We start from the raw sequence: 114,169 nt of genomic DNA on the forward strand, positions 1-114,169 counted from the left end.
GTGGTCCGCGGCGGCACCTCCAGCAACGGCAGCCGGTGCGCCTCGCAGGCCGCGACCAGCGCGCCGGGCACCGTGTCGTGCACCGGGGCCAGCCCGAAGCCGAGGGCCGCGCCGCCCGCGGCGACGATCCGCGCGACATAGCCGTCGAAGAAGCCGTCCCGCTCCGCCTCCCCCTCCGCCTCCCGGTCCGTGCCCCGGTCCGCGTCCCCGGGGATGTGCACGCCCGCCGTGAGCAGCAGTTCCCCGCCCAGCAGGTACGGGTACGGGTCGGCCATCTCCGACGCGTGCGCCCAGTGGACGGCCGTCCCCCCGTCGCGGGGCCCGGCGACCTGCCGCAGTCCCAGATCCTCGCGGGCCAGCAGCGCGGACAGCGGCACCGGGGGCGTCGGCGGAACAGTGGGATCCGGCATGATGTGCGTTTCATCCATCCTGTAGGGCTCGGATGGATGAAACGTACACTTCGCGGTCGCCGTCCGGCCACCTAGGGTCGAAGGTGGTCACCTGGGCGGAAGAGCGCGCAGGGACGGCGCAGAAGAAGGAAGGCATCCGACCATGACCAGCAACGAGACGCCCCGCGGCCCCGTCGACTCCTCCCGCGTCCCGCGGTACGCCGGCCCCGCGACCTTCGCCCGGCTGCCCCGGCTGGACGAGGTCGGCCGAGCCGACGTCGCGGTCGTGGGCGTGCCCTTCGACTCGGGCGTCTCCTACCGGCCCGGCGCCCGCTTCGGCGGCAACGCCATCCGCGAGGCGTCCCGCCTGCTGCGCCCGTACAACCCCGCCCAGGACGCCTCGCCCTTCGCCCTCGCCCAGGTGGCGGACGGCGGCGACATCGCCGTGAACCCGTTCAACATCAACGAGGCCGTCGAGACGGTCGAGGCGGCCGCGGACGACCTGCTGGACTCGGGCGCCCGCCTGATGACGCTGGGCGGCGACCACACCATCGCCCTGCCCCTGCTGCGCGCCGTCGCGAAGAAGCACGGCCCGGTCGCCCTGCTCCACTTCGACGCCCACCTGGACACCTGGGACACCTACTTCGGTGCCGAGTACACCCACGGCACCCCGTTCCGCCGGGCGGTCGAGGAGGGCGTCCTCGACACCTCCGCCCTCTCCCACGTCGGCATCCGCGGCCCGCTCTACGGCAAGCAGGACCTGACGGACGACGAGAAGATGGGCTTCGGCATCGTCACCTCGGCGGACGTCTACCGGCGCGGCGCCGACGAGGTCGCCGACCAGCTCCGGCAGCGCATCGGCGACCGCCCGCTGTACATCTCCATCGACATCGACTGCCTCGACCCGGCGCACGCGCCCGGCACCGGCACTCCCGAGGCGGGCGGCATGACCTCCCGCGAGCTGCTGGAGATCCTGCGCGGCCTGGCCTCCTGCAACCTGGTCTCGGCGGACGTCGTCGAGGTGGCCCCCGCGTACGACCACGCCGAGATCACGTCGGTCGCCGCCTCCCACACGGCGTACGAACTGACGACGATCATGTCCCGGCAGATCGCCGCGGCCCGGAACGCCGCCCGGAAGGACACGGAGGCGAAGTGACCCACGACCACGACCTGGAACTCCGCCCCACCGCCGCACAGACGGAGGCCGCGCTGAACCCTCCGCCCGGCCGCAACGGCGGGGACCTGGTCGTGGAGACGCTGGCCGGTCTCGGCGCGACGACCGTCTTCGGCCTGCCCGGCCAGCACGCCCTCGGCATGTTCGACGCGCTGCGCCGCTCCGGCCTGCGCTACGTCGGCCTGCGCATGGAGAACAACGCCGGGTTCGCGGCGGACGCGTACGGCCGTATCACCGGTGAGGCGGCGCCGCTGCTGCTGTCGACCGGCCCCGGCGCGCTGACCTCGCTGGCCGCACTCCAGGAGGCGGCCGCGGCCTCCGCCCCCGTCCTCGCCGTCAGCAGCCAGATCCCGACGGCGGGTCTGGGCGGCGGCCGCCACGGCTATCTGCACGAACTCCCGGACCAGGCGGCCTCCTTCCGCGGTGTGGTGAAGTCCGTCCACACCGTGCGTACCCAGTCCCAGATCCCGTCCGCGCTCGCGGCGGCCTGGAAGTCGGCGCTGACCGCCCCGCACGGGCCGGTGTGGGTGGAGATCCCGCAGGACGTCCTGCTCGCCGAGACCCATCTGCCGGTGGTGACGGGCGTGGACGCGACGCCGGAGGACCTGGTCCCGCGGGTGGAACTGACGGCGGTCGCCGCCGACCTCCTGTCCAAGGCCGCCCGCCCGGCGATCATCGCAGGCGGGGGCGTCGTACGGGCCGACGCGAGCGGCAAGCTGAAGCAGCTCGCGGAACGCCTCCAGGCGCCGGTCGTCACCACCCCCGGCGGCAAGGGCGCCTTCCCCTGGACGCACCCGCTGTCCCTCCAGTCCTGGCTGGAGGACCGGCACACCACGGACTTCCTTGAGGACGCGGACGTCCTGCTGGTGGTCGGCTCGGGGCTCGGCGAACTCTCCTCGAACTACCACACGTTCAAGCCGCGCGGCCGGGTCATCCAGATCGAGGCCGACCTCGGCAAGCTGGAGTCCAACCATCCGGCGCTCGGTATCCACGCGGACGCCCGGCTCGCGCTCCAGGCGCTGCTGGAGACGGTGCGGGAGCGCGCGGACCCGTCGGCCGCCGAGCGGGTGCGGGAGCTGCTGGGCCGCGTGCGCGACCGTATCGCGGCTCAGGAACTCACCCTGGAACAGGAGGTGTTGGCGTCGGTCCGCAGGGCTCTGCCCGCCGACTCCCCCTCCTTCTGGGACATGACGATCCTGGCCTACTGGGCCTGGTCCGCCTTCGACGCCAAGGGCCCGAACCACATGCACTCGGCCCAGGGTGCCGGCGGCCTCGGCTACGGCTTCCCGGCGGCGCTGGGCGCGGCGGTCGCGGATCCGACCCGGCCGGTGCTGGCCGTCTCCGGCGACGGCGGGGCGCTCTACTCGATCGCCGAGCTGGCCACGGCGAAGCAGCACGCCCTTCCGGTGACCTGGCTGATCGTCGACGACGGCGGCTACGGCATCCTGCGCGAGTACATGACCGACGCCTTCGGCCAGGCCACGGGGACCGAGCTGGCTCGCCCGGACTATGTGGCGCTGGCCGGGTCCTTCGGCGTCCCGGGGGTGCGTACGACCCCCGAGACGCTGGAGTCCGACCTGGCGAAGGCGCTGGCCGCGCCGGGGCCGTCGGTGGTCGTCCTCCCGGCGGTGCTGCGGATGTTCGCACCCACGCATCCGGGGTGAGGACGCGAGACGGGGCCGGACGGCAGGCGCCGGTGGAGGTTCGTCAGCCGATCTGTTCGGCCAGGGCGACGATGATGCCCGACGGGCCGCGGAGGCTGCAGAGCCGGTACAGGTTCTCGTACCGCGTCACCTCGCCGAGGAGTTCGGCGCCGTGGCGGCGCAGGCGGGCGACGGTGTCGTCGATGTCGTCGACGGCGAACATGACGCGGTGCAGCCCCAGGGTGTGGGGCGGCGGGTCGGCCGGTCCGGCCGGGACCGCGGCGGGGGAGTGGAACTTCGTCAGCTCCACCTTGCCGTGACCGTCCGGGGTGCGCATCATCGCGATGGCGCTGCGGACCCCGTCGAGCCCGAGCATCCGGTCCGCGTACGCTCCCTCGATCTGCGCCTCGCCCTCCGGCTCCATGCCGAGCTCGGTGAAGAAGGCGACGGCGGCCTCCAGGTCGTCGACGACGATGGCCACGTTGTCCATTCGCTGGATCGCCAAGAGGGTGCTCCTTCTTCGTCGCGCGGTCCGCTCTGCGGCGGTGGTGGGAGGGCGGGGGACCGGCGCACGCGACGTGGTCCGGCCCCGGCGGTCACCGGGGCCGGACCACGCCTCGCGTCGGCCCGCGCTCGCCGGGCCGCGTCCGTGTCCTCATGGACCCGGCCCGGGTCGTGCGGCGCCCGTCACGGCTCCTACTGTAGGCACCGGGCATCCGCGTCGTACGGTTCCCACGGTTCCCTCGCATGCCCGGTCGGCGCCTCTTCTACCAGATCGCCTCGACCCACTCCGGGTGGTCGATGAACGGGTTCCGGTTGTGCTGGTAGGTGTCGTAGATGACCTGGTTGCGGCGCTCCTCGAAGGCGTCCGGCGGGTCGGCCTCGTTCCAGGCCTTGAGGACGGAGAGGCGGCCCAGGTAGGGGTTGCTGCCGTTGCTGACGCGGTCGTTGGCCTCGAGGTCGGGCCAGCCGTCGTCGCCCTCGTAGCGCACCGCCATGTAGAAGATCATGCGGGCCACGTCGCCCTTGACGGCGTCCCGCGGCTCGAAGGAGTCGCCGTCGGTCAGGCTGCCGCCGCTGTCGGTGAACGAACCGCCGCCGTTGTCGAAGTCCTTGTTGCCGCGGATGGAGTTGACCCTGACGTCCGCGGGGCGGATGTGGTGCAGGTCGGTGCCGGGACCGGTCGAGGTGCCGAAGTCGCCGTGGGACTTGGCCCACACGTGCTCCCGGTTCCAGTCCCCGGTGTCGCCGCCGCTGAGCGACTTGCTGCGGGATATGCCGCTGTACAGCAGGATGACGTTGTTGCTGTTCCTCGGGTCCTGGTCCGTGTTCTTCAGGGCCGTCCACAGCGCCGAGTACGACAGCTTGGACTGGCTGCTGATGATGGTGTGCAGGGACGACCTGAGGGACGTTCCCGTCCTGCCGACCGCGTTCTTGTAGTACGTCGAGTCGTAGGCGGTGGTCGTCGCCGCGGCCGGGGTCGCCGTCAGCGCGGGAGCGGTGAGGCCGACCAGGAGCGCGGCGGTGGTCAGGGCCACCGACCTCCAGCGGCTCATGCGTGTCGCCAGCTTCATGCGGGGTCCGATCTACGCGTGTTGAGTGGGGGGCGCAATCGGGAGAGTGACATGAACATGCGGGCGTGTCCATGAAGTGGACATGTCGATCAGGTGACGGGGAACGGCATATCCGTCCAGGGCGCGCGGACGAAGCGCCCCGCCGGACCCGGGCCGGAGCGGAGCCCGGGATGAAATCCCACCCCGCCCGCGTTGGTGCCTTGCGGAAGATCAGGGCGAGAGGGAGGCAGCGCGTGACACCGCAACGGGGATGGGCGAGGCGACTGGCCGGATACGCCTGGCGGTATCCGAAGGACGTCGTACTGGCCCTCGCCTCGTCGCTCCTCGGCATGGCCGTCATGGCGATCGTCCCGCTGATCATCAAAATGATCATCGACGATGTCGTCAGCGACCGGACCCGGTCCATGGCCCCCTGGGCGGGCGCACTGATCGGCGCGGCCGTCCTCGTCTACGTCCTCACCTACGTCCGCCGCTACTACGGCGGCCGCCTCGCCCTGGACGTCCAGCACGACCTGCGCACCGAGATGTACGGGACGATCACCCGACTGGACGGCCGCCGCCAGGACGAGCTGTCCACCGGGCAGGTCGTCGGCCGCGCCACCAGCGACCTCCAGCTGATCCAGGGCCTGCTGTTCATGCTGCCCATGACCATCGGCAACTTCGCGCTCTTCCTGATCTCCCTGGTCGTGATGGCGTGGCTGTCCGTCCCCCTCACGCTCGTCGCGCTCGCGGTCGCGCCCGCCCTGTGGTGGATCGCCCGGCGCAGCCGGACCCGCCTGCACCCCTCGACCTGGTACGCGCAGGCGCAGGCCGCCGCCGTGGCGGGCGTGGTCGACGGCGCGGTCAGCGGGGTCCGCGTGGTGAAGGGGTTCGGGCAGGAGGACCAGGAGACCGGCAAGATCCGCGAGGTCAGCCGCCGTCTCTTCGCGGGCCGGCTGCGCACCGTCCGGCTGAACTCCCGCTACACCCCCGCCCTGCAGGCCGTACCCGCCCTCGGCCAGGTCGCCATGCTGGCCCTCGGCGGCTGGCTCGCCGTACACGGCCACATCACCCTCGGCACCTTCGTCGCCTTCTCCGCCTACCTGGCCCAGCTGGTCGGCCCGGTCCGCATGCTGGCCATGGTCCTCACCGTCGGCCAGCAGGCCCGCGCCGGCACCGAGCGCGTCCTGGAGCTGATCGACACCGAACCGACGCTCACCGACGGCACCAAGGACCTGCCCGCCGACGCGCCCGCCACCGTCGAGTTCGACGACGTGTCCTTCGGCTACGACACCGCGCCCGGCAGGGCCGGCCTCGTCCTCGACCGCCTCAGCTTCGAGATCCGCCCCGGCGAGACCCTGGCGGTGGTCGGCGCCTCCGGCTCCGGCAAGTCCACGGTCTCCCTGCTCCTGCCGCGCTTCTACGACGTCACGCGCGGCGCCGTCCTCATCGGCGGCCACGACGTGCGCGAGCTGACCCTGGACTCGCTGCGGGCCGCCGTCGGACTGGTCCCGGAGGACTCCTTCCTCTTCTCCGACACCGTCCGCGACAACATCGCCTACGGCCGCCCCGACGCCACCGACGAGCAGATCGAGGCCGCCGCCCGCACCGCCCAGGCCGACCGGTTCATCGCCGAGCTGCCCGACGGCTACGCCACCAAGGTCGGCGAACACGGCCTGACCCTGTCCGGCGGCCAGCGCCAGCGCATCGCGCTCGCCCGTGCCATCCTCACCGACCCCCGCCTGCTGGTCCTCGACGACGCGACCTCCGCCGTCGACGCCCGCGTCGAGCACGAGATCCACGAGGCCCTCCAGCAGGTCATGGCGGGCCGCACCACGCTGCTCATCGCGCACCGCCGCTCCACCCTCAACCTCGCCGACCGCATCGCCGTCCTCGACCAGGGCCGCCTCGCCGACGTCGGCACCCACGAGGAACTCCAGCGGCGCTGCGCCCTCTACCGCCGGCTGCTCACCGACCCCGACGAACTCGGTGCCGTCTCCCCGGGCCACGCGCGGCCCGCCGCCCCCGCCGAGGACACCTCGGTACGCGACGAGCTGGACGCCGAGTTCGACGCGGAACGCGGCGTCACCCCCCGGCTGTGGACCGGCGACCGGGAGCCCAAGGACACCGCGCTGTCCGGCTCCCCGGCCACCCCGGAACTCCTCGCGCAGGTCGAGGCGCTGCCCCCGGCCACCGACACCCCCGACGTCGACGAGGACCGCGCGGTGCGGCCCGAGGAGTCGTACGGCCTGCGCCGCCTCCTGCGCGGCTTCCGCACCCCGCTCCTGGTCAGCCTCGGCCTGGTCGCCGTGGACGCCGGCATGGGACTCCTGCTGCCGGTGCTGATCCGGCACGGCATCGACGACGGCGTCACCCGGGCCTCGCTGGGCGCGGTCTGGGCGGCCTCGCTGCTCGCGCTGCTCACCGTGGTGCTCCAGTGGTCGGCGCAGATCGGCGAGACCCGGATGACCGGCCGGACCGGCGAACGCGTCCTGTACTCGCTGCGCCTGAAGATCTTCGCCCAGCTCCAGCGCCTCGGCCTCGACTACTACGAGCGGGAGCTGACCGGGCGCATCATGACGCGGATGACGACGGACGTCGACGCGCTCTCCACGTTCCTGCAGACCGGCCTGGTCACCGCGTTCGTCTCGGCCGTCACCTTCTTCGGCATCATGGTCGCCCTGCTGGTGATCGACGTACAGCTCGCGCTGGTCGTCTTCGCCACGCTGCCCCCGCTGATCATCGCCACCGTCTTCTTCCGCCGGGCCAGCGTCAAGGCGTACGAGCTGGCCCGCGAGCGGGTCTCGGCGGTCAACGCCGACCTCCAGGAGTCGGTGTCCGGGCTGCGCATCGTGCAGGCGTTCCGCCGGGAGCGCTCCGGCGCGACGCGGTTCGCGGAGGCCAGCGACAGCTACCGCCGGGCGCGCATCCGCGGCCAGTGGCTGATCTCCGTGTACTTCCCCTTCGTCCAGCTGCTGTCGTCGGCGGCGGCGGCGGCCGTCCTGGTCGTCGGCGCCGGCCGGATCCAGGACGGGACGCTGACCACCGGCGCGCTGGTGGCGTACCTGCTGTACATCGACCTGTTCTTCGCGCCGGTCCAGCAGCTCTCCCAGGTCTTCGACGGCTACCAGCAGGCCACCGTCTCGCTGGGCCGCATCCAGGAACTGCTGCGGGAGCCGACGTCCACCAAGCCGGCCGCCGCGCCCCGCGAGGTAAGGGCCCTGCGCGGCGAGATCGCCTTCGAGGACGTGCACTTCGCGTACGGGTCCGCCGACCGGCCCGAGCAGGCCCTCACCGGCATCGACCTGCGGATCCCGGCCGGGCAGACCGTCGCGTTCGTCGGTGAGACCGGCGCCGGCAAGTCCACCCTGGTCAAGCTGGTCGCCCGGTTCTACGACCCGACGGCCGGCCGGGTCACCGTCGACGGCACCGACCTGCGGGAACTGGACCTCACCGGGTACCGGCACCGCCTGGGCGTGGTGCCGCAGGAGGCGTACCTGTTCCCCGGCACGGTCCGGGACGCCATCGCCTACGGGCGGCCCGGCGCCACCGACGCCGAGGTGGAGGCGGCGGCCCGGGCGGTCGGCGCGCACGAGATGATCGCCCGGCTCGACGGCGGCTACCTGCACGAGGTCGCCGAGCGCGGCCGCAACCTCTCCGCCGGCCAGCGGCAGCTGATCGCGCTGGCCCGCGCGGAACTCGTCGACCCCGACGTCCTGCTCCTCGACGAGGCGACCGCGGCCCTGGACCTGGCCACCGAGGCCCAGGTCAACCAGGCCACCGACCGCGTCGCCGGCCGCCGTACCACCCTCGTCGTCGCCCACCGGCTGACCACCGCGGCCCGCGCGGACCGGGTGGTCGTGATGGACCACGGCAGGGTCGTCGAGGACGGCACCCACGAGGAGCTGCTCGCCCGCGAGGGCCGCTACGCAGAGCTGTGGCGGACGTTCGTCGGCGAGCCGGTGGCCGCCGGACCCGTGTGACCGGGGCCGCCCGGGTCCCGCCCGTCCCGGGACCGCAGCCATGCCGCCGTCTCCCGCGGCGGCATGGCCGCGGCGATCAGCCAGCCCTGCACGGCGTCGCAGCCCAGGTCGCGCAGCCGGCCCCAGGTCTCGTCGTCCTCCACGCCCTCCGCGACCACCACCATGCCCAGGGCGTGGGCGAGGTCGGCGGTGCACCGCACGATCTCGGCGTCCTGTGCGTCCACCGCGAGGCGGGCCACGAACGACCGGTCGATCTTGAGCTCGCTCACCGGCAGCCGCCGCAGGTGCACCAGCGAGGAGTAGCCGGTGCCGAAGTCGTCCAGCGACATCTTCACGCCGTGCCCGGTCAGCCCGCTCAGGGTCTCGGCGGCCCGCTCGGGATCCTCCAGCAGCACCCGTTCGGTGATCTCCAGTTGCAGTGACGCCGCCGGCACCCCGTGCCGCGCCAGCACCGCCGCCACCGAGCCCGCGAACCCGGGGGTGTGCACGTCGCGCGGCGAGACGTTCACCGCGACCGGCACGGACAGCCCCTGCGCCCGCCACCGCGCGAGCTGTCCGACGGCCCGCTCCAGCACGTACGCCGTCAGCCGGGGCATCAGCCCCGACGACTCCACGAGCGGCACGAACTCGTCCGGCGGCACCTTCCCGCGCTCCGGGTGCACCCACCGCACCAGTGCCTCCAGGCCGGCGACCTGCCCGTCGAAGCGCACCTTCGGCTGGTAGTGCAGCTCCACCTCGTGCGCGTCCAGCGCCCGGCGCAGATCGCCCAGCAGACCCAGCCGGTCGGGGGTGTGGGAGTCCCGCTCGGACTCGTAGACCTCCACCCCCGTGCGGTCCCGCTTCGCCTGGTACATCGCCACGTCCGCGCGCCGCAGCATGCCTTCGGCGTCGAGGGCGTGGTCGGGGAAGACGGCGACCCCGGCCCCGGCCTCCAGCACCAGGGTGAGGCCGTCGAGGTCGAGCGGGGCACCCAGCGCGGCGACGAGGTCCCGGGCGACCCGGGCCACCGAGGCCGTGGAGCCGGCGGCCGGCAGCAGCACGGCGAACTCGTCGTCGCCGAGCCGCGCCGCCTCCGCCCCCTCGGGCAGCGCCCGCCGCAGCCGGTCGGCCACCCGGAGCAGCAGCCGGTCCCCGGCGACGTGCCCCAGGGTGTCGTTGACGAGCCGGAACCGGTCCAGGTCGAACACGATCAGGCCGACCCGGGCGCGCGTCCGCCCGGCATCGCCGAGCACCGCCTCCAGACGCCCCCGCAGCCACTGCCGGTGCGGCAGCCCGGTCAGCTGGTCCAGGTAACGGCGGTGTATCCGGCGGTGCGGGTGGGCCGGCCCGGGCGGGCCCGCCCGGGCGGGAAGGTCCCCGGGCCGGTACGGCTCCCCGGAGGGGCCCGCGGCCCGCCGCTTGACGCGCGCGAGGACCTCCTCCCGCCGCGCCGGATCGGTCTCGCCGAGCCGGGCCCGCAGCGCGGCCACGGAGCGGGCCAGCTCCGCGCGGACCACGGGGTCGGGCTCGGACGGCTGTACGGGGCGGCGGAACCAGGTCACGTCCGCTCCTTCCCGAGGTCGGTGAAGAGGTTGAGCGCCTCGCCGCGCGGTCCGAAGACCCGGCGCAGCGTCCGCTGGGCGCGGGCCAGGTGCCGGGCCACCGTGCTCGGCGCGACGCCCAGCATCGCGGCTATCTCCTTCTGCGAACGGTCCTGGCACCAGTGCAGCACCGCGATGGTGCGCTGCCGGTCGGAGAGCTCCGCCAGGGCCCGCATCACCCGCGCGCAGTCCTCCAGCCGCTCCACCACCGTCGCCGGGTCGTCGGCGACGACCGTGCGGTCCGTCGCCCAGATCCGGGCCGGCTTGGGCAGCCGGCCGCGCAGCCGGCGGGACCGCTTGACCGCGTCCCGCGCGATGACCGCGACCAGCCAGGAGCGCGGGGAGTCGATCCGGTCCCAGGCCCGCAGCGCCCGGACGAACGCGTCGGCGACCAGTTCCTCCGCCAGGTGCAGATCGCCGGCGGTCATGTGGGTCGCCATCACCACCAGTTCGTCGTAGTGGTCCGCGAAGAACCCGTCGTAGCGCGCACCGGCATCGCTCACCGCCCGTCTCCGCCGGGCGGAACCCGCAACTCCCAGGCGGAGCGGTCCGGCTGCTGCTCCGTCACCGAACCGCCGTGGGGCAGGGACCGGGCGACCGACCGGTACAGCCGCTCGCGGGAACGGTCCCGTATCCAGTGGGAGCCCGCCGCGATGAGTGCCGCGGCGCCGGTGAGACACAGGGTCACAAGTAGGTGCAGCACATTCATCCTGTCCAGTCGCACGGGAGCGGGACCTTGCCGTCACCCAGTACGAAGCCCGCCGCCGCGCACCGTGACGACACCTTCGCACGAATGTGACCTACCTCACTACTGCCCCGTGGGGCGGGGGTTGAGGGCCCCCGGAGCGCAACCGTGCGCATCTCGCTGCGCGTCCGTACACCAGTACGGCACTGCGGGGGAGGGAGGGGTCACGGTGAACTCAGGAGGAGGCTGGGGAGCGGTTCGGCGGCGGTTCGCGCTGGGCGCGGCCGTGCTGACCGCGTCCGGACTGCTGGCGCTCGCCGCACCGGCGCCCCCGGCCGAGGCGGCCGCCCGGCTGCCCTGCGCCGGACGCCACGTGCGCACCCTGTCCTTCAGCACCGGCGCGGTCTACGTGTTCAAGCGCAACGGCTACGTCTGCGCCGTCACCCTCACCAAACGCCCCGGCGTACGCCGCGAGATGACCCTCAGCGTCCAGGCCCGCGGCAACCGCGCCGTACGCCGCGAGACCCGTTCCGTCCTCCGCGCCGGCCCGGTCACCGTCCACGCGGGCCGCCGGTGCGTGTGGGTGCGGGGGTCGGTGGGGGGCGGGTCGGTCAGTTCGGGGTGGATCCTGTGCTGAATTCTGTACCGAGGTGGAAACAGGCGCTGCTTGCCCGTTGAGGGTACGGGCAAGCAACGCGATGGCAGTTTTCTGTGCTCACTGTTCGACGGTCAGTGCCCAGCGCATTGTGGACGGTGCCGTGATGCGGATGGAGGCATCTGCTCTCGCGCGTTTCAGGTGCACCTCGTTGTAGGTGCTGCTGACCTCGTTTTCCGAGCAGGGCAGAGGAAAGCTTACGCTCGCGGGCTCCAGGGAAACTTCCAGTGTTCCCGCCCCCTGACAGTTGACCTGTATTCCTATCGGCCGCCCAGGCTTCACGCCCTCTTTCAGTGGGAGTGTCGCATTCCCCTGGTGTGAGTCGACGCTGATGAGTACGGTGCCGTTATTCGCGGGTTCTGGTGCGGCGGTGACGGACTCTCCGGTGACATGCTCCGCTCCGCCGCCTTCGGGAGCTGCGGACGGAGCCGCTGAGGTGGTTCTGCCAGTCGGAGTGTCGGCGGGCTTCTGGCCTCCGCCGGTGCAGCCGGACACGCTCAGCAGCGTGAGGGTCAGGCCGATTCCCAGCGCAATCGGCCGCTGTCGGCGTGAAAGCCTGGTCACTGTTCCCACAGGTACCAGCCAACCCTCCAGGGCGTGTAGCTCGTGATGGTCTTTTTCGTGCTGGTCCGGCAGTTGCTGTAGACGACGTAGCTGGTGCCCGTGTTCTTCAGGCGGTAGGCGCCGTACTTGGCCAGAGTGGTCCTCTTGGGCGGCGTGTCGGTGGATATGGTGTTGCCCAGCTTTGCGGTCAGCTTCAGGGAGAGATCGACCTGGTACTTGGCCTCAATCTTGGCGACCAGGATGTCGACACTCGTCGAGAGTCCAGCGGAAAGGCTGACACCGACTTCGCCGGTGACCTCCGATGTGAAGGTGGATCTTGCCGTCCGGGATGATCCGTTGTAGTTGGCCAACGTCGGCCCCACCCCTTGGTGCTTCCTTCCAAGGTTGGCGGTGGGGGTATAGACGTTTTGCCGTGTGCAGATTTCGCTGGGAATCTTGCCGGTGGGAGGCTCATCGGGAATGTCGGGTTCACCCTCGATCGGGTCGGTGAGATCGGTCTCCTGAGGCTCTTCCGGAGGGGCTGTTCCGATCTCGACAACCGGCTCGGTGGGGTCGGTCTGTTCGGCGTACGCCGGTAATGACATGACTGAGAGAGCGGCGGCAGTTACGGAGAACACAGCGACACTTCGGATCTTCTTCACGCTGTTTTGATCCTCTTCTTCTGGGTCACCCTGCGGGGTGACGTGTGGTGTCATAGAAGCATGGCCATGTCCTTTTGGAGTCGGAGAGCGCCGAAATTTTGAGCTACATCTGAGCTAGGTGGTGTTTCGGCCGCTGACTGTAATGAGTTCCTCGGGTGAGGGGCTCTGCGGTACTTTTTCGCCATGCAGTAAATCGGTGACTGGAATTGTGGTGTGGACGGCGTACGCCCTGGGGGTGAGGGCTCAGTACGACAGGCCGTGCCCGATCGGGAAGAGCGTGCGCGCGGGGTCGTCCGCCCGGGGCACCGGCACCGGCAGCCGCCCGCGCGGCGCCACCGCCCCGGCGATCACCCGGGCGGCGGCCCGCAGGGCGACATCGGTCCAGCAGTAGGTGGCCAGGCACGCCCGGACGCCGGGGAGGTGGGCGATGTCGTAGGGGTTGCGCAGGGCGACCGCCACCACCGGCCGCCCGGTGGCGAGGAGCCGCTCGACGAGCGTCCGCTGGGCGCTGTCGGCGGTGACGTCGTACGTGCCGACGACCACCGCGTCCGCCTCCCCGGCCGCCGCCACCGCCCGCGCGATCACGGCGTCGGAGGGCGCGACCCCCGTGGGCAGGGCGGTCGCCGCGAAGCCCAGCTCGGTCATGGCCGTCGCCAGAACGCCGGTCGGCGGCCCGGTCGTACCCGACGGGGAGGCGGGGTCGGCGCCGGCCACGAGCAGCCGGGGCCGCGTACGCGGGGACAGCGGCAGCACCGTGCCCTCGGTGCCCTCGTTGACGAGCAGGGTCGTGGTGCGCTCCGCGATCCCGTCGGCGGCGGCGCGATGGGCCGGTGCCCCGACCGTACGGTCCACGCCCGCCGTGCCGGCGTACGGCCGGTCGAGGAGCCCGAGCCGCTCCTTGAGCCGCAGGATCCGCAGCACGGAGGCGTCGAGCCGCGGCTCGCCCAGCTCCCCGTCCCGTACGGCGGCGAGGACCGCGTGCCACGCGACGCGCAGGTCGGGCGGGTTGAGCAGCTGGTCGACGCCGGCCTTCAGCGCCAGCACGGGCACCCGGTCGTCGCCGTACCTGGTCCGCACCCCGGCCATGTCCAGCGCGTCGGTGACCACCACCCCGTCGTAGCCCAGGTGTTCGCGCAGCAGACCGGTGACGATCGGGTGGGACAGGGTGGCCGGGTCGCCGGAGTCGTCGAGCGCCGGCACCAGGATGTGCGCGGTCATGATCGCGTCGACGCCGGCCGCGACCGCCGCCCGGAACGGCACGGCGTCCAGCGCTTCCCACTCCGCGCGGCTGTGCGTGATGACGGGGAAGCCGGTGTGGCTGTCGACGGCCGTGTCCCCGTGCCCCGGGAAGTGCTTGGCGGTCGCCGCCACCCCCGAGGCCTGATAGCCGCGTACCTCGGCGGCGACCAGGTCGGCCACGGCGCGCGGACCGGCCCCGAAGGACCGCACGCCGATCACCGGGTTCGCCGGGTCGACGTTCACGTCCGCCACGGGGGAGTAGTCCTGCCGTACGCCCATCGCGCGCAGCTCGCGGCCCGCGATCAGCCCGAGTGTGCGGGCGTCGGCGGGCGACCCGCCGGCCCCGATCGCCATCGCGCCCGGGAAGAGCGTGGCCGGCCTGCCGATCCGGCACACCGCGCCGTGCTCCTGGTCCGTGGCGACCAGCACGGGCAGCCCGCCCGGCCGGGCCAGCGCGGCCCGCTGCACACCGTCGGACAGCTCGGCGACCTGGCGGGGGTCACGGGTGTTGTGCGCCCAGGAGAAGTAGACGACCCCGCCCACCCGGTACCTCTCCACCAGCTCGGCGGCGCTGCGCACGCCCAGCTCGCGCAGATTCGCCTCGGCGTCGGCCGCGTCCGGCGCGGTCGCCGAATGACCGAACACCCGGGAGACGAAGACCTGTCCGACCTTGTCCTCCAGCGTCATCCCGGCGACGATCCGCCGCAGCCGGCGCTCGTCGCCCGCCCGCGCGGGGCCACCGGCGCCGAGTGCCGCCGTGAGCCCGGCACCGGCGGCCAGGACGGTACGTCTGGAGGGCATCGGGCGCTCCTTCGGCGGCTGATCGCTGACGTCCCGGGGGACACTTCCGTCCCGCCAGCCCTATCCGCAATCGTCCCGCCGATCAAGGCACCGCGCGCGGCACCGTGTCCCGTCCCCGCGCGGGTGCCGCCATCGGCGCAGTGGAGGGGGCGCGCCGATGGCGGCCGGCCGCCGGGCGCGGTGCGGCGGAGAGGGGGGTCAGCGATCTCGGCCGGAGGCGAGGGCCGACACCGCACCACGAGGACTCTCCCGGCGGCTCCGGGAGTTGGACGAACGCCCCCCGCGCCGGGTTCCCGGCCCGGGGCGCGCGCCCAGGCACCGTCGGCCGCGCCACGCCGCCGGCCGGCGTCGACGGGGCGCCCCTCTCGCTTCTGGTTCCTGGGCCCCGGCAGGGCGTCGGCGGGGGCCGCCCCTCTCGCCTCTCGTTCCCGTGTCCCGGCAGGACGTCGGAGGTGTTCCCCGGGCGAGCCGGTGCGCGGCACGCGCTGGTGCGCGGGGGCCCCGCCAGCCGGTGGAGTATCCCTGGCCTGACCGCCCCCGCCCGGCCGCGGCGTTCATACCGTGGACGTCCCTGCTCCGGAGGCGGTCGGCACGGGATCATGAGGGCCATGTCCAGCGTCGCCATCCCCGGTTCCAAGTCCATCACCGCCCGCGCCCTCTTCCTCGCGGCTGCCGCCGACGGCGTCACCACCCTCGTGCGCCCGCTGCGCTCGGACGACACGGAGGGCTTCGCCGAGGGGCTCACCCGGCTCGGCTACCGCGTCGGGCGCACCCCGGACAGCTGGCAGATCGACGGACGCCCGGCCGGCCCGGCGGTGGCCGAGGCGGACGTGTACTGCCGGGACGGCGCGACGACGGCCCGCTTCCTGCCCGCGCTCGCCGCCACCGGCCGCGGCACCTACCGCTTCGACGCCTCCGCGCAGATGCGCCGCCGACCGCTGCTGCCGCTCACCCGCGCCCTGCGCGACCTCGGCGTCGACCTGCGGCACGAGCAGGCGGAGGGGCACCACCCGCTGACGGTCCGCGCGGCGGGCGTGGAAGGCGGCGAGGTCACTCTGGACGCCGGCCAGTCCTCCCAGTACCTCACCGCGCTGCTCCTGCTCGGCCCGCTGACCCGGCGCGGACTGCGGATCCGCGTCACCGACCTGGTCTCGGTGCCGTACGTCGAGATCACCACGGCGATGATGCGGGCCTTCGGTGCGGAGGTGACCCGGGAGGGCGACGTCTTCGCCGTCGCGCCGGGCGGCTACCGGGCCACCACCTACGCCATCGAGCCGGACGCCTCCACCGCGAGCTACTTCTTCGCCGCCGCCGCCGTCACCCCCGGTGCCCGGGTGACCGTCGAGGGCCTGGGCGAGGGCGCCCTCCAGGGCGACCTCGGCTTCGTGGACGTACTGCGCCGCATGGGCGCGAAGGTGGACGTCGGCCCGGCCGCGACGACCGTCGAGGGCACGGGCGAACTGCGCGGCCTCACCGTGAACATGCGGGACATCTCCGACACCATGCCCACCCTCGCCGCCATCGCCCCCTACGCCTCCGGCCCGGTGCGCATCGAGGACGTCGCCAACACCCGGGTCAAGGAGTGCGACCGCCTGGAGGCCTGCGCGGCGAACCTGCGGCGGCTGGGCGTCCCGGTCGGCACCGGCCCGGACTGGATCGAGATCCGGCCCGCGACGCCCGCCGCGGCCTCGCCGGTCACCTCGTACGGCGACCACCGCATCGTGATGTCCTTCGCCGTCACCGGCCTGCGCACCCCCGGTATTTCGTTCGACGACCCCGGCTGCGTCCGCAAGACTTTCCCAGGTTTCCACGAGGCGTTCGCACGACTGCGGAAGGACATCACTCGGTGAGCTTCGAGCTACGGGGCCCGGCCCTGGAGGGCACGCTGGTCCGGCTGGAGCCGCTGGCGCACCGGCACGCGGCAGACCTGGCGGTGGCGGCGGAGGAGGACCGGCGCGCGTACGCCTTCACGTGGGTGCCGAGAGCGGACGGGATCGGCGCGTACGTCGACGCCCAGCTGGCCAGCGCGGCTACCGGCCGCGTCGCCCCGTACGCCCAGGTGTCCCTCGCCACCGGCCGCGCGGTCGGCGCGACCGCCTACCTGGAACCGCGCTGCTGGCGCACCGACGACCGGCTGGACGCCGTTGAGGTCGGCTTCACCTGGCTCGCGGCCTCCGCGCAGGGCACGGGCGTCAACGCCGAGGCCAAGTACCTGCTCTTCCGGCACGCCTTCGAACAGTGGCGGGTCTCCCGCGTCGAGCTCAGGACCGACGCCCGCAACGCCCGCTCCCGCGCCGCCATAGCGAGCGTCGGCGCCCGCTTCGAGGGCGTCATGCGCAACTCGTCCCGCTCCTGGGCGCCGGGCGAGGACGACCGGCTGCGCGACTCGGCGGTCTTCTCCATCACCGCGGACGAGTGGCCCGCCCGGAAGGCCGAGCTTGCGGCCAGGGTGGCGAGGCGACGGGAGAGCGGGGCGACGGTCTGAGCGGTGAGGGCCCGGCGGCCCCGCGCGTCACGCCGACTCGTTCAGCAGCCGTCCCAGGTGCTCCCGCCCCGCGCCCAGCAGCCCCGGCAGCGGCTCGGCCGCCTCGTACCAGCGCTTCTCGTACTCCCAGCACAGCCAGCCGTCCCAGCCGTGCCGAGACAGCACCTCCACGCACTCCGCGAGCGGCAGTACGCCGGAGCCCAGCGGCAGCGGCGTCGTGTCGTCGGGCGACGCGATGTCCTTGACCTGGACGTAGCCCAGATAGGGCGCGAGCGCCGCGTAGCTGTCGAGGGGCTGCTCGCCGCCCAGCCAGGTGTGCATCACGTCCCACAGCGCGCCCACCTGGCGGTGCCCGACCAGGCCGAGCACCCGGGTCGCGGCGGCGCCGGTGCGGTGCGAGTCGTGGGTCTCCAGCAGGATCCGTACGCCGACTTCGGCGGCGTGCTCGGCGGCGGTCGCGAGCCGGCCGGCCGCGACCGCGTCGGCGTCCTGCGCGGACTGTCCCTCGGCGGCGCCGGGGAAGACCCGGACGAAGGGCGCGCCGAGGTCGTGGGCGAGGTCCAGCAGGGCCCGGATCTCCGCCACCACGGCCGCGTCGTCGCCCGGCGCGCACACGCGCGCGTACCCCGTAAGGCCGAGCACCTGCACACCCGCCGAGGCGAACAGGCCGGCCACCGCGGCCCGTTCCCCGGCATCGAGGCCGGGGTGGACCGGCTCCTCGGGATGGGCGCGCAGCTCGACCCCGTGGTATCCGTGCGCGACCGCGAGCCGCAGCACCTCGGGGAGGGGAAGACCGGGCAGACCGAGCGTGGAGAAGGCGAACTTCATGTTCGGGACCCTACTGCGCCGCCTCGGCGCGGGCGCGGCGAACCGGCGGGCACCGGCCGTTGTCGGTCATCCCGAGGCCGGTGCTCCGGGCCTCCCGGACGCCGGGTGCCGCACCCCCCGGCTCCCTGACCCTGGCCCTCTGCTCCCCGCCCTCTGCCCCCGGCCCCTGCTCTCCGCCCCCGGCCCCTGCTCTCCGCCCCCGGCTCCCGGCCCCCTGCTCACCGGCGGCCTGGCACCTCCGGCGGCCTCGCGCACCCCCGGGCGTCGGCCGCCCCCGGGCCCCGCCCCGTCCCGCACGGCTTCACGCCCGAGGCGTCCCCGTGGACCCCCGCACCATGAGTTCCCCCCTGATCGTGGCGATACCGCCGGGCGGGGGCTCCTCGCGGCCCATGGCGATGCGCCCGGCGCGGGCACCGGCCTCGGCGAGCGGCAGCCGCACCGTCGTGAGGGAGGGCACCGCGTCGATGCTGAAGGGGAGGTCGTCGAAGCCGGCCACCGACACGTCCTCGGGAATCCGCAGCCCGGACTCCCGCAACGCGGCGCACGCGCCCAGCGCGACCGAGTCGTTGGCGGCGACGACGGCCGTCAGGGAGGGGTCGCGCCGCAGCAGTTCCCGGGTGGCCTCGTAGCCCGCCCGCCGGTCGTACGGACCGTGCACGGTCCACTGCGGGTCCTCCTCGATGCCCGCCGCGGCCAGCGCGGCCCGGTGCCCCTCCAGGCGGTGCCGGGTGGTGGTGCGCTCCTCGGGGCCGGCGATGTAGCCGAGGCGCCGGTGGCCGAGCCCGATGAGGTGCTCGGTCAGCTCACGGCCGCCGCCCCGGTTGTCGAAGGTGAGGGCCACCGCGTCGGTGTCCTCCGCCGGCGGCCGGCCGCACAGCACCACGTGCGTCCCGGCGGCCCGCAGCTTGCGCAGCTTGTCCGACACCGCCGCCGCGTGCGGCTCGTTCTCCACGGCGCCGCCGGTGAGCACCACGGCCGCCGCCCGCTGACGCTGCAGCAGCGTCAGATACGTCAGCTCCCGCTCGGGCGAGCCGCCGGTGTTGCAGACCACGGCGAGCCGTTCGCCGCCGGCCCGGCCGCCGGGGCCGCCGATCTCCGCCTGGATCGCGCTCGCCATGATCCCGAAGAAGGGGTCGGCGATGTCGTTGACCAGGATGCCCACCAGGTCGGAGGTCGACGCGGCCAGCGCGCTGGCCGGTCCGTTGAGCACGTAGTCCAGTTCGTCCACGGCCCGCAGCACCCGTTCGCGCGTGGACGCGGCCACGGGGTAGTTGCCGTTCAGTACGCGCGACACCGTCGCGGGGGAGACCTGGGCGCGGGCCGCCACGTCCGCCAGGGTCACCGTCATCTTGTCGTCCTCCGGTCGCGCAATCTCTTCGTGCGTCGTGGTACGTCCTGCCACATCGCCGTACGCCCCTGCGGCCGTACGCCGTCGTCGCCGTACGCCCTCGTAGACAGCCTCGTCAGAGGCCTGGTTCCGGCTGCCCGCCGGGCGTGTCGTGCAGACCCTAAGCCCCCGAGCCCCCCTTGTTCGACTCCTCGAACAACTCGACCCCGTCACGGTCTTGTCGCGACGGCTGTCCAGAGGCTAGCTTTCTATCGTATAGAAAGCGCTTGCTGTGACGCTCACCAGTGAGAGGGAGGTGGCGTACGCGGCGCGGACCCCGCGTACGAAAGGACCCTCACCGACGTGACACGCAAGACGGTGCGTATCGCCATGAACGGCGTGACCGGGCGCATGGGCTACCGCCAGCACCTCGTCCGCTCCATCCTGGCCATCCGCGAGCAGGGCGGACTCGACCTCGGCGACGGCACCGTGCTGTGGCCGGAACCGGTCCTGGTCGGCCGGCGCGAGCACGCGCTGAAGGCGCTCGCCGAGAAGCACGGCCTCGACCTTGACAACGTCTCCACCGACCTGGACACGGTCCTCGCCGACGAGACCGTCGACATCTACTTCGACGCCCAGGTGACCTCCGCCCGCGAGGAGGCGATCAGGAAGGCGATCGCCGCGGGCAAGCACGTCTACACCGAGAAGCCGACGGCCACCGGCCTCGACGGCGCCCTGGAACTCGCCCGGCTGGCCCACGCGCGGGGCATCAAGCACGGCGTGGTCCAGGACAAGCTGTTCCTCCCGGGCCTGCTCAAGCTGAAGCGTCTGATCGACGGCGGCTTCTTCGGCCGGATCCTCTCCGTGCGGGGCGAGTTCGGCTACTGGGTCTTCGAGGGCGACTGGCAGGCGGCCCAGCGCCCCTCCTGGAACTACCGCGCCGAGGACGGCGGCGGCATCGTCGTCGACATGTTCCCGCACTGGGAGTACGTGCTGCACGAGCTGTTCGGCCGCGTGCGGTCCGTGCAGGCCCTCACCGCCACCCACGTCCCCCAGCGCTGGGACGAGAACGGCAAGCCCTACGACGCCACCGCCGACGACGCCGCCTACGGCGTCTTCGAGCTCGACGGCGGCGCCGTCGCCCAGATCAACTCCTCCTGGACGGTCCGCGTCCACCGCGACGAACTGGTCGAGTTCCAGGTCGACGGAACCGAGGGCTCCGCGGTCGCCGGCCTGCGCAACTGCCGCGTCCAGCACCGCTCCGCCACCCCCAAGCCGGTCTGGAACCCCGACATCCCCGCCACCGAGGTCTTCCGCGACCAGTGGCAGGAGGTCCCGGACAACGGCGACTTCGACAACGGCTTCAAGGCCCAGTGGGAGCTGTTCCTCAGGCACGTCTACGCCGGCACCCCCTACCACTGGGACCTGCTGGCCGGCGCCCGCGGCGTCCAGCTCGCCGAACTGGGCCTGAAGTCGTCGGCGGAGGGCCGCCGCATCGAGGTGCCGGAGGTCTCCCTGTGACCATCCGACTGCCGGACGCCACGGGTGGCCTGCGGACGTACGAGCCCCGCACCGAACCCCTCGCTGTGGCCCCCGGCACCCCCTTCACCTCCCGTACGGTCTTCTCGGCGGCCCACGTCGTCGCCGACCCGTTCGCCGACGTGAGCCCCGACTCGCCCGCCGCCGTCGACTGGGACGCCACCCTCGCCTTCCGCCGCCACCTGTGGTCCCACGGGCTCGGTGTCGCCGAGGCCATGGACACCGCCCAGCGCGGCATGGGCCTGGACTGGGCGGGCGCGGCCGAGCTGATCCGCCGCAGCGCCGCCGAGGCCCGGGCGGTCGGCGGCCGCATCGCCTGCGGCGTCGGCACCGACCAGCTCACCGCGGGCACCCTCGCCGAGGTCCGCGCGGCCTACGAGGAGCAGCTGGCCGTCGTCGAGGAGTCCGGCGCCCAGGCCATCCTCATGGCCTCCCGCGCCCTGGCCGCCACGGCCCGCGGACCCGAGGACTACCTGGAGGTCTACGGCCATCTGCTCCGCCAGGCCGCCGAGCCGGTGATCCTGCACTGGCTGGGCCCGATGTTCGACCCGGCGCTGGAGGGCTACTGGGGCTCCGCCGACCTCGACACGGCCACGGACACCTTCCTGGACGTCATCGCCGCGCACCCGGACAAGGTGGACGGCATCAAGGTCTCCCTCCTGGACGCCCGGCGCGAGGTCGACCTGCGCCGCAGGCTCCCCGACGGCGTCCGCTGCTACACCGGCGACGACTTCCACTACCCCGAGCTGATCGCCGGCGACGACCAGGGCTTCAGCCACGCCCTCCTCGGCATCTTCGACCCGCTGGGCCCGCTGGCCGCGCAGGCGGTACGGATCCTCGACACCGGTGACACGGAGGGTTTCCGCGCCCTCCTCGCCCCCACCGTCGAGCTCTCCCGCCACCTCTTCCAGGCCCCGACCCGCTACTACAAGACCGGCGTGGTCTTCCTGGCCTGGCTGGCCGGCCACCAGTCCCACTTCACCATGGTCGGCGGCCTGCAGTCGGCCCGCTCCCTCCCGCACCTCGCCCGCGCCTACGAACTCGCCGACGGCCTCGGCCTGTTCCCCGACCCGAAGCTGGCCGAGGAACGGATGAGGACCCTGCTGCACCTGTACGGAGTGACCCCGTGACCGACCTCTCCCGCTTCAGCATCAACCAGATGACGGTCAGGCAGCTGTCCCTGCCCGACCTCGTCGACGCCTGCCGGGACCTGGGCGTACCGGGCGTCGGCCTGTGGCGCGAGCCGGTGCGGGAGTACGGCGTCGAGGCGGCCGCGAAACTGGTCCGCGACGCCGGTCTGGCGGTGACGACGCTGTGCCGCGGCGGCTTCCTCACCGCGATCGACCCCGGCGAGCGGGCGGCCGCCCTGGCCGACAACCGCCGCGCCGTCGACGAGGCGGCGGTCCTCGGCACCGGCACCCTGGTCCTGGTCTCCGGCGGACTCCCGGCCGGTTCCAAGGACCTGCGCGCCGCCCGGGAACGGATCGCGGACGCGCTCGCCGAACTCGGCCCCTACGCGGGGGAGCACGGGGTGCGACTGGCCATCGAGCCGCTGCACCCCATGTTCGCCTCCGACCGCTGCGTGGTCTCCACCCTCGCCCAGGCCCTGGACATCGCGGAACGCTTCCCCGCACACCAGGTCGGTGTCACGGTCGACACCTACCACGTCTGGTGGGACGACCAGGCGCCCGCGCAGATCGCCCGCGCGGGCGCCCAGGGCCGCATCCACACCTTCCAGCTCGCCGACTGGACCACCCCGCTGCCCGAGGGCGTCCTCAACGGCCGCGGCCAGATCGGCGACGGCGCGATCGACATGCGGGAGTGGAAGGCCCACGTGGAGGCGGCCGGGTACACGGGCCCGATCGAGGTCGAGCTCTTCAACGACGCGCTGTGGGCCCGGGACGGCCGCGAGGTGCTCGCCGAAACGGCGGCACGCTTCGTGGAGCACGCGGCCTGATCGGGGCCGGCGCGGGTGCGCCGCGGCGCACCCGCGCCGTGCGACGCGGGGAAGGCCGGTACCTCAGCGCCGGCCACGCGCAGCCTCGAGCGCCTCCGTGAGGTGCCGTGCGATCACCGCCACGTGCGGGGGGTCGATGAGGGAGAGGTGGTCACCCGGCACGGGCACGATGTCGAGACCACCGGAGCACAGCGGCGCCCAGCCGAGGTCCGCCTCCGTTCGCAGATACCGCGGGTCGAGAGCGGTCGTCAGGGGCTGCGGCTGCTGTGCCCGGTAGAGCACGACGGGGACGTCGGTGGGCCGTGGGGTGTAGCGCTCCCCGACCCGCGCGTCGATGTACGACGTGCGCTGGTGCTCCATGATGCCGGGACTCATGTCGAGACCAGCCTCGGCCACCTTGCGCATGACGACGTCGATGTGCTGCCGCTCGGGGGTCCGCGCAAGTTCCTCGTACGAGAGGTCCAGGTCGCGTCCGTAGGTGGTGCGCACGTACTCCGTGAACCGTTTGAACCGTTCGAGCAGATCGTCCGGGTCGAGGTCGGGCAGTGCGGCGGGAAGGATCGTGTCGATGAGCCCGAGGAACCCGACGCGTTCCCCGGCCTCCCGCAGTTGCCGTGCGGCCTCGTACGCGAGACAGCCGCCGAAGGACCAGCCGATGAGGTGGTAGGGGCCCTCCGGCTGCAGATCCGTGACGAGGGAGACATAGCGCGCGGCCTTCTCCTCCAGCGTGTCCACGTCGTCCAGCCGCTCCATGCCGTACACGGCCCGGTCGGGTGGCAGCAGCTGGGTGAGCGGCTGGTAGACGGACGTGGGGCCCCCGGCCGGGTGGAAGGTGAACAGCGGACGCTTCGCGCTCCCCCTCACCGGGGGCCGCAGAACGGTGACCGGGTCCTTCCCGCGCGAGTTGACCACCGGACGGATCAGTTCGGCGATGGCGGCCACCGTCCGCTCCTCCAGCACCGATGCGGCGGTGAGATCCACTGGCACCCCACCCAGGCGGCCGCGGATGGTCTCCACCAGGCGCTCGGCCGTGCGCTCGGTCCCGCCGGCCGCGGCGAAGTCGCTGTAGACGTCCTCGGGGCGCTCCGTCAGGACCTCGCCCCAGGCCCCGGCCACCAGGCGCTCGGCGGCGTCCCGGGGCTGGATCGAGCTGGGCAGGGCCGGGGGCGGGGCGAGATCCGCCGCCGTCGCCTCGGGCGGTGCCTCGGCCGTGCCGGCGGTGTCGTGCCCCAATCCGAGGCCCTCCCGGAGGGTGTACCCGACCTCCTGGAGTGTCGCGCCCCGCAGCATGAGGTCGGGGGGCAGTTCGACGCCGAAATCCTGCTGGACCGCGTGACGGATGCGGACCGCCATGAGGGAGTCGAGGCCCAGCCGCGGGAGGGGCACCGTCTCGTCGAGGTCGGCCGTCCCGAAGCCCATGATGGCCGCGACCCGCTTGACCAGGCGCCCGTGGACCAGGTCCGCCGCGCCGTCCCCCAGCGCCCTGATGCCGTCGGGCCCCGCCCAGCCGTCGTCCCCGGCGGCGGTGCCGTCGTGCACGGCCTCGGCGAAGAAGGGGATGGAGGAGACGCCGGGGAAGGCCGCCAGTACCCGCTCGCCGTCGAAGTGCGCGACTCCCGTGTGCGTCCGGTCGTGGACGACGAGCGTCTGCAGGGCGTCCAGTCCCTCGTCCATGGTGAGCGGCCGCAGCGCCGTCGCACGGCCGTCGGGGACGCCACCGGTGCCGCTCCACGGCCCCCAGGCGATGGACGTCGCAGGCCTGCCCTCGGAGCGGCGCCGCTGCACCAGGGCGTCCAGCCACGCGTTGGCGGCCGCGTAGGCGGACTGGCCGGGCGAGCCGAGGAGGGCGGCGGCCGAACTGTAGAAGACCCACCAGTCGATGTCGTGGGCGTCCAGGGCCTCTTCGAGCAGCATCGCGCCGGCCACCTTGGGGCGGAGCACGGTGTCGATGTCGTCAGCCCCAAGGTTGGTGATCAGCCGGTCGTGCAGGACACCCGCGCAGTGCGCGACGCCGCGCAGTTCGTGCCCCTGGGACGTCGCGGCCTGCACCAGGCGTGACGCCACCCCGGGTTCGGCGATGTCCCCCTGGACCACCGTGACGGCCGTCCCCCGGGCGCGCAGGTCGGCAATGACCCGCTGCGCCTCGGGGGCGGGAGCGCGCCGGCCGTTGAGGACCAGGTGGCCCGCGCCCTGACCGGCGAGGCGCCCGGCGGTCGCCAAACCGAGCCCGGTGAGGCCGCCGGTGACGAGGTAGGCGCCGTCGCGCCGCACGAAGGGCTTCTCGTACTGCTGGGCGGTCAGGTCAGCGGAGCTCAGGCGGGCGACGAGCCGGGTCCCCTCTCGCCAGGCGACCTCGTCCTCGGGACTGTCGCCGAGCAGTTCCTGAAGGAGTTCGTCGGCGGACGCGGGCGCCGCGTCCACGAGACCCGCCCGCAGCGCGGGTTCCTCCAGAGCCAGTGTGCGTACGAGTCCGCGCAGGCAGGCCAGCCCCGGCTCGCCGGGCTCCCCGGGGCTCGTGGACCGGGCCCCCTGCGTGACGAACCACAGCCGGGGGCGGCGTCCCTCCGACGCCTCGGCACAGAGCCGTCGCGCGAGGGCGAACGCCGTGTGCAGGGCGGCGGTGTCGGCGGGGCCGGCGGACGGTCCGGTCAGGAGCAGGACCACGGCCGTGCTCTCGTCCCGGCCGACGGTGCCGAGCCATTCCGTGAGCGCCGGTTCCATGGCGCGGGAGGAGCCCGCGCACGTGGTGGTCGTCACGCCCTTGCGTCGCAGAGCCGCCTCGAGGGCGGCCGTCACGGCGCCCTCGGATTCGGGTGCCGGCTCGCCGGACAGCAGGAGCACACGGTCCAGCCGCCCAGGCAGCGGGACGGGTGACTTCTGCCACTGGATCTCGTGACTGAGTGCGTCCAGCGGCCTGGGGACGTCAAGAGGGCCGGCCGAGTCGAACTCCACCCCCCGGGCGCTCACCCGGGTCCGGGCGCCGCGCGCAACGAGGTCCCAGACCGGGCCGGTGCCGCGCGGGACGGCGGAGCCGCCGGCCTCGCTCGGCACGGCCCGCCGGGGGCCCGTCCGCAGTCCTTCGACGGTGACCGGTTCGTCCGTCGAGAACCGCTCGATGTGAAGGGAACGCACTGCGGTGGGAACCGGCAGCCGGTCCGGACCAAGGCCGGGCTCCGCGGGCTCCGTGCGCGTCGGTGCGTACAGCAGCGCGGTGAGCAGCTCCTCACAGCGTGCGCCGGCGGGTTCGCTTCGTTCGCCGGGTGCGGGATCGGCGGGTGCCCACCGGCCGATGACCTCCGGTGCGCCGGCGCCACCGTCGCTCTCCCTCGCCGGCGCCTTCGCACGGACACGTACCCGGGCCGACGCGTGACAGCGCCACGAGCCGTCCGCCGCCCGCGCGTTGACGGTGACGTCCGCGTGATCGCCGCTGGGCTCCCACGTGAGGGTGACGGGAGTGCTCCGGGCGAGGGGGAGCCACTGGTGGAGGGCGACGTCCTCCAGGCACAGGCCGGTGACGACGTCGTGCCCGTGGACCTCCTGGCTCGCGGCGATCACGAGCGCGACGGCCTGCGGGAGGCTGAGCACGGGTTGTCCGTGAAGGAGACGTTCGGGACGGTCCGTTCCCGCCGTCCCGAGGTCGGCCTGCCACAGCACGGCGTCGCCGCGGGGGTCGTCCGTGCGCGGGCCGAGTGCGCCCGGGCCGTGTGCGGATCCGGCGGCAAGACCGGTCACGCCCCGGTCGAACCAGAGGCGTTCATGGCGCCAGTCCGGGCTGGGGAGCGGGACGCGGCGGCCCGCCGGCCAGAGCAGTTCCTCGTCCACGGGCACACCCGCGAGGTGGAGGCGGACGAGCGCGGTGCGCAGATCGGCCGGCTCGTCGCCCCGTTTGTCGAGGGTCGGGACGACCAGCGGGTCCGAGGCGCTGTCCACGGCCTGGGCGGATTCGCCGACCGGCACGAGAGCGATGGGGTGCGGGGAGATCTCCAGGAAGATGTCGTTCCCGTCGCGGACGGCTGCCTCGACCGCCTGGTGCAGCCGGACGGGGCGCCGGACGTTGGCGCACCAGTAGGCGGCGTCGGCGCCGACGAACTCGCGTGGGTCGTCCAGCACGGTGGAGTACCACGTCACTTCCGCCGGGTGCGGACAGAGCGAGGTGAGGGCCTCGTCCAGTTCCGGGAGGAGGCCTTCCACCGCGGGGGAGTGCCCCGCCCCGCCCACGTTCAGCATGCGGGTCAGCCGGCCTTGCGCGGACAGGTCGTCCACCATCCGGCGTACGGCCTCGGCCGGTCCGGTGACCGTGCACCGGTACGGAGAGGAGTGCACGGCGATCTCCACCCCCGGGAACCGCCCCAGGACACCGGCCCGTTCCTCGACCGGAAGCTCGACGGCGGCCATGGCGCCGGAGCCCTGGGCGTCGACGGCGGACAGCAGTGCCGAGCGGTGGCGCACGACGCGCAGGCCGTCGGCGGGGGTGAGCGCACCGGCGATCACCGCTGCGCTCACCTCGCCCACCGAGTGGCCGATGACGGCGGCGGGCCGGACACCGTAGGCCATGAGGGTGCGCGCCAGCGCGACCTGCAGGCCGAACAGCGCGGGCTGGGTGAGGTCCACCCCGTCTCCGTCCGGTGATCCGAGGAGGCCGCTCAGCGAGTGGCTGCCGGACACCTCCAGGAAGACGGGGTCCAGCGCACGCACCTCGGCCTCGAAGAGCGGATCAGAGGCGAGGAGCCGCCGTCCCATGTCCTGCCTCTGAGAGCCGTGACCCGAGAAGACGAAGACGGGTCGGCGCTCCGCGTCCGGGTGTGCCGCCGAGTGGTCGGGGCACGCCGGGACGATACCCAAGCCTTCGTCCTCGCGTGCGAGAGCCGCCAGACGGCCGGCCGCCTCCTCGTGGGTGCGTGCGACCACGGCGGCGCAGGTTTCCCCCCTGCGATGCCGGGCGAGGGTGTACGCGAGGTCCCGCAGGGCGGGGGCGTCACCGGATGCCGTCAGCCGGGCGAGTGCGGTCGCGGCGTCCCCCAGGCGTTGCCGTGACCTGGCGGAAACGACCAGGACGTGCTGGTGCCGGGAGTCGTCACCGTGCGCGTCCGGGGGGCGGGAGGTGTCCTCGGGTGCCTGCTCGAGCACGACGTGCGCGTTGGTGCCCCCGAAGCCGAAGGCCGACACACCGGCACGGGCCGGACGGTCACCCCGCTCGGGCCAGGCGACGGGGGACGAGACGACCCGCAGCCGCAGCTCTTCGAAGTCGATGTGCGGGTTCGGCGTCCGGAAGTGCAGGGTGTGCGGGATGCGGCGGTGGTGCAGCGCGAGCACGGTCTTGACCAGGCCGACGATCCCCGCCGCCCCCTCGAGGTGTCCGAGGTTGCTCTTCACGGAGCCGATGAGCAGCGGCTGCCCGGCGGGCCTGCCGCGGCCGATGACCGCACCCAGTGCGCCGGCTTCCATGGGGTCGCCCAGAAGGGTGCCCGTGCCGTGTGTCTCGACGAAGTCGACCGTGTCCGGCTCGACCCGGGCGTTCCCGAGGGCGCTGCGCAACAGGTGCTCCTGAGCAGCCGGGTTGGGCGCCATCAGCCCGGCCGATCTGCCGTCACTGTTGACCGCCGTGCCCTTGATGACGGCCAGGACGCGGTCACCGTCGCGCTGTGCGTCGGCCAGCCGACGCAGGACGACGACCGCGCACCCCTCTCCGCGGGTGATGCCGTCCGCCGCCGCGTCGAACGGCTTGCAGCGCCTGTCCGCCGCCAGTGCTCCCGCCTGCTCGAACGAGGCCGTGACGGTGGGCAGCAGCAGGATGTTGGACCCGGCGGCCAGAGCGGTGTCGCACTCGCCGATGCTCAGGCTGACGCAGGCCTGGTGCACCGCCACCAGAGAGGAGGAGCAGGCGGTGTCGAGCGTGACGCTCGGGCCGTGCAGGTCGAACAGGTAGGACAGCCGGTTCGCGGCGATGCTTCCCGCGGCGCCGGTGGTGGTCCACGGCGTCAGATGACGGGGATCGGCGGTGGTCAGGTGCCCGTACTCCAGGGCGCTGAGGCCGACGAACACGCCAGTGTCGCTGCCCGCGAGCGAGTGGGCCGGTCGGCCGGCGTGGTCCAGGGCCTCGCACGCGACCTCCAGGAGCAGGCGCTGCTGCGGGTCCATCACCTCCGCTTCTCGCGGGGTGATGCCGAAGTAACCTGCGTCGAAGGCGTCGACGTCGTCCAGGAAGGCGCCCTGCCCCATCACTTCCTCGATGCGCGCGGTGGCACGGGCAGCGGCGGCGAAGGTGTGCCGGCGTAGGGCCGGCACGTCACCGATGAAGTCCCGTCCGTCCAGGAGCTGCTTCCAGAACGCCTCCGGACCGGTGACGCCCCCCGGGAGGCGGCAGCCGAGGCCGACCACGGCGACGGGACAGGGCTCTCCGGGTACCCGCCGTGTCCTCGGCCCCCCGTGGTGCTCCTCGGGCTCCTGCGCCGCCGACGCCTGAACCTCGCCGAGCCGGCGTGCGAGCTGCTCGACGGTCGGGGCCTCCCACATCAACGTGGCCGGCAGGGGCAGCTGCAGCACCTGCTCCAGACGGCCCGCCAGCCCGACGGCGGCACGTGAGGTCAGTCCGTAGTCCACGAGAAGACGGTTGTCGCCGACCTCGGCCTCCGGGACGCCGACGCTCTCCGAGACGAGCCGGCGCAGAATCGACCGCAGCTCACCCGCCGTGAACACCCGCCGACCGGCCGCCGAGGCCGCTTTCCTGTCCGCAACCATGTACCTCTCCTTGCCGGCGCTCGAGCGACGCCCGACGGTCTGGCCTAAACCTCGACGGCGGCTGTCCACCGGCCCGCCGCGTACTGCTCGCGGCATGCGCCACGGGCCACCTTGCCGCTGGTGGTCTGCGGGACGGTGCCGGGCGGTACCAGCACGACCTCACGCACGGCTACGCCGTGCCGGGCGGCGACCGCGCTGCGGACGGCACGCGTCACCTCGTCCGCCGCGGCCCCGTCGACGGTACGGTCCCTGCCGTGCTCGGCCACCACGACCAGGTGTTCCCCCTCCGCCGAGGAGACGGCGAAGGCGGCGACGTGGTGGGGACGGACGGCCGGGTGCGCGCGCTCGACCGTCTCCTCGATGTCGTGCGGGTAGTGGTTGGTGCCGTCGATGATCACGAGGTCCTTCAGGCGGCCGGTGATGTACACCTGCTTGTCGTGCCACACGCCGAGGTCCCCGGTGCGCAGCCATCCGCCGCCTGCTGCCTCCCCCCGCAGCACCGCGCGGAACGTCGCGTCGGATTCCGCCTGACGGTTCCAGTAGCCGCGGCCGATGTTGGGGCCGCGGAGCCAGATCTCACCGATGTGACCGTCCTTCTGACGACGGCAGGACGCGGGATCGACGATGGCGAGCTCCTGACCCGTGGGACGCCCGCACGCCACGATGTCGACGGTCGCCTCCTCGTCCGCGGTGTCGGCCGCCCACGCGACTCCCCGGCCCAGGGCGTCACGGGCGAAGGACGTGACCGTCGGCTCCTCGCCGAGGGGGGAGGCGGAGACGAAGACGGTGGCCTCGGCCAGCCCGTAGGAGGGACGCATGGCGATGCGGCTCAGCCCGGTGCGGGACAGGGCGGCGTGGAAGCGCTCCACCGTGCCGGCCCCGACGGGCTCGCTGCCGTTGACCATGGCGGCGACCGAGGCGAGGGAGAGTTCGTCGATCTCCTGCTCGTCGAGACTCTGGACGCAGTAGTCGTAGGCGAAATTGGGAGCCGCCGTCAGCGCGCCGGGGTGCCGGGTCAGCAGGCGCAGCCACCGCGCCGGCTGCTGGATGAAGGCCAGGGGATCCATGAGGACGGAGGGCAGGTGACCGAGAAGAGGGAGGACGACGGCGAGGACCAGCCCCATGTCGTGGTAGAGCGGCAGCCATCCCACGGTGCAGTTGTTCCCTCGCCGGAGGTTGTACGCCTCCATGGCCTGGCGCGCGTTGGCACACACCTGGGCATGCTCGATCTCCACGCCGGACGGAATACGCGTGGAACCGGAGGTGTATTGCAGGTACGCCAGATCGGTCGGGTCGACGTCGAAAATGACTGTGGAATCATTTGCGGCGTTCCGTAGTTCCGCCTCCGTGACGATTCTGTGGGTGGCAGGAGTTCCATGGTGCTCGCAGAAATCCTCGAGTTCCTTGCGGTGTCCCTCGACGGTCAGCAGAAGAGCGGGATCCGCGTCCTTGAGCACCGCCGCGAGTTTTTCCGCGTGTCCCGGCAGGGACGGAGTGAACATCGGGACGGCTACTGTGCCCGAACACGCGGATGCGAGGAAGCCGACGATGTAATCGAGACTTTGCGGAGCAACGACCGCCACTCTGTCGCCCGCCGCGCAGAGTCGCCGAATCCCGGAGCCCGCGGTACGAACCCGCTGTTCGAGTGCCTGCCACGTCAGTGAAGTGGCCACTCCACTGAGGTCTTCCCGGTAGTCAACGAACGTAAAGGCCTTTTCGGCGGGTGTGAGAGCCGCGACGTGGGCGAGGTGATGGCTGAGTGTGTTCGGCGCCAGTGCTGGCACGTGCTCACCGCGCTTTCGTTGAGTAGGCGAGAACCATGCAGCCCGTGCACATGCCGGGCGGGTGACCGGGGCTGGAAAACGCCTCGCGCACTGAAGTCCGCCAGGCCACCGATACGGCATCAAAGCACGCTGGAGTTGCCGTCTGCCACTCTCGCGCCGACATTGGAGTGACACCCCTCGGCACTGTGAGAGGAGACCGTGAAACGACTACGCGTCCTCAGCATCGTGGCCACGGTGGGCCTGTCCACCTTTCTCATCGCCGTCGACAACAGCGTCGTATACGTGGCACTGCCCCGGATCGGCCGCGAACTCGCCCTGTCGGATGCCGCCCTGAAATGGGTCGCGGCCGCTTATCCACTCGCTCTGGCGAGCTTCCTGCTCATCGCCGGGCAGTTCACGGACACCGTGGGGCGGCGCCGCACGCTGCTGACCGGGGTGGCGTTCTTCACCGTGGCCTCCGTGCTGTGCGCGCTGTCGAGCACCGGTGCGTCATTGCTCGGCTCCCGTGCGCTTCAGGGTGTCGGGGCCGCGTTCGTGCTTCCGGCGTCCCTGGCCATCACGTCGCACGACCTTCCGCCCCGGGTGAGGACCGCCGCGTTCGGGGCGATGACCGCGGCGATGGCGTCGGCCCTGGCGTTCGGGCCGGTGGTCTCCGGTGTGGTGACGCAGCGCCTGGGCTGGCAGTGGCTCTTCGCGCTGAGCGTCCCTCTCGGTCTGTTCGCCTTCGCCATGGGCGCCGTGGTGCTGCCCCGGGCCGCCCACGGCGCCAGGGGAGCGCGCCCGAGGACACCGGCGGCCATGCCCCTGCACCTGAACGCACTCGCCTGCGTGTCCGTGGCCGCTTTCGCCTACGTCCTGATCCAGGGACCCGGCCACGGCTTCACCGAGACGTCGGTCCTGTTCTGCGCGGTCGCCGCCGGGTGCGGCTTCCTGGCCCTGTACTGCGTCAGGAAGCCGGGCCGGAGCCCGGCGCTGGCCGTGCTGCTGCGCAGGCGTGCCTTCACCGGCGGGCTGGTCACCCAGCTCCTGTGGGGACTGGGCGTGACGGGGGTGTACTTCTACACGTCGCAGTTCCTTCAGAACGGCCTGCGCCTCAGCCCGACCGAAGCGGGCCTGGCCTTCACCCCGGTCGTCTGCGCGCTCTTCGCGACGGTCCCCTTCGTCGGCGCTCTCGCCAGGCGGTTCGGGGACGCCAGGATCGCCGCCTCGGGTCTGTTCCTCGTCGCCGTGGGCCTGCTCCTCGTCGCGGTGGGCAGCACGAGCGGCCGTCTGGCCGGTCTGCTGCCGGGGCTGGCGAGTGTCGGTACGGGGTCCGCCTTGGCCCTGCCGCTGACCACACGCGCCATGCGGGCCTCGCCGGATCACCTGTCCGGCTTCGCCGCGGGCCTGTTCAGCGCGACGCGCGAGGTGTCCGGTGTGTTCGGCATCGTGATCGTGGGAGCCCTGGTCACCTTCGTCCAGGACGCTCGCCTGGCCGGCGGGGCGACGGCCGGTCAGTCGCTGTCGGCGGGCTACCGGGCCGGTCTGTGCCTGGCGGCCGTGCTGGTCGGTGCAGGGGTGCCGGTGGCCCGGTGGTCGCTGCGGGGCCCGCGCACCGCGCCCGCCCGTACGGCTTTCAGGCCCTGGCGTCCGCGCTGATGCCCCGTCCGGCCGAGGGCCCGTGCCCGGTCGGCTTCAGCCGAGGGCGAACCTGTGACGCAGGACGTCACACGCGCGGTTCGCTCCGTCCTCCGCCCTCAGAGCGCCGGCGATCCGCCGGGCCGACTCGCCGAAGGCAGTGTTCCCGGTGACCGCCGTCAGCTGTTCCGCCAGCGCGTCGGCGGTCAGATCCCGGGCGGGGAGCGGGGGCGGGCCCGCTCCCAGCGCGTGCACCCGCGAGGCCCAGTACGGCTGGTCGCCGAAGAAGGGACACACCACATTGGGCACACCCGCGCGCAGAGCCGCGCACGTGGTCCCCGCTCCTCCGTGGTGGACGACCGCGGCCATGCGCGGGAACAGCCAGCCGTGCGGCGCCTCCGCCAGGACCAGCATGTCGTCCTCACTCGTCGAGGGGTCACCGAGCAGCACCCCGCGCAGTCCCGCGCGTCTCAGGGCCGCGCGTACGGTGCGGTCGGTCCGGCGTGGATCGCCGGTGCGCATGCTGCCGAAGCCGACGTACACCGGCGGCGGCCCGGCGAGGAGGAACGCGGTCAGCCGCTGCGGCGGTCGCCAGTCAGGCTGAGGGAAGTCCCAGAACCCGGTGACGTGCACGTCGGGGCCCCAGTCGGAGGGGCGGGGGACGACGGTGGGGCTGAACGCGCACAGCACCGTGGACCGGCGCGTCGCGCGCATGGGGGACAGCCGGGGCAGTGGGGCCAGCCCGTGGTGCCGCACCCGCCAGCGGTTGACGTGACGGCGGGACAGGAGCCAGGTCCCGGCGTCGACGATGTCGTAGCTGACGCGGTTGCCGAACGGCCCCAGCCGACGCGCGGCCGGTACGAAGGGGTGGGGGAAGGCCCGGGTGGGCTGGCTCGGTTGGAAGTGGACGACGGCGTGGGGGACGCCCAGGCGCTGGTTCAGATGGACTCCGAACAGGCCGAAGGCCGGGGCCAGGACCAGGTCGGCTCCGGCGGCACACGCGAAGGCCTCGTCGAGGAGGTTCTCGATGTGGGGCCGCAGCACTCTGTTCATGGTGCGCACGAAGGCGACGGGACCTTGACGGCTTCCCAGGAGCTCCTGTCCGGTGGCGGAGCCGACGATGTCCGACGGGTCCGCCGCCACGGGGTGGAATCCGGCTCCGGTGCTCGTGATCAGTTGTTCGTAGCGTGTGCTGGCGAGGACACGTACGGCGTGTCCGTGTCGCATCAGGGACTGCGCCAGTGCCAGACAGGGCTGCACGTCTCCGCGCGACCCCGCGGCAAACAGCATGACCGTTCGCCCCATGTTCCTCGACCTTCCTGCGGCGGGCGTACCCGGGTGATTCCGGGTCAGCGTTCGAGCGTCCGGGTCACCTGGGGCCAGACGGCATGCAGTTCCTGCTGCCAGTAGGGCCAGGAATGGGTGCCGGGGCGGTACAGGTGCGTGGTGGTCCTGACGCCCTCCGACCTGAGAGCGGCGGCGAACTTCGAGATCTGCTCCGGAAGCGTCACCTCCCCCAGCGTGCTCGCGAGCAGCACGTCCAGTGCGCGGCCCCCGTCCGCGGGTCCGGGCGACCCGTCGCCCGCCGAGAGGTGTACATGCGTCCGGCGGTACGACGGGACCATCGAGGCGGGATTGTGCGCCCTCCAGACGTCGTGGTGCATGACGGGGTCGCCCCACACGTCCTTGATGTCGATGCCTTCCCTCTGGGACCCGAGATGGAGGGCGAGAAGCACGGAGGGCTCGAAGAGGTCCACGTAGGAACTCATCGCGGCCGCGTAGCGGAACATTCCCGGGTGGCGGCCCGCATAGACCAGGGCCCCGAAACCGCCCATGGAAATACCGATGACTGCGCGGGACGAACTCCCGCGATACGCCCGCTCGATCAGCGGCACGAGTTCCCGGATGTGAAACGTCTCCCAGCGCGGCTTCCCCGCGAACCAGTCGCTGTAGTACCCGTTCCTCCCGGCGTCGGGCATCACGATCAGCGCCTCGGAATTCCTCGTCAGGTCTTCGACGTCCGTCTCGCGCGTCCATGAGGTGTAGTCGTCGTCCCCGCCGTGGAGCAGGTACACCACGGGAAATCGCGCGTTTCTCTTGGACTTCCAGCTCTTCGGCAGGATGATCCGCACTGGAATGGTCGTCCGCATGGCGGGTGAGTAGACCTGGATGTCCTGGGTGCGGTCGTCGATGTCCCGGACCGCGGCGATGTGCGCGTGGTCGCCCGCCCGCCGTGGCGCACTGTCCCTCGCATGGGCGTGCGGCGGAGAGCCGGCCGTGAGGATGAGGGCAAGCAGGGAGAAAAGGACCAAGCTCGCTCGCATGCGGGCGGATGCGTGAAAGACGGGCCACGTGAAGAGGGGAGGCATGAGGGTGAGGACTCCTTGTGCGGAGGTTTTCGGGAGCGTGCGACACAGGGTCGGACTCGGCTGCCCACAATGTCGAAAAGGAATCGACGGCCACCCACGGGACACGCCGCACGGCGATATTCGCGCTTTTCGTATGAATGCTCTCTACCGGGATCGCGAAAGGCTCCCGTGCCGTCCAGCGGCGCGGGAGCCTGTGTGGTGGTACGCGGGCCGGCGCGGGCCCGCGGCTACTTACCTGCGGAATGCGCCAAGGCGCCGTTCGCCGATCCGTGCGCGGCCCTCCGGGTCGGTGACGCCCAGTCCCTCACCGGGCGCGAGACACAGGACCCCGACCTTGCCGATGTGCTCGTTGGTCTGCACGCTTCGCGCCGCGGCGCCCACCTCGTCGAGCACGTAGGTCCGGGAAAGCGCCGGAACCAGGTGTCCCAGTGCGATGAGCCGGTTGACCGCCCACTGTTCGTGGAAGTTGGCCCCGTGGCTGCCGATGATCCGCTTCAGCCGCATCCACAAGTACCTGTTGTCGTACAGGTGCTCGTAACCCGTACTGGAGCCGCACGTGATGACCGTGCCTCCACGCCGCGCGAGGAAGACGGAAGCGGCGAACGTCCTCCTGCCGACGTGCTCGAACACGATGTGGGGGTCCTCGCCCACGGCGGCGCGAATGGCCTTCCCCATCTTCTTCCAGCCCTCGGGCCGCTGAAGGAGAGTGGGGTCACCCGCCTCGATCTCGGAGCGGTTGATGACGGCTCTGCAGCCCAGGGCCGTGAGCACTTCGGCCTTCTCCGCAGAGTTCACCACACCCACCGGGATACCGCCGCCGTTGAGGACGAGTTGCACCGCGTAGGCGCCCAGGCCGCCGGTCGCTCCCCATACGAGCACGACGTCCCCCTGCTTCATCTGCGCACCGCGCTCACTGACGAGCATGCGGTAGGCCGTGCTCGCACACAGGGGATTGACGGCGGCTTCCTCCCAGCTCAGCACGGCCGGCTTGGGCATGAGCTGACTGGCCCGGACCACCGCGTAGTGGGCGAGCCCGCCGAAGTTCGTCTCGAATCCCCAGGCCTTCTGCCCCTCACCGAGCATCCCGTCCCGATGGGTGTCGTGGTCCTGCTCGTCGACGTAGGCGGGCGAGACGACGACGTGGTCGCCGGCCTTCCACTTGCGAACGGACGATCCGGTGCGCACGATGACGCCAGACGCGTCGGAGCCCACGATGTGGTACGGGAGATCGTGACGTGCCTCCCAGCCGCCGTTCCTCGCCATCTGCTTGAGGAACTGGAAGGTGGGGACCGGCTCGAACATCGCGGTCCACACGGTGTTGTAGTTGATGGAACTCGCCATGACCGCGATCAGCGCCTCGTCGGGCGCCAGTTCGGGCATGGGCACGTCGTCGACGGACAGGGACTTGCGTACGTCCTTGTCATCCATGGAACGGAACACGTCCACGTCCTCTGCCCGGACCGTCGTGGCGCGGAAGTAGTCCGGCAGGGGCAGTGATTCCAGGTCCGCGGCCCCGGCACCGGCGACAACTGCTTCGGACAGAGGTGACTGCATCGAGGAACTCCCTTGATCACGCCGTCGCACCCGGCCGACGGCCGCACGTACGATCCGTTTGCGGACCTCTCCCTCAGCAAGCCCCTGATGTGCCGCTCACGCAACCGCAGGAGCACGGCCGTTGCGCCGATCGCCGCACGAAAGAAGATCAACCCCGGACCGTGCAACCCTCCCGGCACCTCGCGGGTCGTACGCGTACGGCGGCGCCTCGCCGGTGCGCGCGACGAGCCGCGCGCCGGCGCGCGGCTCCTTGAGCCGCTCGGGCGGCACCAGCGTGAGACCGGGGAAGTGGCCCGCCAGCAGCTGCTCCGCCGCCGGATCGGCGTCCCGTACCCCGGCTGCGGCCGTCGCGCCCTCCGCCGCCAGCTCCGCCGACAGCCCTTCGAGCACCTAAGGAGGGCACCCCGGCCCGGGAGGCGGGTCCACCATGCGCGGCCCGTCGGGGATCTGCGTAACCGGCGTCGCACCCCAGCACCCCGTTGCCGTGCCCGAGTTCGGCCAGGGCGCCGGAGAGGTGCCGGTTCAGGATTCCGTTCCTCGTCACAGCGCGGCGACCTCCGTCGCGGTCGGGAAGGACACCTGCGCCCCTTCCTTCGTGACCGTGGCCGCACCCACCCGGGCCGCGTACGCCGCCGCCTCGGCGAGCGGCTCGCCCGTGCCCAGCCGCCAGGCCAGCGCCGCGGTGAACGCGTCCCCCGCACCGGTGGTGTCCACGGCGTGCACCGTGACGGAGGGAACCCGGGCGATACCGTCCGCGGAGGCCACCAGCGCGCCCTCGCCGCCCAGCGTCACCACCACCGAACGCGGGCCCTTCGCCAGCAGCAGCCGCGCCCACGCCGCCGGATCGTCGCTCACCCCGGCGGCGTCGCCCAGGACGACCTTCGCCTCGTGCTCGTTGACGATCAGCGGATCGCAGGCCGTCAGCACCTCCGCCGGGAGCGGACGCGGCGGGGACGGGTTCAGCACGAACCGGCTGCCCGGCGCCAGGTTCCGCACCACCTCCACCACCGTCTCGAGCGGGATCTCCAGCTGTGTGGACACAACCCGGGAGGCGCTGAAGAGGCTCGCGGCCGTCCGCACGTCCTGAGGCGTGAGCCGGCCGTTGGCGCCCGGGGAGACGACGATGCTGTTGTCCCCCGACGGGTCCACCGTGATCAGCGCGACCCCGGTCGGCGCCGCGCTCACCAGTACGCCCACCGTGTCCACTCCGGCCGCCCGCTGCGAGTCCAGCAGCAGCCGCCCGTAGGCGTCGTCGCCGACCCGGGCCAGCAGGGCCGTACGGGCGCCGAGGCGGGCCGCCGCGACGGCCTGGTTGGCGCCCTTGCCGCCCGGGTGGACGGCCAGGTCCGAGCCGAGCACCGTCTCCCCGGCCGCCGGCCTGCGCTCGACACCGATCACCAGGTCGGCGTTGGCCGACCCCACGACCAGCAGGTCGTAGTCGTACATCACCATCGTGAACGCACTCCCCAATCACCCGCGCCGGGCGGGCGGTCGCCCCGGCGCCGACCGGCCGCGACCGCCCGCCCGCTGCTCATCGGCGTCGCGCCGTCCCGTTCCGCCCAACCGGGCGGCTCCCCGCGGCGCGTCGTCCACGGCGATCGTGCCAGGCTCTGGCGGCTGCCGTGCCACCGACGCGTACCGCGTGCCCTGTCCGACGGAACGGGGTGGCACGCCGCCCGGCGCGGGTTCCGGTGGACCCGGCCCTGCGCCGGGGCAGCCGGGAGGCGGGCCGCCGGAGCCCGGGCCGCTGAAGCGCCCTGCCGCTGTGCGGACTTGAGGAGTGGCAACTGTCAGTGCACGACGCGGGCCAGGCCGGCGGCCAGGCTGTCTGCCCGGGTCATGCCCTCTGATCCCCCGTCACGGGCAGGCACTCGGCGAGCAGGTCGACGACGTCGCGCCAGGCTCGCCGCGCGTGCTGGGGGTGGTAGCCGACGCCGGGGACCGTGGGGTGGTCGACCGGCGGGTGGTGGAAGGCGTGCAAGGCGCCGCCGTAGACCACGAGGCGCCAGTCGACGCCCGCGGCCTGCATCTCGGCGGTGAACGCGTTCCGTTGTGCGGGCGGCATGATCGGGTCTTCCGATCCGACCCCGGCCCACACCGGGCAGCGAATGCGCGCTGCCTCGCCCGGTCGGCCCGTGGTGGTCGCGTTGACCGTGCCGATCGCCCGCAGGTCGACGCCGTCGCGCCCGAGTTCCAGCGCGATGGCACCCCCGGTGCCGTAGCCGATGGCGGCGATCCGGTCGGGGTCGGTCCGGGGCTCGCTGCGCAACTCGTCGAGTGCCGCGTGGCCGATGTGCCGCATCCGGTCGGGATCGGCGAGCAGCGGCAGGCAACGGGCCAGCATCTCCTCGGGGTCGCCCACATAGCGCCCGCCGTGCAGGTCGAAGGCCAGCGTCACGTATCCCAGCTCGGCGAGAGCGTCGGCCCGGCGGCGCTCGACATCGCTGAGCCCCATGCCCTCCGGTCCGAGCAACACCGCGGGCCGGCGGTCGGTACCGGCTGGAAGCGCCAGGTGCCCGATCATCGTCAGACCGTCCGCCGGGTACTCGACCGTACGCGTCGTGATCGCTGTCATGGGACTGGACGGTAGTGGCCGTCGAGCCCGGCCCGGCCGGTGTTCTGCCGCCGGCAGAACAGCGTACGTCGGCTCCTTCCCGGCCGAGGACTTCGCCGAGGTCGTCGACCATGTGAGGGCGCAGGCGGGCTGAACTGTCGGTGCCGGGCGGTACCGTCGGATCATGGCTCAGGAAACGGGGAGCGGGGAGCGGCGACTCGCCGTGCTGGAAGGCGTCCTGGAGCGCATCACCTACGCCAACGAGGACAACGGCTACACGGTCGCCCGCGTCGACACCGGCCGGGGCGCCGGCGACCTGCTCACGGTCGTCGGCGCGCTGCTCGGCGCCCAGGTCGGGGAGTCGCTGCGGATGGAGGGCCGCTGGGGCTCCCACCCGCAGTACGGCAAGCAGTTCCTCGTGGAGAACTACACCACCGTGCTGCCCGCCACCGTCCAGGGCATCCGCCGCTATCTGGGCTCGGGCCTGGTCAAGGGCATCGGCCCGGTCTTCGCCGACCGCATCACCCGGCACTTCGGCACCGACACCCTCACGATCATCGAGGAGGAGCCCAAGCGGCTGATCGAGGTCCCCGGCCTCGGCCCCAAGCGCACGAAGAAGATCGCCGACGCCTGGGAGGAACAGAAGGCGATCAAGGAGGTCATGCTCTTCCTCCAGACGGTGGAGGTCTCCACCTCCATCGCCGTGCGCATCTACAAGAAGTACGGCGACGCCTCGATCTCCGTGGTGAAGAACCAGCCGTACCGGCTGGCCTCCGACGTCTGGGGCATCGGGTTCCTCACCGCCGACAGGATCGCCCGGTCCGTCGGCATCCCGCACGACAGCCCGGAGCGCGTCAAGGCGGGCCTTCAGTACGCGCTGTCCCAGTCCGCCGACCAGGGGCACTGCTATCTGCCCGAGGAGCGGCTGATCGCCGACGCGGTGAAGCTGCTGGGCGTGGACACCGGGCTGGTCATCGAGTGCCTCGCCGAGCTGGCCGAGGTCCCGCAGGACGGCGAGGACCCGGGCGTCGTACGGGAGAAGGTGCCCGGCCCGGACGGCGACTCGGAGCCGGTCACGGCGGTCTACCTGGTCCCCTTCCACCGCGCCGAACTCTCCCTCGCCGCCCAGCTGCTGCGCCTGCTGCGCACCGAGCAGGACCGGATGCCGGGCTTCAGGGACGTGGCCTGGGACAAGGCGCTGGCCTGGCTGCGCACCCGGACCGGCGCCGACCTCGCCCCCGAGCAGGAGGCGGCCGTGAGACTGGCGCTGAGCGAGAAGGTCGCGGTGCTCACGGGCGGCCCCGGCTGCGGCAAGTCGTTCACCGTGCGCTCGATCGTGGAGCTGGCCCGGGCGAAGAAGGCCAAGGTGGTGCTGGCCGCGCCCACCGGCCGTGCCGCCAAGCGGCTGGCCGAGCTGACCGGCGCCGAGGCGTCCACGGTGCACCGCCTGCTGGAGCTGAAGCCGGGCGGCGACGCGGCGTACGACCGGGACCGGCCGCTGGACGCCGACCTGGTGGTGGTCGACGAGGCGTCCATGCTGGACCTGCTGCTGGCGAACAAGCTGGTCAAGGCGGTTCCGCCGGGCGCCCACCTGCTGTTCGTCGGAGACGTCGACCAGTTGCCCAGCGTCGGCGCGGGGGAGGTCCTGCGGGACCTGCTCGCCGACGGCGGCCCGATCCCCGCCGTGCGTCTGACGCGCGTGTTCCGCCAGGCGCAGCAGTCCGGCGTGGTCACCAACGCGCACCGGATCAACGCCGGGCAGCACCCGGTGACCGACGGCATGAAGGACTTCTTCCTCTTCGTCGAGGACGACACCGAGGAGGCCGGCCGGCTCACCGTCGACGTGGCCGCCCGGCGCGTTCCGGCCAGGTTCGGCCTGGACCCGCGCCGGGACGTGCAGGTGCTCGCGCCGATGCACCGCGGCCCGGCCGGCGCCGGCACGCTCAACGGGCTGCTGCAGCAGGCCATCACCCCGGGCCGCCCCGATCTGCCCGAGAAGCGGTTCGGCGGCCGGGTCTTCCGCGTCGGCGACAAGGTCACCCAGATCCGCAACAATTACGAGAAGGGGAAGAACGGCGTCTTCAACGGGACCGTGGGCGTGGTCACCTCCCTCGACCCGGTCGACCAGCGGCTCACGGTGCTGACGGACGAGGACGAGGAGGTGGCGTACGAGTTCGACGAGCTGGACGAGCTGGCGCACGCCTACGCGGTCACCATCCACCGCTCGCAGGGAAGCGAGTATCCCGCGGTCGTCATCCCCGTCACCACCGGCGCGTGGATGATGCTCCAGCGGAATCTGCTGTACACGGCGGTGACCCGCGCCAAGTCGCTGGTCGTCCTCGTGGGTTCCCGCAAGGCGATCGGCCAGGCGGTCCGCTCGGTCTCGGCGGGCCGGCGCTGCACGGCACTGGACTTCCGCCTCGGCGGCCGCGGGTCGTGAGACGGCGCGGATCGTGAGACAGTGCAAAAAAATGATCGATCAAACGAGTCGTGAAGGTCACAGACCACTTCCGGAACCGGGTCGAAGGCGGCAGGATGAGCAAGTTGGCGGCACTGAGTGCCGCCGGTAAGCCCAATGGTCGACCCCGAGTGCACTCTCCTGCGCCAAATGGGGGATGGTAGAGACAGTCAGGGCAACCTCGAAGATGAGGCACAACGTCGGTGAGGGAAGACGTGAGCGACAACTCTGTAGTACTGCGGTACGGCGACGGCGAGTACACCTACCCGGTGATCGACAGCACCGTCGGTGACAAGGGCTTCGACATCGGGAAGCTCCGCGCCCAGACCGGTCTGGTGACCCTGGACAGCGGATACGGCAACACGGCCGCCTATAAATCGGCGATCACCTACCTCGACGGTGAGGCGGGCATCCTCCGCTACCGCGGCTACCCGATCGAGCAGCTGGCCGAGCGCTCCACCTTCCTGGAGGTCGCCTACCTGCTGATCAACGGCGAGCTGCCGACGGTCGACCAGCTCTCCTCCTTCAAGAACGACATCACGCAGCACACCCTGCTGCACGAGGACGTCAAGAACTTCTACAAGGGCTTCCCGCGCGACGCCCACCCGATGGCCATGCTGTCCTCGGTCGTCTCCGCGCTGTCCACGTTCTACCAGGACAGCCACAACCCGTTCGACGAGACGCAGCGCAACCTCTCCACGATCCGGCTGCTCGCCAAGCTCCCCACGATCGCGGCGTACGCCTACAAGAAGTCGATCGGCCACCCGTTCGTCTACCCGCGCAACGACCTCGGGTACGTCGAGAACTTCCTGCGCATGACCTTCTCGGTCCCGGCCCAGGAGTACGACCTCGACCCGATCGTCGTCGCGGCGCTGGACAAGCTGCTCATCCTGCACGCCGACCACGAGCAGAACTGCTCCACCTCGACCGTCCGCCTGGTGGGTTCCTCCCAGGCGAACATGTTCGCGTCGATCTCGGCCGGCATCAACGCGCTCTGGGGTCCGCTGCACGGCGGTGCCAACCAGTCGGTGCTGGAGATGCTGGAGGGCATCCGCGACTCCGGCGGCGACGTCGACACCTTCATCCGCAAGGTGAAGAACAAGGAGGACGGCGTCCGGCTGATGGGCTTCGGCCACCGGGTCTACAAGAACTTCGACCCGCGCGCGAAGATCATCAAGGCGGCGGCGCACGACGTCCTCTCCGCGCTCGGCAAGTCCGACGAGCTGCTGGACATCGCGCTGAAGCTGGAGGAGCACGCGCTCTCCGACGACTACTTCGTCTCGCGCAGCCTCTACCCGAACGTGGACTTCTACACCGGTCTGATCTACCGGGCCATGGGCTTCCCGACCGAGATGTTCACGGTGCTGTTCGCGCTCGGCCGCCTGCCGGGCTGGATCGCCCAGTGGCACGAGATGATCAAGGAGCCGGGTTCCCGCATCGGCCGCCCGCGCCAGATCTACACGGGCGTCGTCGAGCGCGACTTCATCCCGGTCGAGCAGCGCTGACCCCGAAGCCCCGCGCACGTAACAGAAGGCGCCCTGACGCCGGTCCCCCCACGGGCCGACGACCAGGGCGCCTTCCCATGTCCCGGTGCGGATTCCCCCCACGGGATCCGGCCGGGCGTCTGTGAGGACACAGCGCCTGAATCGCTGGTGAGCACAACGAGCAAAACTCGCCGTACTGCTGGGATCGTGCGTGATGTGCATCTGCCGGGACAGCGCACGCCGGGAGGGCCGCTCAAAGCTTCCCGGTGTGCGTGCCCCGGCAACGCATCTCTGGAGCAGTCCCCCAAGACAACTCCAGACGTCAGTCGGCGCCCCCCAAGACGCTTTCTGACATCGCCAACTTAGACCGTCGAACCCCTTCGATGGTTACGTTCGCGTCACTGTGATCTGTGTCTCTTGCATATGTCCGTTAGATGCGCAAGGGCCCTGTTACGGCGAACAGGAACCAAGCGTAAGGAAGATGCGCGAGGCTTGTGAAGAGCTTATGTGAGGTTCGCGCCCTCGCGAAAGGCCCGCAACCGCAGGCTGTTGCTGACCACGAACACCGACGAGAAGGCCATCGCCGCTCCCGCGATCATGGGATTGAGCAGACCCGCCGCCGCGAGCGGCAACGCGGCCACGTTGTATCCGAAGGCCCAGACGAGGTTTCCCTTGATCGTCGCGAGCGTCCGCCGCGACAGCCGGATGGCGTCGGCGGCGACCCGCAGGTCCCCGCGCACCAGCGTCAGATCGCCGGCCTCGATCGCCGCGTCGGTCCCGGTGCCCATCGCCAGCCCCAGGTCGGCGGTGGCGAGCGCGGCGGCGTCGTTCACCCCGTCCCCGACCATCGCCACCACCCGGCCCTCGTCCCGCAGCCGCCGCACGACGGCCACCTTGTCCTCGGGGAGCACCTCCGCGACCACGTCGCCGGGGTCGATGCCGACCTGCCGGGCCACGGCCTCGGCGACCGTCCGGTTGTCCCCGGTCAGCAGCATCGGCGTCAGCCCCAGCGCGCGCAGCTCGCGCACCGCCTCGGCGCTGGTCTCCTTCACCGCGTCGGCGACCGCCAGCACCCCGCGCGCGACCCCGTCCCAGCCCGCCACGACGGCCGTACGGCCCTCGCGCTCGGCCGCCTCGCGCGCGCGGGCCAGCTCCGGAGGCAGTACGTCGTACAGCCGCCCCACGGCCACCTCGCGCCCCTCCACGCGCCCCCGCACGCCCCGGCCGGGCACGTTCTCGAAGAGCTCCACGGCGGGCAGCTCACCGGCGCGCTCCTCGGCGCCGGCCGCGACCGCCTGGGCCACGGGGTGCTCGGAGGCGTGCTCCAGGGCGCCCGCGAGGCGCAGCAGCTCCTTCTCGTCGGTGCCCTCGGCGGCGTACACCTCCTGAAGGGTCATCCGCCCGGTGGTCACCGTGCCGGTCTTGTCCAGGAGGACGGTGTCGACGCGGCGGGTGGACTCCAGCACCTCCGGGCCCTTGATGAGGATGCCGAGCTGCGCGCCGCGCCCGGTGCCGACCATCAGCGCGGTCGGGGTGGCCAGCCCCAGCGCGCACGGGCACGCGATGATCAGTACGGCGACGGCGGCGGTGAACGCGGCGACGGTGTCCCCGGTGACGCCCAGCCAGGCCCCGAAGGTGACGACCGCGATCACCAGCACCACCGGCACGAAGACCCCGGCGACCCGGTCGGCCAGCCGCTGCACCTCGGCCTTGCCGTTCTGCGCCTCCTCCACCAGCCGGGCCATCCGCGCCAGCCGGGTGTCGGCGCCGACCCGGCCGGCCTCCACGACCAGCCGTCCGCCGGCGTTGACGGTGGCCCCGGTGACGGTGTCGCCCACGGTCACGTCCACCGGCACGGACTCCCCGGTCAGCATGGACGCGTCGACCGCCGAGGAGCCCTCGACGACCGTGCCGTCGGTGGCGATCTTCTCGCCGGGCCGGACCACGAACCGGTCCCCGACCGCCAGCCGGTCCACGGGGATCCGCACCTCGCGCCCGTCCCGCAGGACGGCGACGTCCTTGGCGCCGAGGTCCATCAGCGCCCGCAGCGCCGCCCCGGCGCGCCGCTTGGAGCGGGCCTCCAGGTAGCGGCCGAGCAGGATGAAGGCGGTCACCCCGGCGGCGACCTCCAGGTAGATCGTCGAGGCGCCGTCCGCGCGGGAGACGGTCAGCTCGAAGGGGTGGCGCATCCCGGGCATGCCCGCGTCGCCGAGGAACAGCGCCCACAGGGACCAGGTGAACGCGGCGAGCGTGCCGACCGAGACCAGGGTGTCCATGGTCGAGGAGCCGTGCCGCAGGTTCGTCCACGCGGCCTTGTGGAAGCCCCAGCCGCCCCAGACCACCACGGGCGCGGCCAGGGTCAGCGACAGCCACTGCCAGTTGTCGAACTGCAGGGCCGGCACCATCGCGAGCAGCACCACCGGCGCGGCCAGCGCGAGGGTGACCAGCAGCCGGTGGCGCAGGGCGGCGAGCTCCGGGTCACCGCCGTCGGCCGGCGCCGCCTCGACGGCCTCCTCACGTACCGGTTCCTCCGCGGTGTAGCCGGTCCTCACCACGGTCGCGATCAGGTCGGCCACCCCGACGCCCTCGGGGTAGGCCACCTTCGCCTTCTCCGTCGCGTAGTTGACGGTGGCGGTGACGCCGTCCATGCGGTTGAGCTTCTTCTCGATCCGGGCGGCGCAGGAGGCACAGGTCATGCCGCCGATGAGCAGCTCGACCTCGTGGGCGGGCGCGTCCTCACCGGCTATCGGCGCGGTGCTGCTGGTCATGTCCGTACTCCAGGGAGCGGAACGGGCCGTACGGGACCAGTGTGGAACGGTCGGTACGGCCCGTGGGGGGCGGGAGGTTGTCAGGCGCGGCCGGTCAGTTCGTAGCCGGCCTCGTCGATCGCGGCGCGCACGGCCTCCTCGTCCGGCTCCGCGGCGGAGACGACGGTGACCTCGCCGGTCGCGGCGACGGCCTTCACCGAGGTGACGCCGGGCAGCTGGGACAGTTCGCCGGACACCGCGCCCTCGCAGTGGCCGCAGCTCATGCCGCTCACCTTGTAGACGGTGGTGACGGTACCCGGGGTGTCGGTGTGGGCGGTCATGTCGTTCTCCTCGTCGAGGCGTGTGGGAACCAGGGGGTCCAGTGGGGCCCTCCACTCACCAGACTATACCCCTAGGGGGTATTTCTCAAAGGGGTGCCGCCCGCTCGGCCGGAACGAGCCGTTAGCGTTCGGGGTCGGTCGGACGACCGGGCGGCGGAGAGGAGCCGGAATGCGGGCCGTGGTGTACGAGCGGTACGGCGAGCCTGCCGAGGTGCGCGAGGTGCCCGCCCCGCGCCCGGCCGCCCACGGGGTGGTGGTCCGGGTGGAGGCGACGGGGCTGTGCCGCAGCGACTGGCACGGCTGGATGGGGCACGACCCCGACATCGTCCTGCCCCACGTGCCCGGCCACGAACTGGCCGGTGTCGTCGTCGAGGCCGGCCCCGGCGTCACCCGTCGGCGCCCCGGCGACCGGGTCACCGTGCCCTTCGTGTGCGGCTGCGGCGCCTGTGCCTCCTGCGCGGCCGGCGACCACCAGGTGTGCGAGCGCCAGACCCAGCCGGGCTTCACCCACTGGGGGTCCTTCGCCCAGTACGTCGCCCTCGACCACGCCGACGTGAACCTGGTCACGGTCCCGGACGACCTGTCGTACGCCACCGCCGCCGGGCTGGGCTGCCGGTTCGCCACCGCCTTCCGGGCGGTGGTGCAGCAGGGCCGGGTCGCGGCCGGCGAGTGGGTCGCGGTGCACGGCTGCGGCGGGGTCGGTCTCTCCGCGGTGATGATCGCGGCGGCCTCGGGAGCCCGGGTGGTGGCCGTCGACGTCTCGCCGAGGGCGCTGGAGCTGGCCCGTGAGTTCGGGGCGGCCCACTGCCTGGACGCCACCGGGGTGGCCGACCCGGCCGCCGCCGTCCGCGAGCTGACCGGCGGCGGCGCCCATCTCTCCCTCGACGCCCTCGGCTCCCCGCTCACCTGCGCCGCCTCCGTGGGCGGCCTGCGCCGCCGCGGCCGGCACGTCCAGGTCGGACTGCTGCCCTCCCCGGACGGCACGACCCCCGTGCCGATGGCCCGTGCGGTCGCCCTGGAGCTGGAACTGATCGGCAGTCACGGCATGGCCGCGCACACCTACCCGGCGATGCTCCGGGCGGTCGCGGCCGGCGTGCTGCGGCCCGACCGGCTGGTGACGTCGACGATCGCCCTGGACGCCGTACCGGACGCCCTCGCGGCGATGGGTACGGCGCCCGGAGCCGGGGTGACGGTCATCGAGCCGTGGCGTTGAGCGCGGCCCACTCGGGGGCCAGGACCGACATCACCACCTCGTCCAGCCACTCGCCGGCCTGCCACACGGTCTGCCGGACGACGCCCTCGGCGACGAACCCGGCCTTCTCGTAGGCGCGGCGGGCGCGCGGGTTGCGGGCCTGGACGTGCAACGAGACCCGGTGCAGGCCGAGACCCTCGAAGGCGTGGCCCAGCATCAGCCGGACCGCCTCGGTGCCGAGGCCCCGGTCCCGGCCGCCCGGGCCGATCAGGATGCGGAAGTTGCAGCTGCGGTTGGGCTCGTCCCAGTCGTTGAGGACGGCCTCGCCGACCAGCTCGCCGCTCGCGCGGTCGACGATGCCGAGGTCGAGCCGGTCGGGCCGGTCGTTGCGGCTGCCGTACCAGGCGCGCAGCCGGTCGGCGTCGAACGCCGCGTCGGGGCTCCCGGTCAGCCGGATCACCTCCGGGTCGGCCAGGATCCGCGCCATCGTCGGCACGTCCTCCTCGGTGAACGGCCGGAGCACGGTTTTCTCGCCGGTGAGCACCGGTTTGACGGAGAAGTCCATGGACGGCACTGTGCCCCACGCGCCGGTGGGGCGGACAGTGGTTTTCCTCAGGGGCGGGGACGCCGGGTCAGTCCGGTCGGCGCCCCCGGTTGCCGGGCCGGGAGGCCGCCCACGCGCGTACCGTCTCGGCGTACCAGTAGGGTTTGCCGCCCTCGACGTGGTCGGGGGCGGGCAGTAGCCCGTGCTTGCGGTAGGAGCGCACGGTGTCCGGTTGGACCCGGATGTGCGCCGCGATGTCCTTGTAGGACCACAGCCTCTGGTCGGTCATGACTCGCACCTCCCTGGCGCACACGGGGCGGCGGCCGGAAGGCCGCCGGGGGGAGCCCCGCGGCGCGCTGCCGCTCCGTGAACGACGGCCGGTGACCAAGAGACAGTGCCTGTTGGCCGTGTGTGACACAGGGTCCGCGTACATGTGACACCTGTGACACGGCAGGGGCGTTTGTGACAGAACGGAGGTAAAGCGGGTGCACCGGGCCGGGGCCCGGACGGACCTCCTAGGCGCCGCAGGAGCGCAGGAACGCCCGGGTCCGCCGGGCGATCGGCAGCGGCGCGTCCGGATCGCACGGGTACATGTCCTGTTCCACGATCGCGAACAGCTCCCTGCCCAGCCCCTGGGCGGCGGACAGCACGGGCCCCAGCTCCGGCACCCCCGCCGGCGGCTCGCACATCACCCCCTGCGCCACGGCCGGCCCGAACGGCGTCCCCTTCTCCCGTACGTCCGCGAGGACCGCCGGGTCGACCTGCTTGAGGTGCAGGTAGCCGATCCGCTCCCCGTAGGTCTCGATGAGCTTGACGCTGTCGCCGCCGCAGTACGCGTAGTGCCCGGTGTCCAGGCACAGCGACACCAGGTCGGAGTCGGTCCCGTCCAGGAACCGCTCGACGTTCTCCTCGGTGTCGATGTGGGTGTCGGCGTGCGGGTGGACGACGATCGTCAGCCCGTACCGCTCGCGGACCTCCCGTCCCAGCCGCTCGGTGAGCGAGGTCAGGGAGTGCCACTGCTGCGGCGTCAGCGTGTCCGGTTCCAGCACCCGGCCCGTCTTGTCGTCCCGCCAGAAGGACGGGATGACGACCAGGTGCCGGGCGCCCATCGCCTGGGCCAGTGCCGCGTTGTCGGCGACGTGCGCCCAGGTCTTCTCCCAGACGTCCGGTCCGTGGTGCAGCCCGGTGAAGACCGTGCCGGCCGACACCTTCAGACCGCGCCGGGCGGTCTCCTCGGCGAGGACGGCGGGGTCGGCGGGCAGATAGCCGTACGGGCCCAGTTCGATCCACTCGTAGCCGGCGTCGGCGACCTCGTCGAGGAAGCGCCGCCAGGGGACCTGGGCCGGGTCGTCGGGGAACCAGACGCCCCAGCTGTCGGGGGCCGAACCGATCCGGATGCGGGAGAGTGCCGAGTGTGGTGACAACGACGTCATGGGCGTCAGCGTGGAGTGCGGGGCAAGCGCTGTCAAGGGCTGGTCCGAATGTCTGGACAAAGTATTGACAGGGCCCGGCTCCCGGCACTAGAACCGGGGGGAGTCGAGACGAAGGGAACCCGATGGCGTACGAGCTGATCACCATGGGGCGGATCGGAGTGGACCTGTATCCACTGCAGACGGGGGTCCCGCTGGCCCAGGTGGCGTCCTTCGGGAAGTTCCTGGGCGGTTCCGCCACCAACGTCGCCGTCGCGGCCGCCCGCCTCGGCCGCCGGACGGCCGTGATCACCCGCACGGGCGAGGACGCCTTCGGCGCCTACCTGCACCAGGCGCTGCGCGACTTCGGCGTGGACGACCGCTGGGTCACCGCGGTCCCCGGCCTGCCCACACCGGTCACCTTCTGCGAGGTGTTCCCCCCGGACGACTTCCCGCTCTGGTTCTACCGGCAGCCCAAGGCGCCCGACCTGGAGATCGACGCCCACGACCTCGACCTCGGCGCCATCCGCGAGGCCCGCGTCTTCTGGGTGACCGGCACCGGCCTGAGCGAGGAGCCGAGCCGCACGGCGACACTGGCCGCCCTCGCACACCGCGCCAAGTCCGGCCCGACGGTCTTCGACCTCGACTGGCGCCCCATGTTCTGGACCGACCCGGCCGCCGCCCGCCCCTTCTACACCGAGGCCCTGCGCCACACCACCGTCGCCGTCGGCAACCTCGACGAGGTGGAGGTCGCCACCGGGGTGCGCGACCCGCACGCCGCCGCCCGCGCCCTGCTCGACGCCGGTGTCGAACTGGCGGTCGTCAAGCAGGGCCCGAAGGGCGTCCTCGCCGTCAGCAGCGCGGGCGACTCGGCCGAGGTCCCGCCGCTGCCCGTGACCGTCCTCAACGGCCTCGGCGCCGGCGACGCCTTCGGCGGCTCGCTCTGCCACGGCCTGCTCGCCGGATGGGATCTGGAGAAGATCATGCGCCACGCCAACGCGGCCGGCGCCATCGTCGCCTCCCGCCTGGAATGCTCGTCGGCGATGCCGACGAGCACGGAGATCGAGAACGCCGTCACGGCGGGAGCGGTGCTGTGATCCCCGGCCAGGCCGCCGCCACCGCGCCGCCGGTCGACGTCTCCGAACTGGTCCGGCTGCGCGCCGAACGCCCCGAGGCCGTCGCCGAGGCCGCCGCGCGGCGCGTCCGCCGGCCCCTGCTGGGCGACTCCGGGCGACTGATGATCGTCGCCGCCGACCACCCGGCGCGCGGCGCACTCGGCATCGGGGACCGCAAGCTGGCCATGGCCAACCGGATCGACCTCCTCGAACGCCTCTGCCTGGCCCTGTCCCGGCCCGGCGTCGACGGCGTCCTCGCCACCGCCGACATCCTCGACGACCTGCTGCTGCTCGGCGCCCTCGACGGCAAGGTGGTGATGGGCTCGATGAACCGGGGCGGCCTGCAGGGCGCCCGCTTCGAACTCGACGACCGGTTCACCGGCCACCGGGCCGAGGACCTCGAACGCCTCCGCTTCGACGCCGGCAAGCTGCTGCTGCGCATCGACTACGACGACCCGGGCTCCCTGACCACCCTGGAGACCACCGCCCGCGCCGTCGACGCCATGGCCGCGCGCCGGCTCCCGCTGTTCGTCGAGCCGTTCATCAGCCGGCGTGCCCCGGACGGAAGGCTGCGCAACGACCTGTCCGCCGAGGCCGTCACCCGGTCCATCGCCATCGCCTCCGGCCTCGGCGGCACCTCCGCCTACACCTGGCTGAAGCTGCCCGTCACCGAGAACCCCGACGACATGGCCGAGGTGATGGAGACCTCCACCCTGCCCGCCGTCCTGCTCGGCGGCGAGGTCGGGGGCTCCGCCGAGGAGCAGGCCGGGGCGTACGAGAAGTGGCGCGGCGCGCTGCGCCTGCCCACCGTGCGCGGCCTGGTGGTCGGCCGTTCCCTGCTCTACCCGGCGGACGGGGATGTCGCCGCCGCCGTGGACACCGCCGTAGGACTGCTGTGAGGGCCGCATGAACCACGAGTTGTACCTGCCCGCGGGCACCACCGCCGACGGGGACCACGTCCTCGCCGTCGACCCGGAGAGGGCCGGCTGGACCCACAGCAGTCTGCGCGTCATCGAGCTGGAACCGGGTGGCGAGCACACCTTCGCCACCGGTGACAGCGAATGGATCGTGCTTCCGCTGCAGGGCGCATGTACCGTGCGAACGGCGGGAGACGAGTTCCAACTCCTGGGCCGGAAGAGTGTGTTCGCGTCGGTCTCCGACTTCGCGTACGTGCCCCGGGACGCCCAGGTCCAGATCGCCTCCGGCGCGGGAGGCCGCTTCGCCCTGGCAGGAGCGAAGTGCGAGCGACGACTCCCCGCCCGCTACGGCCCCGCGCCGGAGGTTCCCGTCGAGGTGCGCGGCAGCGGCACCTGCACCCGCCAGGTGCGCAACTTCGCCTCCGCCGACAGCTTCGACTGCGACAGGCTGATCGCCGTCGAGGTGATCACACCGGGCGGCAACTGGTCCTCGTACCCGCCGCACAAGCACGACGAGCACCGGCCGGGCGAGGAGTCGCGGCTGGAGGAGATCTACTACTTCGAGATCGACGGCCCGAACGGCTTCGGCTACCAGCGCGTGTTCCCCTCCCGCGAGGGCGGCGCCGACGTCCTCGCCGAGGTCCGCTCCGGCGACGCGGTCCTCGTCCCCGACGGCTGGCATGGACCGTCCGTCGCCCAGCCCGGGCACGACATGTACTACCTGAACGTCATGGCGGGGCCCGGCGCCACGCGGGAATGGCGGATCTGCTTCCACCCCGACCACGTAGACACCACAGGGGGTTACCGATGACGGTACGGACCTCGACGACGAGGCTCACGACCGGCCAGGCGCTCGTCCGCTTCCTCGCCGCCCAGTACACCGAGCGCGACGGCGAACGCCGCCGGCTGATCGGCGCGACCTGGGGCATCTTCGGCCACGGCAACGTGGCCGGCCTCGGCCAGGCGCTGGTGGAGTACGGCGAGGTGATGCCCTATCACCAGGGCCGCAACGAACAGTCCATGGTGCACGCGGCCGTCGGCTACGCCCGCCAGTCCAACCGCCTGTCCGCGCACGCGGTGACGACGTCGATCGGCCCCGGCGCCACCAACCTGGTCACCGGCGCCGCCCTCGCGACCATCAACCACCTGCCGGTGCTGCTGCTGCCCGGCGACACCTTCGCCACCCGCCCCGCCGACCCGGTGCTGCAGCAGCTCGAGGTGCCCTACGCGGGCGACGTCTCCGTCAACGACTGCCTGCGCCCGGTCTCCCGGTACTTCGACCGGATCACCCGCCCCGAGGCGCTGATCCCGGCCGCGCTGCAGGCCATGCGGGTCCTCACCGACCCCGTCGAGACCGGCGCGGTCACCCTCGCACTGCCGCAGGACGTCCAGGCCGAGGCCTACGACTGGCCCGACGAGTTCTTCGCCGAGCGCACCTGGGTGGTCCGCCGCCCGGGCGCGGACCCGACCGAGCTCGCCGAGGCCGTGCGGGCGGTCCGCGGCGCCCGGCGGCCCCTGGTCGTCGCCGGCGGCGGGGTCCACCACAGTCGCGCCGAGGAGGCCCTGGCCGAGTTCGCCGCGACCACCGGCATCCCGGTCGCCTCCACCCAGGCCGGCAAGGGCTCCCTGCGCCACGACCACCCCCAGGACGTCGGCGGCATCGGCCACACCGGCACCGCCACCGCCGACGAACTCGCCCGCACCGCCGACCTGGTGATCGGTGTCGGCACCCGCTACACCGACTTCACCACGGCCTCCGGCACCCTCTTCACCAACCCGGACGTCCGCTTCCTCAACCTCAACATCGCCCCCTACGACGGCCACAAGCTCGCCGGGCTGCCCCTGGTCGCGGACGCCCGCAGCGGCCTGTCGGAACTCACCGAGGCGCTGGAGATCCACGACCACCGGGTCGCGCCGGCCTACGTCACCGAGTACACCGAGGACAAGGAGCGCTGGGAACAGCGCGTCGACGCCTGCTACGAGGCCGACGACATCGACGTACGCCCCACCCAGCCGCAGGTGCTGGGCGCCCTCGACGCGATCGTCGACGAGACCGACGTGATCATCAACGCGGCCGGCTCGCTCCCCGGCGACCTGCACAAGCTGTGGCGGACCCGGTCCCGGGACCAGTACCACCTGGAGTACGGCTACTCCTGCATGGGCTACGAGATCCCGGCGGCGATCGGCGTGAAGATGGCCGCCCCGGACCGGCCCGTGTGGGCGCTGGTGGGCGACGGCACCTATCTGATGATGCCGACGGAGATCGTCACCGCCGTGCAGGAGGGGATCGCCATCAAGATCCTCCTCGTGCAGAACCACGGCTACGCCTCCATCGGCGGCCTGTCGGAGTCCGTGGGCGGCGAGCGGTTCGGCACCGCCTACCGGTTCCGGTCCGACGACGGCACCTACACGGGCGCCCCGCTCCCGGTCGACCTGGCGGCGAACGCCGCCAGCCTCGGCATGCGCGTCCTGCACGCACGTGACCTGCGCGGTCTGCGCGAGGCACTCGCCGAGGCGCGGGCCGCCGACACTCCCACATGTGTCTACGTGGAGACCGAAACGGCAGACACAGTGTCGGGCGCACCCGCCGCGCAGGCCTGGTGGGATGTTCCTGTGGCCGAGACCGCGACCCGAGCGTCCGCGGTCAAGGCACGTGAGCTGTACGAACGGCACGTCTCAACCCGACGCCGCCATCTGTGAAGGAGTAACCGGGCATGACGAAGATCGTCAACCACTGGATCGGCGGCAAGGCCGTCGAGGGCGCGTCGGGCACGTACGGGCCGGTCACCGACCCGGCGACCGGCGCGGTCACCACCCAGGTCGCGTTCGCCTCCGTCGAGGAGGTCGACGCGGCGGTGGCGGCCGCCAAGGACGCCTACCTGTCGTGGGGCCAGTCCTCGCTGGCCCAGCGCACCACCATCCTGTTCCGCTTCCGCGCGCTGCTGGACGCGCACCGCGACGAGATCGCCGAGCTGATCACCGCCGAGCACGGCAAGGTCCACTCCGACGCGCTCGGCGAGGTCGCCCGCGGCCTGGAGATCGTGGACCTGGCCTGCGGGATCAACGTGCAGCTGAAGGGCGAGCTGTCCACGCAGGTCGCCAGCCGTGTCGACGTCTCGTCGATCCGTCAGCCGCTCGGTGTCGTCGCGGGCATCACGCCGTTCAACTTCCCGGCCATGGTGCCGATGTGGATGTTCCCCATCGCCATCGCGTGCGGCAACACCTTCGTGCTGAAGCCGTCCGAGAAGGACCCGTCGGCCTCCCTGAGGATCGCCGAGCTGCTGGCCGAGGCCGGTCTGCCCGACGGTGTCTTCAACGTCGTCCACGGCGACAAGACGGCCGTCGACCGTCTGCTGGAGCACCCGGACGTCAAGGCCGTCTCCTTCGTCGGCTCCACCCCCATCGCCCGCTACATCCACACCACCGCCTCCGCGCACGGCAAGCGCGTGCAGGCCCTGGGCGGCGCCAAGAACCACATGCTGGTCCTGCCGGACGCCGACCTGGACGCGGCCGCCGACGCGGCGGTCTCCGCGGCCTACGGCTCGGCCGGTGAGCGCTGCATGGCCATCTCGGCGGTCGTGGCGGTCGGCGCGATCGGCGACGAACTGGTGGAGAAGATCCGCGAGCGCGCCGAGAAGATCAAGATCGGTCCCGGCAACGACCCGGCGTCCGAGATGGGCCCGCTCATCACCAAGGTCCACCGCGACAAGGTGGCGTCCTACGTCGAGGGCGCGGCGGCCGAGGGCTGCGAGGTCGTCCTGGACGGCACCGGCCACACGGTCGAGGGTTTCGAGGACGGCCACTGGATCGGCATCTCACTGCTCGACAAGGTGCCGACCAGCGCCAAGGCCTACCAGGACGAGATCTTCGGCCCGGTGCTGTGCGTGCTGCGCGCCGACACCTACGAGGAGGGCGTGGCCCTCATCAACGCCTCGCCGTTCGGCAACGGCACCGCGATCTTCACCCGGGACGGCGGCGCCGCCCGCCGCTTCCAGCTGGAGGTCGAGGCCGGCATGGTCGGCGTGAACGTCCCGATCCCGGTCCCCGTCGGCTACCACTCCTTCGGCGGCTGGAAGGACTCCCTCTTCGGCGACCACCACATCTACGGCAACGACGGCACGCACTTCTACACCCGCGGCAAGGTCGTCACCACCCGCTGGCCCGACCCGGCGGACGCCCCGGCCGGCGTGGACCTGGGCTTCCCGCGCAACCACTGAGCCGGCGCACCGGTGCCCCGTCCGGTCCTCCTCACCGGGAGGACCGGACGGGGCACCGCCGTGCTCAGCCCTGCTGCTTCTGCTGGGCCGCCTTGAACTGCTCGGTCAGGTCACCGGTCTCCGAGGCCGGCGGGGCCGTCACCCGGGCCGTCCTGCCGAACTTCTCGAAGTCCATGGAGACCGTGAGCCGGCCGATCTCCTCGACCAGGCGGACGGGCAGGTCGTCGTCGCCGACCCAGACCTCCATGACGATGGAGTCCGCGCCCCCGGTCACCGCGCCCATCATGGAGTCGTCCCCGCTGAGGGCGTCCTTGAACTGGCCCATCTTCTCGGGGCCGATGACGGCCCGGTAGTGCTCGGTGCTCTTGCCGTTGACCGTCTCGCTGCCGAGGTCCTTGACGTCGTCGGCGTACTTCAGGCCCTTCATGGACGCCGACGGGCTGCCGTTGCTCCCGCTCATGGCCTGCGCGCCCGACTCGCCGAAGAGGGCCGAGCCGTCGAGCTTCATCCACTCCTTGCCCGCGATCGGGCCGGAGGGCTGGGGGTCGATGTCGTAGTAGTAGGCGCCGTCCACGAACAGCATGCGCATCTTCGGGTCGTCCTGGAGCTGCTGCATGTTGGCCTGGGCGGTGTCCAGTTCCAGGTCGAACGCGAAGCCGTCGCCCCAGGAGTAGGTGCCTTCCGAGGCGACCGACGTGCCGTTGCCCAGGTCGGTCGTCATCTTCACCTGGGCCGAACCGACCTGCTCGGTACGGTCGGTGGCGCGCGTGAGAGCCGCCTTGATCTGGGCCACGCCCTTGTCGGCGACCGTGCCCGCCTTCTTCCCGGCCTCCTTGGCGGTGTCCTTCGCCGAACCCCCGCCGCAGGCGGCCGTGGCCACCATCACCGCCGCCGTGAGCCCCACCCAGGCAGCCGTGTGCTTCAGCTTCATGTGTGTCCCCACCCGAAATCCGTGTGTCGTCCGTACGCGTGTGCGTCCGCACCCGCGTGCCGACTGCACCTGTGTCTCATCTGTGCCCTCGACTGTAGACCTCGGCACTGACATCGGGGATGCCGGGTGCCCGCACAGTTCCGGTCCCGTTCGGTGCCGAGGACAGGCACCGGGACGCCGCCGTACCGCGTCCGCGGTACGCCGACACCCCCTCGTACGCCCCAGGGAGGTCCCCGGTTCGCCCTCCGGTCGGCATCGCGCCGACAGGTCGAGCCCGTACGGTTGAACCATGGATCTTCGACTGCCCGGGCGTCCGGCGCGGGCGGCCGCCGCCGTGGCCGCCGTGGCCCTGCTGGCCGGCCTCGGCACCTGGACGGCCGTCGCCACGGACGACGCGCCGCCGGTGCACCGCACCGACCGGGTCGTGGCCGGGGACGGCGTGCGCCTGGACACCTCGTACTTCACCGCGGGCGGCACCGGCCGCCGCCCCGCCGTGCTGCTCGGGCACGGCTTCGGCGGCAGCAAGGACGACGTCCGGTCCCAGGCCGAGGACCTGGCCCGGGACGGCTACGCGGTGCTGACCTGGTCGGCGCGCGGCTTCGGCGAGTCCACCGGGAAGATCGGCCTCAACGACCCGAAGGGCGAGGTCGCCGACGTCTCGAGGCTCATCGACTGGCTCGCCGGACAGCCCCAGGTCCGCCTCGACGCGGCCGGCGACCCGCGGGTCGGCGTGGCCGGCGCCTCCTACGGCGGAGCCGTCTCCCTGCTGGCCGCCGGGTACGACGACCGGGTGGACGCCATCGCCCCCGCGGTCACCTACTGGAACCTCGCCGACGCGCTGTTCCCGAACGGCGTGTTCAAGAAACTGTGGGCCGGCGTCTTCTTCAGCAACGGCGGCGGCTGCGCCCGGTTCGAGCCGGCGCTGTGCGCCATGTACGAGCGGGTCGCCGAGTCCGGCACCCCGGACCCCGCGGCCCGCCGGCTGCTGACGGAGCGCTCGCCGTCCGCCGTCGCCGACCGCATCGACGTACCCACCCTGCTGGTGCAGGGCCGGACCGACTCGCTGTTCACGCTCGCCCAGTCCGACGCCGCGGCCCGGGCCATCCGGGCCAACGGCGCCCCCGTCGCCGTCGACTGGATCGCCGGCGGCCACGACGGCGGCGACCAGGAGACCGACCGCGTCCAGCGGCGCGTGACCGCCTGGTTCGACCGCTACCTCAAGGGCGACGAGAGCGCCGGCACCGGCCCCGCCTTCCGCGTCACCCGCACCGGCGGCGTCGACTCCACGGACGGTGCGGCCCGGCTGCGCGGCGCGAGCGCCGACGCCTACCCCGGACTGACGAGCGGTCAGCGCGCCGTCCCGCTGTCCGGCCGCGAGCAGCGCTTCGCCAACCCGGCCGGCGCCGGCCCGCCCGCCGTCTCCGCCCTGCCCGGCCTCGGCGCCACCGGCGGCCTCGCCCAGCTGTCCGCGCTCGGCGTGGGCGTCTCCCTCGACTTCCCCGGCCAGTACGCCGCCTTCGAGTCCGCTCCGCTCACCGGCGACCTGCGGGTCACCGGCACCCCGACGGTCACCGTCCACGTCACCTCGACCTCCGAGGACGCCGTCCTCTTCGCCAAGGTCTACGACGTCGGCGAGGGCGGCACGGGGCAGCTGCTGCCCTCCCAGCTGGTCACCCCGGTCCGCGTCGAGGGAGCCGAGAAGGGCAGGGACGTCACCCTCACCCTCCCGGCCGTCGACCACGAGTTCGACCGGGGGCACCGGCTGCGCCTGGTCCTGGCCTCCACCGACCTCGGCTACGCCTCACCGGTCGCCCCCGCGACCTACACCGTCTCCCTGAAGGGCGGCCACGGCGCCCTGTCGGTCCCCACCGCGCCCGGCGTCACGACCGCGGCCGCCCCGCTGCCCGCCTGGGTGTGGTGGCTGCCCCTGACCGGCGCGGCCGTCGCCCTGGCCCTGCTGCTGACGGCCCGCCGCCGCACCGCCGCCCCGGCGGGCCCGGACCCCGGCCTGGCGGACGTGCCGCTGCAGATCACCGACCTGAGCAAGAAGTACCGCAACGGCGACCGCTACAGCGTCCGCGACCTCTCCTTCCGCGTGGAGAAGGGCCAGGTCCTCGGCCTGCTCGGCCCCAACGGCGCCGGCAAGACCACCACCCTGCGCATGCTGATGGGCCTGATCGCACCCGACGACGGCGAGATCCGCGTCTTCGGCCACGCCGTCCGCGCGGGCGCCCCCGTCCTCTCCCGGGTCGGCGCGTTCGTCGAGGGCGCCGGGTTCCTGCCGCACCTGTCGGGCCGGGACAACCTGGAGCTGTACTGGCGGGCCACCGGCCGCCCCGCCGAGGACGCCCACCTGGACGAGGCCCTGGAGATCGCCGGCCTCGGCGACGCGCTGGCCCGCGCGGTGCGCACCTACTCGCAGGGCATGCGCCAGCGCCTGGCCATCGCCCAGGCCATGCTGGGCCTGCCCGACCTGCTGATCCTCGACGAGCCGACCAACGGCCTGGACCCGCCCCAGATCCGTGAGATGCGCGAGGTGCTGATCCGCTACGCGGCCGCCGGCCGCACCGTGATCGTGTCCAGTCACCTGCTGGCCGAGGTCGAGCAGTCCTGCACCCACCTCGTGGTCATGGACCGCGGCCGGCTCGTCCAGGCCGGCCCGGTCGGCGACATCATCGGCTCCGGGGACACCCTGCTGGTCGCCACCGCAGCGCCCGTGGAGGACCCGGTCGTCGAGAAGGTGGCCGCCCTGCCCGGTGTCGCCTCCGCCGACCGCGCCGACGACGGACTCCTGGTCCGCCTCGGCCCCGACGGCACGGCCGCCCGCCTGGTCGCCGAACTGGTCCGGCTGGACGTCCCGGTGACCTCGGTCGGCCCGCACCGCCGCCTGGAAGACGCCTTCCTCACCCTGATCGGAGGTGCCGCATGAGCACCCTCACCGAGGTCGCCTCCGGTTACCGGGCGGGCCGCACCCTGCCGTTGCGGGTGGAGCTGGCCCGCCAGCTGGGGCGCCGCCGCACCCTGGTGATGGGCGCGGTCCTGGCCGCGCTGCCCTTCGTCCTGCTCATCGCCTTCGCGATCGGCGGCGAGCCGGGCGGCCGCAACGACAGGCTCACCCTGATGGACACGGCGACCGCGTCCGGCGCCAACTTCGCCGCGGTGAACCTGTTCGTCTCCGCGGGCTTCCTGCTGGTCATCCCGGTCGCCCTGTTCTGTGGTGACACCGTGGCCGCCGAGGCCGGCTGGTCGTCCCTGCGCTATCTGCTGGCCGCTCCGGTGCCGCGCGCCCGGCTGCTGTGGTCCAAGCTCGCGGTCGGGCTGTTGCTCAGCCTCGCCGCGATGGTCCTGCTGCCGGTGGTCGCGCTCGCCGTCGGCTCGGCCGCCTACGGCTGGGGCCCGCTGGAACTGCCCACCGGCGGGGCGCTCGCCGCCGGCACGGCCGCACAGCGGCTGCTGGTGGTCGTGGCCTACCTCTTCGTCTCCCAGCTGGTCACCGCGGGCCTCGCCTTCTGGCTGTCCACCCGGACCGACGCGCCGCTCGGCGCGGTCGGCGGCGCCGTCGGCCTGACCATCGTCGGCAACGTCCTGGACGCCGTCACCGCCCTCGGCGACTGGCGCGACTTCCTGCCCGCGCACTGGCAGTTCGCCTGGGCCGACGCCGTCCAGCCCACCCCCGAGTGGTCCGGCATGGTCCAGGGCGCCGCCGTCTCCGTGACGTACGCGCTGGTGCTGTTCGCCCTCGCGTTCCGGGGGTTCGCCCGCAAGGACGTGGTCTCCTAGGCCGGCCGCCGCGGCTCGCCACCGGCGCGCCGGCCGTGCCGCGGACGACGAACGGCGGGCCACCGGAGAACCGGTGACCCGCCGAGGGGGAAGCGGCCTGACTCAGCCGTTGCCCGCGCCGTTGCCCGACAGGGCCGAGATGTCGTCCAGGATGTGCGACAGCGGCTCGTCGCCCTTGGCCTGGGTGGAGTTCTCGACGCACTGCTGGTTCTGCGGCGCCGACAGGACCGGGATGTCCTGCACGCCCACGTTGGCGGGGGCGAGGATCGACTGGGTGTTGAGCTTCGCTGGCAGGCCGATGCACGGCTTGTTCAGCGAGCCCTGGACCAGCGACAGCTGCGGGCTCATGTCACCCTTGGTGACCGAGTTGCCGAACTCCTGCGAGGCGCCGTTGCCGCTGGCGGAGGTCGTGCCGCTGTCGTCACCGATGGCCAGGGCCTGGGTCGCGGTGGCACCCGTCAGGCCGGCGACGGAGGCGGCGAGGGCCGCGGTTGCCCACAGCTTCTTCATGTTCGTTCCCTTTCGAAAGGCGGACTCCGGGGGAGGAGCTGCGTGTTCGTCAACGCCCGCGCAGCCGGGAAGGTTGCGGCTTTGCCCCGATTGGCCCAGCGCGTCCGCGGCGAGCCGCGCGCCGTCCTCACCGGCACGCGCGCGCCACCCCGCACGGGCGCCGGTGAGCCGCGGTGGCCGTGGTTCGAGGCGGCACGCACGACGGCGGGCCGCCGGAAGACCGGCGGCCCGCTGAGGGGACGTCGAGGTGCGCCCCCGGGCTCAGTGGTCGAACCCGTTCACCCGGCGCGGCTCAGTTGTTGGCGGCGCCGTTGCCCGCGAGCACCGAGATGTCGTCCAGGATGTGCGACAGCGGCTCGTCGCCCTTGGCCTGGGTGGAGTTCTCGACGCACTGCTGGTTCTGCGGGGCGGACAGGATCGGGATGTCCTGGACGCCGACGTTGGCGCCCGCCAGCGACTGCAGGTTGACCTTGGCCGGCAGGCCGATGCAGGGCTTGTTGAAGGAGCCCTGGATGAGCGCCATCTGGGGGCTCATGTTGCCGTAGGTGGCCGAGTTGCCGAACGACTGGGACGCGCCATTGCCGCTGGCGGACGTCGTGCCGCTGTCGTTGCCGATGGCGAGCGCGGGGGCGGCGGCGGCAGCCGAGACGCCGACGACGGAAGCGGCGATCGCGGCGGATGCCAGTACCTTCTTGATCACTTGCTGGTCCCTTCTGGATGAACCCCGTGCACCGGAGCGCTCTGACCAACTGCCCGACGTGCCGCCGGTTCCGCCCATTCACTCCAATGGCCCACATTCGGCGCAGGGGGAAACCGAATGGGTGAAGGTCCGCAACCAAACCTGGCGCGCCGGGTTGAGTCGGGGGCAGGCACACGGTCCTGGCCGCGGGCCGGGACAGCGAAAGAAGGAAGAGCGAAATGCTGAAGAAGGCGATGGCCGCGGCGGCGGTCGCCGCTTCCGTCCTCGGCGCGTCGGCGGCGGCGGCCCCCCAGGCGCTTGCCATCGGGGACGACAGCGGCACCACCTCCGCCAGCGGCAACGGTGCGCACTCGGCGTTCGGCAACTCGGCGACCAAGGGCGACATGAGCCCGCAGGCCACCCTGGTGCAGGGCTCGCTGAACAAGCTGTGCGTCGGCCTCCCGGTCAAGGCCAACGTCCAGTCCGTCCTCGCCCTGGTCAACGGGGGTGTCCAGGACATCCCGGTCCTGTCCGCGCCGCAGAACCAGCAGTGCGCCGAGAACTCCACCCAGGCCAAGGGCGACGAGCCGCTGTCGCACATCCTGGACGACATCTCGGCCCTGTCGGGCAACGGCGTCGCCAACGGCTGACCTTCGCGCGCGTGAGGCGTCCGGGCGGTCCGTCCCTTCCTGCGCGGGCCGCCCGGACGTGATTTCGACGAGGCGAGGAATCGTCACTTCAGGTCGCTGCGGAACCTTTTCCCTTACTGCGTTCCACTGATCATATGAAGGCGTTCGAGTGAATTCCTGGACGGCACGCGTTCCGGAGTTTCTTCGGACGTCTATCCCTCGTTTTGCAGCCCGCAGGTCATGGTGCGAGCCGTTCCGGCTGTGCTCGCTCGGTTATCCGACCGTCATTCGACGTGACCGCAGAGAAGGGAATGTCATGAAGAAGAGCGCTGCTGTCGTCGCGGGGCTGGTCCTGGCCCTGGGTGGGGCCGCACCGGCCTTCGCCGACGCCGGTGCCAACGGTGCGGCCATCGGGTCGCCCGGTGTCCTCTCCGGCAACGTGGTCCAGATCCCGATCCACGTGCCGATCAACGTCTGTGGCAACTCGGTCAACGTGACCGCGGCGCTGAACCCCGCGTTCGGCAACGTCTGCGTCAACGACTGACGACACGTCACTCCGGCCCCCGGGCTGGGCTGAGGCCGGCCTTGGAGACACCGCACGCGTTCCAAGGCCGGCTTTTCCCACTTCTTCAAGCAGGAAGACCACGAGATTGCGACAGACCCTGAGCAGGGGAATGGTCGCGGCGGCAGCCGCGACGAGCATTCTGTCCCTGTGCGGCAGTCCCGCACTCGCCGACACGCAGACGAACGACACGCAGGCCAAGGGCACCACCAGTGGCTCACCCGGCGTTCTGGCCGGCAACACCGTCGAGAGCCCGGTCGAGATCCCCCTCAACGCCTGCGGCAACACCGTCGACCCGGTCGGCGCCCTCAACCCGGCCTTCGGCAACTCCTGCGCCCACACGGGCCGGCCGGAGGGCCGCGGCGGCCCCGCCGACGACGACGGATACGGCGGCGACGGTCATGGTGACGGTGGCTACGGCCATGGTGACGGTGGCGACGGTCGCGGTGACGGTGGCTACGGCCATGGTGACGGTGGCGACGGTCGTGGTGACGGTGGCTACGGCCATGGTGACGGCGGCGACGGTCGCGGTGACGGTGGCTACGGCCATGGTGATGGCGGCGACGGTCGTGGTGACGGTGGCTACGGCCATGGTGATGGCGGCGACGGTCGTGGTGACGGTGGCTACGGCCATGGTGATGGCGGCGACGGTCGTGGTGACGGTGGCTACGGCCATGGTGACGGCGGCGACGGTCGCGGTGACGGTGGCTACGGCCATGGTGACGGCGGCGACGGTCGCGGTGACGGTGGCTACGGCCATGGTGACGGCGGCGACGGTCGCGGTGACGGTGGCTACGGCCATGGTGACGGCGGCGACGGTCACGGTGACGGCGGCGACGGCCATGGTGACGGCGGCTACGGCAGCCCACCGGGCGGCGGCGACCACGGGACCCCGCCCGGCGATGACTGCGAGGAGACCCCTCCCGGTGGTGGGGATACGCCTCCTGGCGGGGGTGACACGCCTCCGGGTGGTGGGGATACGCCTCCTGGCGGGGGTGACACGCCTCCCGGTGGTGGGGACACGCCTCCTGGCGGGGGTGACACGCCTCCCGGTGGTGGGGATACGCCTCCTGGCGGGGGTGACACGCCTCCCGGTGGTGGGGACACGCCTCCGGGTGGTGGCGGACACGAGACCCCGCCCGGCGGTGGTGACCACGCCGTGCCGCCCAGCATGGCGGAGACCGGCAGCGAGGGTCTGCTGGCAGCGTCCGGATTCAGCGCGGCGCTGATCACCGCCGGCGCCCTTCTCTACCGGCGGGGCCGGGCCGCGTCCCGTCGATGACCGCACCGGGTGCCGGACGCCCAGCGCCCGGCACCCACCCCGCCCGTCAGCCCTGCGGCCCCGCGGTTACGCGGGGCCGTTCGGCGTCTCCGGGCGACGCCGGGCCGTACTCGGCGCACCCCAGCAGGGCGCCGGCCGCCGACAGCGGGTCGTCGTGGCCTGCCGGGCGTGCCTCGGGGCCTGCGGTCCGCGTCACGAGCCCCAGGTCGAGCGGTCGGTGGTGGGCCGGCCGGTGGAGGCGGGGGCGTGGGGGCCACGCCCGCCGCCGGCATTCTGTGCGTCACCGGCTGCCCGTTCGCTCCTCGTCGGTCGGCTCGGCCGGGTGCGGCAACGCGACGGACCGGGGTGACGCCTGACGCACCACCCGCGCCTGCTCGACGGCACCCGAACGGTCGGACGTTTCCGGCGCCGACCCGCCCCGCGCGCCCCCTCGCCCGCTCGCGCCCAGCGCTTCACCCGCCGTCTCGGCCGTCTCGGCCGACGTCCCGGCCGCAGGCTCCGTCGCCCCCGGCCGCAGCCGGGTCAGCAGGCGGCGGCTCACGTGGCGGCCCCACAGGGCCCACATGGCCCGCCCGGGCGCCGGGTCGTCGTCGGCGTGCCAGGCCGGCTCGCGGTCGCCCCGCGTACGGCGCAGCGCCGTCAGCGGCGCGTAGTTCTCCACCACGAAGACCCGCCCGGGCCGTTCCGCGCCCGACGGCAGCGGACGGTGGGTCAGGTCCAGGTGCTGGGCGCGGACGACGTCCAGCCCCGCGGTGTCGGTGAACAGCCGGAACTGAGCGCCGGCGCGCGGGTTGAAGTCCAGCAGGTGCGGCCGGCCGGCCGGGCCGTGGCGGCGGAAGTCCAGGTCGAGGATGCCCCGGTAGCCCAGTTCCCGGGCGAGGCGCTCGGCCGGCACCCGCACCGACGCGTCCGGCGTCCACTCGCCGACCGCCGTCAGTCCCGCGCCGCGCGGCCAGGCCAGCAGTTTGCGGCCGGTGCCGCCGGCCCGCACCGCGCCCGAGCGGTCGGCGTACCCGTGGAAGAACCAGTCACGGTCGTCACCCGGCGGCAGGAACTGCTGCAGCAGCAGGCGGCTTCCCGCCTCCTCGCGGCGCGCATACAGCTCGCACGCCTCCCGTGCGGAGCGCACCACCACCGTGCTGCGCAACCCCGACCCCGGCGGCAGCAGCCAGGGCCGGCTCCACTTCGCCACCATCGGCAGCCCCAGCCGCCGGGCGGCCGCGACGGCCTGCGCCGCGCTCTCCGGGACGAGCGTCACCGGGTGCGCCACGTCCGCCGCCGCGCACAGCCGGGCCAGCTCCGCCTTGTCGGCGACCCGTTCGGGCAGCCCGTCCGGCTGCGGTGGGAGCAGGTAGGCGGGCGACAGCTCCGCGCCGAGCCTGCTCACCGCGACCGCGCCCGCGTCGTCCAGCGCGATCAGCACGGCGGGCCGCGCCACCCGGGCCGCCACCCGCAGCAGGACGGCGGCGACCTCGGCGACCGGGGCACCCGGGGCGGGCGGCGGGTGCAACTGCCGTACGTAACGGGAGGCGCGCACCGGACTGCCCGTCACGTCCGCGACCAGGTGCACCTCCACTCCCGCTCGGCCGAGGGAGCGCACGGCGCCAAGCGTCCCATGGTGAAAGGGATTCGGGTCGATCCGCAGGAGAACGGCGGGGACGCGGGTGTCGAGTGGGGGCACGGGCATTTCCTCGGATCGTCTTTCGGGTCGGTTCACCGGGGTGAGCGACGGGGCCACTCGAAAGCCGTAGCCACGGTGGCGTACTTCCTTTTCATGTGACTTTCTGTGACTGGGCGTCAGTCGTATTCCGTGCTGAATCCCGTCCCGGTGCTTGCCGCGTTTCGAGAGTTGAGAGAGGAGCAGGCATGGCCCCACAGCAGCGACGCGCCCGGTCCCGGCGGCTGACCGTCGTGGCGGCGGTCGTCACCTCGGCCGCCCTCGCGTCCGGTCCCGGTTTCGCCGCGGGCACGGGGGTGATCCGGGCCGCCGACCCTCCCGCTCCGCCCACCCCGGCCGCACCCGCGCCGACGCCCGGGCCGGACCCGGCCGGTACGCCAGCCCCGGCGCCGCCCCCCGCCGCGCCGAAGCCCGCCTTCGGCGCCTACCTGGGCTACAGCCCCCGCGGCATCGCCCGGATGGCTGAGCTGAGCAAGTGGCTGGACGGCGCCGAACTGCGGGTCGGCCACACCTACCTGCCGGGCGACCGGTGGAGCAACATCGAGGGCAGGCCGGGGTTCCTGGCCGACTGGGCGCGCTGGCGGCGTGAGAAGGAGGACCGGATCTTCGTCCTCAACGTGCCCATGCTGGAGCGCAACGAGGCCGGCGTGTCCGACGCCCGGGTGCGCTCGCTGCTGCGCAGGGGCGCCGCCGGCTGGTTCGACCACCACTACCGGGCCCTCGCCGAGCGGCTGGTCGCGCTGGGCGTGCCGGACACGGTGATCGTGCTCGGCTGGGAGATGAACGGCATCACGTACACCCATCGCTGCGGCCCGGACCCGGAGGCCTGGAAGACGTACTGGAACAGGATCGTCACCACCATGCGCTCCGTGCCGGGCCAGGAATTCAGGTTCGACTTCACGCCGAGCCGGGGCCGGGACGCCGTTCCGTGGACGCGGTGCTATCCGGGGGACGACACCGTCGACATCATCGGAATGGATTCCTACGACCAGCCGACGGGGCGGACCTTCGACGAACAGGTGACGGAACCGTTCGGCCTGCAGGAACACGTGGACTTCGCCGCGGAACACGGCAAGGCCATTTCCTATCCCGAATGGGGACTGTTCCGCAACGGCGACAACGCCGAGTACATGCGGCGCATGCTCGCCTGGATCGACGAACACCGGCCGCTGTACAACACCCTGACGGATTACTGCCCGCACGGCGTCTGGCAGTGCCGGCAGAACCCGCGCTCCTCGGAGATCTACCGCGCGGCCCTGTCCGGTCGCCAGGAGGGCCCGGCTCCGGAGCCCACCACGCCCGTCCCGGCCCCGAAGCCCGTCCCGACCCAGCCGCCCGCCGAACCCCCGGTGAACTGCGCGCCGCTGGACCTCGGCGACTGGGTCGAGTACTGGATCGGCGGCAGGCTGTGCGTCCGCCTCGACTGGTGGACGCGCAACGGGTGACCGGCCGACCCGGTGAGCCCGGGGTGGCGGCGGGCCCGCGTCAGGACCCGCCGCCACCCTCGGGCCTCCTCCCGGACCGCTGCTCCCTGCGAAGCAGCAGCTCCTTGCCCCGCCGCCGCACGGCCACACCGCACAGCGCCGCCGACAGCAGCGGCGCGGTGTGCCGCCGGGCCAGCAGCAGCCGCTGGTTGACGACCGGTTCGGGCCGCCAGTGGAGTTTGTAGGGCTCGTTGCCGCGCAGCAGGCTCAGCGTGCCGTGCGGGCCGCCGCCGGTGTGCTCGGCGCAGGCGTCGAGCAGCATCACCGCGACGTCCGCCTTGCGTTCCCGTAACCGGGGATGGGCGCCGTACAGGTAGCCGCCGGCCAGCCGCCGGGACACCAGGGTCAGATCGACGGCCACCACGTCGTCGTCCAGCCGGAACTCGGTGACCACCGCGTCCCCGGAGCGCACCATCGGCGCCACCGAGCGCACCAGGTGCTCGCAGAACCGTGCCTGAAGGTGCTCGCCGGTCACCTTGCGGCCCTGCCACTGCAGCCGGTGCAGCTCCAGCAGCCGCCGCAGCGCCGAGTCCACGCCGTCCGGCCGTACCACCGCCCGTTCGACGCCCAGCGCGGTCAGCTTGCGCAGCTTGGCGCGCACCCGCTGCTGGGCCTTGGCCGACGGCAGCCGGGCCACCAGGTCCGCCATCGGCACGGCGGGCAGCTCCAGGCACACCGAGTCGCTCACCCGGCGCCGGAGCCCGCTCCAGCGGTCGTAGACGTGCTCGACCGCGCTGCCGGGCCGTACCTCGCGGAAGTCGATCAGCGCGGTACGGGCGGCCGCCGCCAGACCCTCGGTCAGCGCGGCGACGGCCGCCTCGCCGTGCTCGTCGTCGACCAGGACGTCCCCGTAGTCGGAGATCGTGCCGCCCAGCGGCACCAGCGCCGGCAGCGGACGGCGTACGGCGGTCAGCGGGGCGGCGGCGACCAGCTCGCCCCCCGGGCCGCCGTCCCGCACCAGCAGGACCCGCAGCCGGCCGCGCCGCCCGTACGACAGCCACCAGGAGTGCAGCCAGGCGTGGCTCTGGAACGGAGTGGCCGCCGCGCACCGCCGGTACAGCCGCCCCCAGGCGGGCCCCAGCTCGGCGAACGCGCTTTCGTCGGTGAGCAGTTCGGTGGTGTACGCGGGGCTCACAGCGCCCCGTGGGTGTCGGCGGCCAGGGCCGGGCCGGGGACGGCCGCCGCGCGCCCGGTCTCCTCCTCCCGGCCGCGCCGCGGCCGCACCAGCAGCACCAGGCCGCCCAGCAGCCCGCCCGCGCTGACGCCCACCAGAGCGGTGACCGCCGCCGACGCCCCGGTCGGCTCGGCCGGCTCGACGGCCCGGGCGAACGGGCGCAGCTGCACGTGCGTGCCGTCCTTGGCCTTCGCGGCGTGCTCGGTCAGCGAGCGGGAGACCGCGTTGGCCATGTCGGCGGCCAGGTCGGGCTGGGCGGAGGTGGCGGTGATCGCCACCATCGGGGCGTCCGGGGAGGTCGCCGTGCGCACGCTGCCCTGGAGGGTGCGCACCGGCACCCCGGCCCACACCTGGGCGTCCCCGAGGACCGCGACCTGGGTGGCGACCCGCCCGTAGGCCTGCGCGAAGCCGAGCGCGGACGCCGGGTCGGACTCCTTGGTGGGGACGGCGACGACGTAGGCCGTCGCCGAGTACACCGGCGGCTTCAGCGCGCCGTACGCGCCGCCGAGCAGCCCGCCGGTGACCGCGCCGGCGACGAGAAGGGACCACGGGGGGAGGGCCCTGAGGCGGGCGGCAGCGGTCCGGCGGGGGTGCCTGGTCGGGTTGTCGGTCATGACGATGTGACTCCCTGGGATGCGGACGACGGTACGGACGACAGGGGCTGACCGGCGACGACGGCCGTGTACACGTCCATGAGCCGGGCGGCGCTGCGGGCGATGTCGTAGTGGCGGGCGGCGTCGGGCGCGGTACGCGGGCGGGGGCCCCGTGCGCGGTCCTCGGCGACGGCCCGGGCGAACGCGGCGGGGCCGCCCGTGACCCGGAGCGCGCCGGGCGCCGCGTGCGCGGGCAGGTCCTCGATCGCGGGGCACGACGTGTAGAGCACCGGCAGCCCGGCGGCGAGCCCCTCCACCACGGCCAGCCCGAAGGCCTCCTCGGCGGACGGCGCGGCGAGGACGTCCATGGCGCAGGTGAGGGCGGGCAGGTCGGGGCCGGGGGTGCCGTCGGGGACGTAGGGCCGTTCCCCGGTCAGCAGGACGCGGTCGGCGACGCCGGCGTGGTACGCGGTGCGCCGCAGCACGCTCTCCTCGGGGCCGCCGCCGACCACCAGCAGCCGGCAGTCCGGGGGCAGCAGGGCCAGCGCGCGCACCAGCACGTCGAAGCGCTTGCCGGCGGTGAGCCGGCCGACGGCGCCGATGACGTGGGCGTCGTCGGGCAGGCCCAGGCGCCGGCGGGTGCGGTGCCGGACGGCCGGGTCGAAGCGGAACCGGGCCAGGTCGATGCCGTTGGGCACCACCTCGATGCGCGGCCCCGGCACACCCCAGTGCCGGAGGCGGGCGGCGACCGTGGGGGAGACGGCGACCGTGGCGCGGCCCAGCCGTTCCCCGGCCAGATAGAGCGCGCGGACCCCGGCGCCGAGCCGGCGCCCCTCCATCTGGGACTCGCCGAGGGAGTGCTCGGTCGCCACGATCGCCCGCACCCCGGCGAGCCGTGCCGCCAGCCGTCCGTACAGGCAGGCCCGGTAGAGGTGGGTGTGGACCAGGTCGTAGCCGCCGGAGCGGATGATCCGCGCCAGCCGGGGCAGCGCGGCCAGGTCGCGGTTGCCGGCCATGCCGAGGTCGGTGACGCGCACCCCGTCCGCGGCCAGCCCGTCGGCGACGGCGCCCGGGTGGGTCAGGGTCACGACGTCGCACGGGACCGGCAGATGCCGCAGCAGCAGCCGCAGTTGCTGCTCGGCGCCGCCCACGCCCAGCCCGGTGATGACGTGCAGCGCCTTCATCCCAGCCCCTCGACGGGTCGCCGGCGCAACGGGTGCAGCCGGTGTTTCAGGAACAGCCGTACGGTGCCGTCGCGCTGCCCGACATGCACCCGGGGCAGGGCGTGCCGACCGGTCAGGGGGCCGGGGTCGATGGCGCACCCGTATCCGTAGCCGGCCTCGCGCACGGCGTCGGCGGTCCGCCGGTCGGCGGCCCCGTACGGGTAGCAGAACCCGGCCACCGGCGCGCCCAGCAGCTCCTCCAGCGCGGTGCGGCTGTCGACGGTCTCCGCCTTGAGCGCGAGGTCGTCGGCGCCGGTCAGGTCGATGTGGGTCAGGCCGTGCGAGCCGATCTCGACACCGCGGGCGGCGGCCTCGCGGATGCCGTCGGCGGTCAGCAGCGGCTTGCGCGGGCCGCGCGGGTCCCAGGCGTTGTCGCCGCCGAGCCGGCCCGGCAGCACGAACAGGGTGGCGGTGCAGCCGTGGCGTTCGAGGACGGGCAGGGCGCCGGTGAGGAAGTCGGCGTACCCGTCGTCGAAGGTCAGGCCGACCAGTCCGGCGTCCTCGCCCCGGGCGCGGGCGGCGAGCAGGTCGGCCACGCGCACGCCGCGCAGGCCGCGGCGGCGCAGCCACGCCAGCTGGCCGTCCAGTCGCTCGGGTGTGACCGTGACGCGGTACGGGTCGTCGGAGCAGTCGCCCACCGAGTGGTACATCGCCACCCAGGGGGCCCGGCCGGGCCGGTGCGCGGGCCGTCTTTCGATGTCAGCGGGAACGGGCATACGGCAGCCTTCGGGTCGCGGAACGTACGGATCTCAGCGCGGTGGCGACGCCCTGGGCGCCGAACGCCCGGCCGAGCAGGACGAAGACGGCGGTCACGGTGAGGGCACCCACGGCGAACGCCGCCACCGGGCCGGCGAACCGGCTCGCGGCGCACGTCCCCGCGACGGTGGCGGCCACCGCGGCACCCACCGGGCGGCTCAGCTCGCGCAGCACCGAACGCACCCGTATCGGCACGGCGCGCGGCCGGGCGTGCCGGGCGGACCCGGTGAGACCGGCCAGCAGCACCAGCGCGGTCACGGTGATGCCGGCCGCGTTGGCGGCGGCGATCCCGGCGACGCCCCAGGGGCGCACGGCGAGCGTGCCCGCCCACGCGGTGACCACGATCCCGACGGTCATCGCGCCGACCGGGTACCAGGTGGCGCGGCCCGTCGAGAAGTAGGCGCGGGCCAGCGTGCCCACCAGGGTCTGGCCCAGCAGCCCGAGCGCGTACACCCGCATCACACCGGCCGTCGCGGCCGTGTCCCGGGCGTCGAACGCGCCTTGCTGGAAGAGGAGTTCGACGATCGGCCGGGCGCAGGCGATGACCACGGAGGTGCCCAGCAGGACCATGCACGCGGCCAGCGCCAGGTCCCGCTCCACCCGGCCGCGCGCCCGCTCGGCGTCCCCCTCGGCCAGTGCCCGTGCGACCACCGGGAAGGTGACGGTGCACAGCATCAGGGAGAGGATCATCGGCATCTGCGCGACCTTCTGCGCGTAGTTGAGGTGTGAGATGGCGCCGGCGGGCAGCCGCGAGGCGAGGAACCGCTCGACGAGGACCTGCGACTGGCGGCACAGCGCGAACAGCAGGACCGTCGCGACGACGGCGGCGCCGAGCGGTCGCGGCTCCTGTCCGGGCCCGGCCGCCCCGGCGTCCGCCGCAGCGCCCCGCCGACGCAGCTGCCGGAGCAGGGACGGCAGTTGTACGAGGACCATCAGGCACCCGCCGACCGCCACGCCGGCCGCCGCCGCGCGCACGCCCCAGCGTTCCCCGAGGGCGACCATGCCGGTGATGATGCCGACGTTGTACGCCACGTAGATCGCCGCCGGGGCCACGAACCGGCGGTGGGCGCGCAGGGCGGCGCTGCAGTACCCGGCGAGGCCGAAGCTGACCACGCAGGTCGCGGTGAGCCGGGTGCAGTCGACGGCGAGCACCGGATCGGGCAGGCCGGGGGCGAGCACCCCGACCACCTGGGGCGCGAGCACGGCGACCAGGGCGCCGACCGCGACGAACGCCAGCGACAGCCGGGGCAGCGTCCCGGCGACCAGGGCGCGCACCGGGTCGCCGGGGGCGCCCCGCGCGCGCCGGGCCAGCGCCAGGCTGAACGCCGGGATCAACGCGAACGCCAGTCCGTCCTCGATGAGCAGCGTGGCCGCGAACTCGGGCACGGTCCACGCCACGAGGAAGGCGTCCGTGCCCGGGCCCGCTCCGAACATCCGCGCCAGCGCCTGGTCCCGCACCAGCCCGAGCAGCGCACCCGCCACCGACAGCCCGGCGGTCACCAGGGCTGCCTTGGCGAGGAACCCGCGTGAGACCGGCGGCAGCGCGCCGGCCGCGGCAGACGCCACGGGCGTCCGGTGCGGTGCGGCGGTCGGGGGCGGTACGGCCGGCACGGGGGGCGGTGCCGGGGGTCCGGGTGGCGTGCCGGGGGCGGGTCCGCGGTGGGGCCGGGGTGTCCCCGAGGGGGCCGGGACCGTCATCGGGGGAGGACCCTCTCGTGCCGGGAAGGCGCCGGGCGGGCGGAGGCGGGCTCGGGAGAGCGGGGTTCTGGGGCAAGGGACCACCACGCCGTGAGGCCGAGGCAGACGGCGGTCAGCACCGTGGAAGGGCCGCCGATGTCGGCGTACAGGAAGTCGGTGAGCTGCCAGATCAGCAGACCGGAGGCGACCAGCGCGCAGTCCAGGCCGGGTCTGCCCCGGTGGGTCCGCAGGACGCCCCGCAGCGCACGCACCAGCAGCGCCAGCCAGCACCCGGCGAGGGCGAGCAGCCCGATGAGGCCCTGCTCGCTGAGGATCAGCAGGTACATGTTGTGCGGGGAGAGCAGCGGCTGCTTCACGAAGCCCGACCCCGCGCCGTCGGTGTCGCTGCCGGCGGACAGCGCCACGGAGGCGTGGCTGTCGCGGTACTCGGGGAAGCCCTTCAACCCCACGCCGGTCAACGGCCGTTCCCACCACATGTCGGCCGCCGCCGCCCACATCGTGTACCGGTCGGTGACCGACTGGTCGGGCGCGTCGGTGACCTGGGTGATGCTGCCGACCCGCTCCTGCAACATCGCCGTACCGACTCCGAACCCGCCGACCAGCACCACCCCGAGCGCCGCGACGACCGCCCCGACCGCGAGCGCCCGGCGCAGCCCGGCCAGCACCAGCTGCGCCGAGCAGGTGACGGCGGTGGCGATCCAGGCGCCCCGGCTGAAGGAGAGCGCGAGGGGCAGCAGGAGCGTGGCCGCGCACAGGGCGGCGACCACCCGCCCCCGGCCGCGGCCGCGCTCGCCCGCCAGGCGCCGGTCAGCCGCCGCCGTACGGCCCAGAGCCAGACCCACCGCGCAGACGATGCCGAAGGACACGACCGTCGCCATGCCCATCACGTCCTGCGGCCCGAAGGTGCCGACCGCGCGGATCGGCCGGCCCTGGTAGGACGCGCCGGTCGCGGTGACGTACTGGTGCACGCCGACCGCGCCCTGCCAGCCCGCCAGCCCCACGAACGACCAGGCCAGCAGCCGGAAGTCGCGCCGGTCGCGGATGAGCAGCAGTACGGCGGCCGGGACCAGCACGAAGATCTGCAGGTACCGGCCGAGGCCGGTGATCCCGGCCCCCGGCGACACCGCGCCCGCCGCCGCCAGCGCCGCGCCCACCACCGGCAGGCCGAACACGAGGGCGGCGGTACGGGACAGCGGGCGCCGCCGCTGCCGCAGCAGCCGCACCCCGCAGTACAGGACGACCAGCGCGGACAGCGCGTCGGCCGGGCCCGCGCCGCCCTCGCCGCCGGGGCCGGCGGGCAGCGCGACCAGGCCGATCACGGCGGCCACGGGGAGCACCGGCGACCAGGATCGGGGTGGGTCGAGGGGCAGGGCGAGGGCCATCGGTGTCAGCTCCCGGTCGGTCGCACGAGGGCGGCCGCGGTGCGCAGCAGGATGCACACGTCCTGCCACAGCGACCAGTTGTCGATGTACGCGTTGTCGAAGCGGGCCCGGTCCTCGATCGAGGTGTCGCCGCGCAGCCCGTGGATCTGGGCCAGGCCGGTGATGCCGGTGCGCATGCGGTGGCGGGCCGCGTAGCCGGGGTAGATCTGGCTGAACTGGCCGACGAAGTAAGGGCGTTCGGGGCGCGGGCCGACCAGACTCATGTCGCCGCGCAGGACGTTCCACAGTTGCAGCAGCTCGTCGAGGGAGGACTGCCGCAGGAAGCGGCAGAAGGGGCGCATCCGCTGCTCGCCGGCGACGCTCCACCGGGTCGCCGCCTCGTGCTCGTCGGCCGGGCGGTGGGTGCGGAACTTCAGCAGGGTGAAGGGGCGCCCGTCCTTGCCGACGCGCTCCTGCCGGAAGACCACCCCCGGCCCCTCGGTGAGCCGCAGCACCGCCGCGCACACCAGCAGCAGCGGGCTGACCACCAGCAGCAGCGACCCCGACACGGCGATGTCGAGCAGCCGCTTGCCGAGGCTGCCCCGGCGCCGGACGCCCAGGTCCAGCCGGCGGCAGGCGAACCCGGCGAGCTGGTCGCGGGCGGCGTACGAGGGCGAGTCGGCGTCGAGCTCCCACACCGCGCAGCCGGACTCGGTGAGCGCCCGCAGCAGCGGGCCCCGCGCGGTGCGCACGGCGGGGTGGACGCACAGGACGTCCCGGACACCGTTCTGGATGAGGGCCCGCTGCACCTCCTGATCGGTCGTCAGCACCGGCAGCCCTTCGGTGCCGTCCGGGCGGTCGGCGACGATCCCGACCGGCCGCACCCCGCAGCGCGGATGGCGCAGCACGGCGGCGGCGACCCGCTGGGCGGTGCCGGCCGGCCCGACGACGAGCGCCGCGCGCGGGTGACGCAGCAGGGACCGGCGGCGCCGGGCGTGGACCACGGCCCGGCCCGCCGCCGCCAGCGCGCACTGGCCGGCGAGACCGGCCACGAGGGTGCGCGCGGTCAGTGCGTGGGCCGGGGCGTACGCCGCGACGAGCGTGCCGAGGGCGAGCCAGGCGACCGCGATCCGGCCGCAGACGGCGGGTAGTTCGTCGAGCACGCCGGCCACCGGCCGGGTCCGGTGCGGCCGCACCAGCAGGGTGGCCGCGACCAGGAGCGCGGCGAGCAGCGGGTGGCGCCGCGCCTCGGTCAGCGCCGCGGCGGCCGCGAGGGCGGCGAGGCCGTCGGTGAGCAGCAGTGGCAGTGGTGAGGCGGGCCGGGCCGGGGGCCGCCGGAGCGGGAACCGGAAGCCGGCGCCGGTGTCCCGCCGGGGCAGGACCGAGACGGACGCGAACCCGGGCTGCGCGCCGGAGGAGGGGACGGTGCTTTCCGCGGTCACGAGTGGATGGACTCCCTGCACTCGGTGGGCTCGGCGCGCCCTACGTCTGGTCCGGCCTCCGGAGCGCCACGGCCGGTGTCGGTGGCCCGCCCGGCGGCCGGGCGGGTGCCGAGCAGTTCGCGGTAGAGGTCCGCGAACCGCTCGGCCGTGTGCCGCACGTCGTGCGTGGCCAGCACGTGCCGGCGCGCCCGGCGGCCGAGCGACGCGCGCAGCGGCGGATCGAGCAGCAGGCCGGCGACGGCCCCGGCGAGCGCGCCGGGCCGTCCGGCGGGCACCAGGCAGTGCTCGGCGGACCCGGGCGGCAGGCTCTCCCGGGCGCCGTCCACGTCGGTCACCACCACCGGCCGGCCGCAGGCCATCGCCTCCAGCGGCGCGAGCGCCATGCCCTCCCAGCGCGAGGGAAGCACCACCAGGTCGGCGGCCCGGTACCAGGGGGCGGCCTCGTCGACGGCGCCCGCGAACAGCACCGACTCCGGCGCCCCGGCGCGCAGGGCGGCGCCGTCCGGCCCGTCGCCGACCAGCACCAGCCGGGCGCCGGGCACCCGGGCCCGTACGGTGTCCCAGGCGGCCAGCAGCACGTCCTGGCCCTTCTGCCGGCACAGCCGCCCCACGCACACCACCAGCGGTGCCGCCGGGTCCAGGCCGGGGAGGAGCGCGGTGCGCACGCTGTCGGCGGGGGCCGGGCGGAAGCGGCCGGGGTCGATGCCGTTGGGGATGACCCGGTACCGCGCGGTGACTCCGGCGCGCTGCCCGGTCTCCCGCTCCGCCTCGCTCACGCAGACCAGCCGGTGTGCCCAACGCGCCCCCAGCCGCTCCCACTTCAGCGACAGCGCGGCCATGGCCCCGCCGACCGCCTCGAACGACCAGGCGTGCGGCTGGAACACCGTCGGGATCCGCCCGCGCACCGCGAGCCGCCCGGCCAGACCGGCCTTCGCGCTGTGCGCGTGCACCAGGTCGGGCCGTACGGCGCCGACGACGCGGGCGAGCCGGCGTACCTCGCCGGGCAGCGCGGCCCCGGGTGCCCGTGCCGCCTCCCACCGCCGTACGTCCGCGCCCAGCGCCACCAGGGTCTCGGTGAGCGGTCCGGCGGGGCAGGCGACCGTGACCCGCAGCCCGGCGGCGAGCTGGGCCCGCGCCAAATCCGTCACGACGCGGGCGACCCCGCCGTCGACCGGCTGGGTCAGATGCAGGACCCGCGGTTGCCGGTCGGGTGCTGGCTGGTGCATGGCACGTCTTCCTCGCTCACGGACGGTGCTCGGGACGGGCGGGAACGCGCCTGTGGTCACTTCCGCGCGTCGGCGGCGGCGAAGAGCCGGCCGGTCCCCGCCGCGTCCCGCTGGGGAACGAGCCGGACCGCAGGCTGGTCACCGCCGCCCGCCGAACAGCCGCCCGGATCGAACGCATCCGCACCGGCTCCGAGGGGGTCGGCGTACGCCGGGACACACGCCGCCGGAGCCGCCCCCGGCTCGCTGATCGCGCGGTTCCGCGCGGAGTCGGCGGGCTGGGCGGGAGCCGCCGACGAGAGGCCGGCACGGTGAACGGTCGAGAACGTGAGCGAATCTCCCGTACGGCCGCGGCCCCCGCCGCCGCCCGGCGCAGCGGCGGACGCGGTGGGCCCGGGGGGACCGGGGAAGTGCCCATGACCGACGTGACCCTTTCGTGCGATTTGCTGGCTATAGGGGTGCCTCGGACGGGCCGCAACTCTAGCGACTGTACGGACTAATCGGGTGAAACCGGTCAAGTGTGTCGGAATCGCAGGACCGGGCTCTCGGGTACATCACCCCATTGGCGGCACAACCCCCGGCGGCGTGCGGCGTTGACACAGCGCCGGGCATCCCCGCCCGGGTGTTTGTGTCAAAACCCCAAGGAGCACCTCTCCATGTCGCGTATCGCGAAGGGCCTGGTCCTGACCTCCGTTGCCGCCGCGGCCGTCGCCGGCGCCTCCGGCATCGCCGCCGCCGACAGCGGCGCGAACGGTGTCGCCGCGCACTCCCCGGGCGTGCTGTCGGGCAACGTCGTCCAGGTTCCCGTCCACGTGCCGGTCAACGTCTGCGGTAACACGGTCAACGCGCCCGGCCTGCTGAACCCGGCCTTCGGCAACATCTGCGTCAACGACTGACCTCGGTCTGACGTTCACCGACGGACGGCCGCCCTCCAGCCGGGAGGGCGGCCGTTCGCGTTGCTCCGAACGGACGGCCCGCCGTGCGGGACCGCCGACGGGCCCGGATGACACCGCTCGCCTGTGCGGATGCGGCCGTGCGGGTGGTGGCCCGGGGTTAGGGATCTGTTGCGGAGCGTGAGTGACGCTCGCACGGGGGGTCCGACGCACCATCGAAAGGAACCCTCATGCGTTGTCTGCCCGTCCGGCGTATCGCGTCCACCGCACTGTGCGCCGCTCTGGTCATCGGGATCGCCGGCCCCGCCGCCGCGGCCGCCGACGGAACCCCCGAGCCGGGAACGCGCCCGTGCGGCGTCCCGAGCGCCCGTCCCCGGCGCGGACGCGCTGTCCTCCCGGAGCAGGACGCTCGGCGATCTCGGTTCCGTCCTCACCCCGGTCACGGAGCTGCTCGACACCGTCCTGAAGGCCGACAACGGCCAGCTCACCCCCGAGCAGGCCACCCGGCTCGGTGACGCCGTCAAGACGGCCGTCGCCGGGATGGCGGCGGCCCCGGCCGTGACCCTGCCGCAGACACGGACCCCCGCGCTGCCGCAGACCCCAGCGCTTCCCGCGCTGCCCGAACTCCCCGCCCTGCCTGCCGTACCCGCCGTGCCCCCGCTGCCGCTGCCGGCCGTCAAGAGCGGTCAGGCGGACGACAAGGCGGACGCCCGGCGGGCGGCGTCGGCCGATGTCCAGGACGACGCGATCGCCGCCGTCCAGAAGGCGGTCGGAGAACTGCTCGCGGCGGCGACCTCGGGCGACGTCGGCAAGGTCGTCCCCTCGGCCACCGGCGTGATCAACAGCCTGGTCGACCTGGTCGCCGCGACCCTGCTCGGCGCCGGACTGCCCGCCGCCGACATGACCGGCCTGCCCGAGCTGGCGAGCCTGCCCGCCGATGCCGCGTCCCTGCCCGCCGCCGAGACGCCGTCGTTGCCCGCGGAGGTGCCCGCGCTGCCGGCCGGCATCCTGCTGCCCGCGTCCTGAGCCCGACGGCACCACGGGTACCCGTGCCGCTTGCCGCACCCCGGAAATCCGGACGTCAAGTCCGGGCCTCATGTGCGGATCCCGTGCGAGGACGGGAAAGGCCGATGGACCGCCCCCTTCGATCGGGTGGCCCGCCGCCGGGGTGCGGAAAGTCTCCGCGCACGGGGTTTCCGCCGCGCCCGGGAATCGTTACGCACGGCGTAAGGAACTCCCTGGTGACTTGAGTTGCCGAGTTGCCGGGTTGCCGAAGAAAGGAACCCGATGAAGTCCCTGAAGGCTGCCGCTGTCGTTGCCGGAACCGTGGCCCTCGCCGGCGCCGCCGCGCCCGCGTTCGCCCACAGCACCGCCGACCTCACGCCCACCAGCCTCAACGGCGCCGTGAACACGCTCACCAAGGGGCCTCTGGGCACCCACGACCTGATGCCCCTGCAGCACCAGTCGGACGCCCTCGACACCGAGAACCAGGACTCCGTGCTGAGCACCGTCAAGGGCGCCACCGGCGCGCTCAACTCCGGCAACGCGCTGCTCGGCGGGCTGCCCCTGAAGGGCTGACCGCACGACCCCGCGCACAGGGCCGGTTCCGTACCGCACGGGACCGGCCCTCGGCGTCGCCCGGCGACCCGGACCGGGCGGGCGCGCCGGGTCGTTCGAAGCGGGCCCGTACGGGTCCCTCGTTCGTGTGGAGCCCCCCGGCCGCGTCCTCCGCTCGGGTGAGAACCCGTCCGGCGGCCCCCGGCGCGTCGATAAGGTCGCGCGGTGACCTCAACCTCAAGCGAAACCCGCCCCTTCCGCCCCGCCGACCTGGGCACCCTGGTCGTCATGCCGTGGAGCGGCGAGGCCCCCGACGGCACCGACATGCCCTACCTGCTCGCCTACTCCCTCGGCGACGGCCCGGAGGGCCCCGAGGCCGCCACCGCGGCCATCGAGCGGATGCTCGCCGACCAGGGACTGCCCGTAGGCGGCGACGTCGTCGACGGCACCGGGCGGCCCAGCCTGCCCGTCACGCTCCTGGTGGAGTCCGGTGCGGCCGTGCTGAACATGCCGAGCCTCAACGCCCAGTGCACGCCACCGCAGGAGTGGCTGGCCGCCGTCGACGAGCGCGGCTACGCCTACCTCGTCTTCACCAGCCGTCCCTGGCCCGAGGCGGAGCCCGGCAAGGCCGTGGAGCCGGAGGCGCTGGCCGCGTTCGCGGGCGCCGAGGAGACCCTGAAGGCCGCCGCCCACGTCGTCCTGCCCGCCCGGAGCCTGCGCGCCTGACCCCTCCCGGACAGCGCGACCGAGAATTCCGGCGACGTGGTCGGCTGAGTTGACAATTCGGCTTTCGGGCGAATAGCGCACCCGGGGGAAATGTGGACTGGGTCGTTTCGCCGCTCGTTACTCGGTACGCACGCACAGCCCGCTCCGCACACCGAAAGGGTCCGGACCCGAGATGAAGTCGACCACCCGAGGAACCGTCGCCGCAGTACTCATGGCGGCCGGCGCCGCCACCGCGACCCCCGCCGCCGCGGTCGGAACGGTCCCCGTGCCCGTCCCCCTGGACGGCGTCGAGAACTCCCTCAACGTGGAACTGCCCCGGATCGGCGGCGAGGTACCGCTGCCCGTGCCCGGGGTGCCCAACGGGCCGCAGTACGTCGAGGGCCGGCTCATCCCCGAGCGGGTGATCCCGCAGCTGCCGGTCGGCGCCGGGCTTCCGGGCGCCCAGGTGCGCGCCCCGCTGCCGGAGATCCTCGGCGACGAGTTCAACCATGTCGGTGTCTCGGCGCCCGCCTCCGACCTGCGCACCCTCGGCCCCGGCGTCGCGCTGGACGCCCCCCTCACCCCGCCCAACGCCGACAACTTCGGCCTGCCGGACCTGAAGCTGCCGCAGGCCGGCGTGATCACCCCGGTGCTGCAGGCGGTGCCCGGCGCCGACCTGGGGCTGGGCCCGGGCCTGTAGCCGGCCTCCCGCCGCGTCGGACGGGTCCGGGCACGCCGGCCCGGACCCGTCGCCCGTTCCGCGCCGGTCGGGCGGCCCGTCGGGGGTCCGAGGGTGACCGGGCGGCCCCGCCGGCGGTTAGCGCTGTGGACGACGTACGGCCCCACCGGACGAGGAGCACAGCATGGTCGTAGACGTGAGCGGACTGCCCGTCGGCGCGGAGCGCCCCCGGGCGGACGCGGTGAGACCGGTACGCGGTAGAGGGGTGCGCCGCCGGGACCTGGTGCGCGGACTGCTCGGGGCCGCGGCGGCAACCGCCGCCATCGTCCCCGTGGCCGCCGCCTCCCGCCCCCCGCACGACCCGGGCGGCGGCGCCGGCGACACCGGCTTCGACGAGTTCTACCGCGGCCGCCGCCTGGTGGGCGTACCGCCCGCCACGGACCGCGTCGCCGCCGGCCCCGCCGACGACGACGGACGGTGGCGGGTCACCGTGGACGGGCGCCCGCTGCACCTCATGCGCCGCGCCGACGGCACCTGGCTGAGCATGGTCGACCACTACCGCTCGTACGCCACCCCGCTGGCCGCCGCTCGCGCCGCCGTCGACGAACTCGGTCCCGGAGAGCACCTGCTCGACACCCGCACCGGCCATCCGCACCTGGGGGGACACCATGGTCTACACCCGTAAGGACGTCAGCACGCTCACCGCCGGCGAGCGCCGCCGCTTCGTCAGGGCGCTGCTGGAGCTCAAACGGCGCGGCGAGTACGACGACTTCGTGCGCATGCACATCGACTACTACGTCTCCGACGGCGAGCACGGCCTGCGCACCGCCCACATGGCGCCCTCCTTCCTGCCCTGGCACCGCAGGTTCCTGCTGGACCTGGAGCGGGCGCTGCGCCGGGTCGACGACTCGGTGACCGTGCCCTACTGGGACTGGACGCGGGACCGGTCGGCCGGCGCGATCCCCTGGACGGCGGACCTCCTCGGCGGTACCGGGCGGCCCTCCGACCGCCGGGTGACGACCGGGCCGTTCGCCTACGCCACCGGCGACTGGACGCTCACAGTGGGCGTCACCGACGGGGAGTTCCTCACCCGCGACCTCGGCCGGTCCCGCGACCCGATCGAGCTGCCCACCCGCGGCGAGCTGGAAGGGGCGCTGGAGGACCCGGTGTACGACGCCTCGCCCTGGAACTCCACGTCCGGCGAGGGCTTCCGCAACAAGCTGGAGGGCTGGGGGAGCGGGCGCGGCAGCGCCTCCTGGCGCAACCACAACCGAGTGCACCGCTGGGTCGGCGGGGTGATGGTCGGCGGGGCGTCGGTCAACGACCCCGTCTTCTGGCTCCACCACGCCTTCGTCGACCTGCAGTGGAGCCGCTGGCAGCGGCGCCACGCCGAACACCGGTACCTGCCGGCCGAGCCGCCGGGCTGGGGCGACCTCCAGCACGGCCGGATCGTCGCCCGGCACGAGAAACTCCCGCCGTGGGACGTCACCCCCGACGAGCTGGAGGACGTCAGCGGGATCTACCGCTACGGCTGAGCCGCGCCACGGAGGCTCGCCGGGCGGGCCTCACACGGAGAAGAGCCCCGGCGCTCAGGGTGCCGGGGCTCCGTCATGCCCGAAGGGGCGCGCGGCGCGGGTGCCGCGCGGGACGAACGGTCGGACGGACCGTCAGTCGCCGTAGGCGCCGCCGCCGCTGTGGTCGTCGTCCCCGCCGTTGTTGACGCAGCTGTTGCCGAACGCCGGGTTCAGCAGACCGATCACGTCCACGGTGTTGCCGCAGAGGTTGACGGGGATGTTGACCGGGACCTGGACGACGTTGCCCGACAGCACACCGGGGGAACCGACGGCCGCGCCGTGCGCGTCCGCGTCGGCCGAGGCCAGGGCGGCCCCGCCGAGGACCATGGCGCCGGTGCCGACGGCCACCGCGGTCGCCTTCGCGATGCGAGACATCACGTACTCCTTCTTACTCGGGACGTGCGGCAGCAGGTGGCGCGGCCGCACGCCCCGTTCAACGCCGCCGCTCGGGGCGGGTCACGCACGGATCGGCCGGATCGGTGCGGATCACCCTTCTGCCCACCACCGCCGCCCGGGGGACGGGCGGTCAGTCGATGCCGCGGCAGATGTGCGGTTCGAGGTCGCACTCGTCGTCGTAGCCGGCGAGCAGCAGCGGCGGTGAGGGCTGCTGCCGGTCGGGCGGGGGCTCGGCGCCGGCGCGGTGTCCGGACGGGCGGGGCGCGGGCGCGGGGGGCGGGGGTGTCGGGGGCGGGGCGGTGCGCGCCGGGTGCGTCATCTCGGCTTCTCCTTCTGTCTCCTCCGCAGGACTTCCGTCGGTCCTACGCCGGTCCTACGTCGGTCCTCCAGCGGACCGCGGCCGGACGTCCAGCCGTTCCCGACGCCCGGTCGGCACGCTGGGCGGCATGGACGGTTCTTCACCGCGCAGCTCGCTCCTGAGGTCGGTCGGGTGGGCCGTCGTCCACTCCCTGGTGGCCGTCGGCTCGCTGTACATGGCGGTGCCGGAGGCCTGGGCCGCGCTGGCGGAGCATCGGCGGCGCCGGGCGGCCGGCCGGGACGGGGCGCGGCCGCTCGCCGGCCCGCCCGCCGGCCACCCGGAGCGGCTGAGCCCCGAGGTGCCGCTGAGCCCGCTGGAGCGGTGGCTCTCCGAGGAACTGCTCCGGCAGCCGCCCAAGCGCCCCGGGAGATGAACCGCCGCCCCGTCAGCGGGGGACCGGCCGCTGGAACAGCTCGCTGCGGACCGTGATGTCCCGGTTGCCGAAGGCCAGCTGGTCCAGCACCTTGCGGTAGACCGGGGTGCGGGAGACCAGCGCGGCCATCCTGGGGCGGACCACCGAGGCGAGCCCCCCGGTGGACAGCATCATCCGGCCCTGCGTCGCCTGCAGCCGCATCACTCGTCGCACGTCACGCCGCCGCAGGACCGCGTACCGGTCGAGCGCCCCGTCGTCACCGGAGCGCAGGGACGCCAGCAGCGCGGGATGGGCGGCCACCGCGTCCTGGACGGCCAGGTTGATGCCCTGCGCGCCGATCGGCCCGTGGGTGTGCGCGCTGTCCCCGATCAGCAGCAGCCCCGGGCGGGCCCACTCGCGCGCGATGCCGGAGAACACGTCGAGCAGCGACAGGTCCCGGAACGAGGTGATCTCCTCGTCGATCCGCTCCGCCTGGTCGGGAACGGCCGCGCGCAGCCCCTCCTTGATGTGGTCCAGGCCGCGCGCCGACAGCTCCCGGTACGTGCCGTGCGGCAGCGTCCAGCCGATCTGCACGGCCCCCGGGTGGGACGCGTACGCCAGGGCCGGGTTGCCGCCCGCCCGGAAGATCCGTACCTCCCTGGGGGCGGTTCCCCGCGCGGGCAGCCGGAACCAGAGCACGTCCTGGTCGAAGACGTCGTGCCGGTCGTAGCCGATGGCGGCGAGCCGGCGGACCTTGGAGTAGCGGCCGTCCGCGGCGACGACGCGGTGGGCGTGCACCAGGACGTCGCCGTCCGGGCCGCGCCCGAGGGCGCCGCGCACCCGCTGCCGGGTGTCCTCGACCAGCGCCGAGCAGCGGGTGGCGGACAGGTACTCGAAGCCGTCGTGGGCGCGGCACTGGGTGAGCAGCTCCTCCAGCAGGTGCCGTTGCGGCAGGCTCAGCAGGCAGTTGAACGGCCCGGGCAGCCGGCGGTAGTCGCCGTCGATCAGGACCCGGCCGCGCTCCTGCAGAAGGAAGCGGTCGTGCTCGTGGCAGCCGCGCTCGCGCGCCCCGTCGAGGACGCCGAGCGCGTGCAGCAGCGCCTGGCCGCCCGGCTGGAGTATCTCGCCCCGGTACTCGCGCTCCAGCGAGCTCACCTTCTCCATGACGGCGACCCGGACGCCGGAGCGCAGGAGCAGCAGGGCGAGCGTCAGGCCGGCGGGGCCGCCGCCGACGACGCAGACATCGGTGTACGTCTCGGTCACCGCTCACCTCACATGTCGAGGACGACGTCGTACTCGGTGAGCCAGGCGTTCAGCCACAGGGCCATCTCCAGGCTGCCGCGGTCGTAGGGCCGGCTGATGTCGCCGAGCGGGCGCTCGACCGCCCGGGCCGCGCGGGCCCGGTCGAGGAGCGGGAGCACGGGGGCGTCGGAGTCGGCCAGCACGTCCCGCAGTTCGGCGCGCAGGGCCTGCTCGTAGGCCGGGTCCTGGGTGGCGGGGTAGGGGCTCTTGACGCGCTGGAGCACCGACCGGGGCAGCAGATCCGCGGCCGCGGCGCGCAGCAGGCTCTTCTCCCGCCCGTCGAACGACTTCATCGCCCACGGCGTGTTGAAGACGTACTCGACGAGCCGGTGGTCGCAGAACGGCACCCGGACCTCCAGCCCGACGGCCATGCTCATCCGGTCCTTGCGGTCCAGCAGGGTCTGCACGAACCGGGTCAGGTTGAGGTAGCCGACCTTGCGCATCAGCCGGTCGTCGGGGCTGTCCCCGGGCAGCACGGGCACCTCGGCCAGCGCCTCCCGGTAGCGGGCCTCGCGGTAGCCGGGGATGTCCAGCTTGTCGAGGAAGCCCCGGTTGAGCAGGGCGAGGCCGCCGAAGTAGCGGGCCGAGCCGGAGGTCAGCCAGGGGAAGGTGTCGGCGTGCACGGCGCCGGGGTTGCGGAACCAGCGGTAGCCGCCGAAGAGTTCGTCGGCGGCCTCGCCGGACAGGGCCACCGTGGAGTGCCGTTTCACGGCGCCGAACAGCAGGTGCAGGGAGGGCCACATGTCGCCCCAGAAGGCCGGCGGCTGGTCGACGGCGCGCAGTACGGCGGCCCGCAGCTCGGCCCGGGCCAGTTCCTCGCTGCCGAGGACGACCTCGGTGTGCACGGTGCCGACGTGGTCCGCCAGGTCCCGGACGAACGGCGCGTCGCGCATGCCGCGCACCGCGTCCGGTTCGAAGCCCTCGTCGGCGTGGGTGAAGTCCACCGAGAAGGACCGTACGGGGCCGCTGCCGCGGGCCGCCGCCGAGCGGGCGGCGAGGGCGGTCACCGTGGAGGAGTCCAGGCCGCCGGAGAGCAGCAGGCACAGCGGGACGTCCGACACCATCTGGCGGTCGACGATGTCCTCCAGCAGGCCGCGCACCGTGGAGATGGTGGTCGGCAGGTCGTCGGTGTGCTCCCGGGCCTCGAGGGTCCAGTAGGCCCGCTTGCGCAGCCCCTGCCGGCCGATGCGGACCAGGTGGCCCGGCCGGACCTCGTACATCCCCGAGAAGACCGTCGCCTCCGGGGTCTTGACCATGTCCAGGACCTCGCACAGGCCCTCCACGGCCACCCGGCGCGGGGTCAGCGGATTGGCCAGGAGGGCCTTGGGTTCGGAACCGAACAGCACGCCGTGCTCGGTGGGCAGGTAGAACAGCGGCTTGACGCCCATGCGGTCGCGCAGCAGCAGCAGTTCCTCGGTGCGCGGGTCCCAGACGGCCAGCGCGAACATGCCGTTGAGGCGGGGAGCCAGCTCCTCGCCCCACTGGAGGTAGCCGCGCAGCACGACCTCGGTGTCGCTGGCCGTGCGGAAGCGGTGGCCGAGGGTGGTCAGCTCGGCGCGCAGCTCACGGTAGTTGTAGATCTCCCCGCAGAAGGTGAGCACGGCCAGGGTGCGGCCCTCGTCGTCCTGCGCTGTCATGGGCTGGCGCCCGCCCGCCAGGTCGATCACGGAGAGCCTGCGGTGGCCGAGCGCCGCGTGCCGGTCCGTCCACAGCCCCTCGGCGTCGGGGCCGCGGCAGGCCATGGTCCGGGTCATCGCCCACGCGGTCGCCGTCTCCCGCGTCAGGTCGCGCTCGTAGTCGATCCATCCTGCAATGCCGCACATCACCGATCTCCCTCGGATGGGGGCCGCCGGCGGGCACCGCGGTCCGGGCGCGGATCCGCGGTGCCTCGGCGGCCTGTGGTGGGGCGGACGCTCATGCCCGCTGGTCGATACCGGCGCTGACCAGGTCCAGCAGTTGCCGGGGCGTCTTCAGCTCGCCGACGACGTCGTCGGGGAGTTCGACCGCGTAGTCGCGCTCGATGCGGCTGACGGTGTTGAACAGGGCGAGCGAGTCGTAGCCGAGGTCGGCGAAGGCGGTGTCCAGGATGTCGCCGTCGAGGTCGACGGCCTCGTCCTCGCCGGCGCACTCGCGCAGCAGCTCCACCAGGTCCTTGATCTCGAACGTGGCCATGGCAGGAAGTCCTTTCGGGTCGGTCGGTACGGGGGTCAGGCGCCGGTGCGGACCACCAGCGCGGAGTTGAAGCCGCCGTGGCCGCGGGAGACGACCAGGGCGCTGCGCAGGGGCAGCTCGCGCGGGGTGTCGCGGACCAGGTCCAGCAGGTCCGGGTGGGCGGGGTCGGCCACGTTGACCGTGGGCGGCACGACGCCGTCGCGCAGGGACAGCAGGGCCGTGGCCACGTCGAGCGCGGCGCCGCCGGCCAGCAGCCGGCCGGTCGTCGTCTTCGGCACGGTGACCGGCACGGCACGCGGCCCGAACACCGTGGCGAGCGCCTCCGCCTCGACGCGGTCCAGCTCGGGCACGGCGTAGCCGTCGGCGAAGACGACGTCGATGTCCGCGGGGGCCGTCCGGGCGTCCGCCAGGGCGAGTTCCACCGCGCGGCGCAGCCCCGGTTCCCGCCCGGAGCCGGGACGGGGGTCGAACGTGGCCGCGTAGCCGGCGAGTTCGCCGTAGACGCGGTCCACTCCGCGGGCACGGGCCTGCTCGGCGCTCTCCGCGATCAGCAGGGCGCCGCCCTCGCCGACGACGGCGCCGCGCGCCCGCCGGTCGAACGGCAGATAGGCGGCGGCCGGGTCGTCGGCGGTGCTCACCCGGCCGGAGCGGATGACGCACAGCCAGCTCCACGGGGACAGCGAGCCGTCCACGCCGCCGGTCACCATCAGCGCGGTGCCGGCGCGCACGTGGCGGCGGGCCTTGGCCAGCGCGTCCAGCCCGCCGGCCTGGTCCGCGACGATCGCACCGCCCGGTCCGCGCAGGCCGTGCCGGATGGAGATCTGGCCGGTGTTGACGGGGTAGAACCAGGCGAACGACTGGTAGGCGCTGACGTACTTGCCGCCCTTGGACCACAGGGCCTCCAGCTCCTTCTGCCCGAACTCGAAGCCGCCGGCCGAGGCGGCGGTGACCACTCCGCAGGCGTACGGCGGCAGCGAGGCGGGATCGGCGCCGGCGTCCCGCAGCGCCTCCTCGGCCGCGATCAGGGCGAGCCGGGTCATCCGGTCGGTCTGCGGCAGCAGCCGGCCGGGCAGCCGGCCGGCGGCCGGGTACTCGGGCATCTCCCCGGCGACCCGGGCGGAGTAGCCGGTGGGGTCGAAGCGGGTGATGCGGCGGATGCCGCTGTCCCCGCGCAGTACGGCGGACCAGTAGTCGGCGGTGGTCAGGCCCGTGGGGGCGACGACGCCGATGCCGGTGAACACGGTCGGGGACGGCGGGCCGGCGGGGCCGTCGGGCCGGGCGGTGCGGGCCGGCGCCGGTGCGGGCGGGGAGGTCGCGCGGCTCACGGTGTCACCCCGGCCGGACGGCCGAGCACCAGGGCGCTCTGGAAGCCGCCGAAGCCACTGGCCACACTGAGCACCGTGTCGACCCGGTGCTCCCGGGCGGTCAGCGGTACGTAGTCGAGGTCGCACTCCGGGTCCGGCTCGTGCAGGTTGGCCGTGGGCGGGACCACCGAGTGCTCGACGGCCAGGGCGCAGGCGGCGGTCTCCAGCGCGCCGATGGCGCCGAGCGAGTGCCCGATCATCGACTTGATGGAGCTGACCGGGATGTCGTAGGCGTGTCCGCCGAGGCCGCGCTTGAGGGCGTTGGTCTCGTGGCGGTCGTTCTGCTTGGTCGCCGAGCCGTGGGCGTTGACGTAGTCGATGTCGGTCGGGTCGCGGCGGGCCATGTCCAGGGCGGCGGTGATGGCGTCCGCCATCTCCAGGCCCTCGTCGCTGAGCCCGGTCATGGAGTACGCGTTGCACCGGGAGGCGTGGCCGGTGATCTCGGCGTACACGTGGGCGTCGCGGCGCCGGGCGTGCTCCAGTTCCTCCAGGACGAAGACGGCGCAGCCCTCGCCGAGCACGAAGCCGTTGCGGGTGCGGTCGAAGGGCCGGGACGCCGTTTCGGGGCTGTCGTTGCGGGCGGTGGTCGCCTTGATCGCGTCGAAGCAGGCCACGGTGATGGGGGAGATCGCGGCGTCCGACGCGCCCGTCGTGATGACGTCCGCGTGCCCCTCCCGGATCAGGTCGGCGGCGTGCCCGAGGACGTCGACGCCGGAGGTGCAGCCGGTGGAGACCACCCCCACCGGTCCCTCCGCCTCGGCGATCCAGGCGAGTTCGGCGGCCATGGAGGACGGCACGAAGTAGTCGTACAGGTAGGGCGAGGCGTGGAACTCGTCGACCAGCCAGGACTTCCCCTCGTCGCTGACCAGGGCGTACTCGCTGTCCAGGCTCATGGTGCTGCCGCAGGCGGTGCCCATCATCACGCCGGTGCGGTGCGGGTCCGACTGGCCGAGCACCCCGCTGTCCTCCAGGGCCTCCCTTCCGGCCACCACGGCGAACTGGGTGGTGCGGTCCCACTGCCTGCTCTGCCGGCGGGTGAGGCCGGCGGCTATCGGGTCGAAGTCGCATTCCGCGGCCACCCGGGAACGGAACGGCGAGGCGTCGAACAAGGTGATGGTCCGGGTCGCCGTCCGCCCCGAGGTGAGGAGTTCCCAGTACTGTTTTCTGCCGATTCCGCCAGGGGACACCACGCCGATTCCGGTGATGACGACGCGGCGCCCCTCGGGTATTCCTGTCACCGTATCTCCCTCCACTGGCGCTTCCCGGGCCATGGCTGTCCGCGGCCTGAGCGCCGGGCCGGAGTCGAGAATGCGGTGACGCGATCGAGGGTGCTTCGAAACCCGATCGACGGACCGCGGACGATCGGATCTCGAACGGGCCTCGAAGACCCCTTGGTCCACTGATCCGGCACACCGTCGTCGGAGCGAAGGGGAACGTGAATATGCGGCGCGACGAAGGAACGTACGACGTCGTCATCGTCGGAACCGGTCTGTCCGGGACGATGCTGGGCGCCATTCTGGCGAAACACGGATTCCGTACGCTGCTGCTGGACGGAGCCCAGCATCCGCGCTTCGCCGTCGGGGAATCCACGATCGGGCAGACGCTGTTCATTCTGCGTCTTCTCGCACACCGTTACGGGGTGCCCGAAATAGGTCACCTCGGAAGCTTCGACAGCGTGCTGAAACACGTGGGCTCCGCGCACGGCCAGAAGAGCAATTTCGGATTCATCATCCACCGGGACGGCGAGGAGCCGGACCCGCGCGAGACGAACATGTTCCGGCTGCTCGACGTCACCGGCAACGCGGCCCACTTCTTCCGCCAGGACAGCGACGCCTACATGTTCCACACGGCGCTGGCCTACGGCTGCGAGGCACGGCAGAACTACCGGGTCTCCAAGGTGGACTTCGCCGACGACGCCGTCACCGTCATCGGCGCCGACGGCTCCAGCTACCAGGCCCGCTACATCGTCGACGCCAGCGGTTTCCGCTCGCCGCTCGCCGAGCAGTTCGGGCTGCGCGAGGAGCCGGGCAATATCAGGCACCACGCCCGGTCCGTCTTCACGCACATGATCGGGGTCGAGCCGGCCGACGACCACCTGCTGCACGGGGACGAGGACCGGCCGCCGGTGCCCTGGCACACCGGGACGCTGCACCACATGTTCGACCGGGGCTGGCTCTGGGTCATCCCGTTCGACAACCACCCGGGGGCGACGAACCCGCTGTGCAGCGTGGGGCTGCAACTGGACGAGCGGCGCTACCCGGAGGAGCCGGGGCTGTCCCCGGAGGACGAGTTCTGGAAGCACGTACGGCGCTTCCCGGCCGTCGAGCGGCAGCTGGCCAACGCCCGCAGCGTCCGGGAGTGGGTGCGCACGCCGCGCATGCAGTACTCCTCGACGCGCACGGTCGGCCCGCGCTGGTGCCTGATGTCCCACGCGGCCGGCTTCATCGACCCGCTGTTCTCGCGCGGTCTGTCCAACACCTGCGAGCTGATCAACACCCTGGCGTGGCGGCTGATGGAGGCGCTGCGCGAGGACGACTTCGAGATGGCGCGGTTCGAGCCGGTGGAGCGGCTGGAGCTCGGGCTGCTGGACTACAACGACAAGCTGGTCAACGCCTCCTACATCGGCTTCCAGAACTACGACCTGTGGAACGCGGTCTTCCGGATCTGGGTGGCGGGCAGCGCGGTGGGCAGCAAGCGGTTCCTCAACGCGCTGGCGGCCGCCAAGGCGTCCGGCGACGACGGGCCGCTGCGCGCGCTCGACGACAGCAAGTACCCCGGGCTGTGGTGCCCCACCGACTTCAGCGCGGAGCTGTTCGAGGAACTCGTCGCGCAGTGCGACGCGGTGGACGCGGGCCGGGTGCCGGCGCAGGAGGCCGCGGACACCATGCTGCAGCGGATCCGGGAGTCCGACTGGATGTTCCCGGCGCTCGGGCTGAACCGGCCCGAGGAGCGGTTCATCAGCCCCACCGCGGAGAACATGCAGGTCGTCGCCGAGTGGGCCAAGAACCACCCGCGCCAGGAGATCCGCGACCTGCTGGCGGTGTCACCGCAGAAGGTGCAGTCGACGCTGTGAGCCCCGCACCCGGCTTCCCGGGCCGATGACGGTGCCCCGGGCCGATGACGGTGCCCCGGTCTGACGACGCCGTGCGGGCGGTCTGACGACGCCGTGCGGGCGGTCTGACGACGCCGTGCGGGCGGGCCGACCGCCCGGGCGGACGTCGTGTGCCGCCACCGGAGATGTCCGGTGGCGGCACGTCGTGTTCGGGGCGGGGAGCGGGCGCGGGGCGTGTTCGGGGCGGGGAGAGGGCGCGGGAGGGGATGGGGCGTGTTCGGGGTGGGGGCCGGTGGCGGGGGTGCGGTGGCGGGTGCGAGGGCATCGGTGTGCGGGGCGCCCCCTGGTGTGGGGTCGCCCCGTCGTGTGGGTGGTTCCGGGGTGCGGGTGGGTGGTTGGGTGACCGTGTCGGGTGGTGGCCGCGTCGTGCCGGTGACGTCCGGGTGCGGGGCGCCGCGAGCCACCGGGATCGCGGGACGCGAGCCGGGGCTCGGGACGGAATCGCCGGTCAGCCTTCCGTGGCCAGGGTCAGCCCGGCGCCGAGGGCCTCGCGGTCGGGCCAGGCGGCGTACTCGCGCCGCCAGTACATCAGGGGGCCGTGGGTCCGCAGCGCGTCGCCGCCGACGATGGTGCCGATGACGACGGTGTGGTCGCCGGCGGCGATGGCCGAGTCCAGCCGGCACTCGGCGTAGGCGACGGTGTGGTCCGGCAGCCAGGGCAGACCGAGCGAGTCGGTGGGCCGCCAGTCGACGGCGGCGAAGCGGTCCGCGTCGCGGGCGGCGAAGTGGGCGGAGACCCATTCGCGGTTGGCCCGCAGCATGTTGACGGCGAAGGCGCCGGCGCCCAGCATCTCCCGCAGGACCCGGCTGCCGCTGTTGACGCACACCAGCAGCAGGGGCGGGTCCTGGGACACGCTGCACGCCGCGCTACAGGTGAAGCCGCACGGGGCGCCGTCGGCGTCCACGGTGGTGACCACGGTCACGCCGGTGGGCAGCGCCCCCATGACGGCGCGGAAGGTGTCGGCGTCGACGGGAACGGCCGGGCCGTTCGGGCGGTGCTGGACAGCCATGGGACATCCTCGTTTCCGGAGTGCTACAGGGCGGGGGCGGAGGCGCGGCGGGCTGCGGGACGCGGGGGCAGGGGGAGGCGGGGGTGCGGGGCGCGGGCGCGGACGTCGGCCGCGAGGATCTCCTGGTGCAGCTGCCACAGTTCCGGTGAGGGCTCCAGTCCGAGCTCACGCCGCAGCAGGTCGCGGACCTTCTGGTAGGCGTGCAGGGCCTCGCTGCGCCGTCCGGAGCGGTGCAGGGCCGTGATGAGCTGGCCGTGGAACCACTCGTTGAGCGGGTGCGCGGTGACCAGGGAGCGCAGATCGGCGATGAGTTCCCGGTGGTTGCCCAGGTGCATCTCGGACCGGACACGCAGTTCCTGGGCCGCTATATGGCGCTCCTCCAGGTTCACCACATAGCCGTGCAGTACGTTTCCGCACTCGACGCCGGCCAGCGGGGAACCCGTCCACAGGGCGAGTGCCTCTTTCGCGTAGCGGGCGGTGGTCCGGAAGTCCTCGGCCGTCGCGGAAACCTGTGCGCCGGCCATGAGCGAGTCGAACGCGGTGATGTCGAGGGAGCTTTCCTCCACCTGGAGGACGTAGCCCGGCGCGGCGGTCCTGACGATCTCCTCCGCCTTTTCCGGGCCGACCGCGCGTGCCAGTGACTTACGCAGGTGGTAGACGTACGTCTGCGTGGTGGTGACCGCGGTCTGCGGTGACTTCTCGCCCCAGAGTTCCTCGATGAAGGCGTCGAGCGGGACGACCTGATTCGCCCTCAGCAGAAGAAGTGCTAAAACCTTCTTCACCTTCGGGGCGCGGGGGGTGTATATGTGCTGATCGTGCGTCACTTCCAGTGGGCCGAGAAGCTTGTATTTCACTCAGCTGTCCTTCCGGTGGAAATTGCCGGTTGCTCGACGAGCACTGGCCAGAACTTTATGGCTTGTCTAGATCACCAGCAATGGAGCCTTCTGAAGGTTGGCCTCGGTGGGCCGGGCGGATCAACGGCGATGTAACTTTCGATGTAGCGGGACGGAAGGAAATCACCACGTTTGGTGAGATGTGCCCGACTCGGGAAACTGGCTGGAATGACGCCCTCCGCAACTTCGGCCCGCGGCGTCCCTCGTCCGGCGCTGGATCACCCCTAGGACCGCCGGTGCGACGGTGTGCGCTCCGTCCACGTTCGAGCGACGCAGGGGAGTGCCATGCCGATCGCCCTGCCGGTGACCCCCATCCCGGCCCACTCGCTGCTGGTGTTCCTCCTCCAGGCCGGACTGCTCGTCCTGCTGGCCCTGGTGCTCGGCCGGCTGGCCGTGCGCTGCCGGCTGCCCGCCGTGGTGGGGGAACTGTCCGTCGGCGTGCTGCTGGGGCCGACGGTGCTCTCCCACGCCTGCCCCGCGCTGTCGGACTGGCTGCTGCCGCAGCGCGCCGACCAGTTCCACCTGCTGGACGCGGTCGGGCAGTTGGGCGTCCTGCTGCTGGTCGGCGTCACCGGGATGGAGCTCGACCTCGGACTGGTCCGGCGCCGGCGGCGCACCGCGCTCGGTATCAGCGTGACCGGGCTGGCGCTGCCGCTCGGACTGGGCTTCCTGGCCGGCTGGTACGCGCCGGGCTCCTTCGTCGGCGAGGCGGTGCGGGAGCGCTACGTCTTCGCCCTCTTCCTCGGCGTGGCGCTGTGCGTCAGCGCGATACCGGTCATCACCAAGACGCTGGCCGACATGAACCTGCTGCACCGCAACGTCGGTCAGCTGACCCTGGCGGCGGGCGTGATCGACGACGTCGTCGGCTGGATCCTGCTGTCGGTCGTCTCGGCCGCGGCGACCACCGGTGTCCGGGGCGGGGCGGTGGCCGCCTCGCTGCTGTGGCTGGTCGTGGTGGTGGGCGCGGCGGCGACGGTGGGGCGCCGGCTGGTGGGCGCCGCCATGCGGGCCGCCGAGCGCGGCCGGGCGCCGGGCTCGCCCGTCGCCGTGGCGGTCGCGACGGTCCTGCTGTGCGGGGCGGCGACCCAGGCGGCCGGGCTGGAGGCGGTGTTCGGAGCGTTCCTGGCCGGCCTGCTGCTGCGGCCGTCCGGGGCGGCGCAGTACGCGCGGCTGGCGCCGGTGCGCTCGTTCGTGATGAGTGTGCTGGCGCCGCTGTTCTTCGCCACGGCGGGGCTGCGGGTGGACCTCTCGGCGCTGGGGCGCCCCGCGGTGCTGGGAGCGGCCCTGGCGGTGCTGGGGCTCGCCGTGGCGGGGAAGTTCGTCGGGGCCTTCCTGGGGGCCCGGTTCAGCCGGCTCAGCGGGTGGGAGGCGCTGGCGGTGGGCGCGGGCATGAACGCGCGCGGGGTGATCGAGATCGTCGTGGCGTCGGTCGGGCTGCGGCTCGGGGTGCTGACGACGCAGTCGTACACCGTGGTCGTGCTGGTGGCGGTCGCCACGTCGGTGATGGCCCCGCCGGTGCTGCGCCTGGCGACCAACCGCATCGAGCACACGGCGGAGGAAGCCCTCAGGGCGCGCGTCACCGAGCGGACCCGCGGCGACGAGACCCAGATGGACCCGGCCTGACCCTCGCCGGGGCCCGACCCGTGGACGACGTCGTCCCGGCCGAGCCTGCCCCCGGGACACGCGCTTCCGCGAGCGCGGTCGCGGCCCGGGCGGGCTGCGGTGCTCCCGGTGGTGGGCGGGGCGCGGTGCCGTCCCCCTCGGCCCCGCGGCCGGTCAGCCCGTGAGCAGCGCCGACACCGTGGAGCGGATGTGCTCCCGCAGTACGTCCGTGCTCAGGTCCTCGTAGAACGACGTGTACATCACCAGCGGGCCCATCATCGCCCCGAACGCGCACCCCAGCCGGATGCGGTCGGCCGGCGGCAGTGAGGGGTCGGCGAACAGTCTGCCCAGCGGCTCGCCCTGCGCCTCGATCTGCGGGCCGAGCACCGGATCGTCGGCGAACAGCTTCTGGAAGGCGTCGTCGTTGCGGTCCCAGACCATGAACAACTGCCGGTTGGCCAGGGCGATCTCGATGATCTGGTCGAACGCGCGCTGCCAGGCCGCCGCGTCCTTCCCGGCCACCGCCAGGCGGTCCGCGATCCCGCCGTTGACCTCCATGATCTGTTCGACGATGGAGCGCGCGATGTCCTCCTTCGTCCGGAAGTGGTAGTAGATCGCGGCCTTGCTCACGTTCAGCCGTTCCGCGATCTCGCGCAGCGAGGTGCCGCCGTATCCCTGGGTGGTGAACAGTTCCCGGGCCACCGCGAGCAGCCGGTCGCGGGTGTTGGCGGCCGGTTCCTTCCTGCTGACCTGGTCCTTCACTGTCTGGCTGGCCATGTCGACAGACGTCTCCTTGACGATCGGCTAGTGCTTGGCTTACCGTTTGGCAAGTGACCGCTGGCCGCTCTACCAAGTCGGAACTTGCCGCTAGGGCCAATTATCCGCTGAACAGTAGCAAGTAGGAATCCACGCGCGGTCGCGCCGGACCGGCTCCGCCGGTCGCATCCCCCTGACCACTGTGCGATGAGGAGAGGACCGTGTCGGTTTCCGTCGGAGGTGACACCGCCATCAGCGTCAAGGGCCTCGTGAAGCGGTTCGGTGACTACGAGGCCCTCAAGGGCGTCGATCTGGACGTGCCCACGGGCTCCGTCGTCGGCGTCCTCGGCCCGAACGGTGCGGGCAAGACCACGACCGTCCGAGTGCTCACGACGCTGCTGCGGCCCGACGCCGGCCAGGTGCTGGTCGCGGGTCACGACGTGCTCAAGAACCCGGGCGGGGTGCGCCGCGCCATCGGGCTCACGGGCCAGTACGCCGCGCTGGACGAGTTCCAGAGCGGCCGCGACAACCTGGTCATGATCGGCCGCCTGGCCGGGCTGCCCCGGCGCGCCGCCCGTGACCGTGCCGAGGAGCTGCTGGAGGAGTTCGACCTGGTCGAGGCCTCCGTCCGCCCCGTGAAGGGGTACTCGGGCGGTATGCGGCGCCGGCTCGACCTGGCCGCGAGCCTGGTCGCCCGCCCCCGCATCCTGTTCCTGGACGAGCCCACCACCGGCCTGGACCCGCGCAGCCGCAACGTCATGTGGGACGTCATCCGCGACCTGGTGGCCGACGGGACGACGCTCTTCCTGACCACCCAGTACCTGGAGGAGGCCGACCAGCTGGCCGACCAGATCGTGGTGATCGACCGCGGCCGGACCGTCGCCAAGGGCACCCCCCGCGAGCTCAAGTCCGTTCTCGGCGGCGCCCAGTTGGAGGTCGTGGTGTCGGCCGGCAGCGATCCGGCCGCCGCCGCGCTCGTCCTCGGCCAGTTCGGCACCGGTCCGGCCACCATCGACTCCGCGACCCGTCACGTGCAGGTGCCGGTGGCCACCCGCGCCCGGCTGGCCACCGATGTCGTCCAGGCGCTGCACGTCTCCGGGATCGACCTGGACGACTGCTCGGTACGGCGCCCCTCCCTGGACGACGTCTTCCTCGCGCTGACCGGTCACTCGACCCTCGGCGAGGACCGGGTGGCGTTCGAGAGCGACACCGTCGTCCAGGCCGGCTGACCCCGCACCGCAGCATTGGAGAACACGAGATGACCACCCTCACGGTTGCCCCCGGAAGGGGCACCGGCGCCGGGCCGCACCCGGTCGCCCGGATCAGCCAGGTGCTCGGCGACACCGTCGTCCTCGCCCGCCGCAATCTGGCGCGGACGCTGAGCGAGCCGGAGTCCCTGATCGACGTGACGCTCACCCCCGTGGTGTTCACGCTGCTCTTCGCCTACGTGGTGGGCGGCGCCATCGCGCTGCCCGACGGGGTCAGCTACCACGACTACCTGATCCCCGGCATGTTCGCGATGACCATGGCCTCGGCCTCCACCGGCACCGCGACCGCCGTCAACCACGACATGGCGAACGGCATCATCGACCGGTTCCGCTCGCTGCCGATGTCCCGGGCCGGGGTGCTGGCCGGGCAGAGCCTCGCGGACCTGCTGACCACCGTCATCGCCGTCGTCGTGCTCGCCGCGACCGGCCTCGCCATCGGCTGGCGCATCCACACGGACGCCGCGCACGCGGTCGAGGGCTTCGCCCTCATCCTGCTCTTCGCCTACGCCCTCAACTGGGGCATGGCCTGCCTCGGCATGGTCTTCCGCAGCGCCGAGGGCGTCCAGCAGTTCGGGGTGCTGATGATGCTCGGACTGACCTTCGTCTCCAGCGCCTTCGTCCCCACCGAGGGCATGCCGGCCTGGCTGCGCGAGGTGGCCAACTGGAACCCGCTCAGCGCGCTGTCCGCGGCGATCCGGGAACTCTTCGGGAACCCCAACCCGGCGAGCGGCGTCCACGCCTGGCCGCTGCAGCACCCGGTGCTCGCCACCACCGTCTACTCCGTCGCGATGATCGTGCTCTTCGCCCCGCTCGCCGTACGGCTCTACCGGACCCGCACCGCAAAGTAGTCAATTCAAGCGAACACAGACCCCTCTCATCTTTGAGCGGGGTCTGCCGGTTATTCCCCGACGATCGCACTCGGCGCGGAGGGGCTAATTCCGCATGCCCTCACCGCCCGGAAACGGTCTTCATTGCCCAACCTTTACTCCAGGAAACGGAGGTGTCCGATAGGATGCGTCAGTAATGGCCTATCTGCACATGTTGGCGCTCCGCTCGATCGGTTAACGTCCCGGCATTGTTCGAGTCGTACTCACGGGGGTTCAACGGATGTCGTCGAAGCAGATCCGGATACTTCTGGTCGATCATCAGACGCTGCTCAGAGAGTCGCTCGGCGCGCTGCTCGCCGCCGAGCGGGACCTGGTGCTGGTCGGGTGTGTCGCCGGCGCCGACGAGGCGGTCGCCCTGGCGGGGCGGACCCAGCCGGAGATCGTCATCTTCGACGCCGACCGGCCGGAGCGGGTCAAGGAGGTGTACCTGCGACTGCGCCAGGCCGCCCGCGACTCCCGCTTCCTGGTGCTCAGCTCGCACGACCACCCCGCTCTGCTGCAGGAACTGCTGGCCGTCGGGGTCAGCGGATATCTGACCAAGACCGTGACCGTGCTGGAACTGGTCACGGCCATCCGCACGGTCGCCGCGCGCGACGGGCGGGTGGTCCTCTCGGTGGCCCGCTCCAGTATCGAGGGACTCGGCCGGGCGGAGGACGACGGGGGGCTGTCCCAGCGGGAGAAGGAGATCCTCAGGCGCATCGCGGACGGTCTGAGCAACGGGCAGATAGCCCGTCGGCTCGCCATTTCCGAAGGCACCGTCAAACGCCATGTGCACAGCATCTTCGTCAAGCTCGGAGCGGTCTCCCGAATTGATGCGGTGAATAAATACACGGGCACTCTGTCCGGGCGTGTGAAGCTCTACGAGCCCGCCTCCTGAAAGGCGTCGGGCAATTCGTCCGATCGGCTGAAATCATCTCTGTACGCCTATAGATGACTCCTTTACCTTGCGCCTATGGCCCAGAGTCGATATCGGAGTAAATATCGCCCGGAATTCGATGGGATCAGAGCACTCGCCGTGCTGGGCGTGCTCTTCTACCACGTCGGACTCGTGCCCTGGGGATGGGTCGGCGTCCCTCTCTTCTTCGTCCTGAGCGGGCACTTCGTCACCCGCACGCTGCTCAAGGACCCGGCCGCGACCCGCACCCGGCGGGCCCGCGGCTTCGCCCGCAACCGGCTGCTCCGCCTGGCCCCGCTCCACCTGGCGTTCTGCGCGGTGCTGACCGTGCTGGCCGCCGTCCACTACGGCGACGGATCGATCGGGCGCAATCTGCCCTACCTGTGGACGTGGACCTTCGATCTGACGACCATGGCGCACGATTTCCGGCCCACCTCGATGCAGCTCTACACCCACATGTGGTCGCTCGCCGTCGAGGTGCAGGCCTACGTCCTGTGGGCCCTGCTGGCGCTGCTGCTGCCGCGCCGGTGGCTGGTGCGCACGCTCGTCGTCCTGGCACTGGCCGGTCCGGTGCTGCGGGTGGCGCTGTGGCTGGTGCTGACCGGGACCGGCCATCCGCCGGAGCTCCGGCCGGTGACCCTCTACACCTCGCCGGTGACGTACGCCGACGCCTTCGCGGCCGGGGCGCTGACCGCGCTCGACGAGGTACGGGCGCGGCTGCGCACGGTCGCACGCGTGATGCCGGCGCTGTTCGCCGCGGTGACCGCCGGCCTGGCGGTGCACGCCCTGGCCGACGGCCGGGGCCTGCCCGGCGACCTCGGCTTCCCGATCCTGCTGGCCGACCGCTACGGCTGGGTCTGGCAGTACACCCTGCTCGCCTGGGTCTTCGCGGCGGCCGTCCTCCTGGTCCACGACCGCCCCGCGTCGGACGCCGGCCTGCTCGGCCGGGCCCCGCTGGTGCGCGTCGGCGTGATCTCCTACGGCGTCTACGTCGTCCACGTGCCTCTGCTCGGCGTGGTCCAGCGGGTCCGCGGCGGTGAGGACGTCCCCTGGAGCACGGCGGGCCTGCTGGTCGCGGTCACCGTCCTGGGCGCGGCCCTGCTGCTCGCCGAAGCCAGCTACCGTCACCTGGAGCACCCCTTCCTCCGGCGGAAACGCGACGGCCTCCTCTCGCCCCCGGCACCGTGACCCCGGCGGTCGCCCACGGCCCGCAGGCCCCGCGCCCCCGGGACAGGGGTGCGGGGCCGGGCGGCCGACGGGGTCAGACGCGGACCTCGTCCGGGGTCCCGCCGCCGCCCGGGGCGGCGGCGGGGGCGTCGGGCACCGGGAAGCCGGCCTCCAGGTCGGGCAGGCGGCGCAGCAGAGCGGGCACGTGCCAGTTGCGTTCGCCCAGCAGGACCATCACGGCCGGGAGCAGCATGCCGCGGATGACGGTGGCGTCGATGAGCACCGCGATCGCCAGACCGAGGCCCATCTGCTTCATGCCCTGCAGGGACAGGGTGCCGAAGATCGCGAAGACACCCACCATGATGACCGCCGCGCTGGTCACCACGCCCGCGGTGGTGGAGATGCCGTGCGAGATCGCGTCGCGGGTGGTCATGCCGCGCAGCCGGGCCTCGCGGATCCGGGAGACGACGAAGACGTGGTAGTCCATGCTCAGCCCGAACAGGATGACGAACAGGAACAGCGGCAGCCACGACTCGATGGCCCCGACGCCCTCCGCCCCGATGAGCGACGCCCCCCAGCCCTTCTGGAAGACGGCGGTCAGGATCCCGTAGGCGGCGCCCACCGACAGCAGGTTCAGCACCGTGGAGGTCAGCGCGATCAGCGGCGAGCGGAAGGACAGCAGCATCAGCAGGAAGGCGAAGACGACCACGAAGACGAGCACCGGCGGCACGCTGGAGGACAGCTTGTCGGCGAAGTCCTTGGAGGCCGCGACCGATCCGCCGATGGGCGCCTCCACCCCGTCGACGGTCCCGAGGGTCGCCGGGCGGACCTCGTCGCGCAGCACCTCCAGGCTCTTCTCGCTGCGCGCCTGGGTGTCACCGACCAGCGGCACCTCGATGACCGCCAGGTTCTGCTCCTGGTGCACGGTCACCCGGACCGGCCCGTCCGAGGCACCGGAACTCACCGCCCGGGTACGGAAGTCGGCGATCGCCCGGCTCACCCCGGCGTCGGTGATGTCGGCCGCGCTCACCACCACCTCGGCGGGTTCGGGCCCGCCCGGGAAGGTGGCGTTGATGTCCTCGTAGGCCCGCACCAGGGCGTTGTCACCGAGTTCCTGCTTGAGGGTCAGCTCCGCCGGGTGCAACGCGGTCGCGGGCACCGCCAGCGCGATCAGCGCGCCGGCGCCGACCAGCAGGGAGAGCTTCGGGCGGTGCAGCACCGCACCGAGGATGGCGCGCCACACCCGGCTCTCGCCGTCCGGGTCGCGCGGGGTCCTGCGGCGCAGCGGCAGCCTGCCCTTCTCGACGCGGTCGCCGAGCAGCGACAGCAGGGCGGGCAGCACGGTCACCGAGCCGATCATGGCCACCGCCACCACCAGCAGTGTGGCCAGCCCCATCCCCTCGAACTCCACCATGCCGGTGAGGAACATGCCGGCCATCGCGACGATCACGGTGCTGCCGGAGACCAGGATGGCCCGCCCGGAGGTGGCGGAGGCGATCGCCAGGGCGGTCTGCGCATCCCGCCCCCGGGCCCGCTCCTCGCGCTCGCGGCGCAGGTAGAACAGGCAGTAGTCGACGCCGACGGCCATGCCGACCAGCAGCATCACGATGCCGGAGCTGTCGCTCATCGGCACGGCGTGGCTGGCCAGCGCGATCAGTCCGGTGGTGGCGACCACCGCGGTCAGCGAGAGGATCACCGGCAGCACGGCCGCGACCAGCGCGCCGAAGGCGATGAACAGGATGCCGATGGCGAGCGGCACCACCGAGTACTCGGCCCGCGCGAAGTCGTCGTTGAAGGCGTCGCCGATGGCCTTGTCCGCGCTCGCGGCGCCGAACTGCTCGACCTGGACGTCCGGGTGGCGGTCCGCGGCCTGGCGCACGGCGGTGAGTACGGGCCCGACCCGGTCCCCGGCGGTCGCCGGGTCGCCCTCCACCGCGAACTGGACGAGGGCGGCGTGGCCGTCCTTGGAGAGCGCCCGGGTGTCGTACGGCGAGCGGATGTCCGTCACCCGCCCGGTGCCCCGCAGCGAGGTGATGACGTCGTCGACCGCGCCGCGCGCCGCCGGGTCGGTGACCGGGCCGTCGGTGCGGACCAGGACGGTCTCCAGCGCGGGGTCCGCCACGCCCGCGTCGTGCAGGGTCTTGACGACCCGTCCGGCCTCGCCGGGCAGGGTGTCGTGGTCGGCCGCGTCGATCTGGCCCACCGCGCCTCCGACGATCACGGAGATCACGGCGAACAGCAGCCAGGCGCCCACGGCCGTCCAGCGGTGCCGGGCGCTCCAGACGCCCATGCGGCCGGCGATGCCGTGCGGGTGGACGGCCGGTGGTGCTGCGGTGCGGCCCGTGGGCCCGGTCTGGCGTTGTCCGCGTGCTTGCGCCACGGTTCCGCCCCCTTCGGGTGGTTGAGGTGGTGACCAGCTGAGCGCTGGCGGGAAGGGCTACGCAGACACGCGGGGTCGGCCGCCCGCCGCTGTCTTATTGGCAAGTAGCTACTTGCCAATAGGTAAGCAGGCTGCTGTACGATCGTCAAGTGAGCAATTGCGTCAGCGCCTCCTGGAAGAACGGCAGGTCGTCACCGGCGCGGGGCGGCAGCAACGGCACCACCCGGCTGTGCCGTCCGCGCACCCGCGGATGCCGGCGGGCCAGCATCGACAGCCCCTGTCCGGGGCCCGTCTCCACCAGCGTGAAGTCCCCCTCGGCCAGAAGGTTGTCCAGCGCCGGCCAGAACAGCACCGGCGCGGCCAGCTGGTGGGCCCAGAAGGCCGCCTCGACGGCTTCGGCCGCGCTCACCGGCCGCCCCGTACGGGTCGACCACACGGGTACCGCCGGCGGCCGCAGCGCCACCCCGGCGAACGCCGACTCGAACACATAGGCCGCCTCGGCGATCGCCGGACTGTGGAACGCCTGCCGGGCGGGCACCCGACGGGCCGCCAACCGGGCCTCCTTGAGCGTCTGCTCGACCTCGCTGAGGTGCGGTTCCAGACCGCTCAGCACGGTCTGCGCGGGCGCGTTCACCGCCCCGACGGCCACCCCGCCCGCCGCGCCCGCCGTGAGCAGCGGCGCCAGCTGGGCCGGCCCGGCCGCCACCGCCACCATGCCCCCGGGCCCGGTGCCGGCCATCGCCGCGGAGCGGGCGGACATCAGCCAGCCCGCCTCCGCGAGATCGAACACCCCGGCGAGCGCCGCCGCCGCCAGCTCCCCGACGCTGTGCCCGAGCAGCACGGCGGGCCGTACCCCCCGGTCGAGCAGCGTGCGGCCGATGGCGTACCCCACGGCGAACAGCAGCGGCTGGGCGCGCGAGGCGTCGTCGAGCGGCACGCGCGGGTGGTCGCTCAGCCAGTCCCGCCGCAGTTCCTCGCCCTCGGCGCCCATCGCGGCGAAGAACTCGTCCAGTACGGCGGTGAACACCGGTTCCTTCTCGTAGAGCCCGGCGGCCATGCCGGGCTGCTGCGCCCCCTGCCCGGGCAGCAGCAGGGCGACGGGACGGGCGGGGACGGCGGGGGTGGCGGGATCGGGGGACGGCATGAGAACTCCTCAGGGCGGTGGACGGACATGCCTCGCCGCCCGCACGGACGTCCGTACGGGCGGCGAGGGCGTTCGGGGAGGGCCGTTGGGCCGGACGGGCCCGGTGACTGCCGCCGGAGCGGTGCCGCCGGGCGCGGTCTTGTCAGGCGGGCACGGTCGACTCGAAGAGGTGCAGGTAGGAGTTGACCGGGCGGATCGAGTCGACCCGCAGGCCGGCCTCGGTCATCAGCGCCGCCAGACCGTCCTTGGTGTGCTTCTTGCCGCCGACGTTCAGCAGGAGCAGCAGGTCCATGGCGGTGGTGAACTTCATCTCCGGACTGCCGTCCACCAGGTTCTCGATCACCAGCACCCGGGCACCGGGGCGGGCCGCGGCCACCGCGTTGCGCAGGGCGGTCACCGTGCTGCGGTCGTCCCACTCCAGGATGTTCTTGAAGATGTAGACGTCCGCCCGGACCGGTATCTCCTTCAGGCAGTCACCCGGCAGCAGCCGGGCGCGCTCCGCCAGCGTGCCGCCCGCCGCCAGCCGGGCGTCGGGCTGCGCCACCACGTCGGGCAGGTCGAGCAGGGTGCCGTGCAGCCCCGGGTGCTTCTCCATCAGGGTGGCCAGGACAAGGCCCTGACCGCCCGCGATGTCGGCGACGCTGCTCACCCCGGTCAGGTCCAGCTGCTCGGCGATGGCCCGCGCCGACAGCCGGCTGGACTGGGTCATCGCCTTGTCGAAGACCTCCGAGGAACGCGGCGCCCGGCTGTGCAGGTAGGAGAAGAACTCCTCGCCGTGCAGCGAGGTGAACACGCCCTTGCCGGTGCGGACCGCCTCCTCCAGGTGGGCCCACACCTCCCACGTCCACGGCTCGGTCGCCCAGACGACGTTGTACTTGATGCTGTGCTCGGCGTCCTCGCGCAGCAGCCGGGACTCCGCGGTGTGCACATAGGTGCCCTCGGCGGTCTCGGCGAAGACGCCGTACGTCGTCAGCGAACGCAGCAGACGCACCAGCGCCTCCTCGTCCGCGCCGACGGCGGCGGCCAGTTCGGCCGCCGAGGCGGGCTCCTCGCCCAGCGCCTCGGGCAGCCCGAGCAGGGCGGCGGCGCGCACGGAGGCGGCGCAGGCGGCGCTGTGCGCGAGCTCCCTGAGCCGCATCACCGGGCCCGGTACGGCGGTGGTCGCATCGGTCATGACAGTTTCCTTCCGTTTCCTTCCGTCCAGTGATGCGGGGGCACGGGCGGACCGGCCGGCGAGGGGGAGGCGCCGGCCGGCCCGCCCGCGCGGTCAGGCGTCCGTCGCCGCCTGCCGCTCGCCGACCAGGCGGTAGGGGCCGGGCTCGGCCTGGGCGAGCTTCATGACCTCCATCACCGGGCCGCGGAAGCCCTCGCCGCCGATGGCCTGCTGGTGCGCGGCGGCGTCGGCCCACTCCGCGGTCTCGACGTAGACCGCCGGGTCCTTGACGGACCGGTACAGGCGGTAGGAGCGGAAGCCGGGCTGCCCGGCCATGTAGTCGGTGATCTTGCCGAGCAGCCGCTCGAACTCCTCCGGGTCGCCGGTCACGGTGAAGCGGTTCACGAAGTGGTGCATGACGGTGGTCCTCTCCTCGGTGGGTGCCGCTGGCGCGGTCGTGGACGGGTCGGGCAGATAGGGGGACGCGGCGGTGGTCGCGGGCCGCGTGCGCAGTTCCTCGCGCAGCTCCTGGCGGAGCACCTTGCCGGTCGGGGACCGGGGGATCCGGTCGGTGAGGTCGAGGTGCTCCAGGTGCTCGTAGTACGGCAGGCCGGCGTTGACCTCGGCGGCCAGCGCGGCCGGGTCCGTGCCCCGGGCGCCCTCGGCGAGCACCACGAACCCGTGGGCGACGGCCCCGCTGAACGGATGGGGGCGGTCGATCACGGCGCAGTCGGCCACCGCCGGGTGCCGCAGCAGCACCCGCTCGATCTCGGTCGGCGACACCAGCCAGTTGTCCCGCTTGAAGACGTCCTTGAGCCGGTCGACGACGTACAGCCGGCCTTCCTCGTCGAGCCGGCCGATGTCCCCGGTGGCGAACCAGCCGTCGGCGTCGGTGTCGTCGGACAGCTCACGGCCCAGGTAGCCCTTCATCAGCTGCGGGCCGCGGACCTGGATCTCGCCCTTCTCGCCCACCGGGCACACCCGGCGCGAGTCCACGTCGACGATCCTGCACTCCGTGCCGGCCACCGGCGGTCCCGACGAGCCGGGCCGGGGCGCCGCCAGGACGTCGAAGTGGGTGGACGGCGAGGTCTCCTGCAGCCCGTAGCCCTGGGCCACGGGCACCCTGAAGTGCTCGCCGAGCGCCCGCACCGCGGTCAGCGGCAGGGCGGAACCGCCGGAGAGCACCGCCCGCAGCGAGGGACAGGCCAGTTCCGGCAGCCGGGGGTGCACGGCCAGCCGGGCCAGCCGCACCGGCAGGCTGTAGAAGTGCGTGGCCCCGGCCCGGGCGGCGGCCTCCAGCGCGTCGGCCGGGTCGGGCTCGGCGCACAGCACCAGCGTGGAGCCCGTGGACACCGTGATGGTCAGGTGCATCAGGTGGAACGTCGGCAGGTAGTTGAACACCACCGACCCGGTGTCCACCCCGTGCGCCCACGCCGACTGGGCGGCGTTGACCACCAGGTTGCGGTGGCTCAGCAGCACCGCCTTGGGCGGGCCCGTCGTACCGCTGGTGAACTGGACGCAGGCGACGGCCTCGGGATCGTCGTCCGGGGGCGGCAGCGGTGCCCCGGCGGGCAGTTCGCCGAGCGCCGGCGGGCCGTCCGGGCCGGCACCGTCCGGGCGGTGGGTGGGCACGAGGTGCCGCAGCTCGGGCAGCCGGGCCCGGACCGCCGTCAGCCGGTCCGACAGCTCCGGGGGCGCCAGGACGGCCCGCGCCGCGCTGATGCCCAGCACATGGGCCAGGCCGTCCTCCCGCAGCAGGGGGTTGACCAGGGCCGGCACGTGACCCGCGCGCAGGACGCCGAAGAAGGCGGGCGCGAAGTACCGGTCCAGGGTGGTGGTCAGCGCCACGACGCTCCGCTCCCCGCCGAGCAGCGCGCGCAGGCCGACGGCGTACCGCTCGACGAGCCGTTCCAGCTCCGCGTAGGTGACGGTCTCGTCCCCCACTCGGACGGCGGGGTGCCCCGGCGCGGCCGCGGCGGCCCTGCGCAGCAGGTCGTCGACCCGGGGGCCGCCGATGAGGCCGGCGAGGGAGTCGAGCGGGGCGCCGACGGCCACCCCGTCACGCGGCGGTCCACCGGCCGTCATGAGAGCACCCCTTCGGCCTCCGTACGAGCACGGGCGTCTGACGTCCGACCGGGGGCGCCGGTCGTCCGTGCCCCGGCCGTCTGACGGGCGGTCACAGGGGCCTGGATTCCGGGTATGCGCGTCCGCCGCGCCGTCACCAGCGCCTGCGTTCCGGGCGCGGTCACCCGCACCGCAGTCACGAGTGGCACACGCGTCTGCCGCGCCGTCACGAGCGGGGCAGGTCGTCGCGGTACACCTGGCGGCGGCGCACCAGCAGCCGGCCGTCCTGGCGCACCAGCAGGTCCTCACAGGCGCAGCTGAGTTCCAGCTCCGCCCTGCCGCCCTGCCGGGTGGCGAGGACCTGCGCGTACGACAGGGCCGTCACCGTGCCGTCGGCGTTCGGGGTGACCTCCAGCATGCCCAGCCAGTGCCGGCGCTGGACGCCCTGCTCGGCGAGCTTGCGGGTGGCCTCCGTGGCGCCCCGCAGGATCGCCGGCCGGCCCTCCTGCGGCCGGGGGTGGGCGTTGGCGCTGAACACCCCGTCCACGGTGAAGGTCTCGGCCCACTCCGCGACGTGTCCCTCGTCGAGGCTGCGCATCTGCTTGGCGTAGAAGTGCAGGACTTCCTGGTACAGCGCGCTGTCCTGGGCGCTGTCCGCGAGCGGCGCTGACAACGGCATGCCAGGCCCCCTTTCGATCATGGTGGCGTGGTGTCCAGCAGAGGCTGGCAGCCGGTCGTCCAGAACCGTTGGAGACCCGTTCGCCTGCCCGTCCACACCGCCCGGGGCCCTCGAAGCATCCTCGGCCGCCGTTCGAAGCGGGTCCGGAAGGCTGCCCGGGACCCCCGACGGAGGAGGACGACATGACCCCTGCACCTGCCCCGGACCCGACGGAGTCGGCCCGGCCGCCCCGGGTCGCCCTGGTGACCGGCGGGACCAGCGGCATCGGACTGGCCGTGGTGGAACGGCTCGCCCGGCGCGGCATCCCGGTGTTCCTGTGCGCGCGGACCCAGGAGAACGTGGCCGCGACCGTCAAGGAACTGCGCGCCCAGGGACTGGAGGTCGACGGCGCGGCCGCGGACGTACGGTCCACCGCGTCGGTGCGGGACCTCGTCCGGGCCGCCGTCGACCGCTACGGACCGGTGACCGTCCTGGTCAACAACGCCGGCCGCAGCGGCGGCGGCCGCACCTCGCGGATCGCCGACGAGCTGTGGGACGACGTGATCGAGACCAACCTGTCCAGCGTCTTCAAGGTCACCCGCGAGGTGCTGGCGCACGGCGGCCTGGAGGGCTGCGGGGACGGGCGGATCATCAGCATCGCCTCCACCGGCGGCAAGCAGGGCGTCCCCTTCGGCGCCCCCTACTCGGCGGCCAAGGGCGGGGTGATCAGCTTCACCAAGGCGCTGGCCAAGGAGCTCGCCACCTCCGGGATCACCGTCAACGCGGTCTGCCCCGGCTACGTGGAGACCCCCATGGCGGTCCGGGTCCGCGAGTCCTACGCCGGTACCCGGCAGATCTCCGAGGAGGAGGTGCTCGCCGAGTTCCAGGCCAAGATCCCGATGGGCCGCTACTCCACCCCCGAAGAGGTGGCCGGCCTCGTCGACTACCTGGTCACAGACACCGCCGCCAGCATCACCGCTCAGGCCCTCAACGTCTGCGGCGGCCTCGGCATCTTCTGACCCCGGCCGACCGGGAGAAAGGCAAGGCTGAGCAATGCTGCGCACCGGAACCCACCGGACCACGCACCACATCGACGTCGACGCGCCCGCCGACACCGTCTACCGGATCATCGCGGACGTCACCGCCTGGCCCGTCCGTTTCGCCCCCACCATCCACGTCGAACGCCTCGAAGGGACCGACCCCGCGCTGCCGGGCAGCGAGCGCATCCGCATCTGGGCCACCGCCGGCGGCGAGGCCAAGTGCTGGACCTCGCGCCGGGAACTGGAGCCGGGCCCGCGCCGGATCCGGTTCCGCCAGGAGGTCTCCTCCCCGCCGGTGGCGTCGATGAGCGGCGAGTGGACCGTGACGGCCGGTGAGACGCCCGGCACCGCACGGCTCACCCTGCTGCACACCTACAGCGCCGTCGACGACGACCCGGCCGGCCTGGAGTGGATCGACCGGGCCACCGACCGCAACAGCAAGGCCGAGCTCGCCAACATCAAGGCGCTCGCCGAGAGTGCCGAGGACGACGCCGACCTCGTCTTCGACTTCGCCGACTCGACCCTGGTGCGCGGCGACGCCGAGACCGTCTACCGGTTCCTGCACGAGGCCGCCGCCTGGCCGGACCGGCTCCCGCACGTCTCCCGGATGCGGCTGCGCGAGGACACCGAGAACGTGCAGTGGATGGTGATGGACACCGTCACCAAGGACGGCTCCGCGCACACCACCGAGTCGGTCCGCCTCTGCTTCCCCGACCGGCGGCGCATCGTCTACAAGCAGCACGTCACACCCCCGCTGATGCACGCCCACATCGGCGAGTGGACCGTGACGTCCGGCGCCGACGGCGTCACCGCCACCTCCTGGCACCGCGTCCGGCTCAACCCCGACGCCATCACCCGGGTGCTCGGTCCCGACGCCACCCGCGCCTCGGCCCGGGAGTTCGTACGGCGGGCCGTCGGCGGCAACAGCGCGGCCACCCTCGCCCTGGCCAAGGCGTTCGCGGAGACCCGCCATGAGTGACGCCCCGCACGGCGGCCCCGCCGGCCCCGATGCCGGCCGAAGCGGGATCGACGCGCTCGTCGTCGGCGCCGGCCCCGTCGGTCTGACCGCCGCCCACGAACTGGTCCGCCGCGGGGTGCGGGTCAGGGTCGTGGACCGCGCCCCGGGACCGGCCGCCACCAGCCGTGCCCTCGCCGTGCACGCCCGCACCCTGGAGATCTGCGAGCAGATGGGCGTCCTGGACGCGCTCCTGCCGCGCGGCCGCCGGGTCGAGCACTTCACCCTGCACCTGCGCGGACGCACCCTGATCCGGTTCGACACCGACTACTCCGCCATGCCCACCCGCTACCCCTTCAGCCTCATGGTCGACCAGGTGATCACCGAGCGGGTGCTGCGCGAACGGCTCGCCCGGCTCGGCGTGCGGGTCGAGTGGGGGGTCGCCCTGGACTCCTTCACGCCGCACGACGACCGGGTGACCGTACGCCTGACCGCCGCCGGCGGCCGGGTGGAGACCCTCGACGTGCCCTGGCTGGTCGGCACCGACGGCGCGCACAGCACCGTCCGCAAGCGCCTCGGCCTGAAGCTGCTCGGCGACGCCACCGAGACCTGGCTCAACGCCGACGTGGAGATGGACGCCGGCCTGCCCGGCGACAGCAACCACCTGGTGCACACCGGCCGCGGCACCCTGCTGCTGGTGCCCTTCCCGCAGCCCGGCAAGTGGCGGGTGGTCGACACCCAGGACATCGACCAGGCCGACGACCCGGAGGCGGTCAGGGCCCGGCTGGAGCGGAAGGTCTCCGCCGCGCTGCGCCGACCGGTGACGGTGTCCACACCCACCTGGATCTCCGTGTTCACCGTGCAGCAGCGGATGATCGGCAGCATGCGGGTGGGCCGCTGCTTCGTCGCCGGCGACGCCGCCCACGTGCACAGCCCGGCCTCCGGACAGGGCATGAACGCCGGAATGCAGGACGCCTACAACCTGGCGTGGAAGCTCGCCGACGTGATCCGCGGCCACGCCGAGGAGCGGCTCCTGGACAGCTACAGCGCCGAACGCGTGCCCATCGGCGAACGGCTCCTCGGCTCCACCCGGATCGCCACCGCCCTGGTCGCCCTGCGCAACGCCCTCGGCCCCGTGCTGCTGCCCGTCGGCCTCGGGTTGGTGCGCCGCGTCACCCCGCTCAAGCGCAAGCTGGAGCGCAAGATGATCCGCGGCTTCTGCGGACTCGCCGTCGAGTACCCGGACAGCCCGCTCAGCCTCGGCGGCGACACCGCGAACAGCGGCAGCGGCGGCCCCGGCATCCGTCCCGGCCAGCGCGTGGGCTGCACCGCCGAGGACCGCCGTACGCACCCCGGCTGGCGGGACCTGTGCGAGGAGCTGCACGACCCCCGCTGGACCCTGCTGGTGCCGGCCGGCCCCGAACCCGGGGCCACGCGCGACCTGCTCACCCACCTCGAACTCGCCCACGGTGCCGCCGTGTCGGTCCGCGCCCTGTGCGACACCGCCCACGACCGGGCCGGCCCCCGCCCCCTGTCCGACCCGGACGGGGCGCTGCGCCGTGCCCTCGGGCTCGGACCCGACGACTTCGCGCTCGTCCGGCCCGACGGCCACCTCGCCGCGAAGGGCCCGGTGGCCGCCGGGAGCGGGCCCGCCGACGCGCTGCGGGCCGTCGGGCTGACCGCGCGGGACGACGAGACCCACCCCTTCGCCGAAGCGACGACCCGTTGAGACGACCTGTCAAGGCGACCCGACCAGACGACCGTTGACGAACCGCCAAGGAGCCAGCGATGTCCCAGACCCAGCAGGACCCCTACCGCAAGCTGCTCGCCGAACGCAGCGGCGGCCGCGGGGTGCTGGTCACCCTCAAGCGTGACGGCCGCCCCCAGCTGTCCAACGTGGGCTACAGCTACGACCCGGCGACGGACATCCTCCGCGTCGCCACCACCGCGGACCGGGCCAAGGCCCGCAACGCCCGCCGCGACCCGCGGGTCTGCTTCCACGTGACCACCGAGGACATGTTCGCCTACGGGGTGTTCGAGGGCACCGCCTCCGTCTCCGAGGTGGCCGCCGACCCGTACGACGAGGTGGTGGACGAACTCGTCGAGATGTACCGCGCCACCCAGGGCGAGCACCCCGACTGGGACGAGTTCCGGCGCACCAAGGTCAAGGACCAGCGGCTGGTGCTCCGGATGAGTGTCGAGCGGTCCTACGGCTTCATCTTCCAGAAGGGCTGACGATGACGGCCCTCCCGGCACCCGCCGTCACCCGGCAGAGCCTCCTGGAGACCCTCCAGGCGTTCAAACGCACCAGCCTGCTCCGGGCCGCCGTCGACCTCGGTGTCTTCGACGCGCTCGCCGCCGGCCCCCTGGCCGAGGAACCGCTCGCCCGGGCCGTCGGCGCCGACACCCGCGCCCTGCGGGTCCTGCTCGGTGCCCTCGCCGCCACCGGACTGCTCACCCGCGACGGCACCCGGTACGCCCTGCCCCCCGGCGCCGCCGACCTGCTGGTCAGCACCAGCCCCCAGTACGCCGGACACGCGGTGCGCGTCAACGTCAGCGACTGGGAGTGGGAGGCGATGCGCGACCTCGCCGCCGTGGTCCGCAAGGGCGGCACCCTGCTCGACCCGGACGCCACCGGGCCCGGCTTCACCTACTGGCGGGACTTCGCCGCCGACGGCACCTTCGTCACCCGTGCCGCCGCCGCGGCGCTGGTGGCGGAGACCCGGGAGTGGGCCGCCGCCCGGGACCGGCCGAAGGTGCTCGACGCCGGCTGCGGACACGCCCTGTTCGGGCTGGAGTTCGCCCGGCTCCACCCCACCGCCGAGCTGCACGCGCTCGACTGGCCGGACGTCCTGGAGCAGGCGCGCGGCCACGCCGAGCGGACCGGGCTCGCCGACCGCACCTCCTTCCTGCCGGGCGACGTCTTCACCGCCCCGCTCGACGGACCGTACGACCTGGTGATCGTCGCCAACCTGCTGCCGATGTTCTCTCCGGAGCGCGGCACCGAGCTGCTGCGCCGGCTGGCCGGCGTCCTGCGGCCCGGCGGCCGGCTGGTGACCGTCGGCTTCGCCGTCGACGGCGGCCCGCCCGCCGAGGAGCACGCGGCGCACCTGCTGTCGCTGCTGATGCTGCTGTGCACCCCCGGCGGCGAGGCGCACTCCACCGAGACGACCCGGCGGATGCTCGCCGGTGCCGGGCTCGCGGAGGTCTCCACCCGCCGCGTCGACCCGCTGCCGGTCCGCCTGCTGACCGCCGAACCCCTCGTGACCAGCCCTGCCGCCGCACCGGAAGGAACGACGCCATGAAGTACGCACCGCTGGGCCGCAGCGGCCTGATGGTGAGCCGGATCGTCTACGGGAACGCCATCACCCACGGCGACCAGGTCGACGAGTCCGTCGCCCGGGAGTGTGTGCGGGCCGCCCTCGACAGCGGCATCACCACCTTCGACACCGCCGACCTGTACGCCCGGGGCGCCGCGGAGGAGATCCTCGGCCGGGCCCTGGCCGGGGTGCGCCGGGAGGAGGTGGTGGTGTGCACCAAGGCGGGCCGGTGGGCGCGGCCCGGCGACCCGAACTCCGGGCGGCTGTCGCGCAAGCACCTCGTCGAGTCGCTGAACGCCTCCCTGCGCCGCCTCGGCATGGACCACGTCGACCTCTACCAGGCCCACCGGTACGACGCCGACACCCCGCTGGAGGAGACGGTCGCGGCCTTCGCCGACATCGTGCGGTCCGGCAAGGCGCACTACGTCGGCGTCTCCGAGTGGCCCGCCGACCGCATCCGGGCCGCCGCCGAACTGGCCCGCGAGCTGCGGGTGCCGCTCGTCGCCAACCAGCCGCAGTACTCGATCCTGTGGCGGGTAGTCGAGGCCGAGGTGCTGCCCGCGAGCCAGGAGGCCGGGGTCGGCCAGATCGTGTGGATGCCGCTCGCCGGGGGTGCGCTCACCGGGAAGTACCTGCCGGGCAAGCCGCTGCCCGCCGGCAGCCGGGCCGGCGCCTCGCAGGGCGGCGCGAAGTCCATCGGCCGCTGGGACTACCTCAACGAGAAGGTCCTCGCCGCCGTCGCCGACCTGCGGCCCCTGGCCGCCGAGGCCGGGCTGACGCTGCCCCAGATGGCCGTCGCCTGGGTGCTGGGCCGGCCCGGCGTGAGCGCCACGGTGATGGGCGCCTCCCGCCCCGAACAGCTCCGGGAGAACGTCGCGGCGGTCGACGTCACCCTGGACGCGGAACTGCTGCGCCGCATCGACGCCGTGGTCGCGCCCGTGGTGCGCAGCGACCCCTCGCTCACCCTGGACCCGCTCGGTCCGGCCGCGCGGCTGTGACGGGGGAGCCGGGATGAGTTTCACGGACAAGGAGATCGCCTACCTCACCTCCCAGCCGTTCGGACGGCTGGCCACGGTGGGCGCCGCCGGTGACCCGCACGTGGTCCCGGTGGGCCTGCACTACAACCCCGAGCTGGGGACGATCGACATCGGTGGCATCGGCCTCGGCCGGAGCCGCAAGTACCGGGACGCGCGGGCACGGCCCCGGGTCGCCATCGTCGTCGACGACCTCGACCCGGACGACCCGACGGCACCGCGCGGCATCGAGATCCGCGGCACCGCCGAGGCGCTCGCGCGGGGCGGCCGGGCGCTGGGCGGCCCGGTGGCCGACGAGCTGATCCGGATCACGCCGACGCGCATCGTCTCCTGGGGCATCGAGGAGCACTGGCAGGCCGGCCCGTTCGCGCGGTCCGTCCCGGCCGCCGACC

94 protein-coding genes and 3 pseudogenes (2 of these 97 running past the window's edge) are annotated in these 114,169 nt (G+C 73.2%); 46 read left to right on the forward strand and 51 right to left on the reverse strand.

Going from position 1 to position 114,169, the window contains the following annotated elements; genetic code table 11:
* Window positions 1-410, reverse strand: partial view of a helix-turn-helix domain-containing protein gene (locus tag AC3ET3_RS07535; protein ID WP_435611858.1) — the 5' end (the start) only. 1,207 nt of this gene lie to the left of the window's left edge; only the first 410 of its 1,617 coding nucleotides appear in the window; its start codon is at window positions 408-410; the stop codon falls past the left edge of the window.
* A gap of 142 nt (window positions 411-552) precedes the next feature.
* Here AC3ET3_RS07535 and speB point away from each other — a divergent pair, with 142 nt between their 5' ends.
* Window positions 553-1,545: an agmatinase gene (gene speB / locus AC3ET3_RS07540; protein ID WP_432133146.1), complete on the forward strand. Its 993-nt coding sequence runs from the start codon at window positions 553-555 to the stop codon at window positions 1,543-1,545.
* Window positions 1,542-3,227 (forward strand): thiamine pyrophosphate-binding protein, encoded by a 1,686-nt coding sequence (locus AC3ET3_RS07545; protein WP_432156658.1) that lies wholly within the window; start codon window positions 1,542-1,544, stop codon window positions 3,225-3,227. The genes speB and AC3ET3_RS07545 overlap by 4 nt, the downstream gene beginning before the upstream one ends.
* 43 nt (window positions 3,228-3,270) lie before the next feature.
* On the opposite strand, the gene AC3ET3_RS07550 is transcribed toward AC3ET3_RS07545, so the two are convergent.
* Both AC3ET3_RS07550 and AC3ET3_RS07555 read right to left on the reverse strand, forming a co-directional pair.
* Entirely contained in the window at window positions 3,271-3,711 is a 441-nt protein-coding gene (locus tag AC3ET3_RS07550; RefSeq protein WP_432133144.1) for a VOC family protein, read from the reverse strand.
* 262 nt (window positions 3,712-3,973) lie between these two features.
* Window positions 3,974-4,762 (reverse strand): endonuclease I family protein, encoded by a 789-nt coding sequence (locus tag AC3ET3_RS07555; protein WP_432156657.1) that lies wholly within the window; start codon window positions 4,760-4,762, stop codon window positions 3,974-3,976.
* Window positions 4,763-5,013: 251 nt separating this feature from the next.
* Here AC3ET3_RS07555 and AC3ET3_RS07560 point away from each other — a divergent pair, with 251 nt between their 5' ends.
* Window positions 5,014-8,742 carry an ABC transporter ATP-binding protein gene (locus AC3ET3_RS07560; RefSeq protein WP_435611859.1) on the forward strand — a complete coding sequence of 1,243 codons (3,729 nt, stop codon included), beginning with the start codon at window positions 5,014-5,016 and terminating at the stop codon, window positions 8,740-8,742.
* On the opposite strand, the pseudogene AC3ET3_RS07565 reads toward AC3ET3_RS07560, so the two are convergent.
* From AC3ET3_RS07565 to AC3ET3_RS07575, 3 genes and pseudogenes are all read right to left on the reverse strand, one after another.
* Window positions 8,685-10,028, reverse strand: a pseudogene (locus AC3ET3_RS07565) (putative bifunctional diguanylate cyclase/phosphodiesterase); the annotation flags it as partial. The gene AC3ET3_RS07560 and the pseudogene AC3ET3_RS07565 overlap by 58 nt on opposite strands.
* 251 nt (window positions 10,029-10,279) lie before the next feature.
* On the reverse strand, window positions 10,280-10,825 hold the full coding sequence (locus AC3ET3_RS07570) for an RNA polymerase sigma factor (RefSeq protein WP_435611860.1): 546 nt from the start codon (window positions 10,823-10,825) through the stop codon (window positions 10,280-10,282).
* A complete protein-coding gene (locus AC3ET3_RS07575; RefSeq protein ID WP_435611861.1) occupies window positions 10,822-11,046 on the reverse strand; it encodes a hypothetical protein in 225 nt (74 codons plus the stop codon). Before AC3ET3_RS07575 ends, AC3ET3_RS07570 begins: the two co-directional genes overlap by 4 nt.
* A 190-nt stretch (window positions 11,047-11,236) precedes the next feature.
* On the opposite strand from AC3ET3_RS07575, the gene AC3ET3_RS07580 reads away from it, so the two are divergent.
* The gene (locus AC3ET3_RS07580) at window positions 11,237-11,644 is read left to right on the forward strand and encodes a hypothetical protein (RefSeq protein WP_432133139.1); all 408 of its coding nucleotides are present in this window, start codon (window positions 11,237-11,239) and stop codon (window positions 11,642-11,644) included.
* A gap of 578 nt (window positions 11,645-12,222) precedes the next feature.
* Here the strand turns inward: AC3ET3_RS07580 and AC3ET3_RS07585 are convergent.
* Together AC3ET3_RS07585 and AC3ET3_RS07590 are read right to left on the reverse strand one after the other, a co-directional pair.
* The gene (locus tag AC3ET3_RS07585; RefSeq protein WP_435611862.1) at window positions 12,223-12,867 is read right to left on the reverse strand and encodes a hypothetical protein; all 645 of its coding nucleotides are present in this window, start codon (window positions 12,865-12,867) and stop codon (window positions 12,223-12,225) included.
* 243 nt (window positions 12,868-13,110) lie between these two features.
* On the reverse strand, window positions 13,111-14,907 hold the full coding sequence (locus AC3ET3_RS07590; RefSeq protein ID WP_435611863.1) for a glycoside hydrolase family 3 protein: 1,797 nt from the start codon (window positions 14,905-14,907) through the stop codon (window positions 13,111-13,113).
* 608 nt (window positions 14,908-15,515) lie between these two features.
* On the opposite strand from AC3ET3_RS07590, the gene aroA reads away from it, so the two are divergent.
* Window positions 15,516-16,757, forward strand: coding sequence for a 3-phosphoshikimate 1-carboxyvinyltransferase (gene aroA, locus AC3ET3_RS07595; RefSeq protein ID WP_432133136.1), 1,242 nt, complete (start codon window positions 15,516-15,518; stop codon window positions 16,755-16,757).
* Entirely contained in the window at window positions 16,754-17,392 is a 639-nt protein-coding gene (locus AC3ET3_RS07600; protein ID WP_432156654.1) for a GNAT family N-acetyltransferase, read from the forward strand. The genes aroA and AC3ET3_RS07600 overlap by 4 nt, the downstream gene beginning before the upstream one ends.
* Before the next feature lie 27 nt (window positions 17,393-17,419).
* Here AC3ET3_RS07600 and AC3ET3_RS07605 read toward each other — a convergent pair whose 3' ends face one another.
* Window positions 17,420-18,220 (reverse strand): sugar phosphate isomerase/epimerase family protein, encoded by an 801-nt coding sequence (locus AC3ET3_RS07605; protein WP_432156653.1) that lies wholly within the window; start codon window positions 18,218-18,220, stop codon window positions 17,420-17,422.
* A 301-nt stretch (window positions 18,221-18,521) separates the two neighbouring features.
* Window positions 18,522-19,568, reverse strand: coding sequence for a LacI family DNA-binding transcriptional regulator (locus AC3ET3_RS07610; protein ID WP_432133133.1), 1,047 nt, complete (start codon window positions 19,566-19,568; stop codon window positions 18,522-18,524).
* 342 nt (window positions 19,569-19,910) lie between these two features.
* On the opposite strand from AC3ET3_RS07610, the gene AC3ET3_RS07615 reads away from it, so the two are divergent.
* The 3 genes from AC3ET3_RS07615 to AC3ET3_RS07625 are packed head-to-tail and all read left to right on the forward strand — an operon-like array spanning window position 19,911 to window position 23,043.
* Complete coding sequence (locus AC3ET3_RS07615) at window positions 19,911-21,068, forward strand: Gfo/Idh/MocA family protein (protein ID WP_432133132.1); 1,158 nt, start codon at window positions 19,911-19,913, stop codon at window positions 21,066-21,068.
* A complete protein-coding gene (locus AC3ET3_RS07620; RefSeq protein ID WP_435611864.1) occupies window positions 21,065-22,216 on the forward strand; it encodes a dihydrodipicolinate synthase family protein in 1,152 nt (383 codons plus the stop codon). Before AC3ET3_RS07615 ends, AC3ET3_RS07620 begins: the two co-directional genes overlap by 4 nt.
* The gene (locus AC3ET3_RS07625) at window positions 22,213-23,043 is read left to right on the forward strand and encodes a sugar phosphate isomerase/epimerase family protein (protein ID WP_432133130.1); all 831 of its coding nucleotides are present in this window, start codon (window positions 22,213-22,215) and stop codon (window positions 23,041-23,043) included. The genes AC3ET3_RS07620 and AC3ET3_RS07625 overlap by 4 nt, the downstream gene beginning before the upstream one ends.
* Window positions 23,044-23,106: 63 nt before the next feature.
* Here the strand turns inward: AC3ET3_RS07625 and AC3ET3_RS07630 are convergent, their stop codons facing one another.
* Window positions 23,107-29,781, reverse strand: a complete 6,675-nt coding sequence (locus AC3ET3_RS07630; protein ID WP_435611865.1) for an SDR family NAD(P)-dependent oxidoreductase — start codon at window positions 29,779-29,781, stop codon at window positions 23,107-23,109.
* A gap of 44 nt (window positions 29,782-29,825) precedes the next feature.
* Window positions 29,826-31,565 (reverse strand): fatty acyl-AMP ligase, encoded by a 1,740-nt coding sequence (locus AC3ET3_RS07635; RefSeq protein ID WP_432133128.1) that lies wholly within the window; start codon window positions 31,563-31,565, stop codon window positions 29,826-29,828.
* Window positions 31,566-31,763: 198 nt separating this feature from the next.
* Between AC3ET3_RS07635 and AC3ET3_RS07640 the strand changes: the two genes are divergently transcribed.
* Window positions 31,764-33,203: an MFS transporter gene (locus tag AC3ET3_RS07640; protein ID WP_432156650.1), complete on the forward strand. Its 1,440-nt coding sequence runs from the start codon at window positions 31,764-31,766 to the stop codon at window positions 33,201-33,203.
* Between the two features lie 36 nt (window positions 33,204-33,239).
* Here the strand turns inward: AC3ET3_RS07640 and AC3ET3_RS07645 are convergent, their stop codons facing one another.
* The 6 genes and pseudogenes from AC3ET3_RS07645 to AC3ET3_RS07670 all read right to left on the reverse strand — a co-directional run bounded on the left by AC3ET3_RS07645 (window position 33,240) and on the right by AC3ET3_RS07670 (window position 39,680).
* A complete protein-coding gene (locus tag AC3ET3_RS07645) occupies window positions 33,240-34,487 on the reverse strand; it encodes a glycosyltransferase (RefSeq protein WP_432133126.1) in 1,248 nt (415 codons plus the stop codon).
* 44 nt (window positions 34,488-34,531) lie between these two features.
* Complete coding sequence (locus AC3ET3_RS07650; protein ID WP_488191823.1) at window positions 34,532-35,506, reverse strand: alpha/beta hydrolase; 975 nt, start codon at window positions 35,504-35,506, stop codon at window positions 34,532-34,534.
* A 276-nt stretch (window positions 35,507-35,782) separates the two neighbouring features.
* A complete protein-coding gene (gene ccrA / locus AC3ET3_RS07655; RefSeq protein WP_432156648.1) occupies window positions 35,783-37,105 on the reverse strand; it encodes a crotonyl-CoA carboxylase/reductase in 1,323 nt (440 codons plus the stop codon).
* 192 nt (window positions 37,106-37,297) lie between these two features.
* A pseudogene (locus tag AC3ET3_RS07660) lies at window positions 37,298-37,649 on the reverse strand (RbsD/FucU domain-containing protein); the annotation flags it as partial.
* A complete protein-coding gene (locus AC3ET3_RS07665) occupies window positions 37,646-38,551 on the reverse strand; it encodes a ribokinase (RefSeq protein ID WP_432156690.1) in 906 nt (301 codons plus the stop codon). The gene AC3ET3_RS07665 and the pseudogene AC3ET3_RS07660, both read right to left, overlap by 4 nt.
* A gap of 391 nt (window positions 38,552-38,942) precedes the next feature.
* Window positions 38,943-39,680: a dienelactone hydrolase family protein gene (locus AC3ET3_RS07670; RefSeq protein ID WP_432156647.1), complete on the reverse strand. Its 738-nt coding sequence runs from the start codon at window positions 39,678-39,680 to the stop codon at window positions 38,943-38,945.
* A gap of 163 nt (window positions 39,681-39,843) precedes the next feature.
* On the opposite strand from AC3ET3_RS07670, the gene recD2 reads away from it, so the two are divergent.
* Together recD2 and AC3ET3_RS07680 are read left to right on the forward strand one after the other, a co-directional pair.
* Complete coding sequence (gene recD2, locus AC3ET3_RS07675) at window positions 39,844-42,099, forward strand: SF1B family DNA helicase RecD2 (protein WP_432133121.1); 2,256 nt, start codon at window positions 39,844-39,846, stop codon at window positions 42,097-42,099.
* Window positions 42,100-42,332: 233 nt separating this feature from the next.
* The gene (locus AC3ET3_RS07680) at window positions 42,333-43,622 is read left to right on the forward strand and encodes a citrate synthase (protein ID WP_432133120.1); all 1,290 of its coding nucleotides are present in this window, start codon (window positions 42,333-42,335) and stop codon (window positions 43,620-43,622) included.
* Between the two features lie 482 nt (window positions 43,623-44,104).
* On the opposite strand, the gene AC3ET3_RS07685 is transcribed toward AC3ET3_RS07680, so the two are convergent.
* Window positions 44,105-46,369, reverse strand: a complete 2,265-nt coding sequence (locus tag AC3ET3_RS07685) for a heavy metal translocating P-type ATPase (protein ID WP_435611866.1) — start codon at window positions 46,367-46,369, stop codon at window positions 44,105-44,107.
* Window positions 46,370-46,449: 80 nt separating this feature from the next.
* A complete protein-coding gene (locus AC3ET3_RS07690) occupies window positions 46,450-46,689 on the reverse strand; it encodes a heavy-metal-associated domain-containing protein (protein ID WP_435611867.1) in 240 nt (79 codons plus the stop codon).
* Between the two features lie 169 nt (window positions 46,690-46,858).
* Here AC3ET3_RS07690 and AC3ET3_RS07695 point away from each other — a divergent pair, with 169 nt between their 5' ends.
* A complete protein-coding gene (locus AC3ET3_RS07695; RefSeq protein ID WP_435611868.1) occupies window positions 46,859-47,902 on the forward strand; it encodes a zinc-dependent alcohol dehydrogenase family protein in 1,044 nt (347 codons plus the stop codon).
* Here AC3ET3_RS07695 and AC3ET3_RS07700 read toward each other — a convergent pair.
* From AC3ET3_RS07700 to AC3ET3_RS07710, 3 genes are all read right to left on the reverse strand, one after another.
* The gene (locus tag AC3ET3_RS07700; protein ID WP_435611869.1) at window positions 47,883-48,446 is read right to left on the reverse strand and encodes a GNAT family N-acetyltransferase; all 564 of its coding nucleotides are present in this window, start codon (window positions 48,444-48,446) and stop codon (window positions 47,883-47,885) included. The genes AC3ET3_RS07695 and AC3ET3_RS07700 overlap by 20 nt on opposite strands.
* A 67-nt stretch (window positions 48,447-48,513) precedes the next feature.
* The gene (locus tag AC3ET3_RS07705; protein ID WP_432133115.1) at window positions 48,514-48,714 is read right to left on the reverse strand and encodes a helix-turn-helix transcriptional regulator; all 201 of its coding nucleotides are present in this window, start codon (window positions 48,712-48,714) and stop codon (window positions 48,514-48,516) included.
* Between the two features lie 226 nt (window positions 48,715-48,940).
* Entirely contained in the window at window positions 48,941-49,858 is a 918-nt protein-coding gene (locus tag AC3ET3_RS07710; RefSeq protein WP_435611870.1) for a sugar phosphate isomerase/epimerase family protein, read from the reverse strand.
* Window positions 49,859-49,980: 122 nt separating this feature from the next.
* On the opposite strand from AC3ET3_RS07710, the gene iolC reads away from it, so the two are divergent.
* Genes iolC through mmsA form a run of 5 tightly spaced genes read left to right on the forward strand, consistent with a single transcriptional unit; the run spans window position 49,981 to window position 56,083 of the window.
* Window positions 49,981-50,931 (forward strand): 5-dehydro-2-deoxygluconokinase, encoded by a 951-nt coding sequence (gene iolC, locus AC3ET3_RS07715; RefSeq protein ID WP_432133113.1) that lies wholly within the window; start codon window positions 49,981-49,983, stop codon window positions 50,929-50,931.
* Window positions 50,931-51,848 carry a Cgl0159 family (beta/alpha)8-fold protein gene (locus tag AC3ET3_RS07720; protein WP_432133366.1) on the forward strand — a complete coding sequence of 306 codons (918 nt, stop codon included), beginning with the start codon at window positions 50,931-50,933 and terminating at the stop codon, window positions 51,846-51,848. Before iolC ends, AC3ET3_RS07720 begins: the two co-directional genes overlap by 1 nt.
* A 7-nt stretch (window positions 51,849-51,855) precedes the next feature.
* Entirely contained in the window at window positions 51,856-52,677 is an 822-nt protein-coding gene (gene iolB, locus AC3ET3_RS07725) for a 5-deoxy-glucuronate isomerase (protein WP_432133112.1), read from the forward strand.
* Window positions 52,674-54,566: a 3D-(3,5/4)-trihydroxycyclohexane-1,2-dione acylhydrolase (decyclizing) gene (gene iolD, locus AC3ET3_RS07730; RefSeq protein WP_432133111.1), complete on the forward strand. Its 1,893-nt coding sequence runs from the start codon at window positions 52,674-52,676 to the stop codon at window positions 54,564-54,566. Before iolB ends, iolD begins: the two co-directional genes overlap by 4 nt.
* A 14-nt stretch (window positions 54,567-54,580) precedes the next feature.
* Window positions 54,581-56,083: a CoA-acylating methylmalonate-semialdehyde dehydrogenase gene (mmsA, locus tag AC3ET3_RS07735; RefSeq protein WP_432133110.1), complete on the forward strand. Its 1,503-nt coding sequence runs from the start codon at window positions 54,581-54,583 to the stop codon at window positions 56,081-56,083.
* A 64-nt stretch (window positions 56,084-56,147) separates the two neighbouring features.
* Here mmsA and AC3ET3_RS07740 read toward each other — a convergent pair whose 3' ends face one another.
* Window positions 56,148-57,014 carry an SCO4651 family lipoprotein gene (locus AC3ET3_RS07740; protein ID WP_432133109.1) on the reverse strand — a complete coding sequence of 289 codons (867 nt, stop codon included), beginning with the start codon at window positions 57,012-57,014 and terminating at the stop codon, window positions 56,148-56,150.
* 289 nt (window positions 57,015-57,303) lie between these two features.
* Here AC3ET3_RS07740 and AC3ET3_RS07745 point away from each other — a divergent pair, with 289 nt between their 5' ends.
* Window positions 57,304-59,943 (forward strand): alpha/beta fold hydrolase, encoded by a 2,640-nt coding sequence (locus AC3ET3_RS07745; RefSeq protein ID WP_435611871.1) that lies wholly within the window; start codon window positions 57,304-57,306, stop codon window positions 59,941-59,943.
* Window positions 59,940-60,794, forward strand: a complete 855-nt coding sequence (locus AC3ET3_RS07750; protein WP_432133107.1) for an ABC transporter permease — start codon at window positions 59,940-59,942, stop codon at window positions 60,792-60,794. The genes AC3ET3_RS07745 and AC3ET3_RS07750 overlap by 4 nt, the downstream gene beginning before the upstream one ends.
* A gap of 102 nt (window positions 60,795-60,896) precedes the next feature.
* Here the strand turns inward: AC3ET3_RS07750 and AC3ET3_RS07755 are convergent, their stop codons facing one another.
* Window positions 60,897-61,304, reverse strand: a complete 408-nt coding sequence (locus AC3ET3_RS07755; protein WP_432133106.1) for a rodlin — start codon at window positions 61,302-61,304, stop codon at window positions 60,897-60,899.
* Window positions 61,305-61,596: 292 nt separating this feature from the next.
* Window positions 61,597-62,004, reverse strand: coding sequence for a rodlin (locus AC3ET3_RS07760; RefSeq protein WP_432133105.1), 408 nt, complete (start codon window positions 62,002-62,004; stop codon window positions 61,597-61,599).
* A gap of 218 nt (window positions 62,005-62,222) precedes the next feature.
* Between AC3ET3_RS07760 and AC3ET3_RS07765 the strand changes: the two genes are divergently transcribed.
* The 3 genes and pseudogenes from AC3ET3_RS07765 to AC3ET3_RS07775 form a co-directional block, all read left to right on the forward strand.
* On the forward strand, window positions 62,223-62,633 hold the full coding sequence (locus tag AC3ET3_RS07765) for a rodlin (protein ID WP_432133104.1): 411 nt from the start codon (window positions 62,223-62,225) through the stop codon (window positions 62,631-62,633).
* Window positions 62,634-62,928: 295 nt separating this feature from the next.
* Window positions 62,929-63,156 carry a chaplin gene (locus AC3ET3_RS07770; RefSeq protein ID WP_432133103.1) on the forward strand — a complete coding sequence of 76 codons (228 nt, stop codon included), beginning with the start codon at window positions 62,929-62,931 and terminating at the stop codon, window positions 63,154-63,156.
* Between the two features lie 130 nt (window positions 63,157-63,286).
* Window positions 63,287-63,451, forward strand: a pseudogene (locus AC3ET3_RS07775) (chaplin family protein); the annotation flags it as partial.
* Here the strand turns inward: AC3ET3_RS07775 and AC3ET3_RS07780 are convergent.
* Complete coding sequence (locus tag AC3ET3_RS07780; protein WP_435611907.1) at window positions 63,392-64,018, reverse strand: hypothetical protein; 627 nt, start codon at window positions 64,016-64,018, stop codon at window positions 63,392-63,394. The pseudogene AC3ET3_RS07775 and the gene AC3ET3_RS07780 sit on opposite strands and share 60 nt — an antisense overlap.
* A gap of 315 nt (window positions 64,019-64,333) precedes the next feature.
* Between AC3ET3_RS07780 and AC3ET3_RS07785 the strand changes: the two genes are divergently transcribed.
* A complete protein-coding gene (locus AC3ET3_RS07785; protein WP_432156694.1) occupies window positions 64,334-64,456 on the forward strand; it encodes a hypothetical protein in 123 nt (40 codons plus the stop codon).
* A gap of 280 nt (window positions 64,457-64,736) precedes the next feature.
* Here AC3ET3_RS07785 and AC3ET3_RS07790 read toward each other — a convergent pair whose 3' ends face one another.
* Window positions 64,737-66,143, reverse strand: a complete 1,407-nt coding sequence (locus AC3ET3_RS07790; RefSeq protein ID WP_435611872.1) for a carboxylate--amine ligase — start codon at window positions 66,141-66,143, stop codon at window positions 64,737-64,739.
* 179 nt (window positions 66,144-66,322) lie between these two features.
* Between AC3ET3_RS07790 and AC3ET3_RS07795 the strand changes: the two genes are divergently transcribed.
* Window positions 66,323-67,579 (forward strand): glycoside hydrolase family 26 protein, encoded by a 1,257-nt coding sequence (locus AC3ET3_RS07795; protein WP_435611873.1) that lies wholly within the window; start codon window positions 66,323-66,325, stop codon window positions 67,577-67,579.
* A 40-nt stretch (window positions 67,580-67,619) separates the two neighbouring features.
* Here AC3ET3_RS07795 and AC3ET3_RS07800 read toward each other — a convergent pair whose 3' ends face one another.
* Genes AC3ET3_RS07800 through AC3ET3_RS07835 form a run of 8 tightly spaced genes read right to left on the reverse strand, consistent with a single transcriptional unit; the run spans window position 67,620 to window position 77,091 of the window.
* Window positions 67,620-68,753 carry a GNAT family N-acetyltransferase gene (locus tag AC3ET3_RS07800; protein ID WP_435611874.1) on the reverse strand — a complete coding sequence of 378 codons (1,134 nt, stop codon included), beginning with the start codon at window positions 68,751-68,753 and terminating at the stop codon, window positions 67,620-67,622.
* Complete coding sequence (locus AC3ET3_RS07805) at window positions 68,750-69,406, reverse strand: YveK family protein (protein ID WP_432133099.1); 657 nt, start codon at window positions 69,404-69,406, stop codon at window positions 68,750-68,752. The genes AC3ET3_RS07800 and AC3ET3_RS07805 overlap by 4 nt, the downstream gene beginning before the upstream one ends.
* Entirely contained in the window at window positions 69,403-70,569 is a 1,167-nt protein-coding gene (locus AC3ET3_RS07810; RefSeq protein WP_432133098.1) for a glycosyltransferase, read from the reverse strand. The genes AC3ET3_RS07805 and AC3ET3_RS07810 overlap by 4 nt, the downstream gene beginning before the upstream one ends.
* The gene (locus AC3ET3_RS07815; protein ID WP_432133097.1) at window positions 70,566-71,324 is read right to left on the reverse strand and encodes a polysaccharide deacetylase family protein; all 759 of its coding nucleotides are present in this window, start codon (window positions 71,322-71,324) and stop codon (window positions 70,566-70,568) included. Before AC3ET3_RS07815 ends, AC3ET3_RS07810 begins: the two co-directional genes overlap by 4 nt.
* Window positions 71,308-73,062 carry a lipid II flippase MurJ gene (locus AC3ET3_RS07820; protein WP_435611875.1) on the reverse strand — a complete coding sequence of 585 codons (1,755 nt, stop codon included), beginning with the start codon at window positions 73,060-73,062 and terminating at the stop codon, window positions 71,308-71,310. The genes AC3ET3_RS07815 and AC3ET3_RS07820 overlap by 17 nt, the downstream gene beginning before the upstream one ends.
* On the reverse strand, window positions 73,059-74,444 hold the full coding sequence (locus AC3ET3_RS07825) for an O-antigen ligase family protein (RefSeq protein WP_435611876.1): 1,386 nt from the start codon (window positions 74,442-74,444) through the stop codon (window positions 73,059-73,061). Before AC3ET3_RS07825 ends, AC3ET3_RS07820 begins: the two co-directional genes overlap by 4 nt.
* A 5-nt stretch (window positions 74,445-74,449) precedes the next feature.
* A complete protein-coding gene (locus AC3ET3_RS07830; RefSeq protein ID WP_435611877.1) occupies window positions 74,450-75,865 on the reverse strand; it encodes an exopolysaccharide biosynthesis polyprenyl glycosylphosphotransferase in 1,416 nt (471 codons plus the stop codon).
* Window positions 75,862-77,091: a glycosyltransferase family 4 protein gene (locus AC3ET3_RS07835; RefSeq protein ID WP_435611878.1), complete on the reverse strand. Its 1,230-nt coding sequence runs from the start codon at window positions 77,089-77,091 to the stop codon at window positions 75,862-75,864. Before AC3ET3_RS07835 ends, AC3ET3_RS07830 begins: the two co-directional genes overlap by 4 nt.
* A gap of 653 nt (window positions 77,092-77,744) precedes the next feature.
* Here AC3ET3_RS07835 and AC3ET3_RS07840 point away from each other — a divergent pair.
* The 7 genes from AC3ET3_RS07840 (at window position 77,745) to AC3ET3_RS07870 (ending at window position 82,457) form a co-directional block, all read left to right on the forward strand.
* Window positions 77,745-77,984: a chaplin gene (locus tag AC3ET3_RS07840; protein ID WP_432133092.1), complete on the forward strand. Its 240-nt coding sequence runs from the start codon at window positions 77,745-77,747 to the stop codon at window positions 77,982-77,984.
* A 177-nt stretch (window positions 77,985-78,161) separates the two neighbouring features.
* Complete coding sequence (locus AC3ET3_RS07845; RefSeq protein WP_432156637.1) at window positions 78,162-79,007, forward strand: hypothetical protein; 846 nt, start codon at window positions 78,162-78,164, stop codon at window positions 79,005-79,007.
* Between the two features lie 261 nt (window positions 79,008-79,268).
* A complete protein-coding gene (locus AC3ET3_RS07850) occupies window positions 79,269-79,559 on the forward strand; it encodes a hypothetical protein (RefSeq protein ID WP_432133090.1) in 291 nt (96 codons plus the stop codon).
* A gap of 204 nt (window positions 79,560-79,763) precedes the next feature.
* Window positions 79,764-80,264 carry a DUF5949 family protein gene (locus tag AC3ET3_RS07855; protein WP_432156636.1) on the forward strand — a complete coding sequence of 167 codons (501 nt, stop codon included), beginning with the start codon at window positions 79,764-79,766 and terminating at the stop codon, window positions 80,262-80,264.
* Between the two features lie 172 nt (window positions 80,265-80,436).
* Entirely contained in the window at window positions 80,437-80,943 is a 507-nt protein-coding gene (locus AC3ET3_RS07860; RefSeq protein ID WP_432133088.1) for a hypothetical protein, read from the forward strand.
* A 163-nt stretch (window positions 80,944-81,106) separates the two neighbouring features.
* Window positions 81,107-81,607 (forward strand): tyrosinase family oxidase copper chaperone, encoded by a 501-nt coding sequence (locus AC3ET3_RS07865; protein ID WP_432133087.1) that lies wholly within the window; start codon window positions 81,107-81,109, stop codon window positions 81,605-81,607.
* Window positions 81,591-82,457, forward strand: coding sequence for a tyrosinase family protein (locus AC3ET3_RS07870; protein WP_432133086.1), 867 nt, complete (start codon window positions 81,591-81,593; stop codon window positions 82,455-82,457). The genes AC3ET3_RS07865 and AC3ET3_RS07870 overlap by 17 nt, the downstream gene beginning before the upstream one ends.
* Before the next feature lie 132 nt (window positions 82,458-82,589).
* Here AC3ET3_RS07870 and AC3ET3_RS07875 read toward each other — a convergent pair whose 3' ends face one another.
* Window positions 82,590-82,871: a chaplin gene (locus AC3ET3_RS07875; protein ID WP_432133085.1), complete on the reverse strand. Its 282-nt coding sequence runs from the start codon at window positions 82,869-82,871 to the stop codon at window positions 82,590-82,592.
* 151 nt (window positions 82,872-83,022) lie between these two features.
* Complete coding sequence (locus AC3ET3_RS07880) at window positions 83,023-83,211, reverse strand: hypothetical protein (protein ID WP_432156635.1); 189 nt, start codon at window positions 83,209-83,211, stop codon at window positions 83,023-83,025.
* A 127-nt stretch (window positions 83,212-83,338) separates the two neighbouring features.
* On the opposite strand from AC3ET3_RS07880, the gene AC3ET3_RS07885 reads away from it, so the two are divergent.
* Window positions 83,339-83,623, forward strand: coding sequence for a DUF6059 family protein (locus AC3ET3_RS07885; protein ID WP_435611879.1), 285 nt, complete (start codon window positions 83,339-83,341; stop codon window positions 83,621-83,623).
* Window positions 83,624-83,635: 12 nt separating this feature from the next.
* On the opposite strand, the gene AC3ET3_RS07890 is transcribed toward AC3ET3_RS07885, so the two are convergent.
* From AC3ET3_RS07890 to AC3ET3_RS07910, 5 genes are all read right to left on the reverse strand, one after another.
* Window positions 83,636-84,865, reverse strand: a complete 1,230-nt coding sequence (locus tag AC3ET3_RS07890; RefSeq protein WP_432156633.1) for an FAD-dependent monooxygenase — start codon at window positions 84,863-84,865, stop codon at window positions 83,636-83,638.
* Window positions 84,866-84,873: 8 nt separating this feature from the next.
* On the reverse strand, window positions 84,874-86,727 hold the full coding sequence (asnB, locus tag AC3ET3_RS07895) for an asparagine synthase (glutamine-hydrolyzing) (protein ID WP_432156632.1): 1,854 nt from the start codon (window positions 86,725-86,727) through the stop codon (window positions 84,874-84,876).
* Between the two features lie 91 nt (window positions 86,728-86,818).
* Window positions 86,819-87,076 carry an acyl carrier protein gene (locus AC3ET3_RS07900; RefSeq protein WP_432156631.1) on the reverse strand — a complete coding sequence of 86 codons (258 nt, stop codon included), beginning with the start codon at window positions 87,074-87,076 and terminating at the stop codon, window positions 86,819-86,821.
* 35 nt (window positions 87,077-87,111) lie between these two features.
* Window positions 87,112-88,317: a ketosynthase chain-length factor gene (locus AC3ET3_RS07905; protein ID WP_432156689.1), complete on the reverse strand. Its 1,206-nt coding sequence runs from the start codon at window positions 88,315-88,317 to the stop codon at window positions 87,112-87,114.
* An 80-nt stretch (window positions 88,318-88,397) separates the two neighbouring features.
* On the reverse strand, window positions 88,398-89,711 hold the full coding sequence (locus AC3ET3_RS07910) for a beta-ketoacyl-[acyl-carrier-protein] synthase family protein (RefSeq protein ID WP_432156630.1): 1,314 nt from the start codon (window positions 89,709-89,711) through the stop codon (window positions 88,398-88,400).
* A 170-nt stretch (window positions 89,712-89,881) separates the two neighbouring features.
* Here AC3ET3_RS07910 and AC3ET3_RS07915 point away from each other — a divergent pair, with 170 nt between their 5' ends.
* Entirely contained in the window at window positions 89,882-91,513 is a 1,632-nt protein-coding gene (locus AC3ET3_RS07915) for an NAD(P)/FAD-dependent oxidoreductase (RefSeq protein ID WP_432156629.1), read from the forward strand.
* Window positions 91,514-92,000: 487 nt separating this feature from the next.
* On the opposite strand, the gene AC3ET3_RS07920 is transcribed toward AC3ET3_RS07915, so the two are convergent.
* Window positions 92,001-92,561: a flavin reductase family protein gene (locus AC3ET3_RS07920; protein ID WP_432158436.1), complete on the reverse strand. Its 561-nt coding sequence runs from the start codon at window positions 92,559-92,561 to the stop codon at window positions 92,001-92,003.
* 23 nt (window positions 92,562-92,584) lie between these two features.
* Window positions 92,585-93,415, reverse strand: coding sequence for an AfsR/SARP family transcriptional regulator (locus AC3ET3_RS07925; RefSeq protein WP_432158437.1), 831 nt, complete (start codon window positions 93,413-93,415; stop codon window positions 92,585-92,587).
* Window positions 93,416-93,739: 324 nt separating this feature from the next.
* Between AC3ET3_RS07925 and AC3ET3_RS07930 the strand changes: the two genes are divergently transcribed.
* Window positions 93,740-95,077, forward strand: coding sequence for a cation:proton antiporter (locus tag AC3ET3_RS07930; protein ID WP_432158438.1), 1,338 nt, complete (start codon window positions 93,740-93,742; stop codon window positions 95,075-95,077).
* 153 nt (window positions 95,078-95,230) lie between these two features.
* Here AC3ET3_RS07930 and AC3ET3_RS07935 read toward each other — a convergent pair whose 3' ends face one another.
* Window positions 95,231-95,833: a TetR/AcrR family transcriptional regulator gene (locus AC3ET3_RS07935; protein ID WP_432133084.1), complete on the reverse strand. Its 603-nt coding sequence runs from the start codon at window positions 95,831-95,833 to the stop codon at window positions 95,231-95,233.
* A 200-nt stretch (window positions 95,834-96,033) separates the two neighbouring features.
* Here AC3ET3_RS07935 and AC3ET3_RS07940 point away from each other — a divergent pair, with 200 nt between their 5' ends.
* The 4 genes from AC3ET3_RS07940 to AC3ET3_RS07955 all read left to right on the forward strand — a co-directional run bounded on the left by AC3ET3_RS07940 (window position 96,034) and on the right by AC3ET3_RS07955 (window position 100,050).
* The gene (locus tag AC3ET3_RS07940) at window positions 96,034-97,041 is read left to right on the forward strand and encodes an ATP-binding cassette domain-containing protein (RefSeq protein ID WP_432133083.1); all 1,008 of its coding nucleotides are present in this window, start codon (window positions 96,034-96,036) and stop codon (window positions 97,039-97,041) included.
* Window positions 97,042-97,070: 29 nt separating this feature from the next.
* Window positions 97,071-97,928 (forward strand): ABC transporter permease, encoded by an 858-nt coding sequence (locus tag AC3ET3_RS07945; RefSeq protein WP_435611880.1) that lies wholly within the window; start codon window positions 97,071-97,073, stop codon window positions 97,926-97,928.
* A gap of 259 nt (window positions 97,929-98,187) precedes the next feature.
* A complete protein-coding gene (locus AC3ET3_RS07950; protein WP_432158439.1) occupies window positions 98,188-98,844 on the forward strand; it encodes a LuxR C-terminal-related transcriptional regulator in 657 nt (218 codons plus the stop codon).
* 75 nt (window positions 98,845-98,919) lie between these two features.
* Window positions 98,920-100,050 carry an acyltransferase family protein gene (locus AC3ET3_RS07955; protein ID WP_432158440.1) on the forward strand — a complete coding sequence of 377 codons (1,131 nt, stop codon included), beginning with the start codon at window positions 98,920-98,922 and terminating at the stop codon, window positions 100,048-100,050.
* 73 nt (window positions 100,051-100,123) lie between these two features.
* On the opposite strand, the gene AC3ET3_RS07960 is transcribed toward AC3ET3_RS07955, so the two are convergent.
* The 5 genes from AC3ET3_RS07960 to AC3ET3_RS07980 form a co-directional block, all read right to left on the reverse strand.
* On the reverse strand, window positions 100,124-102,319 hold the full coding sequence (locus AC3ET3_RS07960; protein ID WP_435611906.1) for an MMPL family transporter: 2,196 nt from the start codon (window positions 102,317-102,319) through the stop codon (window positions 100,124-100,126).
* 235 nt (window positions 102,320-102,554) lie between these two features.
* Complete coding sequence (locus tag AC3ET3_RS07965; RefSeq protein ID WP_432158441.1) at window positions 102,555-103,553, reverse strand: acyltransferase domain-containing protein; 999 nt, start codon at window positions 103,551-103,553, stop codon at window positions 102,555-102,557.
* Between the two features lie 142 nt (window positions 103,554-103,695).
* Window positions 103,696-104,727, reverse strand: a complete 1,032-nt coding sequence (locus AC3ET3_RS07970; protein WP_432158442.1) for a methyltransferase — start codon at window positions 104,725-104,727, stop codon at window positions 103,696-103,698.
* Between the two features lie 93 nt (window positions 104,728-104,820).
* Window positions 104,821-106,791 carry an AMP-binding protein gene (locus AC3ET3_RS07975; RefSeq protein WP_432158443.1) on the reverse strand — a complete coding sequence of 657 codons (1,971 nt, stop codon included), beginning with the start codon at window positions 106,789-106,791 and terminating at the stop codon, window positions 104,821-104,823.
* Window positions 106,792-106,996: 205 nt separating this feature from the next.
* A complete protein-coding gene (locus tag AC3ET3_RS07980) occupies window positions 106,997-107,449 on the reverse strand; it encodes a nuclear transport factor 2 family protein (protein WP_432158444.1) in 453 nt (150 codons plus the stop codon).
* Window positions 107,450-107,631: 182 nt separating this feature from the next.
* Here AC3ET3_RS07980 and AC3ET3_RS07985 point away from each other — a divergent pair, with 182 nt between their 5' ends.
* The 7 genes in view from AC3ET3_RS07985 to AC3ET3_RS08015 are tightly spaced (at most 59 nt apart) and all read left to right on the forward strand, a layout consistent with a single transcriptional unit that may run on beyond the window.
* Entirely contained in the window at window positions 107,632-108,447 is an 816-nt protein-coding gene (locus tag AC3ET3_RS07985) for an SDR family NAD(P)-dependent oxidoreductase (protein ID WP_432158445.1), read from the forward strand.
* Between the two features lie 34 nt (window positions 108,448-108,481).
* Complete coding sequence (locus tag AC3ET3_RS07990) at window positions 108,482-109,447, forward strand: aromatase/cyclase (RefSeq protein ID WP_432158446.1); 966 nt, start codon at window positions 108,482-108,484, stop codon at window positions 109,445-109,447.
* On the forward strand, window positions 109,440-111,152 hold the full coding sequence (locus AC3ET3_RS07995; protein WP_435611881.1) for an FAD-dependent oxidoreductase: 1,713 nt from the start codon (window positions 109,440-109,442) through the stop codon (window positions 111,150-111,152). Before AC3ET3_RS07990 ends, AC3ET3_RS07995 begins: the two co-directional genes overlap by 8 nt.
* 59 nt (window positions 111,153-111,211) lie before the next feature.
* Window positions 111,212-111,658 (forward strand): PPOX class F420-dependent oxidoreductase, encoded by a 447-nt coding sequence (locus AC3ET3_RS08000; RefSeq protein ID WP_432158448.1) that lies wholly within the window; start codon window positions 111,212-111,214, stop codon window positions 111,656-111,658.
* A 2-nt stretch (window positions 111,659-111,660) separates the two neighbouring features.
* Window positions 111,661-112,728 carry a class I SAM-dependent methyltransferase gene (locus AC3ET3_RS08005; protein WP_432158449.1) on the forward strand — a complete coding sequence of 356 codons (1,068 nt, stop codon included), beginning with the start codon at window positions 111,661-111,663 and terminating at the stop codon, window positions 112,726-112,728.
* Window positions 112,725-113,741 (forward strand): aldo/keto reductase family protein, encoded by a 1,017-nt coding sequence (locus tag AC3ET3_RS08010; protein WP_432158450.1) that lies wholly within the window; start codon window positions 112,725-112,727, stop codon window positions 113,739-113,741. The genes AC3ET3_RS08005 and AC3ET3_RS08010 overlap by 4 nt, the downstream gene beginning before the upstream one ends.
* A 13-nt stretch (window positions 113,742-113,754) precedes the next feature.
* Window positions 113,755-114,169, forward strand: the 5' portion of a protein-coding gene (locus AC3ET3_RS08015; RefSeq protein WP_435611882.1) for a PPOX class F420-dependent oxidoreductase. The gene runs 860 nt beyond the window's last position; only the first 415 of its 1,275 coding nucleotides appear in the window; its start codon is at window positions 113,755-113,757; its stop codon lies off the right edge, out of view.

Source organism: Streptomyces sp. bgisy159 (assembly GCF_057707805.1).

Excerpts from the sequence above, each read along its gene's own strand:
- AC3ET3_RS08000 (WP_432158448.1), top strand. The coding sequence starts at position 111,212 with ATGTCCCAGACCCAGCAGGACCCCTACCGCAAGCTGCTCGCCGAACGC.
- AC3ET3_RS07750 (WP_432133107.1), top strand. The coding sequence starts at position 59,940 with ATGAGCACCCTCACCGAGGTCGCCTCCGGTTACCGGGCGGGCCGCACC.
- AC3ET3_RS07630 (WP_435611865.1), bottom strand. The coding sequence starts at position 29,781 with ATGGTTGCGGACAGGAAAGCGGCCTCGGCGGCCGGTCGGCGGGTGTTC.
- AC3ET3_RS07965 (WP_432158441.1), bottom strand. The coding sequence starts at position 103,553 with ATGCCGTCCCCCGATCCCGCCACCCCCGCCGTCCCCGCCCGTCCCGTC.
- AC3ET3_RS07930 (WP_432158438.1), top strand. The coding sequence starts at position 93,740 with ATGCCGATCGCCCTGCCGGTGACCCCCATCCCGGCCCACTCGCTGCTG.
- AC3ET3_RS07985 (WP_432158445.1), top strand. The coding sequence starts at position 107,632 with ATGACCCCTGCACCTGCCCCGGACCCGACGGAGTCGGCCCGGCCGCCC.
- AC3ET3_RS07700 (WP_435611869.1), bottom strand. The coding sequence starts at position 48,446 with ATGGACTTCTCCGTCAAACCGGTGCTCACCGGCGAGAAAACCGTGCTC.
- AC3ET3_RS07690 (WP_435611867.1), bottom strand. The coding sequence starts at position 46,689 with ATGACCGCCCACACCGACACCCCGGGTACCGTCACCACCGTCTACAAG.
- AC3ET3_RS07960 (WP_435611906.1), bottom strand. The coding sequence starts at position 102,319 with ATGGGCGTCTGGAGCGCCCGGCACCGCTGGACGGCCGTGGGCGCCTGG.
- AC3ET3_RS08005 (WP_432158449.1), top strand. The coding sequence starts at position 111,661 with ATGACGGCCCTCCCGGCACCCGCCGTCACCCGGCAGAGCCTCCTGGAG.
- AC3ET3_RS07880 (WP_432156635.1), bottom strand. The coding sequence starts at position 83,211 with ATGACGCACCCGGCGCGCACCGCCCCGCCCCCGACACCCCCGCCCCCC.
- AC3ET3_RS07945 (WP_435611880.1), top strand. The coding sequence starts at position 97,071 with ATGACCACCCTCACGGTTGCCCCCGGAAGGGGCACCGGCGCCGGGCCG.
- AC3ET3_RS07705 (WP_432133115.1), bottom strand. The coding sequence starts at position 48,714 with ATGACCGACCAGAGGCTGTGGTCCTACAAGGACATCGCGGCGCACATC.
- AC3ET3_RS07950 (WP_432158439.1), top strand. The coding sequence starts at position 98,188 with ATGTCGTCGAAGCAGATCCGGATACTTCTGGTCGATCATCAGACGCTG.
- AC3ET3_RS07980 (WP_432158444.1), bottom strand. The coding sequence starts at position 107,449 with ATGCCGTTGTCAGCGCCGCTCGCGGACAGCGCCCAGGACAGCGCGCTG.
- AC3ET3_RS07860 (WP_432133088.1), top strand. The coding sequence starts at position 80,437 with ATGAAGTCGACCACCCGAGGAACCGTCGCCGCAGTACTCATGGCGGCC.
- iolC (WP_432133113.1), top strand. The coding sequence starts at position 49,981 with ATGGCGTACGAGCTGATCACCATGGGGCGGATCGGAGTGGACCTGTAT.
- AC3ET3_RS07755 (WP_432133106.1), bottom strand. The coding sequence starts at position 61,304 with ATGAAGAAGCTGTGGGCAACCGCGGCCCTCGCCGCCTCCGTCGCCGGC.
- speB (WP_432133146.1), top strand. The coding sequence starts at position 553 with ATGACCAGCAACGAGACGCCCCGCGGCCCCGTCGACTCCTCCCGCGTC.
- AC3ET3_RS07670 (WP_432156647.1), bottom strand. The coding sequence starts at position 39,680 with ATGACAGCGATCACGACGCGTACGGTCGAGTACCCGGCGGACGGTCTG.
- iolD (WP_432133111.1), top strand. The coding sequence starts at position 52,674 with ATGACGGTACGGACCTCGACGACGAGGCTCACGACCGGCCAGGCGCTC.
- AC3ET3_RS07900 (WP_432156631.1), bottom strand. The coding sequence starts at position 87,076 with ATGGCCACGTTCGAGATCAAGGACCTGGTGGAGCTGCTGCGCGAGTGC.
- AC3ET3_RS07745 (WP_435611871.1), top strand. The coding sequence starts at position 57,304 with ATGGATCTTCGACTGCCCGGGCGTCCGGCGCGGGCGGCCGCCGCCGTG.
- AC3ET3_RS07990 (WP_432158446.1), top strand. The coding sequence starts at position 108,482 with ATGCTGCGCACCGGAACCCACCGGACCACGCACCACATCGACGTCGAC.
- AC3ET3_RS07605 (WP_432156653.1), bottom strand. The coding sequence starts at position 18,220 with ATGAAGTTCGCCTTCTCCACGCTCGGTCTGCCCGGTCTTCCCCTCCCC.
- AC3ET3_RS07975 (WP_432158443.1), bottom strand. The coding sequence starts at position 106,791 with ATGACGGCCGGTGGACCGCCGCGTGACGGGGTGGCCGTCGGCGCCCCG.
- AC3ET3_RS07920 (WP_432158436.1), bottom strand. The coding sequence starts at position 92,561 with ATGGCTGTCCAGCACCGCCCGAACGGCCCGGCCGTTCCCGTCGACGCC.
- ccrA (WP_432156648.1), bottom strand. The coding sequence starts at position 37,105 with ATGCAGTCACCTCTGTCCGAAGCAGTTGTCGCCGGTGCCGGGGCCGCG.
- AC3ET3_RS07780 (WP_435611907.1), bottom strand. The coding sequence starts at position 64,018 with ATGGCCGTCGCCGCCGTCACCGTGACCGTCGCCGCCGTCACCATGGCC.
- AC3ET3_RS07665 (WP_432156690.1), bottom strand. The coding sequence starts at position 38,551 with ATGTACGACTACGACCTGCTGGTCGTGGGGTCGGCCAACGCCGACCTG.
- AC3ET3_RS08010 (WP_432158450.1), top strand. The coding sequence starts at position 112,725 with ATGAAGTACGCACCGCTGGGCCGCAGCGGCCTGATGGTGAGCCGGATC.
- AC3ET3_RS07590 (WP_435611863.1), bottom strand. The coding sequence starts at position 14,907 with ATGCCCTCCAGACGTACCGTCCTGGCCGCCGGTGCCGGGCTCACGGCG.
- AC3ET3_RS07840 (WP_432133092.1), top strand. The coding sequence starts at position 77,745 with ATGTCGCGTATCGCGAAGGGCCTGGTCCTGACCTCCGTTGCCGCCGCG.
- AC3ET3_RS07805 (WP_432133099.1), bottom strand. The coding sequence starts at position 69,406 with ATGACCGACAACCCGACCAGGCACCCCCGCCGGACCGCTGCCGCCCGC.
- AC3ET3_RS07610 (WP_432133133.1), bottom strand. The coding sequence starts at position 19,568 with ATGACGGTGACCCTGGCGGACGTGGCGGCCCGCGCCCAGGTCTCCCCC.
- AC3ET3_RS07955 (WP_432158440.1), top strand. The coding sequence starts at position 98,920 with ATGGCCCAGAGTCGATATCGGAGTAAATATCGCCCGGAATTCGATGGG.
- recD2 (WP_432133121.1), top strand. The coding sequence starts at position 39,844 with ATGGCTCAGGAAACGGGGAGCGGGGAGCGGCGACTCGCCGTGCTGGAA.
- AC3ET3_RS07865 (WP_432133087.1), top strand. The coding sequence starts at position 81,107 with ATGGTCGTAGACGTGAGCGGACTGCCCGTCGGCGCGGAGCGCCCCCGG.
- AC3ET3_RS07770 (WP_432133103.1), top strand. The coding sequence starts at position 62,929 with ATGAAGAAGAGCGCTGCTGTCGTCGCGGGGCTGGTCCTGGCCCTGGGT.
- iolB (WP_432133112.1), top strand. The coding sequence starts at position 51,856 with ATGAACCACGAGTTGTACCTGCCCGCGGGCACCACCGCCGACGGGGAC.
- AC3ET3_RS07915 (WP_432156629.1), top strand. The coding sequence starts at position 89,882 with ATGCGGCGCGACGAAGGAACGTACGACGTCGTCATCGTCGGAACCGGT.
- AC3ET3_RS07695 (WP_435611868.1), top strand. The coding sequence starts at position 46,859 with ATGCGGGCCGTGGTGTACGAGCGGTACGGCGAGCCTGCCGAGGTGCGC.
- AC3ET3_RS07995 (WP_435611881.1), top strand. The coding sequence starts at position 109,440 with ATGAGTGACGCCCCGCACGGCGGCCCCGCCGGCCCCGATGCCGGCCGA.
- aroA (WP_432133136.1), top strand. The coding sequence starts at position 15,516 with ATGTCCAGCGTCGCCATCCCCGGTTCCAAGTCCATCACCGCCCGCGCC.
- AC3ET3_RS07555 (WP_432156657.1), bottom strand. The coding sequence starts at position 4,762 with ATGAGCCGCTGGAGGTCGGTGGCCCTGACCACCGCCGCGCTCCTGGTC.
- AC3ET3_RS07765 (WP_432133104.1), top strand. The coding sequence starts at position 62,223 with ATGCTGAAGAAGGCGATGGCCGCGGCGGCGGTCGCCGCTTCCGTCCTC.
- AC3ET3_RS07850 (WP_432133090.1), top strand. The coding sequence starts at position 79,269 with ATGAAGTCCCTGAAGGCTGCCGCTGTCGTTGCCGGAACCGTGGCCCTC.
- mmsA (WP_432133110.1), top strand. The coding sequence starts at position 54,581 with ATGACGAAGATCGTCAACCACTGGATCGGCGGCAAGGCCGTCGAGGGC.
- AC3ET3_RS07650 (WP_488191823.1), bottom strand. The coding sequence starts at position 35,506 with ATGCGAGCGAGCTTGGTCCTTTTCTCCCTGCTTGCCCTCATCCTCACG.
- AC3ET3_RS07935 (WP_432133084.1), bottom strand. The coding sequence starts at position 95,833 with ATGGCCAGCCAGACAGTGAAGGACCAGGTCAGCAGGAAGGAACCGGCC.
- AC3ET3_RS07910 (WP_432156630.1), bottom strand. The coding sequence starts at position 89,711 with ATGGCCCGGGAAGCGCCAGTGGAGGGAGATACGGTGACAGGAATACCC.
- AC3ET3_RS07825 (WP_435611876.1), bottom strand. The coding sequence starts at position 74,444 with ATGGCCCTCGCCCTGCCCCTCGACCCACCCCGATCCTGGTCGCCGGTG.
- AC3ET3_RS07970 (WP_432158442.1), bottom strand. The coding sequence starts at position 104,727 with ATGACCGATGCGACCACCGCCGTACCGGGCCCGGTGATGCGGCTCAGG.
- AC3ET3_RS07815 (WP_432133097.1), bottom strand. The coding sequence starts at position 71,324 with ATGCCCGTTCCCGCTGACATCGAAAGACGGCCCGCGCACCGGCCCGGC.
- AC3ET3_RS07835 (WP_435611878.1), bottom strand. The coding sequence starts at position 77,091 with ATGCACCAGCCAGCACCCGACCGGCAACCGCGGGTCCTGCATCTGACC.
- AC3ET3_RS07645 (WP_432133126.1), bottom strand. The coding sequence starts at position 34,487 with ATGGGGCGAACGGTCATGCTGTTTGCCGCGGGGTCGCGCGGAGACGTG.
- AC3ET3_RS07870 (WP_432133086.1), top strand. The coding sequence starts at position 81,591 with ATGGTCTACACCCGTAAGGACGTCAGCACGCTCACCGCCGGCGAGCGC.
- AC3ET3_RS07875 (WP_432133085.1), bottom strand. The coding sequence starts at position 82,871 with ATGTCTCGCATCGCGAAGGCGACCGCGGTGGCCGTCGGCACCGGCGCC.
- AC3ET3_RS07685 (WP_435611866.1), bottom strand. The coding sequence starts at position 46,369 with ATGACCAGCAGCACCGCGCCGATAGCCGGTGAGGACGCGCCCGCCCAC.
- AC3ET3_RS07810 (WP_432133098.1), bottom strand. The coding sequence starts at position 70,569 with ATGAAGGCGCTGCACGTCATCACCGGGCTGGGCGTGGGCGGCGCCGAG.
- asnB (WP_432156632.1), bottom strand. The coding sequence starts at position 86,727 with ATGTGCGGCATTGCAGGATGGATCGACTACGAGCGCGACCTGACGCGG.
- AC3ET3_RS07795 (WP_435611873.1), top strand. The coding sequence starts at position 66,323 with ATGGCCCCACAGCAGCGACGCGCCCGGTCCCGGCGGCTGACCGTCGTG.
- AC3ET3_RS07710 (WP_435611870.1), bottom strand. The coding sequence starts at position 49,858 with ATGACGTCGTTGTCACCACACTCGGCACTCTCCCGCATCCGGATCGGT.
- AC3ET3_RS07885 (WP_435611879.1), top strand. The coding sequence starts at position 83,339 with ATGGACGGTTCTTCACCGCGCAGCTCGCTCCTGAGGTCGGTCGGGTGG.
- AC3ET3_RS07790 (WP_435611872.1), bottom strand. The coding sequence starts at position 66,143 with ATGCCCGTGCCCCCACTCGACACCCGCGTCCCCGCCGTTCTCCTGCGG.
- AC3ET3_RS07740 (WP_432133109.1), bottom strand. The coding sequence starts at position 57,014 with ATGAAGCTGAAGCACACGGCTGCCTGGGTGGGGCTCACGGCGGCGGTG.
- AC3ET3_RS07820 (WP_435611875.1), bottom strand. The coding sequence starts at position 73,062 with ATGACGGTCCCGGCCCCCTCGGGGACACCCCGGCCCCACCGCGGACCC.